This is a genomic window from Collinsella sp. TM05-38, from assembly GCF_003466445.1.
Classification (GTDB): domain Bacteria; phylum Actinomycetota; class Coriobacteriia; order Coriobacteriales; family Coriobacteriaceae; genus Collinsella.
On the sequence record NZ_QSPM01000002.1, the window covers coordinates 1 to 115,343 of the forward strand.

Here is a 115,343-nt window from a genome sequence, read left to right on the forward strand (position 1 = left end):
CTTTACGCCCGCGCCCTGCATAGAGTTCGATTCTCCGCGGTTTGGGGGGATCCGTTGATGCTGGGCGAGGCCAGCTGAGATTCGATAAACATCGCATCCATTTTGAGTCGTAAGTTTGCGCGGAGAATCCGCGTATTTGCTTCGCAAATCCGCACCGGCTTCGGCCGCCTGCCGGCGTCCTCGCCCGCGGGCTAAAAACGCTCACGCGTTTTCTTTACGCCCGCGCCCTGCATAGAGTTCGATTCTCCGCGGTACGGGCTGGAAATAAAAAGGCAGGTAGATACGAATATCTACCTGCCTATTACTTGTGGTGGAGGCGCGGAGAATCGAACTCCGGTCCACGAAAGCCCCCTGATTGGCATCTCCAAGCTCAGTCGCTGGTTTTGTCTCGGACGCTTTGCGCGCAGCGACACGCTCGCGGCGTCCTAACCGGTTCGGTCTTAGCCTGCGCCATACCGATTACGTGCGCAGGAGCATTCCCCTAAAATGACGTCGCGCCGGTGTCGGGGAAATCACCGGGTTGACGCGCCGCTATAAACTAAGCAGCGAGAGCCATAGGCTCAAAAGAAGAGTTGTTGTCAATTCAATTTGACGGTACCCCTGTTTAACGAGGCGAGGAGACCTCGGCTTGCTTCCTCTCTCAGAGCTATCGTGTCGAAACCAGTCGCCCCCGAATGTCGGTAAAGTCTGGATGGCATTGGGCACGAGTACCCAACAGCCGTCGACTTTTCAAGGAACATACGGGGCGAGCCCCGCTTGTGAAGTGCTATGTTACCACGTTCTCAAGGAAGACAGATGTTCTATCCACGAGCTGTGAAGACCCCAATGTGCGCTGTACTTCGCACTTTTGCTACCGATCGCGTCACGTATATTTTCGCCAAGCACAATTGACCCGTCGAAAGGACCGTTATGGATACCAAGCAGCAACTCGTCAATGCCCTCGCAGGCCTGGGCTCAACCATTACCGAAGCTATGGATGTCATCGAGGGCTTTGTCCCCTGCGGACATCCCGCCCTCACGGTATCGAACGCACTCGTCGCGCTGGACGCTGACGATGATGCAGCTCTCGCCCAGCAGCTTGAGACCGTCGAGGACTTTATCGACCACGTGAGTGAGAACCGCGGCGTGGCCGCCTACCACGGCATCGAAGTCGAGCTCGCGGGTCCCAAGGCTGATCTGCTCGCAGCAATCCGCGAGGTAGGCGCCCTCATGCAAACCGCAGGCGTCAAGAACACCCAGGTCAACGAGTGGGTCTATCGCAGTCTGGCAGTACTCGACAGCTCCGACGAAAAGGCAGCCGAGCAGCTCGCAGAAAGTCCCGCCATTAAGGCCGAGCTTTTGTAAATAGCAGACGCGGGCCCCTTGGATCATCGTCGTCCAAGAGGCCCGCAAGCAGTTCGCGTCAACCGATAGCCGCGCCGCCGCGTTTGGCCAAAGCAAGAATCGGCATCATTTGACGAGGTGTCTTTGCTGCAAGATCGGCATGTTCGAGCAGTTTGCGATCGTTAGTTACCAAGTAATCAACCTGCGCGCGCTTGCATGCGGCGAGCACCAAGTTGTCCTCGTAATCGCGATGGAGCGTCAGATATTTGTTGGCCAGCCAAAGATCCGACGCATCTGCACCCACGGCCGTGGCGTTTTCGGTCATATTTCGAACAAACGCCAGCGCCGCATCGCCAATCGCGCGGGCAGAAGCCTCGTCGAGCGCTCCCCCGCTGGCAAGAACGCTACGCTTCAGCTCGTGTTGGACAACGTACAGCACGTCCTTAGCGATATGCACCGGAAAGAACAGCAACGCCCCCGTCTCCATCGCCCGCCCAATAAACGCACGCGCGGCAAGCGACTCGGCATGGTCGACGCAAAACGAATCAACCCATACGTTGGCATCCACCATTATTTTGAGGGGAGCCCCGCTCACACGATCATCCCCTTTTGGCGATAGCGCTCGTCCATGGCTTCCGAATAGATTGTGTCCCAATCGCGATCGTCGGATACGTGCGACGTAGCGATGCCCAGGTCCGCGTAAAGCTGATCCGCCGCCGCCCATGATGCGGCGAACGGAGTATCGGGCGCGACGGTCTGCCGCCGGTCGTCGACGGCCGCAAGCACTTCCTCGCACTGCCCGCCACCCTGCGCGACCTTGGCCACCACCTTTTTGATGAGCTCAGGCAGTGACCTGCCCGAAAGCTGCAGCGCTTCCTCGGCGCGCTCTTTAACCGAGCGATCTACGCGAACATTCACCTGCGCCATGCTGCCAACGGTAGCCATCTCAACCTCACCTTCAGAACTTACTAGCAGTGCTAGCACGATCATATATCTGAGCTAACATCTCGTCAAACAAAAGAAGGCCTGCACCCTGGCGGCTGCGATGCCGCCAGGGTGCAGGCCATATACTCAATCGAAAACGCTAACGCAGGTACGCCTTTGCGTTGCCCAGGCTGTAGGCGATCGTTGAGCCGTTGTGCAGCAGTGACGACGTCTGCGGAGTGATCCTGCCGATAATACCCAATGCCAACAGCGCCGAGTTGGTGAGCATCACCTTAGAATAGGAACTCGTCAGACGATCAATGAGGCCCTGGCTCATGCGGCGCAGGCGCACGAGTGCGGCGAGATCCGTGTCGGCCAGGATGATGTCGGCGACCTCCTTGGCAGTGTCGCTTCCACCGCCCATGGCCAGACCCACATCGGCCAGGCCCAGCGCCGGTGAGTCGTTGACGCCGTCGCCCACCATGGCAACGTGGCGCCCCTCGCGCTTAATCCGCTCCACATAGGCGTACTTGTCCTCGGGCAGCAGCTCGGCCTTAAACTCGTCGACACCCGCCTCGCGCGCAATGCGCTCGGCCGTGCGCTCGGAGTCGCCCGTAAGCATAACGACATGTTTGACGCCCAGCGCATGCAGGTCGGCGATGGCCTCACGGACCCCGGGCTTGAGCGGATCCTCGATGCCGAGCACGCCGACAACCTTGCCGTCGACCGCCAGATACAGCGGCGACAGGCCCTGCATCTGGGACTCGATTTGCTCCTTAATGTCGGAATCGAGCTGCGCACTCTCGTCCTCAAACACAAAGTGCGCGGAACCGATGATGGCGCGACGCCATTCGATGGACGAAGCGATGCCGTGCGCCACGATGTACTCAACGGCGGCATGGCGCTCGCGGCGCTCGAGCCCACGCTCGCGAGCAGCGTTGACGACTGCGCGCGCTGCCAGGTGGGGGAAATGCTCCTCCAGGCAGGCAGAAAGGCGCAGGACCTCGTCCTCGCTCCAGCCGTCGGTCGTCAGCACGCAAGCCAGGCGCGGCTGCACCAGCTCATGAAGGGCAGCGCGCAAAAATGCGATGTAACCGGCCACGACAAACACCGCACGCAGAGGCGTCGGCAAGAACCAGCGGCGCGCGTAGTGGACCCCGATAAGTGTGGCAAGATCCATGACGAGCTTGTGCTTGCGTGGCTCAAGCTGCATCACGTAACCCGTCTTTGCGTCGGCAATGGCCTGGGCATCGAGCGCACCGACGGCGGCCAGCACGGCATCGCGGTGCGGCTCATCGTATTCGAGTGCCATCTGGCCGATGCGGCCATAAACGCGCACCTTGTGCACGCCGTCGATATCGCCGCTAAGCTTAAGAAGTGCATCGAGATCACTCTCTGGCACAGGACCCGCCAATTGAAGACGGGTCCTGCCGGGGATCTCACTCATAATCGAGAATCTCATAGTTTGTGCCTGGGAGCGTTACTCGGCTGCCTCGTCAGCAGCGGCCTCGCTCTGGGTGATTTAGGCCGCCTCGGCAACCATGTCGTCGACATTAGCCTTGGCCTGCTCGACCATGTCCTGGTAGACGTTCTTGATGCGCATGCCGCACGCGATACCCTGCACGCAGGCGTTCTTGACCGGGGCGCTGGTGAGCAGCTTGATGCCGTCCGTGCCGAGCAGAAAACCGCCACCGACAAGCAGGGTATTGAACGTCGACTTCTTCATGTTGCTTCTCCCTTTTGCCGCATTGGACGCGGCACGGTGCCTCAGCACCCGAGTAAACAAGTTTGCTTGAGCACACTTTTAGAAAATAGTTTAGTTCATCTAACTATTAAGGTCAACATAGGTTAACTTTTTGGAAATCTTGGAGTCCAAATTCCATTCAGCCCACCTGACCCGAACGGCCGAGTCGTCACGGAACCCGGGAGCCCCGGCAGGGCGGGTGCTTCCTCAAAATGATTTCCCTTCAAAACAATGGGCGTGCCGACGGCACGCCCATTCACTCTATTCCATTCAGCCACCTGACCCGAAAGGCCGAGTCGTCAGGGCGGGGAAGGCCATCGGGCGGGCGGGGCCCGGGCCTTTGCTCGCAACGAGTTCCGCACGCAAAGGAGGCGCCAGTGGCGCCTCCGTCTTGCGCAGGACTGTCCGAAGTTGAGAGTAAAGGCCCGGGCCCTGCCCGCCCGATGGCCTTCCCTGCCCGTGTGCTACGCGAGCGCCTTTCTCAGCAACTCGTTGAAGAGTTTCGGGTTGCCCTTGCCGCGGCTCGCCTTCATGCACTGGCCCACCAAAAAGCCGATGACCTTCTGGTTGCCGTCACGATACTGCTGCGCCTGATCGGCGCAGTTTGCCAGCACCTCGTCCACGATCGGCTGCAGCGCGCCGGCATCGCTCACCTGACGCATACCGCGCTCGTCGACGATCTTGTTGGGGTCGTCGCCAGTTTGGGCCATGGCCTCAAAGACCTCGTGCGCCTGGTTGGAACTGATGGCATCGGTCGCCAGTAGCTTGGCAAGCGCTGCCACCTGGGCCGGCGCGATGCCGGACTCGGCCAGCGAGACGCCCACGCTCTTAAGATAGGCGATCATCTCGTTGACCAGCAGGTTTGCGACCGTCTGGGCCTCCTTGCCGGCCATACCGGCAGCGGCGGCCTCAAAGAAGTCGGCAAACTCCGGGTCGCCGGCAATCTGCTCGGCGTCGGCCGCCTTAATGCCAAAGTCGGCCTCAAAACGGGCGCGCTTGGCATCGGGCAGCTCGGGAATCTCGCCACGGCAGCGATCGATGAACTCGTCATCCAGATCGAACGGCGCCAAGTCGGGGTCGGGGAACAGACGATAGTCGTCGGCCGTCTCCTTGACGCGCATGACCACGGTGCGCTTGCGGCTGGGCTCCCAGTGGCGGGTCTCCTGGTAGATGATGCCGCCCTCCTCGAGCACCTCGGCCTGACGGCAGATCTCGTAGGCAAGGCCGTCGTGCAGGCTCTTAAACGAGTTGAGGTTCTTGAGCTCGGTCTTGGTGCCCAGCTTGGTCTCGCCGCGGCGACGCAGGCTCACGTTGCCGTCGCAGCGCATGGAGCCCTTCTCCATGGAGCAGTCGGAAATACCCAGCGTCACAAAGATGCGACGGAGCTTTTCCATAAACAGGCGCGCCTCCTCGGGCGTGCGCAGATCGGGCTCGGTCACGAGCTCAATCAAAGGCGTGCCGCAGCGGTTGTAGTCGACGAGCGACTCAGCCGCGGCGGTAATGCGGCCCTCGGCGCCGCCCACGTGCACCATCTTGGCGGCGTCCTCCTCCATGTGGATGCGCAGGATGCGGATGGGCACCGTGTAGGAACCGTCCTCGCGACGCTCGGGCATCTGCAGGTTGGAGGCATCGTAGCTCGCCAGATGGCCGGCGCGCTGATTGCCCTCGCGCATCGTGGAGGACATGGACGTAGACAAGCCCTCGGCATTGGCCGAGGCGCTCGCCAGGCTCTGGGCCTCGGCCTCGCCAAACGCGCAGTCGGGGCGCTCGGCGGCACCGCGACCGGTCACGTCCAGATCCAGATGACCGTACATGGCAAAGGCGACCGGGCCCTGCGTGGTCTGGAAGTTCTTGGCCATGTCGGGATAGAAGTAGTGCTTGCGGTAGAACATCGAGTGGCGCTGGATCTCGCAGTTGGTCGCGAGACCGGCCTTGACGATGCTCTCGATGGCGCGCTTGTTGGGTACCGGCAGGGCGCCGGGCAGGCCCAGGCACACCGGGCACACGTTGGCGTTGGGCTCGTCATCGTGGCTGAGCTTGCAGTTGCAGAACATCTTGGTATCGAGTGCGGTGAGCTCGGTATGGATCTCCAGGCCGATCACGGCCTCCCAATCCTGCAGGACCTCGGAGAGCTCCTTCATTACAGCTCGCCTCCCTTCCCGGCAAAATCGGGCGCGACGGAAAGCGCGGGCGCACCCGTGGCGGTATCGGCAAAGCCGCGCTCCAGGGCGCGGGCAAACGTGAGCAGCTGACGGTCCTTAAACGCCGGACCCACCAGCTGGGCAGAAACGGGCAGCTGAGTATCCTCGCCCAGGCCCAGCGGCACCGAGATACCGCCGTTGCCGCAAATGTTGAGCGAGATGGTGTACAGGTCGGAGAGGTACATCTGCGTGGGGTCGCTGATCTCGCCAAACTTAAAGGCCGTGCGCGGCGAGGCGGGCATAAGGATGGTGTCCACCTTGGCATACGCGGCGTCGTAGTCCTGCGTGATGAGCGTGCGAGCCTTTTGCGCGGCGTAATAGTACTTGTCGTACACGCCCGAGCTCAGCAGGTAGGCGCCGAGCATCTGACGGCGCTTGGCCTCGGCACCAAAGCCGTGGGCGCGCGAAAGCGAGCTCTGGTCGGACAGGTTGGCGCAGCCCTCCTCCTGATAGCCGTAGCGAATGCCATCGAAACGGGCCAGGTTGGAGAACGCCTCAGCCGGGCCGATGACGTAGTAGGCGGCGATGGCGGCATCCAGATGCGGCAGGTCTACTTCCACCAGCTCGGCACCCTGGTTCTGCAGCTCCTGTGCGGCGCGCTGAACAGCGGCCTTGACCTCGGGCGTCAGGCCCTCGGCCTCCATAAACGCGGGGATGATGCCCACGCGCTTGCCCTCGACGCTGTCGTTGAGATGCTCGGTAAAGTCGACGGCGCAATCCTGGCTGGTGCAGTCGTACGGATCGTGGCCCGCGCCGGTAAGCGCGTTCATGGCCAGCGCGACATCCTCGACCGTGCGGCCAAAGGGTCCCACCTGGTCGAGCGACGAGCCAAAGGCAACCACGCCGTAACGGCTCACGGCGCCATACGTGGGCTTAAAGCCCACCACACCGCACAGCGACGCCGGCTGGCGGATGGAGCCGCCGGTGTCCGAACCCAGCGAGAGCGCGACCTCGCCCGCGGCGACGGCGGCAGCGGAGCCGCCCGAGGAGCCGCCGGGCACGCGCTCGGTATCCCAAGGATTGTTGGTGCGATGGAACGCCGAGCTCTCAGTGGAGCTGCCAAAGGCAAACTCGTCCATGTTGGCCTTGCCCATGGGCAGGCAGCCGGCATCGAGCATGCGCTGGACGCAGGTAGCGGTATAGACGCTCTGGTAGTCCTCGAGCATACGGGAAGCGCAGGTGGTGCGCGTACCCACGAGGTTCATGTTGTCCTTGATGGCCAGCGGCACGCCCGCGAGCGGGGGCAGAGCCTCGCCAGCGGCGCGACGGGCGTCGATTTTGGCGGCGGCCTCGAGCGCAAGCTCGGGCGCCACCTGCAGGAATGCCTGGACCCCGCCCTCGCGCGCCTCGATGGCGGCAAGAGAGGCCTGGGCCACCTCGGTAGCGGTAAAGTCACCGGCGGCAACGCCCGCGGCGATCTGGGCGGCGGTAAGGGAATCGAAGCTCTGCGCCATTACTCGCTCTCCCCCTCTCCCAAAATGGACGGCACACGGAAGTAGCGGTCGCGCGCGCTGCCAGCGTTTTCGAGCGCAACGTCGAGCGGCAGGTCGCGCTCGGGCTCGCGCAGGTCATCGCCCATCACGTTGGACAGGCTTCCGATAGGATGGAACGTGGGCTCCACGTCGGGCAAGTCATATTGCAAGACGGGCTCGAGCATCTGGACGGCGTCATTCAGGTAGGACGTCATCTGGGTGAGCTCGTCATCGGTCAGTGCGATCTTTGCGTACTCGGCGATGCCGCGCACGTCTTTCTCGCTGAGTGCCATAGGCGCTCCCTTCCGCATAACAGTTAAACCGCTCTAGTATACAGGGCAACGCCGCTTGGAGCAGGTGCTTTACCCAAATGCAGCGAAAACGTAACGAGGGCGGCGGTTGGCAGGCGGCAGGCTGGCGGTTCTGCAGCGAAACCGCACCGTCCATAGTGAAAACCGTCCCGCCCACAACGAAAACCATCACAACATTCGACGCTTTTCGTCAAAATCGCGATTTTCATCGAATGTTGTGATGGTTTAGAAGTCCCGACCACCACAAAGGTGCCTGTCCCCTTTGTGGTGGTTCTGGAGAATGTCTTATGCCGAGGCCTTGGCCTTGCGGCGCTTGCGGACCGCGTTGATCACGATGTCCAGCAGCAACAGCACAATGGCCACGACCACGATGAGCACGGCAAACTCGCGCTTGCCCCAGTGGCGGCCGGCCAGCGACTTTTGCTTGTCGACGTCCTTCTTGCTGTACTTGGTGCGCACGCAATGCACCAGCAGGCGATGGTCGTTCACGCCATAGGGCGTGCAGGTGACGAGCGTCACCTTGTCGGCGCCGGGCTCGATGGTCAGCGACTCCATCTCCTCGGGCAGCACGACCTCGGAGTCCACCATCTTGTAGGCGAGCGTCTTGTTCATGGTGTGCAGCAGCACCAGGTCGCCGGGCTCCAGCGAGTGAATGTCGTCGAACATGCTCAGGTTGCGCATGCCCGAGTGCGCGGTGAGCACGCAATGCGTCGAGGTGCCGCCAACCGGCAGGCTCGTGCCCTCCAGGTGGCCGACGCCCGCCATGAGGACTTCCTCGCTCGTGCCGTGGTAGATGGGCATGCTCACGCCGATGGAGGGGATCTCGACCCAGCTCATCATGGGGTCGCGGTCAAAGATGAGCTGCTGGGCATAGGGCTCGATCTGGTCGGCGGGAAGCTCGGTGGCCTCGCCCGCCAGCTGCTCGTTAAAGGAGCGCGCCTGAAGCAGAATGCGCTCGCGCTCTTCGGCAGACAGCGCGTCCACGGTGCTGGACACCGTGCTGATCTGATTGAACACGCCCGAGGCCTCGAGCCGGTCCAAGATCCACGGCCAGGTCATAAGGCCCACGCCAATAAGGATGATAACGATGGTGATGAGCCGATCGGCCCAGCGCGGCAGTCGCTTGCGACGGCGTTTGGACTTTGGTTGAGGTTTGGGCTGAGGGCTTGAGCCACCGTTGGCCGCGGCGTTATTGCTCTTCATATGTTTGGCGCCCTGCACCATCGCCGGTCACTCCTCTACAACTCAAGTTGTTTAAGCAAATAATAGCCGATTAACGAGCTTCCGCGCCGGACAACGCAGCTAGACAGCATTGCGCAGCGCGAGCATAGGCCAGCATTTGAGTTTTCAAAATGTCCCGAATCGGCGGGGCGATTCGGGATACAATAGCTACAGGAAACGACGCACCCCGCGTAAGTACTTAGGAGCGCGGGCGACCAGTTTCCGACGTTGTTAAATGCCCGGGCCTCTAACCCCGGGCATTCTTATTTGCGCTTGTTACGGCGCAAATGCCTTCTACCGTCCGCACCGCGCGTGCGCCTACGGACCTTAAACCGAACCTCATACGAGTCAAGAAACGCGATGACGAACGAGCCCACCGCCGCGAGGGCGGCGAGCGCGTTAAGGAATTTCAGCATTTGGGGACCTCCGATCGAGTCGTCGGCCGCCCGCGCACGGGATGCGTCGCAAGGGTATTTTACTGCGAGCACTCGCACTTACAGCTGGTAAACGCAATATTTGCAAACATCTGTTCGATATTCATACGCTTGATACATCGGGCAATGGAGCCTGGCTGCGTTATCCCAAAAAGAACGGGGCAGACTCCAGTGCGGAGTCTGCCCCGAAAAGAGAATGGCAAAGCAAGAACGTCGATGGACGAGAAAAGTGTCCGCAAGTCTCATGGCCATCACATCCCACCTGCCAAAGGGATGGGTGAGCGAGCGTTACTCCTGCTCGGACTCCTCAGCCTGCTTACGGCTGCGGATGAGGTGAGCCACGCCGATGCACAGCACCGCACCACCAGCAATCCAGGTGAAGGTCACGCCGTTAAGACCGGTCAGCGGAAGGCCCACGGACTTGGTGTTGCCGACGTTGATGGTGACCTCACCGGCGGCGGCGTTGGTGCCGGTGTCATCCGTGCCGGTCAGCTTGTTGTCGCCGGCAGTGCCGTCGAGCGTGCCGAAGGCGATGTCGGAACGGCCCTTGTCGGACTCGGAGACATCAGCCGAGAGGCCCGTCACTTTCATGGTCGCATCGTCGTACTTCGGGGTGATGGTGAAGGTGAAGGGGTCGGCCTTGGTGTAGGCATCGCCGGGGGCCTGGACCTCGGTCACTTTGTAGGAGCCGGCGTCAAGGCCGGAGACGGCGATCTTGCCGTCGTCGCCGGACGTGAACTTCACGTACTCGGGGAGTTTGCTAGCGTCGGCAACGGTCACGAGCTGGCCCGCGACGACTCCTGCGGCGGCGTCAGCCTTCGAGGCGACATACTGCCCCTGGGTGTTCGCGTCATCGGACTGGATGGCGAAGACAGCGCCCGCGAGGCCCTCCTCGGTGCCCTGGTCGACCTTGTTGAGGTTGAGCTTGAACGCGAAGTCGGCGACGGTGTCCTCGATCGTCGTGCCCGTACCCTCGGCATACGGGTTGTTTGAGTACGTGAGCGTAACGGTGTTGGGGTTGCCGCCCTTGTTGCCGTCAGTTGCGTTGCCGATCACGGCGCTGCCGTTGAGCTTGGCCTTGTAGAAGACGACGATCTTGGTATCTGCGGTCACACCGTCAACGTCCTTGAGGCCCTTCTTGCCATCGCCGACCTTGAACTCGACCGTCAGCTTGTTGGCGTCCCAGGCCACGTCGTACTTGCTCGCATCAATCGGAGAATAAGTGCCGCCGTTCACCGCGTACACCTCAACCGAGCCGTCGACATAGTCGAGGCCGCCGGAAAGCACGTCCGTGAACTTGTAGGCATAGGTGCTGAAGGTGGCGTAGTTGCTGGCGATGGTGCCGGTGAGCTTATAGTTCACCTCCTGGCCGATCTGGGAGTCGGCGACGTCCTTCCATTTGTCGGAGCCCTTGATGTCGCTGGCGACGGCATCCGCGTCGTCGAGGACCTTCTTCTCGACCGTGGGAACACCCTTCTTTGGCGTGACGGTCGTCGTGCTTTTGCCATCGATCACGGCGTAGACGGGAGAGGTGAACGCGTCGGTCGAGCTGCCGTCAGGAGTGCCGGCGGCAGCGGTGAGGAACAGCCAGTAGCCAGCGTCGAGGCCGGAAAGGGACGGGCTGCCCGCGGACGTCGTCTCCCAGCCGGACTTACCCTCCAGGTTGGCGGCGATCAAGCTCAGGACGTTGTCGCTCGCGACTTTCGAGTCGGTGCCGGTAACCCCGGTGTTGGCGTTCAGCCAATCGGCGGCATCCTGCGCGTGGTCGCTGGCAAAGGACGTGTCCTTCGCCTTGATGGCGTCCAGCACGGCTACCTTGGCATCGTCGCTGGCCCACTCGATGTTGCTCAACGTCGCGGCCCCTCCGGTCGTCACGACCGTCGCCTTGAAGATCTTGATGCCCTTATAGGTCGTGGACTTCGCGTAATCGCTGTCCACGAATATGACAGTCGACCCGCCCTCAGCAAACGCCATCGTGACCGGGGCCATCACGCCGCCGAAGCTCAGCGCTGCGGTGAGGCCGGCGGTTACTGCCAGGCGCGCGATGTTCTTGCTCATGCTCATCTTCTTTTCCTCCGTTTTCCGGTTGGTTCTTATTCGATCGGTCATCATCTGTCTGTGTCTTAGCATCTACTTCACTACGTCTCGCCCCGCTCTCTGTGGGGCTGCCAGCTACTCTTTATGACTGCCACCTCCCCGCTTGACCAGGAGCGCGACCACGATGAACGCGGCTCCGGCGACCGCTGCGGCGGCCGCGGCGTACATTGCCATATCGCCAGTCGAGGGCATAAAGCCTCCGGTGGTAATGCTAGGGGGCGTGCCGGTGGGCGTGTTGATGAGCGACGCCTCCAGGCTGCCCGTCGACCCGTCCGCACTGTCGGCGCGCAGGGGCGACTCAGCCGTGATCGTAAGCTTAGGCTCGGCGGCGGCCACCTGGTCGACGTTCAGGCCCTCGGCCTTGACCGTCACGCAGCGCGTGCCCTCAAAGGCGGTGTAGCCCTTGGGCGCCTTGAGCTCGCGGACCTCCAGCTTGCCCGAGTCCACGCCCGAGACGGTCACGCGGCCGTCCTCGCCCGTGGTGACGGTGGCCTTGCCCTCCGCATCCCACGTGCCGTCGGCCGCCAGCGTGCGGCCGCGGTCGTCGGCGATGCTCAGGACCGCCCCGGCAAGCGGCTTGTCGCCGTCGCTGCCGCGCTTGGTGAGCGCGAGATCCCAGGTGTAGGCGCACGCGTCATCGCTCGGCGTGCGGGTAAAGCCGGCCTCGCCGGACTGGTCGGCAAAGGGAGAGCGCGGGTAGCGCAGGTAGACCTCGTTGGGGTTGCCCTTCGCGATGCCGTGGTTGCATGCGCTGTTGAGCGGTGCGTTGTACACGGCGACCACGCGGGCGCCAGCGGTAAAGGCGTCGGCCCCGCCGAGCGCGGCGATGATGTCGCCGGTGCGCACGGTGAAGGTCTTATCGTCGACCGAGACCCTGCACTGGGCCGTGATGTCGGTCCAGCCCTTCGCGGGCTCGGTGCCGACGCGGCCGTCCTTACCGGCCGAGACGGCGTCAAAGCCGCCGTCCGCGCCCGCCGCCACGTACACGCGCATGCTCGCGGCCACCCTGGAGGGGTCGAGCCCCGCGCTCATGGTGTCGACGAACCGCACCGCATAGGTGTCGTAGGCCGCGAGCCCGGCCGGGATCGTGGCAGAGAGGCGCCAGTACAGGTCGTCGGCGACCGTGGCGTCGGCGGCCTTCTGCCAGGCGGCGGTGCCGTCCTCCAGCACATGCTTGGCCACCTTGGGGGTCGCCGCCTTGGGCTTGACGGTGACGGCGCTGCCGCCGACCAGGGCCATGATCGGCGCGGTGCCGGCCTCGCCCTGGGCGATGGCGTCGTCGTCGGCGACGATGAGCCAGTAGCCGCAGGGCAGCTCGGCCGCCGTGCCCGCGTTAAGAGCCACGAACACGGCGCCAGAGCTCTGGAGGGAACGAGCGAGCTGCGCGCTCAACGCGCTCGTAAGGCGGGAATCGCTGTTGAGCCACTCGGCAGCTTCCTGCGCGGTGGTCTGGGAGCTGGGCATGCCGGCGCTGTACAGCGCGGGCAGGACGGCGTCGCGGGCGGCGGCGCTTGCCCAGACAAGGTCGGTTGCGATCTTGGCGTCGTTGTCGTCGTCGACGACGCTGGCGCTAAAGATCTGATAGGCGTCGTAGCTGCGCGCGACGGTGCCGTTAACGGTGATGGAACCGTTCGCGCTCGACGCGGCCTGCGCGGATGAGGGGAACACAACCGCGCAGGTGCCGATCAAGAGGGCGAGCAGCGCAAACAAGATCGGGAAGGAGCAAACATTCTTATTCACGACGCTCACCTCCCCTCGCGCTCGCCTTGCGACGAACGTGCATCCAGGCCGCAGCAGCGCAAAGCACCGCCGCGCCGGCAAGGTATGTCGGAGTGACGCCCGACATACCGGAAAGAGGCAGAGTGGTGGAGTAGGTGTTGGTGAAGGTGGAGGCGGGGATGACGTTCGCGGGCGCGTCGACATCGCCGATGACCTTACCCGGATCAATCGCGTTGCCCATGTCGTCCTTCACCTGGGTGACCGTGGTGGAGGTGGTGAGACCGGTGTACTTGCCAGCGTCGTTCAGCACGGCCTTCACCGTGACGGCCACCTGGTACTCGGCCTTGGAGTAGCGGAGCTTGTCGATGGCGGATGCGGCGTCGGGCGCGACCTCCTTCACCGTGTAGGTGTAGGTCTTCTCCCCCGTCAGGTTCGAAGCGTCGATGGTGGCAAGATGGTCCTTGTAGAATGCGATCTCCCCAAAGTTCGCAATGATGTCGTTGACCTTGGACTCGTCCGTAGGTGCGACGGAAATGGTCTTCGAATCAGGCATGGGCGCGCTATCCTTATTTGCCCCCGTAGCCTCGATGCTGAAAACGAACGCAACGTAGTTACCGTTGGAATCCTTCGGCCAGTCCGTATTACAGACGGACTTAATCACCGGGATTTTCACGGACGTAACGGAGCACGAGTCGGAGATGTACGTAATGCCATCAACGATGTTCGGCTGCTCGTTCTCGATCCACGTAATGGAGCCGCTTGTGCTGTCCACCGTGAACTTGTAGGTGTTCTTGTTCAGTTCGTAGCCAAACGGAGCCTGGGTCTCCGTGAGCGTGTACGTGCCCGGCAGCAAATCGGCCAATGTGAACTTGCCATCCTTGGCGTCGGTATCGGCCCAAGTGGTTTCGCTCGGAGTCGATTGGTCACTCACGGTCCAGGACTGCGCCTCAGCCAAGCCATCGGCACCCAGTTTCGCAAGCTTCCACTCGGAACCAGCCAAAGGAGTGTATCCCTTGTCTCCTTCCTCAACCTTGGTCCAAGACACCGTACCGGTGATCTTGGTGTTGGAGATGGCGCCCGTGGTGTTGGAAGGTGTGAACGGAACCTCGTTCCCGTTCTCATCCACGTAGCCCTGGACATAGTTCACCGACTCACCAGCATTGTTCATGGTTGCGTAGTAGATCTTGTCCGAAACCTGGTAACCCTCCGGCGCCGTCTCCTCTTTGATGTAATAGGTGAATGCCGGATTAGAATCCGAGATCTCCTTACTCGGATCGGCCTTCTGGTTCAAATAGTTGAACTGAAGCTTGCCATCAGTAGAAGCGTAATCGTTGGCAGCGCCATCCGTTACCGTAACGATGGGACCCGTCCCGTTCTTGGCATCTATGACAGTGCCGTATATCGTCCACGAGGAACCGGAAAGCAGCTTAGTACCATCCGCAGCGTCGACCTTGCTCCATGCAATGGAGGAACCGTCCGGTGTATACGAGCCAGACCACGGGAAGTTGTGACGCTCCTGATCCATATCGATGACGGAAGCCGAGTTACCCTCATCAAATGCTGCGGCAACCTTCGGGCTGTTCATTGAGAAATCGACGCCCACATAAACGCGACCGTTGGTAGTCACATGGTCGTCGAAACTTCCGTTGGGAACGAGAATCGATCCGATCATAGCCGCCGCAGGATCGTCGTCAGTCCACTTGGCACCAATGGTTGCGCCACCGTATTCCCAGTCCGCGCGGTCCTCTCCCGCGATGCCGCCCCGAATGGTAAGGCTTTGCGTATCGACAAAGTTCCACATGACGGATTGAGAAGCCGTCGCGTATGCCTCGCCCAGCGGTGTGCCGGAATATTGAGTTTCGTAACCACGCGAAATCTCGGTACCGTTCCACCAAAAGCGCCAGCCATTGTGAAACTCAATATTCGAAGATCCGGTAACGTTCACAACAACCGAGGCGCCCTTGGGAATGCCCTCGAATGCGAAATCAACGCCACGATAATACTCGTTGTTGTATGTATTGCTCAGCTGAGAAGCATCGATGGTGAACACCTGCTGCATAGAGGTGTTGTCACCCTTAAACTTGATAAGACGCTCGCTATTCTTGAATTGCCTACCATTGAGCGACGTATCGGCGCAGTCCGGATATATGGTCTTATACGACTCATCAAACACCAGGCCATAATTACAATCCGTATTGTCGTACTTGTTGATGATATAGCGGTTGTCCTGATGGCACGCCGGAGCAACGCTGCAGCTCACTTCGCCCGTCTTCGCGAACGAATTCAGCTGGTTAGAGAGCGTGGTGAGATAGCCTGTCTCTCCGCTGTAATTCGAATAGTCCTTGCCATTAATGTTGTTGAGGAAGTCGACTTGTTTGAACAGCGAACTTTCGTCCGCATTTTCCCCTTCATAGAAGTCGCCCTGAGTTTTCACCACAGACTGGCGCCTGTCGTCAGAATTCCAATAGGTAATGGGACCCGCGATTGCCGCGGTATAGTCGTCGCCAATGGCTTCAGCGTTATGTGAGCTCTTTTGCTTACCAACCCAGGCACCCTTGTTCCACGCGCCAACGGAAGCCGATGCGGGCTCGCTTGTACCAACCTGGATTTCTTTGATAGAGGTCGCGTTACTCAAGCCCGCGACCGCAAGAACGACGCTGCCCGCAGAAGGACGAAACTGCGCACCAAAGCCAACGGTACCGAAGCGAAATCCCGCGCCAGACGTATTGTTTTTACCATCCGTGTAAGGCCAGCTCTCCTTGAGGGGATTGAGCGCAAGCTTACCCTGCACGACGGTAAGGCCCTCGGCCTCGACGGCATATGAACCTGCAACGTTGTCGCGTGTGAGGTAGGAGGGGTCCGCAGGCTTGCCTCCTACGTACATGTCCCTTCCAACGAATGTGGCCACGCCGGGATCGTGGGTAGAGACATCGATATTCGTACCGATGCCGATAGGCGTGGGCTTGTAGATGCCCTTGTTCACAGTGGTAGCCGCGCTCGCAGAGGTGGCCGCGCTGAACGGGGACAGCAGCGTGCTTGCAACGAGAACAGTTGCCATAAAGCTACATGCGGCGAACTTCTTCACTTTGAGCACCCCATTACAGTTTCCTCGGTAAAAACTGTCTGGGTGTCGCTGGCGATGGCCTGCGAGATCGGGGGCATAACGAGCGACAGTACCAGGCTCAAAACGGAAGCTCCGCACAAAACACCTGCTAGTACACGATGTGTCGCTTTATTACTCTGCTTAGATTTATCTGAATTTGCTTTCATCGATGTCTCCTCCTCAAGAGACCGCGATCTTGCTCTTTCACTATCAAACGTATCTGCGCAATCTGTAATTGCGCTCGCGTAGTAATACTATTGTAACTGTTGTTTAAACATCCGAGCAACAAAACCGACATTTTTGTAGCCAGTTCTCAATTCTCTTGACATTTGCTCGGATTAACCTTCGTTTATTCGCTATGAAATATCTATTTCTACTGGTAATTAAGCTAGTTATCAGTTTTTTAATAGCATTTTATTTATTTGCACAACATTTTGCTCAAGAGCAAGCGTCCTGTGAACGGTCGAAAATCGACCGTGAACGGTAGGTCATTAACCGGGAGGAATAGACTACTAAATTGATGGGAATATCTTTAACCCATCGGTAGTTAGAAGCGTAATGTTCAGACAACAATATTTGAATTTTCGCGCAGATTTTAGGCATCAATTCGCCCAAATCGCCTGAGGCCACCACAAAGGTGCCTGCCCCTTCGTGGTGGTTCTCCCCCGGCGCTACAGCAGATGCTCCTCGATAAAGATCGCGATGCCGTCTTTGTCGTTGCTGGCGGTTACAAAATCGGCGGCGGCACGGGTGGCGTCGCTGCCATTTGCCATGGCCACGCCCACGCCGGCGTCAGCCACCATGCAGGTGTCGTTATCGGCATCGCCAAACACGCAGATGTTCTGGAGCTCCATGTCGTTGAGCTCCGCCACGCGCACAAGGCCGCGCGTCTTGGACACGCGCGGGTCCATGAACTCGTAGAGCCGCTGCGTGGTTTGCAGAGCCGCCGCCTTGACGGTGCTATCGGCAAACGTCGACGCCCGCTCAATCACCCGCGGCATCACCTCAGGCGCCATGGTAAACATCACCTTGGGCTGCGGTTCGCGCAAGAACTCGGCAAAATCGACCACCTTGTAGGGCACGCCATCGACCTGCGACAAGTGCTCGACGCACGCATTGCTCTCGGGAACGTAGAACACGCCGTCTCGGGGGCAAACGGGCGTTGCCGGAAGGTCCGCCATGTGCTTGCAGATGCGCGCGATGGTCTCGCCCGGCAGCGGATAGCTCAGCTCGTTGATATCGTGCGCGCGGTCGATGACCTCGGCGCCACCGCAGCCCACGAGCACGTCCACCAGGCCTTCGATGCCCCAGAGCTCGTACATGGCCTCGGTCGCGTGGGCGTCGCGCCCGGTGCACAGGCCGAAGAGCACGCCGCGCTCGCGCAGGGCGCGGATCGCCGCCACGGTGCGCGGGGACACCGTGTGCTGGCTCGTGAGCAGCGTGCCGTCGATATCGCAGAACACGGCTTTGATGTGGCTGAAGGTGGTGTCCATGGGGACCTTTCTGGGTTGTGCGGCGGTGTGGGGTGTATTCGTGAACGGCGTACATGGTATACCAAGGCGCAGGCGCGGCCCGTCAAAGCAAAAACCACCACAAAGGTGCCTGGCCCCTTTGTGGCGGCCGGACCCGCAGGATGGCCTGGCCCGAGACGCAAAGCATCACAACATTCGACGTTTTTCGGCAAAATCGCGATTTTCATCGAATGTTGTGATGGTTTTTACTGCTTTGCGGCACGATCCAAATGCCGGCGACCAAATAGCAGCAACGCCGCGGGAACCGCCGTCACGACCATGCCCGCCCCTACGAGCGTCTGCTGCACGCCAAACGTCGCCGCCAGCCACGGGGCAATAGCCAGCGGGGCCACGCCGGCGAACATATTGCCAAAGCCCATGACCGAGTTCACGCGACCGAGCTGCTCGAGCGGGGCCGTCGTTTGCACGATCGTGTTGTGGAGCGGGTTGACGATGCCCCAAGCTATGCCCAGTACAATCTGGCCGACAAGGGCCACGCCCACGTACGGTGTTCCCACATAGAGCAAACTTCCCAGACCCACGGACATGAGCGCCACGAGCAGCGTTTTAAGGTTGACCAGGTGCGGCGGCATGCGGAGCGCGAGGACGGCGCCCAGCACCGCGCCCACACCGCTGGCCGACGAGAGCCAGCCCATCCACTCAACACCGACGTGCAGGACATCGCGGTAGAAGAACGACTCCAGTGGATCGAAGGCGCCATAGCCAAAGTTCGAAAGAAAGATAATGAAGAACAGCAGGGCGAGGACGCTGTTGGTGAAGACTGTCTTGATGCTGGCTGCGAAGGTGGCGCGAGAAGATGTGTTGGGGTCGGGACTTTGGCTGGCCTTATCCGACGTGATGTCGCCGATTGCGGGTTTGCCTTCGTGTGTGGCGGCCTGACCTGCACTTTGCCTAAAGCCCCAACCGGCGGCGAGCGCCAGTACGGTAAAGATCATCATGAGCACAAACACCGCGCGCGACGACGCAGCCGCCGCGACAAAGCCGCCCAGCGTGGGTCCGACGATGATACTCACGTTTGAAAACATGGCGATGGCGGAGTTGATGTCTTTGAGCTCGACGGGATCATCGGTGAGGTAGGCCGGATAGGATGTGGCGATGGGCTGGGCGAACCCCATCACAAAGCCCAGGAGCACCGCGCCGAGCAGGACGATGCCGGTCGCGCTGCCAAAGGCGATAATCGCCGCGCCGGTTGTCAGCGCGCCGACGATGCTCAGCAAAAAATGGCGGCGCGGGCCCAAAGCGTCGAGCGCCGCTCCACCCGCAAAGGACCCCAGGATCACGAAAACGTTCATAAACAGAACGGCCAGCGATGTCGCCACGACCGAGGCGTCATCCGCATAGGTGAGCGTTCCGATGACGCCGATAAAGTAGCTGGTCTGAAAACCGGTGTAGATGAGAAAGCGCATCGCCACCAGGCGCTTGGCCTGCACGGACAGCGATGATTGAGGCTTTGAGAAAAGAGAGGCGAGCATGGAGACTCCTTGTTTCATACGAATGCGGACGGTGGGCATTCGCCACCGTCTGTCAAATCAATCTATCCGCATGAAACATTAAGGACGCATCAAGCCCCTTCTCTCCGTTTTTCGCCCGTCATGAACTACTTGGTAGATTGTAAGACATGTCCCACACATCTACCAAAGCAAAAACCACCACAAAGGTGCCTGTCCCCTTTGTGGTGGAAATGACGTTTGCCCAGATAAAACCTGTCAGAATAAACCTGTCCCTTTTTGGCAGGTTTTAGGCCAGATGGTCCTGAATCAGGTCGCAGATGGCTCGGGCGTCGTTGATGTTGATGGCTCGGGTCGCAAAGCCGGCGTCGAAGGCCTGACGCGCCAGGGCTTCGTTGCAGGCAAGGGCCAACGTGTGACCGTCGACCAGGTCGAGCGAGCTCTTGCCGCGCAGACGGTCGACACCCGATCGCGCGACAACGATGTTGTCGAAACCCTCGGTCTTGTAGCCCTCGATGATCACCACGTCGACATCGTTGTAGCGCGACAGCAGCTCGCGCGCGGGCATCTCGTCCTCCTCGCGCGTGTCGGCGTACTCCGCCCAGCGCGTGGCGCAGATGAGGCCAACGTGCTTGGATCCGGCCTGGTGATGGCGCCAGGTGTCCTTAGCGGGCACATCGATATCAAAGCCGTGATGTCCATGATGCCTGAGCGAACCCACGCGCAGGCCGCGGCGGGTGAGCTCGGCGATAACCTTCTCGACGAGCGTGGTCTTGCCCGAGTTCTGGTAGCCGATAAACGCAATCGCGGGGACGGCCGGTGCCGGAGCTGCGGGCGCGACGGCGACGGATGCGCTCGCGGGTGCAGCGCTGTCGGCGGTCACGGACTCAACAGCAGCGGCCTGACGCTCGGCGCGATCCCACACGCCCGAGTGGCCGCCTTCCTTGTGCAGCAGGCGTACGTCGACGATCTCCATGCCGCGGTCGACGGCCTTGCACATGTCGTAGATGGTCAGGCACGCGGCGCTCACGCCAGTCAGGGCCTCCATCTCAATACCGGTCTTGCCCGTCACACCGGCTGTGACCAGCACGTGAAAGCCGACCTGCCCGTCTGCGCGTGACGGCGCCCAGCCCTCGGGCACGTCCTCGACGGGCGTCCCCGCCGGCGCGATAGGCTCGATATCGCACTTACTCTTGGTAACGAGCAGCGGATGGCACATGGGGATGATGTCACTCGTGCGCTTGATGGCCATGATGCCCGCTACGCGCGCACAGGCAAGCACATCGCCCTTTTTGGCGCGATCCTGCAGCACCATGGCCTGCGTCTCGGGATGCATGAGGATGGTGCCCTCGGCGATGGCGATGCGATGGGTCTCGGCCTTGTCGGACACGTCGACCATACGAACCTCGCCCTTGGCATCCACATGCGTTAGCTCGTCGCGGCGGGCGTCGCGAGCGGGCTCGGCAGCAGCGCCGGCAGACGGCTGTGCGGTCGCGTCGGCGTTGCCAGCATTCGCCGCAGCCGTGACTTTGTGGGCAGACATCGCGGCCCTGCGAGCGGCCTTGGTGGCATCGGCGTACCTGCTCTTGGCCATATGATCCTCCTCCGATTTGGGACATAAATCGTTGCGTGCCCTCAATTATCGCGTGTTCCTGCGGTTTGTGGGCCACGGCATCGCGCCAAATCGAAAGCACCTGCATATCATCACCACGGCGCAGCGCCTCACGCACCGAATACTCGGCATCGCCGAACAGGCACGGACGCACGTTGCCGTCGGCCGTCAGGCGCAGGCGGTTGCAGCTCGCGCAAAATGGTTAGACATGGCGCTGATAAAGCCGACCGTTCCCGCCGCGCCCGGAAAGTGCCAATAGCGCGCAGGGCCCGCGCCGGCAGGAGCGTCGTTGATGTCGAGCGGCTCGAGCTCGCCCAGTCCCACCGTGGCGGCCCCGGCATTGACGCGCGCCCGTAGCTCGTCGCTCGGCACGGTGTCGCTCGCATCCCACAGCGCCGGATTGAGCGTGGGCGCATGAGGGTTCACGGCGCAATGCGAGCTCGTACGCTCGTCGCCGATGGGCATGTATTCGATGAAGCGCAGGTGAATGGGACGGTCGACGGTCAGGCGCGCGAGGGCCGCCACATCTTGGTTGAGCCTGCGCACAACAACGCAGTTGACCTTGACGGGCTCAAAGCCCCAGGCCAGCGACGCGTCGATGCCGGCCATGGTCTGCTCGAGCCAGCCCAGGCGGGTGATCTCTTCAAACAGCACGGGGTCGAGCGTATCGAGTGAAATGTTGACGCGGTTAAGCCCGGCGTCTTTGAGCTGCGACGCCAGCTTGGGCAGCAGGGCGCCATTGGTGGTAAGCGAGATGTCCTCGATCTGCGGAATCGCGCGGATGTCGCGAATGAGCGGGATGATACGGCGGCTGACCAGCGGCTCGCCACCCGTCAGGCGCACGCGGCGAATGCCCTCCCCCGCCACCAAGCGCACAAAGTGGGCAATTTCCTCGGCACTGAGCAACTCGTCGTGCGCGCGGGGTGCCACGCCATCGGCCGGCATGCAGTAAATGCAGCGGAAATTGCACTTGTCGGTAACGGCAATGCGCAGGTAGTTGATATCGCGGCCAAAGCCGTCATGTTGCACGTGCCCGTCCACGCAGCCCTCCCCTCACGCTGGTCTTTATTCTTTAGGGAATATAGTACCGCACGGGAAGAATAGGTCGACATGCGTACGACACGACGCAGGGCGAATGGCGTTTTCTAGCGTGAACTCGACATGGTTCAACGCACCTGCATTCAATTGGAAATGCCTACGCACGCAACTTTTTCGCCCGGTCCTCAACTCAAACCTTGACTCTACAATCGTTGTAGGGTTTTCACTACACTGGTAGCTAAACGACCCAAGCCAGAAAGTGCCCCGCCCATGGAACACGACCTCACACGCGGCAATGTCCTTAAGACCATTGCGGTCTTTGCCCTGCCCTATATGCTCTCATACTTTTTGCAGATGCTCTACGGCATGGCCGACCTGTACATGATGGGACAGTTTAGCGGCGCGGCCGGCATCACCGCCGTGGGCAATGGCGCGCAGACGCTCTATATCATTACCGTGACGCTCGTGGGCCTGGCCATGGGAACGACGGTCATCGTCGGCCACGCCGTGGGTTCGCGCCGCTTTGACCGCGCCGAGGCCGCCATCGGCAACACCATCACGCTCTTTATGGGCGTCTCGGTGGTGCTGGCCGCCGTCTTATTTGCGTTGTGCCCGCAGATCGTGGCGCTCATTGGCACGCCGGCCGAGGCGGTCGAAGGCACCGCTGCCTACCTGCGCATCTGCTTTGTCGGCATTCCGTTTATCGCCGCGTACAACATCCTCTCGGCCATCTTTCGCGGCCTGGGCGATTCGCGCTCGCCCATGTACGTGATCGGCGTGGCGTGCATCATTAACATCGCGCTCGATTTTTTGTTTATCGGCCACATGGGACTCGGCCCCGTGGGCGCGGCACTCGGCACGGTAACCGCCCAGACGGCAAGCGTTGCCCTCGCGCTCGTGTGGCTCAAGAGCCGCCGCACGCACATTCACCTCAAGCGCAGCGACCTGCGTCCCCAGCCCGAGGTGCTCAGCAGCATTCTTAAGATCGGCGTGCCCGTGGCCGTGCAGGACGGCTGCATCCAGGTGGCGTTTATGTTCATCACCGTCATCGCCAACCACCGAGGGCTCGTCGACGCCGCCGCCGTGGGCTTGGTCGAAAAGATGATCAGTTTTTTGTTTATCGTGCCGAGTTCCATGGGCGCCACCGTCAGCGCGCTCACGGCGCAAAACGCCGGCGCGGGCAAGGGCGACCGCGCGCGTCAGGTGCTCAAAGATGCCATGACCATCTCGGTGATATATGGCTGCCTGATCACGGTGCTGATGTGGCTGGTGGCACCGGCGTTTCTCGGCTTTTTTGCCAAGGACGCCGCGGTCGTTGCGGCCGGCACCGGCTATATGCGCAGTTATATTTTTGACGCGATCTTTGCCGGCATCCACATTTGCTTTAGCGGTTTTTTCGCTGCGTATGGCAAGAGCTACATCGGCTTTGCGCACAACGTGCTGGCAGTGGTGCTCATTCGCGTGCCCGGCGCGTGGCTGCTGTCGAACGCCTACTCCGACACGCTGTTCCCCATGGGCATCGCCTCGCCGTGCGGGTCGATTCTGTCGGTGATTATTTGCGTGGTGGCATTTACCGTACTCAACCGTCGCGGAGCTTTTGACAAGCTGATGGCGTAGCGGCTCGTTCGTGTCATACGACGGCCGCGCTGCATGGCCCCAGCGTTCCCCCGCCCACCGAAAGGAGCGGTCCCATGACCGACACGCCAACTGAACATACCGAGGGCCTGCTCCGCATTGGCGAAGTGGCGCGCATGTTTAACCTGAGCGTGGGCACGCTGCGCCATTACGAGCAGATGGGCTTGCTGGACCCGGCGCACATCGATCCGGCGAGCGGGTACCGCTACTACGGATCACGGCAGCTCTCCACCCTTAACACCATCAGCCACCTGCGCGTTCTCGACTTGCCGCTCGCACAAATCCGTGAGTTTGTGACCACGCGCGATGTGAACCTTATGCAGCGGCAGCTGGCTCAGCAGCAGGAGCTCATCGAACGCAAGCGCCGCGAACTGGAGCGCGTGTCGCGCAAGATTGACAACCGGCTTACCCTGCTTCACGATGCCTTGAACACCGAGCTCGATACCATTTGCGCAATCGATGCACCCGAGCTTCGCTGCGCCGTGCTGCGCGAACGCGTCAACCCCACCGACGCCTATGCGCTGGAGTGGCAGATTCGTCAACTGCAGAAGGGGCAGCACGAGACCTTTGTCTTTCTGGGCAACTTGGGCGTCGGGATTGGCGCCGAGCGCCTCGCCGCCGGTGATTTTGATGGCTACGACGAGGTCTGTCTGATGCTCGATGACACCGATGATTACTTGGGTGACGTTGAGACGCGACCTGCCGCGCACTGCCTGACCATAAGCTTCCGCGGCACGCACGGGCAAGCAGCCCCACGCTACGAGCGGTTGCTCGGCTATATGCACGAGCACGGCATAGTACCCGCCGGCTCCTCGCGCGAGATCGCCTTGATCGATGACATTATCAGCGACGACCCAGCAACCTACGTGACGCAGATCACGGTGCCCGTTACTGCGGCCGAATAAAAACCTCCCGGATAGCATCGGACCATCCGGGAGGCTCTTCAATTTGATTAATTTGGCTATCGGCGCCTTAAGCCTGGGGCACCTCACCAGTCGCAAGAATCTGCTCGAGTGCGTCCTCATCCAATACAGGCACGCCCAGCTGCTCGGCTTTGGTGAGCTTGGAGCCCGCTTTGGGGCCGGCGACCAGATAGCTCGTCTTCTTTGACACGCTGCCCGAAACCTTGGCGCCGAGTACCTTGAGCGCCGCACCTGCCTCGTCGCGCGTGCGGTTGACGAGCGTGCCGGTGAGCACAAAGGTCAGACCCGCGAGCGGCTGTGCGTCGGCGAGCTCGCCGGCCACGCCAGCGTCGGCTGCGGCTTGCGCGTGCGCGGCGCCCAAGTCGACCTCGAGCGACATGCCCGCCTGGCGCAGGCGCTCCAGCACGGCGAGGTTCTCGGGTACGGCCAGGAACTGCTTGACGCTTGCCGCAATCTTGGAACCGATGCCCTCGCACTCGGCGATGTCCTCTTCGCTTGCCAAGATGAGCTTGTCAATCGACAGGAATCGTTCGGCGATGACCTCGCCCACACTCTTGCCCACGTGGCGGATACCCAGGGCAAACAGTACGCGACCGAGCGGCTGGCTCTTGGACTTGTTGAGCTCGGCGATGATTTTCTCGGCCGTCTTGAGGCCCACCGGGATGGGGTCGCCCTTCTTGACGCCCTTTTTGCTGTTGGAGCTGGCATACACGCGACCCGTGTCTAGGCCGGCGATGTCGTCGACCGTGAGCTGGTAGAAGTCGGCGACATCGTGGATCAGGCCAGCAGCGATCATCTTGTCGACGATCTCGTCGCCCAGGCCGTCCACGTCCATGCAGCCGCGGCTCACCCAGTGGAGCAGGCGCTCCTTGAGCTGCGCCGGGCAGTCGATGGACACGCAGCGATATGCCACCTCGCCATCCTCGTGGACCACGGGGCTGCCGCACACGGGACAGACCTCTGGCATGTGCCAGTCGACCGAATCGGCCGGGCGTTTGTCGAGCACCGGCCCCACGACCTCGGGAATCACGTCGCCCGCCTTGTGCACGATGATGGTATCGCCCTCGCGCACGTTTTTGCGGCGGATCTCGTCGATGTTGTGCAGCGTGGCGCGCGCGATGGTGGAACCGGCGACCGTCACCGGGTCGAACTCGGCGACCGGCGTGAGCACACCGGTGCGGCCCACCTGGATGCGAATCTCGCGCAGGATGGTCTGCTTTTCCTCGGGCGGGAACTTAAAGGCAATGGCCCAGCGCGGTGCGCGGGCGGTAAAACCTAGGTCGAGCTGCTGCTGGAAGCTGTCAACCTTTACGACCACGCCGTCGATGTCGTAGTCCAGGTCGCCGCGGTGCTCGAGCGCCTGGGCACAGAACTCGTGGACCTCGGCCGGCGCGGCGCAACGAGCCACGTTGGGGTTGACGCTAAAGCCGGCGTTGCGCAGCCAGTCGAGAAATTCGCGCTGGCTGTGGACGTGCAACGGGTCGGTATCGGCGATGGCGTAAATAAAGGTGGCCAGGTCGCGGCGAGCCGTGACCTTGGGATCCTTCTGACGCAACGATCCGGCGGCGGCGTTGCGCGGGTTGGCGAAGGGATCGCGGCCCTCGGCGTCAGCCTCGTCGTTGAGGCGCACAAAGCTGCCCCTAGGCATGTAGACCTCGCCGCGTACCTCAATGGTGCGCTCGCGGTCGGCGCCCATGTGGGCGAGCGCCGGCTCGGACAGGTGCATGGGCACATCCTTGATGGTACGGACGTTGAGCGATACGTCCTCGCCCGTGGTGCCATCGCCACGTGTGGCCGCGCGCACAAAGGTGCCGTTTTGATAGGTAAGCGCCACGCCCAGACCGTCGATCTTAAGCTCGCAGGTATAGGTGACGCTGCCGGCACCGAGCGCATCCTCGGTGCGTTGGAGCCATGCGTCGAGCTCGTCCAGATCCATGGCATCGTCCATGGAATACATGCGCGCCATGTGCGTTACCGGCGTAAACTGCTCGCTCACGTAGCCGCCCACGCGCTGGGTATAGCTGTCGGGCGTCACCAGGTCAGGATAGGCCACCTCGATCTCCTGCAGCTCAACGAGCATTTTGTCAAAGGCGGCGTCCGTGATCTCGGGCGCATCGAGCATGTAGTAGCGATAGGCATGGTAGTCGAGCTCGTGGCGCAGCTCGGCCGCGCGTGTTGCCGCCTGGGCACGGACATCGGTCGGTGCGGTGGCTTCCGCGGTCGTGGGCGTTTCGGTATCGATGTCCACGCCGTCACCAAACAGGCTCGATTGCTCCATAGCGGCACTCCTTCGCTCGATTTCAAACGGATACTAGAGTACCACCGGTCGCAATGAGGCCGAATAGCGGTCTCGAACCGCACCGAATCGGCAGCCGCCAGACTGGGGTGGACAGTTAGTTCAGATACGTATAAATCCTAGAGCTGGATCAGGCACGAACACCCCTGTTTCAACTAATTTGGGCTCCCTGAGACCATGTAAACGTCCCGCTCTCCCTCCCAAACGCCCATTCAAGCCCCATCCCAATCAAAAATTGCTCAAAACGCATCCCAAGCTGCCCCAGATTTATACGTATCTGAACTAACTGTCCAGGCCATTCCGAACCAAGCCTCTTGCCAGCCACAAGTGCTCCGTTTTCCTCCGTCCCCAAGGGATCATCGCGAAAAGAGGGGGCTGCCCCGCGTTGGCGGGACAGCCCCCTCTGGCTTCGATATGTGTGGAGTGGCTCGTTAGTAACCCTGACCGTAGCCCTGGCCCTGCTGGCCTAGCAGCTCCTCCAGGTACTGGCGCAGCTGTTCGTCGGTAATACCGCCGTTGCCGGTGTCGGTCGCGCTGTCGTCCTGCTGCTGGTTCTGCAGCTCCTCGTCGGAGCCCAGTTCAACCGTGACCTTCTTCTCTTCCTTGCCGCGCATGAGCGTGATCTCGACCTTCTCGCCCACCTCGTGGCTGCGCAGTGCGATGATCAGGCCATCGGCGCTCGTGATCTCGTCGTCGCCCAGCTTGGTGATGACATCGCCCTCCTGAATGCCGGCCTTGGCAGCAGGACCATCCTCAACGACGCTCGCCACATACGCGCCGCTATCGGTGCTCAGCTTGTTGGTGCGGGCGTTGAGCGCGTTGACGCTCGAAAGCGTAGCGCCCATGTACGGATGCACCGGCGTCTTGCCGTCGATGATCTGGTCGGCAATGTTCTTGGCATAGTTGACCGGAATGGCAAAGCCCACGCCCGAGCTGGAGCCCGAATAGCTCTCGATGAGCGAGTTGATACCCACAAGCTCACCATTGTCGTTGACGAGCGCGCCGCCGGAGTTGCCCGGGTTGATAGCGGCGTCGGTCTGAATCATGTTGGCATAGATGGTATTGCCGCTGGTAGAGCTCATGGCCGTGGAGCGATACAGCGCCGACACGATACCCGTGGAGACAGACTGCTCGTTGCCAAACGGCGAACCGATAGCCATGACCCACTCGCCCACGTTGAGCTTGGAGGAGTCGCCGATCTCGATCGGGGTGAGCTTGGAGGCATCGGCATCCTTGAGCTTGATGACGGCGAGGTCGCTCGAGGCATCGTTGCCCACGAACTCGGCCTCATAGGTGGTGCCGTCGTCCATGGTCACCACGTACTGGTCGTAACCATCGACCACGTGGTTGTTGGTGAGGATGTGGCTCTCGGTATCGAGCACCACGCCCGAACCGACGCTGCCCGAGCTATCCGACTCGTCGGCAGACTGCGAAAGCGAGCCATTCTGGCTACCGCTCGAAGTGGCGGCGATGGAAACGACGGAGGGCAGCGCCTTGGCAGAGACGGCCTCGGCCAGCGTGGTGTCCTCGGAGTCGATGGTGATCTTTTGCGTCGACGAACCCGAAGCGCCCGCCGTCACGCTGTTCTTTCCGCCGCCGATATCGAGCGTGCCACTCATAATGAGCGCAATGACCAGCAAGGCTCCGCAGGCACAGCCGGCGAGTGCCGTAATAAAGATCGGCAGCTTTTTGGTCTTGGTCTTGACCACCGTGTGCTTGTTCACGACCTGCTGGCCGCCCAGCGGCTTGCCGGTCTGCGTGTCGTAGGCCTGCACGTAGGGAATGTTGCTGTCGGCAGGCGTCGACTCCACCTGCACGCGCGGCTGCTGCTGAGTCTCGCCGGCGTTGCCCGCATCCTGGGGACGCTGGGGATCGTTCTCGTTCATGCTGCAATCCTTTCGTCAAATAACCAAAGGCCCGCCAAACATGTGGCGGGCCATCATTGTTCACGTTGAGTTGTACCCCAATATGTGGGCGAACGTGTATGAGAACGAAATCTTTTAGGAAGGTTTAAGTTCTGTTGCAGACCCGAAAGGGACCCCCACCTGTGGCAAAGCCACCACAAAGGCGCCTGCCCCCTTTGTGGTGGAAATCTAGTCCTTAAACAGATAGCCCACGCCGCGGACGGTGGTGATGTGCGCCGCGATCTGCGGGCCCACCTTGGAGCGGATGCGTCGGATATGCACGTCGACGGTACGCGTACCGCCGCAGTACTCAAAGCCCCACACGCGGTGCAGCAGCACCTCGCGGCTGTAGGCGCGGTTGGGGTGCGTGGCCAAAAAGCTCAGCAGCGAGTACTCCATCAACGTCAGGTCGATGGGCTCGTTATCGAGCGTCACCTGGTAGGTAGCCAGGTTGATCTCGAGGTTATCGATGTTGAGCACATCGTCGGCGGTGACGGTCTCCTCCTCGCCCATCAGGCGCTGCGCGCGAGCCTTGAGCTCGTTGGGCGTCGCCGTGGGGCATACAAAGTCGGCATGCGCGTGATTGGGCAGGCGCAGGGTGCCGAGCGCCTCGTCGTCGACGATCACCAGCATGGGGACGCCGCCACGATCGTCAAGCCACTTGGCAATCTGATCGATGCGGTCGCTGCGGATGCCATCGGAATCGAGGATCAGCAGGTCAAAGTCGTGCGCCGCAGTCGGCGAATCGGGGGTGGCCAGGCTCACCTCGACACCCAGGGTGGTCGTCAAGCTGCGGGCAAACTCGTGGAAGCGCGTCGTGCGCGCCATGAACAGGGCACTCTTTTCGGACATATCGGCCTCCAAAGAAATGAGCTCAATCGTACTGGGACAAGCCAGCGCGATTAGGAGTTCGCCAGGTAGTGCTTGATCTCCCATTCGGTGATCGTGGATTCGAACTTATGCCACTCGTCACGCTTCTTTTTGAGGAAGAAGCCGTGGATGTGATCGCCGAGGGCATCCTTCATAAACTGCGAGTCCTCAAAGACGTCGAGTGCCTCTTTAAGCGAGCGCGGCAGCGGCGTGTAACCGGCCTCGAGCATCTGGCGGTCGTTGAGCTTAAGCGTCTCGGCCGTGGCCTCGGGCGGGAGCTCCAGCTTGCGCTCAATGCCGTCGAGACCAGCCGCCAGCGTGACGGCGTTGACCAGATACGGGTTGGCCATGGGATCGGGGCTACGAAGCTCGATGCGCGTGGACAGCTGCTTGCCGGGCTTGTAGACCGGGATGCGAACCATGCTTGCGCGGTTGCGCAAGCCCCACGTGGCGTACTGCGGCACGGAGTCGCCGCTCGTGGTGATGCGCTTGTACGAGTTGACGGTGGGGTTGGTGATGGCGCTGATCTCGCGCGCGTGCGCCAGGATGCCGGCCATGTAATGCTTGGCAATATCGGAGAGGTGGTACTTCTCGTCGTCCTCGCCCCAAAAGACGTTGTTGCCGTCGTGGTCGAACAGCGACTGATGCAAAAACATGGCGCTGCCGTCCTCGCCCGCCAACGGCTTGGGCATAAAGGAGGCGTGGCAGCCGCTCTCGTAAGCCTGCTGCTTAATGATGAGCTTGGCCGTGGTAATGGCGTCGGACATGCTCAGGGCCTCGGCATGGCGCAGGCTCATGCCGTGCTGCGAGCGACCGGCGGCATGGAAGGTGTACTCCACGGGCACGGACATCTTCTCGAGCGTAAGGACCGTGTTGCGGCGCAGATCGCGAGCGGCATCGCTCACCGAAAGATCGAAGTAGCCCACGTTGTCGAGAGGCTCGGGCGTGTGCTCGTCGGGGAAGTAGTAATACTCCAGCTCGGCGCCCACGTTGAGCAGATAGCCGGCTTTCTCTGCCTTGCGGAACATGCGACGCAACGCATCGCGCGGATCGCCGGCGAAGGGCTTGCGATCGGGAGTGCACACGTCGCAGAACACACGGGCGACGCCGTTGTGGCTCGGACGCCACGGCAAAATCTGGAAGGTCGAAGCATCGGGAAACGCCAGCATATCGGCTTCCTCGGGCGTGGCAAAACCCTCGATGGCCGAGCCGTCAAAGCCAATGCCCTCCTCAAATGCGACCTCGAGGTCCTCGGGGCTAATGGCAAAGTTTTTGAGGCGGCCGAGAATGTCGACAAACCACAGACGCACAAAGCGGATGTCACGCTGCTCTACGGAGCGGAGTACGTAATCGATGTTCTGCTGGTTCATGTCGCTCCCCTTTCTTTCGGGCGGGTTTCGACTGGTCTATACCGCAGATACTATCGCAGAAAAATGTTTCCGCAGGGTTAAAGCGTATCAAGCGCTCAAAAAACGTGCGCGAGCAGGCGGGTGCCAAGCACGAACGAATGGTTAGCGCGAGGTCGTAGCGCGGTGTTCGATGTGGCCGGGGACCTCGATGCGCTTGGGGGCGAGCTTTGCGGCGTCGCCCACCGTAGTGGTAACGACGTCGATGCGCTCGGACAGGCGCTCGACCACGCGCTCGGCAATGGTGAGGGTGTCCTGCGCGGCCGTGGTCACACCGCCAAAGAGCACGTGGTTCCAGGGATAGTCGTCAAACGTTGCGATCTTGAGACCCGCCGGCAACGAAGGTCCCAACTGTGCCAGCGCCTCGGTCAGGCGCAGGAAGACCAGACCGTTGACGGCAATGAGGCCGAGCTTTTTACCCGCATAGCCGCGGATGGTCTCGTCCAGGCGACTGACACCCGTGGCGCCACCGTCGGCCAGGGTGACGACCTCGCCCGCAAGACCGCGGCGCGAAAGCTCGTCGGCAAAGGCCTCGGCGCGCTCGCGACGCACGGGGCTGTCATCGCTTGCCTCAGTGAGCAGGCACAGGCGCTCGCTGTCAGCAGCGGCCAAGGCGTCTACCAGGCCGGCGACCAGCTCACGGTTGTTAGATGTCACCAGATCGATGCCGCCATTGGCAACATCGCGGTCGAGCAGAACGACAGGCAGGCGTCCCGCGGCCGCGGCGATCGCCTTGTCGTTGCCTCCGCAGGTATTGACGACCAGGCCGTCCACGCCGGCATCGATAAGTCTGGTGAGCGACTCTGCCTCCTTGGAGGGGTCATTGCTACTAATGGCCGTCATGAGCGAGCAGCCGCGCGCGGCGGCGCTGGCGGAAAGCCCTTCGAGCATGGCACTGGAGAACGGGTTGGCGATGTCTGCCAAGATCACGCCAATGAGGTTAGTGCGCGAGCTGCGCAGATTGCGTGCGGCGGCACGTGGGCGATAGCCGTTGCGCTCGATAACCGCCGCGATGCGAGCGCGGGTTTCCTCGGTCATCTGCCCGGGGCGGTTATTGAGATAGCGCGAAACCGTGGCCGGGCTCACGCCCGCCTCGGCGGCAATGTCCTTGATTCTCATCTGCGCCATAGCGCACCCCGTTTCCCAATTGTCGGCAACCTGAGCCATTTTAGGCATTTATACGAACTGCCTACGCCACCAGAGCCGCAGAACGATCTTAATTTCACCGCAGCTAATAAAGGGCGCGAGTTAGATGGCCGAGTCTTTAGGCAGCTCAAAGTAGTCGGGATGCAAGACGATAACCGGGCCCTGCTCCTCGGGCATCAGATGCAGGTGTGTCTCTGCCAGGTAGCTCGCCGTGTCGGTATCGCCCCTCTTAATGGCCTCGAGAATCCGGCGATGCTGCCGACGAATCGGCTCCCAATCCAGATCCTGCGACACCATACGCAACCAGTTGTAGCGCTCAAAATGTGTGTTGACGCTCTTCATCCAATCCCACAACATGTGGCGACCGGCAATCTCAAAACACGTCTCATGGAACAGATTGTCCAGATCGAAAAAGCGACGCGTTTCGCTATGGTCGAGCGACTCGGACTCGGCAAGAATCCGCTCGAGCCGCTGCTTTTGCTCGGGCGTGGCGGCAGAGCAGCATTTAATGAGCACGCTTCTCTCGAGTTTCTCTCGCAAGAAACAGGCGTTCTCGGCGCGCTCCATGCTGATTTTTGAGACATAGGTGCCGCTTTTGGGACGCGTTTCCACCAGCTCCTGCTCACGCAAGCGCACAAAGGACTCGCGAATAGGCGTGCGCCCGATTCCCGTCTCCTTTTCCAGACCAATCGCCGAAAGGCGCGTGCCGGGCTTGAGCTCGGCATAGATGATCTTGGAGCGCAATGCGTTGTATGCCTGATCTTGCAGGCTCTGATAATGCTGGTGCTGTTCCATAAAGCCCTCGGATGAAGCTCACGGTTTGTCGAATATCACCACGTAATACTATCGCATCCCCCATTCCCTCAGTTGCGGTGAAATAGGGCGCGCTCACGTCGCCAGGATCACAAGAACAAGCGGCGGCATCCCGAAACCCGGGACACCACCGCTGTTTTGCTATCGGATGGCGCAGAGACGCCCCCCCCCTCATGCACCAAGGGGTTGACTAGAGCTCGCAGGCGACCTTGTAGCCATCGCCGATGGCGTCGCGGATGTTACCGCACTTCTGGGCATCGCCCAGCACGTGGGTGACAACGCCGGCAGCGGCAAGGTCATCGGCAAGCTTGGTATTGGGGCGGTAGCCCATGGCAAGCACCAGCGTATCGGCATCGGCGATGGTGTGGATCTGGCCATCCTTTTCGTAACTGATGGTGTCCTCGGTAATCTCGGTCACCTTGGCCTCGGTCAGCACGTGAACGCCCTTGGAGAGCATGCGCGTGATGAGCACCGCGCGACCGGCACCGCCCTCGTTGGCGGCGAGCGTCTTGGTCATCTCAATGACGGTGACATCGCGATTGGCCGGCGACAGGTCGTTGACCAACGGGGCCAGGTAATCGGCCGTCTCGCAGCCGACGGTGCCGCCGCCCACGATGACGATCTTCTTGCCCGGGAAGGCCTTGCCGCCCAGCAGGTCGTCAGCCGTCATAACCTGCTTAAAGCCCTGCATAAAGGCTGGAGCGATGGGCTCGGCGCCATAAGCCAGGACAACCTCGTAGCCCGCGTAATCGCGCTGAATGTCCTCGGCCGAAAGCTCGGTACCAAAGACGCACGTGACGCCGGCCTCGGCCAGGCGACGGTACTGATACTTGATCACGCGGGTGAGTTCCTGCTTTGCCGGCGGAACGGCTGCGATGCGCATTTCGCCGCCCGGCTCATCCTGCTTGTCCACGAGCACCACGTTGTGGCCGCGCTTGGCGGCAATGTAGGCCGCCTCCATACCCGCGGGGCCGGCGCCCACGACGAGCACGTTCTTGGCCTCGGCGGCAGGCTCGTAGCCGGCCTCGTCGCGCTCCACGTCCGGGTTGACGGTGCAGGAGATGCGCTTGCCGAACATGATGCCGTTCAGGCAGCGCAGGCAGCCGATGCAGGGACGAATCTCGTCGGCGTTGCCGGCAGCCGCCTTGTTGCAGAACTCGGCATCGCACAGATTGGCGCGGCCCATCATGCAGATGTCGGCAGCGCCGTCCTCGATCAGCTCCTCGGCAATCCATGCCTCGTTGATGCGGCCCACGGTGGCAACGGGAATGTTCACATGCTTTTTGATCTCGCGCGAGCAAGCGGCGTGCGAAGCCTGCTGCGTGCCAGCGGCGGGAATTGCAGAGCCGCGCTTGATGGTGGTACCGCCCGACACGTGAATCATGTCGACGCCGGCCTTCTCCAGGCGCCGCGAGACGTAGATCATGTCGTTGAGGGTCAGGCCGCCATCGGTGTACTCGTCGCCCGAGATACGGACGTCGATGATGAAGTCCTTGCCGCAACGCTCGCGAATCTCGGCGATGACCTCGAGCAAGAAGCGCATGCGGGCGTCGAGCGAGCCACCGTACTCGTCGGTACGCTTGTTATAGAGCGGAGTCAAAAAGCCGCCGAGCATGCCATGGGCGTGCGCCGCATGGACCTCGACGCCATCGACGCCGGCCTTCTGCATACGCACGGCGGCGTCGCCGAACTGATGCGTGAGCTCGTGGATCTCATCGACCGTGATGGGGCGCGGCGCCTCGCGGGCATAGGAGGGGCCCACAAAGGACGGAGCGATCAGGCGCGGCGTGCCCGGAATGTTAAAGGCCATGTAGGCGGGGTGGAAGAGCTGCGGCATGATCTTGCAGCCGTACTCGTGAACGGCTGCGGCAAGCTTTTCCCAGCCGGGGATAAACGAGTCGTCGTAGCAGCACATGTCACCCGGCAGATAGGTATAGGTGGGCTCGACCGTCACGACCTCGGTGATGATCAGGCCCACGCCGCCCTTGGCGCGGGCGCGGTAGTGGTCGACCAAGTCGTCGGTCACATAGCCGTGATCGGCCAGGTTGGTAGATACCGGCGGCATAAAGACGCGGTTCTTGACCTCGGTCGTACCGACCTTGATCGGGCTAAAGAGCATCGGATAGGCGGAGGACTCCATACAGGGTTCCTTTCGTTTGAGCCGCTCGGCGGCAGTTGCTAACGTACCTATCGTATCAGTAACCGCCGCATTCGCACTCGCTCGCACTCCCCACCTTCAATCCCGACCCTCACAAAAAAGTTGCGGTGGAATACGGAGTAGATAAGGCTTCTGACAGCCAAAACAGACCGTATTTCACCGCAACTGATGGGTGGGGTGGAATTGAGGGCTCAGATAGTCAGTCATGCCCTCATCCGCCACCCCCTCACCTACAGCGCGCCGTCCAGCATAAGATTCACCTTGAGCACGTTGACCGTGGGCTCGCCGAACATGCCGAGGAAACGGCCCTTGGTGCACGCGGCGATGATGTCGCGCACCTCGTCCTCACTTTTGCCCGTGGCCTTGGCAAGGCGCGGAACCTGGTACTCGGCGGCATCCGGAGAGATCTCCGGGTCGAGGCCGGACCCCGAACACGTCACCAGATCGACGGGCACAGCGTCCATATCGGCATCGGGGTTGGCGGCGCGGATCTTCTTCACGCGCGCATCTATCAGCTGCCGATACTCCTCACTCGCCGGGGACAGGTTGGACGGGGCACCATACGCCATGAGCTCGCCGTCTTCGCCTTCGACAATTGATACGTTCTGGATACGACCCCACATGTGGGCTTCGTCATCGAAGTTCTGGCCGATGAGCTCGGAACCCACAACCTTGCCGTCGACCGTAATGAGCGATCCGTTCGCCTGGTACGGAAACGCAAGCTGCGCGACGCCGGTCACCACGAGCGTGTATCCCAGGCCGCAGACGATGGTAAACAGCGCGAACACGCCAAGTGCGCGCGATGCGATACCTTTGAACATACAAACCTCCGTCTACATCATGCCAATGCCGAACAAGGCCAGCAGTATGTCGATAATTTTGATGAATACGAACGGCGCCACGATACCGCCCAGACCCCACACCAGCAGGTTGTGGGTCAGCAGCTGGCCGGACGAAAGCTCGCGGTACTTCACGCCTTTCAGGGCGGCAGGAATCAGCGCGACGATGACCAACGCGTTGTAGATAATGGCGGACAGCACGGCAGACAACGGGCTGGTGAGCCCCAGGATGTTGAGGGCGTCCAACCCGGGGTAGATCGGCGAGAACAGCGCCGGGATGATGGCGAAATACTTGGCGACGTCGTTGGCGACCGAGAAGGTCGTGAGCGAGCCGCGGGTCATGAGCAGTTGCTTGCCGATACGCACGACCTCGATGAGCTTGGTGGGGCTGGAGTCGAGGTCGACCATGTTGCCGGCCTCCTTGGCGGCCTGAGTGCCGGTGTTCATGGCCACGGCGACGTCCGCCTGGGCGAGCGCCGGCGCATCGTTGGTGCCATCGCCGGTCATGGCGACCAGGTGGCCCTCACGCTGGAACTCGCGGATCTTCTCGAGCTTGCCTTCAGGGGTGGCCTCGGCCAGGAAGTCGTCCACGCCCGCCTCGGCGGCGATGGCGGCCGCCGTGAGCGGGTTATCGCCCGTCACCATGATGGTCTTGATACCCATGCGGCGCAGGTCGGCGAACTTCTCCTTCACGCCGGACTTGATGATGTCCTTAAGGTAGACGACACCCAGCACACGTCGGTCCTTTGCCACGACCAACGGGGTGCCGCCCACCTTCGCAATGCGTTCGACGGCCTCGTCGCACTCCTTCGAGAACACTCCTCCGGCAGCCTCCACATAAGCGCGAACGGAATCGGCCGCACCCTTGCGAATCTCGCTGCCGGCGTAGTTCACACCGGACATGCGGGTCGCCGCGGTGAAGGGGATGAACTCCATGCCCTTATCCTCGAGCGTGCGGCCGCGCAGCCCAAACTGCTCCTTGGCGAGCACGACGATGGAGCGGCCCTCGGGGGTCTCATCCGCCAGAGAGGACAGCTGCGCGGCATCGGCGAGTTCTGCCGGATCGACACCGTCGACCGGAATGAACTCAGCGGCCTGTCGGTTGCCCAAGGTGATGGTACCGGTCTTATCGAGCATGAGGATGTCGACGTCGCCGGCGGCCTCGATGGCGCGGCCGGACATGGCCAGCACGTTGGCCTCGTTCAGTCGGCTCATGCCGGCGATGCCAATGGCGGACAGCAGCGCACCAATGGTGGTGGGCGCCAGACAGACGAGCAAGGCAACGAGCGTGGTCACAGCGGTGGGGTTCGCCATACCGTTGAGCCCTGCAGAGAAACTCGAGTAGCAGTACAGTGCGAGCGTCACGAGGATGAAGATGGCGGACAGAGCAACCAGAAAGATCTCGAGCGCGACCTCGTTGGGGGTCTTCTTGCGGGCGGCGCCCTCGACCATGGCGATCATCTTATCCAGGAAGCTCTGGCCAGGCTCGCTGGTGATTTTCACCACAATCCAATCGGAAAGCACGGTAGTGCCGCCAGTGACGGCAGAACGGTCGCCGCCAGCCTCGCGAACCACGGGTGCAGACTCGCCGGTGATGGCCGACTCATCAACCGAGGCGGCACCCTCGATGACATCGCCGTCTCCCGGAATCTGCTCGCCGGCGCGCACGACCACCAGATCCCCGCGTGAGAGCTCGGTACCGGGAACGACCGTGAAGCGGTCCTTATCCTCGACGGACTCGATGCGATGGGCCTCGACGTCCTTTTTCGCCGCGCGCAGGGAGTCTGCCTGCGCCTTACCGCGGCCCTCGGCAAGTGCCTCGGCAAAATTTGAAAAGAGGTCGGTCAGCCAGAGAATGACGGCAATGGCGATCACATAGTACGTGGGGACGCCGGCGTCCTGTACCCCAAAAATAGAGGCGATGGCCAGAATGGAGGTCATGGCGGCCGAAAGCCACACCAGGAACATAACCGGGTTTTGGACCTGGACACGGGGGTCAAGCTTGGCAAATGAATCGCGCACCGCGCGGCTCATCATGTCTTTTTGCATAGCCATAAATCTGCGACTCCTTTACGCAACCATCTGGAAGAATTCGGCAACGGGACCAAGCGCCAACGCCGGGAAGAAGCTCAGGGCGCCAATCAGCAGAACGACGAATACCAGCAGAAACACGAACATGGCATTGGTGGTGGAAAGCGTGCCGGCGCTCTCGGCGACCTTGCCCTTCCCGGCCAGCGAGCCCGCAATGGCGAGCGTGCCCACAATCGGCAGGAACCGCGCGAACAGCATCTCGATACCCAGCAGCACATTGATCCACGGGGTGTTGCAGTTCATGCCTGCAAACGCCGAGCCGTTGTTGCCGCCGCATGAGGTGAAGGCATACAGCACCTCGGAGAAGCCATGCGCCCCGCCGTTGTTGAGTTGGTCGACAAGACCGGGCACCATGCAGGCGATAGCGGAGCTCACCAGAATGGCGAACGGAGTGGCGAGACACAGAACCACCGCCCAGCGCATCTCGGTCGGCTCGATCTTCTTGCCCAGGAACTCGGGCGTGCGGCCGACCATAAGGCCGGCGATAAACACCGTGAGGATGGCGAAGCCGATCATGCCGTACAGGCCGCAGCCCACGCCGCCGAACACCACCTCGCCCAGCGCTATCTGGAGCATCTGGACAAACCCGCCGAGCGGGGTGTAGGAGTCGTGCATGGAGTTGACCGAGCCGTTGGAAGCAGCCGTCGTGAAAGCGGACCAGGTGGAAGAGGAGGCGATGCCAAAGCGGCTCTCCTTGCCCTCCATGTTGCCGCCGGCCTGGCCGTCGGTCATCTCGATATTGACCGCTCCGCCATCGGCCAGCTGCGGGGTGCCCGCATGTTCGTTGACGGCGATGATGCCGGTGAAGATCACCAGCAGGATGAACATGGCGGCAAAGATAGCCTTGCCCTGCTTGGTGTTCTTGACGCCGATACCGAAGGTGAAGCAGCAGGCGGCCGGGATCAGCAGCAGGATGGTCATCTCGATGATGTTGGTGAAGGCACTGGGGTTCTCATACGGATGGGCGGAGTTCACGCCGAAGAAGCCGCCGCCGTTGGTGCCGGACTGCTTGATGGCGACCTGAGGAGCCGCGGGACCCTGGGGCAGGAACTGCTCGGTGACCACGCGCGCGCCCTCGACAACCTTGCCGTCGACCTTGACCGTGTCGCCCTCGATCTGGGCGCCGTCGATGACGCTCCAGCCGCCGTCTGCATTAGGCTGGACAGCGACGGGCTCTACGAGCTCAGCCTTCTGAGCCGGCTGGAAGTTGGAGATGACGCCACCGGCAGCCAGGCAGATGCCGAACACGAGGTTCAGCGGGATGAGCACATACAGGACGGTGCGGGTGAGGTCGACCCAGAAGGAACCCAGACCCTGCTCCTTGACCTGACGGAAGCCGCGGATCAGCGCGAACATGACCGCGATACCGGTGCCGGCGGACAAGAAGTTCTGCACGGTGAGGCCCATGAACTGCACAAAGTAGGACAGGGTGGTCTCACCGGAATAGGATTGCCAATTGGTGTTGGTTATGAAGGAAGCGGCCGTATTGAACGACAGATCCCACGGCACACCCGGCAGGTGCTGGGGATTGCCTGGCAAGAAGGACTGAAGCGCCTGGAGTGCCACAAGAGCCACGAGGCCGATCCCCGAAAAGACCAGCACGCTCGCCAGATAGCGCCTACACCCCATCTGCTCTGCCGCGTCGATGCGAAGCAGACGATAGACGCCACGCTCCACAGGAGCAATCACAGGCGACAGGAACGTATGCTCACCATCCATGATATGGGCCATGAATCGACCGAGCGGAACGGCCAGGACGACGAGCACGGCAAAGTACAAGATGTACTGAATCGCAGCGTCCATAGTTTACGAATCACTCCTCATCAGAATGTAGATGTCATAGATAAAGAGTCCAATGCAGACGACTCCGATAATGGGAATGAGGATGTCCATTACCGCCCCTTTCACGCGCGGTCCGATGTCTCGGACGCCTGCTCTCGCAAGCGTCTGGGGACAGTAAACGCTTCTAGGGATTAAAGAGGCGTGAGGGCTGGGGCTCACGACCTTAAGATGCCGTAAAGATGCAGGTAGAAAGCACTATTGCGGCTGCAGTGCGCCTATACTCGACCTCGCGAGCATACAGTGGCGCCCTCGCCGCGTATGCACGCATGGACAACGCTTCAGAAAGGCTACGCTATGCAGCGCGACGCATCGGACACTCGCGTCAATCCAGACCTCATCCTAAAGGCAATTGAGAAAGACGAGGTCGCCGATGACGCTCGAACCAGCCGGGGACACCTCAAGATTTTCTTTGGCTACGCTGCTGGCGCAGGCAAAACCTATGCGATGCTTCAAGCCGCCCACGCCGCCAAGCGGCGAGGTGTCGACGTCGTCGCGGGATACATCGAGCCGCACGAACGTCCGGCAACTGCCCATCTTGCACAAGGGCTTGAGAACGTGCCCTGTAAACTCATCGAGCACAACGGCATTGCGCTCAGCGAGTTCGACCTAGATGCGGCTATCGAACGCGCCCCTCAGCTCATCCTTGTCGACGAGCTCGCCCATACGGATGCACCGGGGTCTCGCCACGACAAACGCTATCAAGACGTCGAGGAACTTCTACATGCGGGCATCGACGTCTATACGACCGTGAACGTTCAGCATATCGAGAGCCTAAACGACATGGTTGCATCCATCACCGGCGTTGTCGTGAGCGAACGAATCCCCGACCGTATCTTCGATGATGCCGACCAGGTCGAGCTCGTCGACATAGAGCCCGAAGATCTACTTGAGCGCCTTCGCGCCGGCCTCGTCTACCGTCCCGCACAAGCCGACCGAGCGCAACAGCATTTTTTTACCGTCGAGAACCTCACCGCACTCCGAGAAATCGCGCTGCGCCGCTGCGCCGATCGCACCGGCTACCTCACAGACGCCGCACGCGTACTGGGAAACCGTGACTACTACACCAGGGAGCGTATCTTAGTCTGTGTCTCCCCGGCGCCGACCAATCCCCGCATCGTCCGTGCCGCCGCACGCATGGCGAAAGCGTTTCGCAGCGAGCTCGTCGCCCTGTTCGTAGAGAGCCCGCGCGCGCAGGCCATGAGCGATAATGAGCGCGCCAAGCTTGCAGCCAATATCGCCCTGGCCGAACAGCTCGGAGCACATATGGAAACCGTCTATGGCGACGACATCGCGTTTCAGATCTCCGAGTTCGCGCGCCTGTCGGGTATTTCGAAGATCGTCATGGGGCGCACGGGCGAGCGTAGCAGCGTCCGTCAGGCCCTCTTTGGCCGCAAATCTCTCGTAGAACAGCTCATAACATTCGCCCCGAACCTCGACATTTACATCATTCCAGACCAGTCGACTCCGCCCTCCCGGCCCGAAGAACGCCGCCGTGCGCTCGCCCTGCAGCCGCCCAGCAGCCGTGACGTGCTTCGCACGCTGGCCCTCTCTCTTGTCGCCACGGCGATCGGCACGGCTTTCCGCCATCTGGGTTTTGCCGATTCCAGCATCATATCCCTCTATATCCTGACGGCCCTGCTGACCGCCGTCACCACGACGGGGCGCATCTGCACGATCGTATCGAGCGTGCTCTCTGTAGTGCTTTACAACTTCTGCTTCGTCACGCCTCTGTTTTCGCTCGCCAGCTACGACCGAAGCTATCTGGTCACGTTCGGCATCATGTTCGCTACCGCTATGGTCGCCGGCGAGTTAACTGCGCGCATCGCCGACAACGCCCGGACCTCCGCCGAGAACGCATTCAAAACGCGCGTACTCCTCGAAACGAACCAGCTCTTGCAGCAAGCCCATAGCGCGGAGGAGTGCGCCCGCGTCGCCATGAACCAACTCATCAAACTGCTAAAACTCGACGTGGTCTTCTACACCGCCGAACACGGCACGCTCGGCAAGACGCTCTATGAGTCCGCTGGCACCGAAAACCGATCCGCGTCGCTGCTCACCGACTACGAGCGCGCCGTTGCAACCTGGACCTACACCAACAACAAGCGCGCGGGCGCAAGCACGCGGACCCTGCCTGAGGCGCGCTGTCTCTACCTCGCGGTTCGCACCGGCGACAAGGTATTCGGTGTCATCGGCATCGCCCTGGAGGGGCGCGAGATCGAAGCCTTCGAGCATTCGATCGTCCTATCTATCGTAGGTGAATGCGCCTTGGCGCTCGAAAGCGACCGAGCAGCGCAAGAGCGCGAAGAAGCTGCGGTCTTGGCGAAAAACGAGCAGCTGCGCGCCAACCTTTTGCGCTCCATCGGCCACGATTTGAGGACACCCCTCACGGCTATATCCGGATCTGCGGCAATCCTTCGGAAGAGCGACGAGAAGCTCAGCCTCGAACAACGCTGCGATCTTGCCGATGCCATCTACGACGACTCCCTCTGGCTTATCGATACCGTGGAGAACCTCCTCGCCATCACACGCGTCGAGGACGGCACCATTCGCCTCAACTTCACGTCCGAGCTCATCGACGAGGTCATCGAGGCCGCCCTCAGCCATGTCGCCCAAGCATCGCATGGACGTACCGTCACCATCGAGCACACTGACGACATCCTGCTGGTACGCATCGACGTCCATCTCATCATGCAGGTGCTTACGAATCTCATCATGAACGCCTTCAAATACACGCCCGAGGACTCGACTGTCACCATCAGCGCACGTCGCGAGGGCGCGTTCGTCGTGGTGGACGTCGCAGACGATGGGCCGGGTGTGGCAGACTGCGACAAGCCTCATATCTTTGAGCGCTTCTTTACCTCAAGCAATACGCAGCCCGTGGATTCGCGTCGAAGCATCGGCCTTGGGCTGTCGCTTTGCCGCTCCATCGTGGAGGCGCATGGCGGCGTCATCGAAGCTCGCGACAACCACCCCCATGGGGCCGTCTTCCGTTTTACCCTGCCCGCCGAGGAGATCGAGATTCATGAATAATGCCGCTAAGCCACGCATCCTCCTGGTCGAAGATGACCTGACCGTTCAAAACCTCGTTTCGACCGCGCTTGACCTCCACGGCTACGTCGTGAGCAAAGTTTGCAACGGCCAGGCCGCCATCATGGATGCGGTGTCGCACGGCCCCAGCCTCATCATGCTCGACCTCGGCCTTCCCGACATTGACGGTATCGAGGTCATCACGAAGATCCGAAGCTGGTCGGCAGTCCCCATCATCGTCATTTCGGCGCGCACCGAAGATTCCGACAAGATTGCAGCACTTGACGCAGGGGCAGACGACTACCTCACCAAGCCCTTTTCTGTGGATGAGTTGCTCGCGCGCGTCCGTGCGAATTTGAGGCGCTCCTCGATGGCGTCGAGCGAGTCGACAGAAGCGAGCACGTTCGACAACGGTCCGCTGCATATCGACTACGCCGCGGGATACGCGACGAAAGACGGACGCGAGCTCTCGCTCACCCCAACCGAGTACAAATTGCTTGTCCTTCTGGCGAAAAACGTCGACAAGGTGCTCACCCACACCTTCATCACCCGCGAGATATGGGGCACGAGCTGGGACAGCGATCTGGCGAGCCTGCGCGTGTTCATGCGCACCCTGCGCAAGAAGATCGAGGCAGACCCCTCTCACCCCAAGATGATTCAGACGCACATGGGTGTCGGGTACCGCATGCAGCGTCTCTAGCCCACCCCACAAAAAGTTGCGGTGGAATACGGAGTAGATAAGGCCTTTGACAGCAAAAACAGTCCGTATTCCACCGCAACTGATGGGCGGGATGGAGTTAGAGGCCCAGGTAGCTGGTCATGCCTTCGACGGCGAGCTTGGCGCCCGCTACGGCATGGACCACGGTGAGCGGACCGTTGACCACATAGTTAGCGATACCCCAAAATCACTCTTTAACTCACCGCGCTCGCCCCCATATGTGCAAAGCGCCCCGCGAACGGATACTCGCGAGGCGCCTGGATGCCTGGATGTCCGGGCCTTATTTGATCCCGCGGCCCAAGTCTTCGGCAATTTTGTCTACGCCCTTAAGTGCGGCGCAGGTCTTTTTGTTGGAGCAATGTCCCGTGCAAACGCCACCTTGAGCGCAGTCGGCGCAGGTGCCCTTGCGATAAATGCGCACGCACACGGCGACAAACGCAATGGCGATAACGGCCAGCACAACAATATCGATAGGTGCCATAGAAAGCCTCCTCTAGTTAACCACCACTTACTTTACCCCGTTCTCCACCTGCCAAAAAGGGACAGGTTTATTTTGGTCGGTTTTATCTGCGGAAACGTCACATCTTAACTTCTGGAGCAAAGCAATCTGTCCCCCATTGCACCAAAAAGCCCGAGTGTCGCTGGGACACCCGGGCTCGTGAAAAGGGGCTAATCCTTATTCGGACTTAGGCGGAAACCGTGGCAGAAGCGGTGTTGGTCTCGTCCTCGTCGGTCCATGCATGCTTGGGCATGGGACGGAAGATCTGGAAGAGCATCGCAGCCAGCAGCACGATGGCCACAACCGTCAAAATACCAAACTGCCCAAGAACAAGCAGGTTATAGAACTGGTTGATGAACAGGCCGATGACCCAAGCAAAGGCACACTCGTAGCCGATGGCAATCGCGGTCCACTTACCGGAGTTCATCTGGTTACGGATGGTGCCGATAGCGGCAAAGCACGGAGCGCACAGCAGGTTGAAGGCACCGAAGGCGACGCAAGCGCCCATGGTCGGGAACATAGCCGCAAACGCGGTCCACAGGCTCGGGTCGGTCTCGCCGGCGTCGGCAACGGAGAACAGCGAGCCGGCGGTGGCGACAACGTTCTCCTTGGCGACAAGACCCGAGACAGTCAGCGCAGTTGCCTGCCAGGTGCTAAAGCCGAGCGGGGCGAAGATCCAAGCGACCAGGTTGCCCAGCATGGCAAGCACGGAGTAGTCCATGAACTCCTCGGGGATGCCGTCCATCGCAGGCAGGAAGCCAAAGGAACCGTTGTAGCTACCAAAGTTGGACAGGAACCAAACCACGACGGTGGACGCGAAGATGACCGTGCCGGCCTTCTTGATAAAGGCCCAGCAGCGCTCCCACACATGCAGCGCCCAAGAGCGGATCGCCGGGAAGTGGTAGGCGGGAAGCTCCATAACGAACGGCGTCGGGCGACCGGCAAAGAGCTTGGTCTTCTTGAGCATGAGGCCCGAGGCAATGACGGCAAAGACGCCCAGGAAGTAGAAGAGCGGGCTGATCCACGCAGCGGTGGTAGAAGAGTCGCCAATGATGGAACCCATAAGCAGGGCGATGATCGGCAGCTTGGCGCCGCAAGGGATGAACGTGGTGGTCATGACCGTCATGCGGCGGTCCTTCTCGTTCTCGATGGTCTTGGTAGCCATGACGCCGGGGACGCCGCAGCCCGAGGACACGAGCATGGGGATAAAGGACTTACCGGACAGGCCAAAGCGGCGGAACACGCGGTCCATGATGAAGGCGACGCGGGCCATGTAACCGCAGTCCTCCAAGAAAGACAGCATCACAAAGAGCAGGAACATCTGCGGGACGAAGCCCATGATGGCGCCGATGCCAGCCACGATGCCGTCGCAGACCAGCGAATCGACCAGGCCACCGTCCTCGGTACCGCCCGCCACGAGAGCGTCATGCACCGCGGTGGTGATACCCGGGACATAGGGGCCGTACTGTGCTGGGTCGACCGAGTCGGCGTTGTCGCCCGCAGCCTCAACAGCTGCGTCATAGGCGTCGCGACCCTGACCGAGCACGTACCAGCCGTCGGTGCCGAAGAGCTGGTCGTTGGTGAAGTCGGTCACCGTGCCGCCCAGGGTGGAAACGGCGATGTAGTACACGCAGAACATGATGACCACAAAGATCGGCAGGCCCAGGATACGGTTGGTAACCACGCGGTCGATCTTCTCGGAGGTGCTCATCTTGGCCGGAGCCTTGGTGAGGCACTCATCGACGATGTGCGCGATCACACCATAGCGCTCACCGGTGATGATGGACTCGGCATCGTCATCGCAATCCTGCTCGCACTGGGCGACCAGCTGCTCCACACGAGCCGCCTTCTCCTTGGTGAGGTTGATGAGTTTGCAGGCATCCGTATCGCGCTCGAACAGCTTGACGGCGTAGTAGCGACGCTTGTTGGCGGGAACGCTCGCAGGCAGGTTATTCTCGATGTGGTCCAGAACGTCCTCGATGGAAGAATCGAACTTGTGCTCCGGCACCTGGCCCTTGGAAGCAGCGGACTTCTTGACCTGCTCGAACAGCTCCTTGATGCCCTTGTTCTTGAGGGCCGAGATCATCACGACCGGGCAACCGAGCTTCTTCTCGAGCTTCTTGGTGTCAATCTTGTCGCCGTTTTTTTCCACGAGGTCGGCCATGTTGAGGGCCACGACCACGGGCAGACCGGTCTCAATGACCTGAAGTGCCAGATACAGGTTGCGCTCGAGGTTGGTGGCGTCGACGACCTGGACGACGACATCGGGCTCGCCGCTCATGAGGTAATCGCGCGAGCATTGCTCCTCGGGGCTGTAGGGGGAAAGCGAGTAGATGCCAGGGAGGTCCGTGATGGTAACGTTCTTGTCGCTTAGGAGCTTGGCTTCCTTTTTCTCAACCGTGACACCGGGCCAGTTGCCAACGTAGCCGTTGGCGCCGGTGATCAGGTTGAAAAGCGTGGTCTTGCCGCAGTTGGGGTTACCCGCAAGCGCGACATGGATCTGAGAATCCGCCATTCAATCCTTCTTCCTTGTGTGCCCGCGCTGTCATCTCCGCGCAGGTTGGATAATGTGCTTCAAAGATGCTGCATTAAGTTAGAAAAACCTAACTTTATATGCAGAAATACACGCCGCGAGCCCTTACTGAACCTCGACGACGGCCGCTTCCTCCTTGCGGATGGAAAGCTCGTAGCCGCGCACGTTGATCTCGACCGGATCACCGAGCGGCGCAACCTTTACGACCTTGAACGAAGTGCCCTTGATGAGCCCCAGGTCCATAAGGTGGCGGCGCAGCGCGCCCTCACCGTGAAGCTTGACGATGGTAGAGCTCTCGCCTACCTTAACGTCACCCAACGTCTTCATCCTCTTGTCCCCCTTTCGGTTTTAATGAAATGCTGCGGACTAACCGACGGTCATGATGTGCATGGCAACCTTGGAATCGATGCCAAAACGTGCGCCCAGCACGGTGACGATGATATTGGCACCACTCGAGCTCACCACGTGAATCTCGCTGCCCTCGACAAAGCCAAGGTCCTTGAGGTGGTGCTTCATGTCCTCATTGCCCTTTACCCGAGACACGCGCACGGTTTCGCCCGCCTTTACCATCGAAAGCGGCATGGCCGGCATCTGCGGTCCGCAAGACATGAGTGAGCTCCTAACGTCGGTTCGTCCTCAACATCGACGCGGTAAAAGTTAACCACGTCTATGTTCGCTTTAGTAAACTAACATGTGGTTAACTTTTTTGAAAGGGTCTCTATTCAGTTTTCGAAAAAGTTTCCCATACGAAACAAAAGAGGCACCGCAAAGAGCGCCTCCTAGAGATGTGACAAAGGGACTGTCCGCAGTCCCTTGTTGCGTTTAGAGCGAGAGGTTTCTGATCGACGTGACGCACGAGGCCTCGTCTACGCCCGAAACGCGAAAGACGATATCCTCGCCACATTCGCCGTAAAGCGCCATGAGGCCCATCACGTCACGGCCATCGGTATGGCGGTCGCCGATGCTGACCGACACGTCGCTACGATGCTTGGCGATAATGTCGTAGAGTAGCGCGACCGGGCGGGCATGCAGTCCCAACGGATCTTTAATCGTCTTTGTAAACTCGACCATGTCCCCTCCCGCGGTATCGCTCATTCGGCTGGCAAACCCAGACACGTGGTAGTTATTGTAGCGTTAGATGCTTGTCGAGAGCTCCTCTGAACACCTCGTGGGCAAAAAGTGGCAAATATGAGTACTGTCACCAATTTAGTAGCAGCAAAATCGAGAGCAAATTGCCTCCTTTGAGCGATTCGAAGAGGTTGAAAGCCGTCAAACGCCCTTTAAAGGGGGTTATATAAATTGATTTTAAGCCCGTTTTTGCTCAGAACAGGCCGAAAAATATGACACCTCTTTTGCAACAGTACTCATATTTGGCATTTTTTGACCACGGGGTCCAAAACCATGCCCCAAAACACAAAGGGAGGGGCCTCGTAAGGCCCCTCCTTAGGAAAGGGAATCGATTTATTCCACAGCCGTAGATTAATCCTAGCCGCTACTCCATCATGTCGAGGACGGAGGGGCGCAGCTCGCTCTCGGCGGCCTCGGGATCGGTCTCGCGCAGGCGGTTGATATAGCGGTTGTACCACATCACGGCAAGGCCCAGGAAGACAACCACACCGCCAACGTTGTAGACCAGCGTCAGCCACAGCGGCTGATCGAGCGGGATGGTGCCGCAGACAAGCACAAAGCAGAAGACCACAAGCAGGAATGCGGCAACGACCAGACCAAAGCTGCGCGAGCCCATGCGGAAGTCACGGGGAGCGGCGTCGAAGTTCTTGCGCAGCATAAAGTAGGCAAGCAGGATCAGCAGCGGCGGGAGCAGAGCAGTGGCGGCCGTCATGTTGGTGACGATCATGAGCAGGTCGTCGAGGTTACCAGAGCCCAAGGCCGGGATGATCAGGATGGGGACGACGATGGCGAACTGCAGCCAAGCGGCGCGGGCGGGAATGCCGTGCTCGTTGAGCTCGACGATCTTGCTACCAAAGACGCCCTTGGGGATCTCGGTGAAGAAGACCTTGATGGGAGCAGAGGTCCACATCATGAGGGAGCCCAGCGTGGCAGCGAGAAGGATCAGGCCAATGACGCGCGTGGACACTTCCATGGGAATGCCAAAGTGGGCAAAGACAGCGCCGAATACGTCGAAGATACCGGTGGAGATGGCAACGCCGCCCTCGGGAATGAACAGGTTGACCAGCAGCGAAGCGCCTGCGTACAGAAGGCCGATGGTCAGGCCGGCGATAACGACGGTGCGCACGAAGGCCTTGACGCCGCCCTTAAGGTCGTTAAGGAACACGCCGACAGACTCAGCGCCGCCAACGCCCTGGATAATCCAGGCAAGCGTACCGAAGAAGCCCCACATAGTTGCGAAGTTGCTCATGTCGGGAGCCATGTTAGCGGGGGTAGGAGCCGTAGCGAACTCGACGCCGCCAAAGGCAGCAGCCAGGGACAGCAAGATGAACACGGCAGTCAGGCCGAGAGCCGCGGTCGAGCCGAAGGAGGAAATGGAGCCGATCCACTTAGCGCCCTTGGTCGAAACCCACGTGGCGATAGCAAAGACGACGATCTCGATAATGGTGATCCACAGCTGCGAGAGCTCGGCGTTGGCACCAAGGAACACGTAGCTCGCGTAGATGATGACGTTGGGCAGGACGGATGCAAAGTAGAACAGGTTAACGAACCAGTAGCTAAATGCCGTCAGGAACGCCCAGCGACCACCCATCGAAGTCTTAACCCATGCGTACACACCAGACTCGGAGTCCTTATTAAGACCGACAAACTCGGCGGTAACCAGAGTATAGGGGACAAAGTACAAAAGTGTGGCGAAGAAGAACGACGGTGCAGCCGCCAAGCCGATGGCCGCGTTGTTGTTGATGATGTTCTTGATACCGAACACGGCGGCGACCGTCATGCCCAGCAGAGCGAACGAACCAATCGTTCCTCGTTTTTCAGAGCTCATAAGCCCTCCCAATCATCCGTTATATCTCATCTAAAACCGTCCGGACTGCAAGCGCAATCGTGGACAGCACACCTGCTAGGGGGGATGGGGAAAAGGGAGTCAACAAAGCCATCCCCCTTAACGGCGCAAAGCAAACGTCCAAACGGACGAATACTACTTGTTGGGGAAGGAATAACCTTCAACCGTCACGTGCAGTACCACGACGCGGGAATCCGCGGCATCGTCCACGACACGGTAGGCCTCGTCGATCTCGACGACGGCAACGCCGCCGGCGGGAATCGTCACGGTCTCCCCCGTACCCTCAAAGCGCTCACGATCATCGATATCGCTGTAGGCGCGCGTGCAGGTGAGGCCTGCCTTGGGGGCAACCTCGACGGTCAGGTCGCCGTCGAGCGGGGCGAGCACGGCATGGTAGCGACGGTGACCGACCAGATCGGCGGTTGCGGCCTCGCGGGCATAGACCCACCAGTACACCAACGAGTCGCCGATGGAGTACGCCACGTCGTGCTGCAGGTCGGCAACACCATCGAGCGCCTGTCCGGTACGCATCCACTTCTTGACGGACTTCATCTGGGCGTCGAAGTCGGCACGCGAGTTAAATACATGCATGACTTATGCCTCCTTAATGGGTGCCAGCGCCTGAGCCAGATCGGCAGACGTCAGCGGTCGCAGGGACACCTCAAAGCTGAAGCTCTCAAAACGGGTGCGATAGGAGTCGAGCACCTCGGAACCCCAAGAGTTCGAGCCAAGGCCGAGCAGCTGGTCGTTGATGTTGACCGTGACCGTATCGCCCTTGACAAGGTCGTAGACGTGCTTGGCGCTATCGATGGCCTCGCAACTATAGGGCCATGCCGAGAACGAGAACGGGTTGGAGGCGGCATCGACCGGACGGGTCACCAGCACGCCGTCACCGTGGCTAGAGCGCAGGGCAACCCAGCGGGTGCCCTCGCGGTTGGCGCAGTCCTGAGGCATAACGTAGGGCGTGAACATGTCGTCGACCGTAGTGCGGTAATGACCGACCGGGTTGGCGCGCAGCGAGTCCGGATAGTTCTCGCCCGGGCCGTGGCCGTACCACTCAACGGCACGATCGCAACCGGGAACCTCGAAGGAGATGCCGATGCGCGGGATGATGTCCGAGTAATCGCCGTAGGGCTCGCCGGAAACCTTGAGGTCGACGCGACCGCTCGGAAGCACGGTGTAGACAAGCTCGACGCGCATGCCAAACGCACGGACGGGAGGAGCGATGCGCTGGCTCACGGTAACGACGACCGCGTTGCCATCCTGCTTCCAAGAAACCTTGCGGGTAGACGTCTGCATCACATCGATGAAGTTGTCCTTCCACAGGGAGTCGTACTCCTGGGCGTGGTTATCGACGAGCGGATGCCAAAAACCAACCTGGGGACCGGAGGCGATGACGTCGCGGCCGGATGCCTTCCACTCGCTCACGGTACCGTTAACCTTGTTGAAGGTCAGCTCGCCGTTGAGGGAGTGAATGCGAATCTCCTGCTCGGTCTCCTCGACCGTAAGCTCAGGACGAATGGGAGCCGCGATGGCCGGCGCCGGATGGTTTGCGATGGCAAACTGGCTTGCACCCAGCTGGAACATCGGCTCGCACCAGGCGTGAGCCGCCATTGTGTAGGCGTGCACGGTCAGCAGGGTCTCGCCCACTGCGGCCTCGCGAATCACCAGTGGCAGCTGGACGGACTCGCCGGGGGCAACCGCACCGGGCATGAGCGTCTTGCGGCTGACCACGTCGCCGTCCACCAGGGTCTCGGCCGACAGGCAAACATCCTCGAGGGTGGTGAACCAACGCTTGTTGGTGACGGTCAGCTCGCCCGACTCGGCATCGTAGGCCATGCGAACCGGGCAGATAACCTGGCCATACTCAGTAAGGCCCGGGCTCGGCTGCTGCCAAGGGAACACCATGCCATCGATGCAGAAGTTGCTGTTGTTGGGGTAATCGCCGTTGTCGCCGCCATACATGTCGTAGGCAACGCCGTCCTCGGTCACAGCAGCCAGACCGTGGTCGCACCATTCCCAAATAAACTGGCCCTGGATGCAATCCCAGCGATCGAAGACCTCCTGGTACTCGGACAGGCCTCCGGGACCATTACCCATAGAGTGGCCGTACTCGCAGTTGATGCGCGGCTTAGGGAACGGATGCTCGCCAAAGTCGTTCATCTGCGACACGCGGGAGTACATGGTGGAAATGACGTCGACGGTATCGGCGTTGCGGTCCTCCTCGTAGTGGACCGGACGACCGTCGAGCTCGTGAGCCTTGGCGTACATCGCGCGGATGTTGCAGCCATAGCCGCTCTCGTTGCCCATCGACCACATAATGATGCAGGCGTGATTGCGCTCCTGCATCACCAGGCGCTCAACACGGTCGACGTAGGCCGGCTCCCAGGCAGGGTCGTCGGTGACCAGGGCGATGTTGCCGATATTCTCGAAGCCGTGGCTCTCCATATCGGTCTCGGCGACCAGCATGATGCCATACTCATCGCACAGCTCGTAGAAGCGCGGGTCGTTGGCGTAGTGGGATGTGCGCACCGCGTTGATGTTGTGCTGCTTCATGAGCTCCAGGTCGCGGCGCATGCGATCGAGGCCCACAGCGCGGCCCTTGTGATCGTCGTGGTCATGGCGGTTGACGCCATGCATCTTAAAGTAGGTGCCGTTGAGGTAGATATGATTGCCCTCGACCGTCACCTCGGCAAGGCCTTGGCGATGCGGAACGTACTCGCTGACCTCGTCGCCGTCGTAGACCTCAAGCGTAAGGTCATAGAGGAAGGGGTCCTCGGGGTTCCAGAAGTGGGCATCGGCAACGCTGCACTCGGCATGGCCGTCGACGCACTCGCCCGTAGCGACCACATTCTGGCCATCGCTGAGCGTATACACAACGCGGCTTGCGCCCTCGGCAACCGTATCGAGCGTGACCAGAGCGGCATCGCCCTCGCGGTGCGTGCGGAACCTAAAGTCGACCAGATGCGCGGCGGGACGCTGCATGAGGTACACATCGCGGAAGATGCCCGATGCCCACCACATGTCCTGGTCCTCGATGTAGCTACCATCGCTGTACTGCAGAACCTTGACCGCAATCAGGTTGTCGCCCTCGACGAGCGCGTCGGTTACGTCAAACTCGGCGGACAGGCGCGAACCCTTGGTCATGCCGATAAACTTGCCGTTGACATACAGCTCGCCGTAGCTCTCGATACCGTCGAAGCGAATGATCTCGCGAGCGCCGGCAGGCACGGCAGGAAGGTTGACGATGCGCTGGTAGACGCCCGTGGGGTCGTCGGAGGGAACGAACGGCTGGTCCACTGGGAACGGAAAACCCTCGTCGGTGTAGGCAAGGTTGCCATAGCCGTCTACCTGCCACAGGTGCGGAACCTCCACGTGATCCCACTCGGGCTCGTACGTGCAAAGTGCCTCGTTGGAGACGGCCGCGGGGCCCTCAAAAAGGCGGAACTGCCACGAGCCGGACAGCTGGACAAATCCGCGCGACAGCTCGCGGCTGTACGTAGCGGCGAGATCGGCGGTCTCATAACCCATAAAGTACGCATGGGGTGCCAGGCGGTTCCTGTGGGTGAGCGCTTGGTTTTCCCAATCGTTAATGGCGTCCATGGTGATGCTCCTTCGTCATCGTAGTGATTCTTGTGCAACCGGTTGTCCTTATCTTACGGACGATGCAAAAACCTGTGCAACCGGTTGTCCGCTGAACGGTCGATTTCGCCGGATTAATGGTGCAACCGGTTGTACAACCGCGGAACTTATGTCACCCTGCGTATCGAAACTCAGCGCAAAACAGCATTCCCAGGCGGCGGACAACGGCCGCGCCCATCTATGCCCCACCCTTGCAAGCCATGTTCAACAGCAGCTTGAACGTGAAATGCCACCAGTGGCCGGATATCCTGAACGCTGTTCAGGCGCACTATAGTAAGCTGTATCCGCACCAGCCCGTATCAGTGACAACATCGACCGCTTTTTCCAGGAGACACCATGACCCAACCAGTTCGCACCGCACCGACGCTTGCCGAGGTTGCTGCAGCTGCCGGCGTTTCGCGCTCCACGGCATCGCGTGCCCTCAACGACTCCCCCCGCATTAGCGAGGAAACTAAAAAGCGCGTCCGCGCGGCTGCCAAGGAAGTCAATTTTGTACCCAACGCACGCGGCCGGGCGCTCGCCGTCGGACGCACGGAAATTATCGCCGTACTGGTTACCGAGCCTTTGAGCGAGCTGTTTAGCGATCCCACCTACAGTGAGTTTTTAAGCGGCATTACCGAGGGACTTTCGGAGTCGTCTTACCTACCCGTGATCCTGCAGGCATCTTCCTCGCATGAGCGCAATCGCGCACGCGAGCATTTTGAGCGTCGCTCGTTTGACGCCGTCATCGACGTCTCGCCCTACAAGGGCAGTGAGCTGCTCGAGGTGCTGCGTGAGCTGGGCGTACCCACCGTGTTGTGCGGCCAGCTCGAGGGCCACCCCTATCGCGATGTGTTCTCGACGGTCTACTCCGACGACGAAGAGGGCGGACGCTTTGCGGCGCTCGCTATGAAAGATCGCGGGCGCAAGGACATCGTTGCCGTGCTGGGGCCGCAGGATAACCCCGCCGTCGTCGACCGCCTTCGCGGCTACCGTGCAATTTTGGGCGAAAGCCTTCCAGATGAAAATGTCATCTATACCGGATGGAGCAGCGGAGACGGCTACCAAGCCACGCGGCGGCTGCTCGCGCGCGAAATACATGCCGACGGCGTGCTATGCGGATCGGACCGTATCGCAACCGGCGTTATCGCCGCATTCAACGAAGCGGGAATTAGCGTACCCAAAGACGTTTCGGTCGTGGGCTTCGATGACCACGAGGTCGCAGCTCGCAGCGTCCCCGCGTTGACGACCATTCGTCAGCCGCTTTGTGAGGAAGGCCGCAAGGCCGCAGGCATTGCGCTCGATATGATTAACGGTGCCGCGCCCACCACCACCGTCATGCACATGCAGCTCGTTCAGAGAGACTCACTGTAGGAAACTGGGCCGGGCTTTCCGCGATGCCCGGTCAACCCATACCCTCGCAACATCGGCGTATAAAAAACGAGGGAAGGCACGCGTCCTCCCCTCGTTACGGGCAATATGTAGCCGCTCGCCTACATCAGGCGCAGGCTGACGTCCTTGAGCTGGGCGCCGGAAACGGCACTCGGGGCGCCCGACATGAGATCGGAGCCACTGGCCGTCTTGGGGAACGCCATGACGTCGCGAATGGAGTCGGAGCCGGTGAGCAGCATGCACACGCGGTCCAGGCCCAGGGCGAAGCCGCCCATCGGGGGCGCACCAAACTTGAGCGCCTCCATGAGGAAGCCAAACTGCGACTCGGCACGCTCCTCGGTAAAGCCCAGGAGCTTGAGCATGGACATCTGCATCTCGGCGTTGTGGATACGCATACCGCCGCCACCGGCCTCAAAGCCGTCCATGACAAAGTCGTAGGTGCAGGAGCCGGCTGCCAGCGGATCGGCCTCAATCTTGGCGATGTCGGTCTCGGTCGGCAGGGTAAAGGGCTGATGCTCGGCTGCATAGGCCTTGCGGTCCTCGTCCCAGTGGAACAGCGGGAAGTTGACGATCCACAGGAAGTCGTGACCCTCGCGCTTGATCTCGAGCGCGTTGGCCATGTGGGAGCGCATGCCGCCCAGGATCTCGTCGGAAAGCAGGCGCGGGCCGGCGGCGAACATCACGAGGTCGCCGGGCTCGACGTCCATGCGCTCGCGCAGAGCCGCCATCTCCTCGTCCGAGAAGAACTTGACGATGGGGCTGTTGATGGAACCGTCCTCGCGGAAGGCGATCCAGGCCAAGCCCTTGGCGCCAAACGTGGAGGCCACGCCGGCGAGTTTATCGATCTTGGCGCGGGCCCAGGCACCGGCGCCCTTGGCGTTGATGGCCTTGACGACGGAACCCTCCTCGTTTGCGGCGGTCGCAAAGACCTTGAACTTGGAGTTGGCAAAGATGTCGGTCAGGTCGACCAGGTGCATGCCATAGCGGGTATCGGGCTTGTCGGAGCCATAGGTGTCCATGGCCTCCCAGTAATCCATGCGGCGCAGCGGCGTGGGCATCTCGACACCCATGCGGCCGAAGGCATCGGACAGGACCTCTTCGAGCGCGCTCATGACATCGTTCTGGTCCACGAAAGACATCTCGATATCGACCTGGGTGAACTCGGGCTGACGGTCGGCGCGCAGGTCCTCGTCGCGGAAGCACTTGGCAACCTGGTAGTAGCGCTCGACGCCGCCGACCATGAGCAGCTGCTTCAGAAGCTGCGGGGACTGCGGCAGAGCGTAGAAGTTGCCCGGCTGGATGCGGCTGGGAACGATGAAGTCGCGGGCGCCCTCGGGCGTGGACTTAAACAGGGAGGGCGTCTCAACCTCCATGAACTCACGGTTGTGCAGTGCCTCGCGAATGGCAAAGGTGAAGTCGGAGCGCAGCTTGAGGTTGGCCATCATCTCGGGACGACGGAGGTCCAGATAGCGATAGCGCAGACGGGTGTCCTCGCTGGTCTCGATGCCATCCTCGATCTGGAACGGCGGGGTGACGGACGTATTGAGCACCTCGGCATGGTCGGTCAGGACCTCGATCTCGCCGGTGGCGAGCTTGGTGTTGGTGGTCTCGTCGCCACGGGCGCGCACGACGCCGTGAATCTTGATGGGCCACTCGGGACGCATGGTCTCGGCGATCTTAAAGGCATCGCCGTCAGAATGCTCAGGGTCGAAGGTGAGTTGCGTAATGCCCTCACGGTCGCGAAGGTCGCAGAAAATAAGGCCACCGTGGTCGCGGCGACGGCTCACCCAACCGGTGAGGGTGACCTCTTCGCCCACGTTCTCGCGGCGAAGCTCGCCGCAGGTACGGGTGTGCATGGAATGCTCGTCGATGGGACGGGTCTGGCTCATACCAGTGATCCTCCTTTATGGATCTGTGCCGCCCCGTGTCGTTCCGGGCGGCGTCGTACAGATTCGCCCGGCCTGCGTAAACCGCGCAGCCGGACATGGCGTTCTATCTTATCGCACCCGCGTCGATGTGCCGCGAAAAAGTAGCTCCTGCCCAAAGACTTGACGGAGACGAAACAATTGGCGCACCGCGACTGTCGCCGAGGCGCGCCGCGTGCGACAATGTGCCCCAATACAACTGCACCCGGAAAGGCCCAACATGTCTGCACGCCTCATCGTTATGGATATCGACTCCACCCTCATCAACCAGGAGGTCATCGATCTTTTGGGTGAGGAGGCAGGCGTGGGCGAGCAGGTAGCGCAAATTACCGAGCGCGCCATGCGCGGCGAGCTCGACTTTAAGCAAGCGCTCGAGGAGCGCGTGGGGCTGCTTGCGGGCCTGGACGAGAGCGTGTTCGAGCGCACCTTTGAGCGTGTGACGTTTACCCCCGGCGCGTTGGAGCTTGTGCGCTCGGCGCACAGCAAGGGCTGGAAGGTCGGCGTGGTAAGCGGCGGTTTCCACGAGGTTGCCGATAAGATCGTGGCTGCCGCGGGCATCGACTTTTGCCTGGCCAACCGTCTGGAGGTCGTAGACGGCAAGCTCACCGGAAGACTGGCGGCAGACATCGTGACCAAGGAGTCCAAGCTTATCCAGATGCTGGATTGGGCAGTTGAGTGCGGCGTCGATATGGCCCACACGGTCGCTATTGGCGACGGCGCCAACGACATCCCCATGATTCAGGCCGCGGGCACGGGCATCGCGTTTTGCGCCAAGCCCAAGACGCGCGAGGCCGCCCCGTTTGCCATCGACGAGCGCAGCCTGATGCTCGCCATGGACATCATCCTGCGTGACTAGCCGATTCGTCTAACAATTGAATCAGTCTGTCCTATAGTTTCCGAACAATTTTATCTTAGTGTTCGGAAATATACCCTTTGAGTGCTAGACTTTGCGCCGTCGAAGGGAACATATATATGGATAAGCGAGATCTTGAGCAATTGCTGAGCGATGTTGCCGGCGGGGCAGTCACCCCTGCCGACGCCCTCACGCGCATCCAGACGGCTCCGACCGCCGATCTGGGTTTTGCGCAGCTCGATCTTTCACGCGGGGTACGCCAGGGAGCCGGCGAGGTTATCTACGGCGCCGGTAAAACCGCCGGGCAGATTGCCGCCATTATCGAAGCGCTGCGCGATGCAGGCCAGGAGCGCATCCTGGTCACGCGCTTGGACGCCAAAAAGGCCGCCCGTACCTCGGAATTTCTCGGCAACGGCATCGACCTGGGATATGTCCCGGACGCACAGCTCGCCCTCGTAGGCGGCAAGCCCTCCCCCACCGGCAACGGACGCATCGTCGTCGCCTGCGCCGGTACGAGCGACCTGCCCGTCGCCGAAGAGGCGGCACTGACGGCCGAGTTCTACGGCAATGAAGTCGATCGCCTCTACGACGTAGGTGTCGCCGGCTTGCACCGCCTGCTCGCTCATGCTGAGGAACTTGCCCAGGCGCAGGTGGTCATCGCCATCGCCGGCATGGAAGGCGCCCTGGCAAGCGTCATCGGCGGCCTGGTGAGTTGCCCGGTCATCGCCGTTCCCACCAGCGTGGGCTACGGCGCGAACTTTGGTGGCGTGGCCGCGCTGCTCGCCATGCTCAACTCCTGCGCCAGCGGCGTCTCGGTCGTCAATATCGACAACGGCTTTGGCGCCGCCTATCAGGCAAGTCTTATCAATCATCTGAGCGCCGGCACGCCCTGCGCCCGCTAAGGAGCATTCCATGTCCAACCACCAGCACACGCTTATCATCGACGGAACCTCGGGCATCAGCGGCGATATGACCGTCGCGGCTCTGCTCGACCTGGGCGCCAGCGAGGAGCACCTGCGCGAACAGCTCGCCACGCTGCCGGTCGACGGCTTTACGATCGCCGTGACGCGCGTAAACAAGCATGGCATCGACGCCTGCGATTTCGACGTCCAGCTTGCAGAGGAGCTCGAGAACCACGATCACGATATGGCCTGGCTCTACGGCAACGAAGCAGCTGTCGAGCATATGCATGAGCACCACCATCATGACCATGACGAGCACGAACACTGCCACGAGCATGGCCATGAGGCTCACGGTCATGGCCACGAGGGCCACCATCACGCCCACCACCATCACCACCGTTCTTTGACAGACGTCACCGCCATCATCGACGGCTCGCAGCTGAGTGGCGGTGCCAAGCGCCGCGCTCTCGCCATCTTTACCGCGCTGGCTGCCGCCGAGGCCAAGGCACACGGCAAAACGCCCGAGACCGTCATGTTCCACGAGGTGGGCGCCGTCGACTCCATCGTCGATGTCTGCTCGGTCGCCATCTGCCTCGACGACCTGAGCATTGAAGACATCGTGGTTGAGTCGCTCTCCGAGGGTCACGGTACCATCCACTGCGCCCACGGCCTTATGCCCATCCCGGTGCCCGCCGTCGTCAACCTATGCCAAGCAGGCAATATCGCCCTCACGCCCGCACCGGTCGCCGGCGAGCTCGTGACGCCCACGGGCGCCGCCATCGTCGCCGCACTGCGCACGTCCGAGCACCTGCCGGCCCGCTACCGCATCGAGGCCGTCGGCTACGGCGCCGGTAAGCGCCCCTACGAGGGTTGCTCCGGTACGCTTCGCTGCCTGCTCGTTCACGCAGACGCATAGCCATGGATGCCCGCAAGGCCAAAAGCCGTGCCGCGATCGTCGCGGCGTTCTCCGAGCTCCTGTGCGAGGAAGATTACGGCAAGATCACTGTCGGCGACATCATCGCGCGCGCTCACGTAGGCCGCGCGACATTCTACGGCCTCTTTAAGAGCAAAGACGACCTACTGTCCGAGCTCGTGAGCGACATCTGTACCCACGCCCTCGACGACGATGGCACACCGCTCGACGACCCATTCGTGCAGGTCGAGCATATCCTTAGCAACCTGTGGGAACGCCGTCAGGGCGTGAGGGCCCTTGTAGCCGGCGCCGGCTCACGCGTCTTCGCCGACAGCCTCCGCAAGACCATCATGTCGCTCGCGGCCGAAACCGTCCCCATCGATCCCACAGGCCCAGCCGGCACCATGGACCGCAGCTTCCTCCTCCATCACATAGCCTCAAGCTTCGTAGGAATGGTCCAATGGTGGGCCTGGCACAACTTCCAATCCAACAAAGCCGACGTAGCCAAAGACTACCTCTCAGCCATACAGCCCCTCTTCAGCTAAGTAAGACGCCACCCCAAAGCGCCATCCCAACAAAGCGCCCACCCCATCCCCAAGTTACGCTTTCTTGTAAGAGCACCCAAAAAACAAAGCGCCCCTAACATCCAAATTCAGATATATATGTTGGGTTGCTTGTTCCAATCCAACTGGATTCCCGCAGGGTCCGGCATAGGTTAACTTTCCGCCGCATTCCGCAGGACGCAAGAAGCTCCCGCCGCACGAAGTGCGCAGCGGGAGCTTCTTGCATGTCCGAGGACGCGGCGGAAAGTTAACCTATGCCGGACCCGGACGTTATATCAATTGCCTTCGACTAGAACATACCCAAGAAGCCATGCACAAACAGCGCGGCCACAACAGCACCGAAAAACGGCGCAATGCCAGGAACAAGCAGGCCATACTTCCAGTTGTTGTCGGCCTTGTTCTTAATCGGCAGCACCTGATAAGCAAGGCGGGGACCAAGGTCGCGTGCCTGGTTCATGGCGAAGCCGGTGATGCCGCCCATGCCCATGCCAACGGCCCAAACGATCAGGCCGACGCAGATAGCGAGCATCAGAACGTTCTCACCAGCGCGGCTAGCGGCAGCAAGGATGGCGCTGATGAACACAAAGGTGCAGATGGCCTCACAGAAGAAGTTGCGGGCATAGTTCGTACCCTCGGTGGTGGGGTTGGTCGAGAAGATGTTGCGCTGGGCAATGGGATCGACGACACCCTCGGAAGCCTTGAACTCATCGGCATACATAAACCAAGTGATCACAGCACCCACAAAGCCGCCGAGCATATCGGCAAGCATGAAGGGGATGCAGTTGCCCCACGGCACCAGACCGACGATGCACTGGGCAAGCACCATAGCGGGGTTCATGCACACGGCGCCGCCAAAGACAAACAGGCAGACCGAGATGCCAAAAGACCAAGTGGTGATGGCAAACATATGGCCAGAGCCCTGATACTTGGTGCCTTTGAGCACGGTATCGCAGTGCACGCCCACGCCAAAGACGATCATGAGGGCCGTCGCGCCGAATTCGCAGAGGAGTTTGGTAAGCATAAAACCTTATCTTTCTTATTGGTTACAAACGATTCGTTTAAGCCGCGCACTAGTGCTGGGCGACGACAACACCCAGGCCATCGGGGATGACGGCGACCTTGGCGTCGGCACCCTTCATCTCAAAGGCGAGCTTGAGCGCCTCCTCGAGGGTGTTAACCGGCGTCATGTGCATATCCTTGAGCATCTGGTGGTCGCACAGGTCGGTAACCATGATCACAGGGTGATGTGCCAGGATGCGAGCAAAAATCTGGCTCGTCCACTGATCGGGCAGGGTCTCGTCCTTGGGGCGATCGATGCAGGCACGCTCAAACTCCGCCGGATCGTTGTCGGCGATGTTGTGATAGAAGCCCTCGCCGCCGTGACCGTCGGCGCAGCCGGCGACATCGATGATCACGCCGCCCTCGGGAAGCGTGGCCTCGGCAGCGCACATGCCCTTCACGGCCTGGTAGATGTTCTGGTCGAGCGGGTAACCACCGTTGGTGGTGATGGCAATCTCGCACTCGACGGGCTCAACGCCGGCAAGGCTCTTCACGAACTCGCAGCCAGCCTCGTGTGCCTTGTGGATGTCACCGGCAAAGGAGCCAATGACCTCGTGCTTGCCGTTGAGCACCACGTTAAGCACAAAGGCAAGGTGAGCCATCTCGGCAGCGGCGAACATATCCTCGCTCACGTGGTTGTGGCACAGGTTGCCGGCACGCGAATGGGAGTCGTTCACAAACTGACCGTTGTGGTTGTACATGATGGTCTTATAGCTGGCGATGCCGGGCAGGACAGACTTTCGGCTGCCAGAGAAGCCGGCAAAGAAGTGCGGCTCAATGAAGCCCTCGGCAAGAAGCAGGTCGCAATCGGCAGCGATCTTGTTGATGATGCACTCGCCACCAGAAGGTAGGGTGCCGATCTTCTTCATCATGCTGTCGTCGGTTGCGACATGCATAACGATTTCCTCGTTGGCAACGATGTCCTCGCCATACTTGTTGACGAGCTCCTCGTGCGTCGACGGACGGTGCATACCCGTAGCAACCAAAATACGCACACGAGCCTCGGGCGCAGCGGCATGAATGTGATGCAGCAGAATAGGCATCGTCACACGCGAGGGAACGGGACGCGTATGGTCGGAGCTGATGATGACGATGTTCTTTTTACCAGCACAAAGCTCCTCGAGCGAAGGTGAGCCATAAGGGTTGGCAAGCGACTCCTCTACCAGTTCTTCCTGCGATTTCGTAGTCTTAAACTCGTTTTGATGACCTTCCATCACACCCGCGAAGTTCTTGTCCTCGAGCTCCAGATGCAACGTCTTGTGGTCAAACGGCAGTTCACATTCAAACATTGACGAGCGCCCTCTTCCTTTCAACTGACACACTAGTCAAACCGTCGGAAGGATACGCCGTTCACCGAAAAACACCACCGTCCACCGACTCATTAACACAACGTTCATATTTGACCCACAACAAAACGACCGCGATCCCAAAGGGAACCGCGGCCGCTACAGTCGTAAGGCGAGAAGCGCCACATGCATCTCAATCCCAATCGATAAGACGCGAAGCGCGGAGCGCCAAACGCGCCGCCGGGACAAACCCCATCCAAAACGCGCGAAGCGCGCCATTCTCCCCTCAGCTGTAATCCCTGAAGACCGAGGCCGAAGGGGCCCAATGGGTTTCCCGCTGAATGCATTCCGCAGCACGAAGCCCTTTCCAAACGCGCGAAGTGCGCCATTATTTCCCCAGCCAGTAATCCGCCGAAGACCGGACATCGAAGGGTCCGCCATAAGTTTACTTTTAGGCACACTCCGCAGGACGCGAGAAGCCCTCGCCGCACGAAGTGCGCAGCGAGGGCTTCTTGCATGTCCGAGGACGTGCCTAAAAGTAAACTAATGGCGGGCCCGGACGACTACAGGGCTATCGATTACCCCGTGTTTTGCAATCCTGCCGAGACGCCGGTCACAGTCGAAAGAATCAGGCTCATGTACTCGGCCTTCTTCTCCTCGGCCATCTCGTCCTGGTTCATACGCACCTCGCGAAGGGCGCGGACCTGGGCGATGGACAGGGCATCAACATAGGGGTTGCGCACGCGAACGGCGCAGCCGAGCACGCGACGACGCTGCAGCGGCCACTCGTCACCGACGATGGCAAGGACCCACTTACGGGTGAGCTGCATCTCGGTAAAGACCTTCTCGGACAGATCCTGGCGATCGCCCAGGTGCAGATACATCTTGGCGATGCGCTGGTCGGTCTTGGCGATCGACATCTCGATGTTGTCGATAAAGGTGCGGAAGAACGGCCACTCCTGGTAGGCAGCCTTAAGCTGGTCAAGGTCGCCCAGCTGCTCGCAGGCGGTGCCCAGGCCGTACCAAGCGGCCAGATTGATGCGCGCCTGGCTCCAGCTAAAGATCCACGGAATGGTACGCAGGTCGTCAAGCGACTTGGCACCCAAGCCGCGCTTGGCGGGACGCGAGCCGATCGGCAGCAGACCGACCTCGGTCAGCGGCGTCACGGTCGAGAACCACGGTGTAAAGTCCTCGGTGTTCAGCAGGTCCAGATAGCGCTCATGGCTTACTGCGTTGAGTTTCTCGGCCATATTCCAGAACTTCTGCGTGGTCTCGGTGTTGGTCTTCTCGACACTCGGGGCCGACTGCAAAAGCGTTGCGGCAGCAACGGACTCAACATGGCGCTGAGCCAGCGTGCGGTTGCCGTAACGGGCAAAGATGACTTCGCCCTGCTCGGTGAGCTTAAAGAAGCAGTTGACCGAACCCTTGGGCTGCGCCAGCACGGCCTTGTTGGCCGGGCCGCCGCCACGGCCCACGGCACCGCCGCGACCGTGCATGAGCACCAGGTCGATATCGTTCTTCTCGGCCCACTTGGCGATGCGCTCCTGCGCGGAGTGCAGCGCGAGCATGGCCGTGGTAGGACCGGCATCCTTGGAGGAGTCGGAATAGCCCAGCATGACCTCCATGCGGCGGTTGGTCTGGGCAAGGCGCTTTTGCACCACGGGCAGCGTGAGCATCTGATCGAGCACGTCAACACAGCCCTCGAGGTCCTCGAGCTGCTCGAACAGCGGGATCACGTCGAGCTCGGGGACATCCTCCTCGTGTGCAAAGGACAGGTGGGCAAGCTCAAAGACGTCGGCCACATGCTGGGCGCTCTTGGTGAACGAGATGATGTAGCGATGCGCCATCTTCTTGCCGTAGCGCTTCTGGATGGAGCCGATAGCGCGGAAGGTATCGATGACCTCGCGCGTCATGGGCTGCAGGTCGCCATGGATACCGTTCTCGTGGATATCCTTGAGGGCGCGGGCGTGCACCACGGAGTGCTGACGGAACTCCATCTCGACCATATGGAAGCCGAAGGACTCGACCTGCCAGATGATGGTCTGGACCGGGCCGTAGGCAGCACGGACGGCACCGCAGGCGGCCAGCGAGCGCTGGACGACACGCAGGTCCTCCAGGAACTCATCGGCGCTGTGGTACATGGTGTCGGTGATGCGACGCACGGTGGCGTTCAGACGGTCGGCCATGACGAGCATGACGGCGCGATGCGGCTCGTGCTCGGAGATCAGTTCAGCACGTGCGGTGTACTGGGCGCTCATCTCGACCTGATGGTTCCACAGGTTGATGAGCTCGGCAGACGGCTTGCTGTAGGTGGCCTCGAGCGTGAGGTTGCGGCCGATGCGGCGGCACTTGTCCTCGAGCTTGAGCACCATGTGGGTGAAGTACTTGGCGGCGACCTCACGGCTCACCTTGGCGGTGACGTTGGGGTTACCGTCGCGGTCGGAACCAATCCAGCTGCCGGGATGGAAGAACGCCGGGCACAGCGGCGGCACGGTACCGGCCTTGTCGCCCAGCATCCAGTCGTCAAAGCGACGATAGATGACGGGGATGACGTCGAACAGCGTGTTGTCGAAGATGTCGATGATGGTATCGGCTTCCTCGACCGGCGTGGGCTTCTTGAGCGCGATGGGGCTCGTACGCACCAGGGCGTCGATCTCCTGCAGCATATGGCGCTCGTTCTCCACCAGGTCGGAGCCGCCCAGACGCGGACGCTCCTCCAGCAGGTTGGAGATACGGCGAATCTTGCCCTCGACGGCCTTGCGACGGGCCTCGGTGGGATGCGCGGTAAAGACGGGATGGAACTCAAGCTTGCCGAGCAGCTCGTTGGCGCCCTCGACGCCCAGCTCATTCACCAGCTGGTGATAGGCGACGGTGAGCTCGTTGGCGGGATCGACCTCGGTATCGGTCGACGCACCGGCCTCGCGCTCGCGCAGCTGCGCCACACGGTAGTTCTCCTCCGACAGGTTTGCCAAGTGGAAGAAGCTCGTAAAGGCGCGAACGATGACCTGCTGCTTATCGAGCGGCAGACTGTCGATCAGATCGACGACCTCGCGAAACGCCACGGCGGTGGGCTCGTCGGCGGTGGGCACGCCCTGCTCGTCGACGGCCTCGTCGGCAGCGCGGGTACCGGGGTTGCCGGCATTGGCCACAATCTCGGCCGACAGGATTTTGTCGAACAGGTCCGCGATCTCGGGATCATACTCGCTAAGCACACGACGCTCCAGGCGTAGGAACAACGCCAGATTGTCGCGCAGCTCCTCGGGGATCTCGATCTCGGCGAGACGCTCCCTGGACTCGGCATTCGAGCCGATTCGGTTAACGAGGCGGTTGACCACGGCAGCGACGCGCGCCGCGGCTTCGGGTACAGACTGGTTGCTTAGGTTCTCAGCCACGTTTCCTCCCATTCCTCCTTCTATGCACGTAACATGCGGTATTCATTATAGGCGCTTGAGAAATACTTTCGACACTGATTGCGCTTTACCACACAAAAGTATTTTCTGCATTGCAAGGGTTTTTGCCCTAAATGGTCGTATTTCTCGGTGGACGGCATACACAAACGGGGGCATTCCGCATAAATGCGAAACACCCCCGTAACAATCGCTCGCAATGAACGGGACACTCAAGCGGGTCCGCGGCTCAAAAAGATGCGCTACAGGCGCTCACGAACCGCCTCGACGACGTTGGCCAGATCGACCAGTACCTCGTCATGGCTCTCCATGTCGCGCACCTTGACCTTGCCGGCGGCAAGCTCGTCGCCGCCCAGGACCAGGATGAGCTTGGCGCCCACCTTATCGGCCTGCTTAAACTGGGCCTTGAGCGAACGGCCCTGATAGTCGGCCTCGGTCACGATGCCTGCGGCGCGAAGCTCCTGCGTAATGGCAAAGACGTTCTGGCGCAGCTCCTTGCCGGCGTTGGCGACATAAACACACGGGGCCTCATCGGCACCCAGGTCGCTGCCAAAGGCCTGCAAGGCCAGCAGGGCGCGCTCAAAACCGACGGCGAAGCCGACGCCGGCCGTAGGCTTGCCGCCCTCGAGCTCAACCAGGCCGTCGTAGCGGCCGCCGCCGCCGATGGAGCCGACGCCGGCGCCAGGGGCCTCGACCTCAAAGACGGTACGGGTGTAGTAGTCCAGGCCGCGCACCAAGGTGGGATCCTCGACATACTCGATACCGGCGGCATCCAGATAGCGCTTGACCTGCTCGTAGTGCTCGCGGCACTCGTCGCACAGGTTGTCACCCATCAGCGGGGCCTCGGCCATGATCTCGCGGCAATGGTCGTTCTTGCAGTCGAAGGCACGCAGCGGGTTGAGCTCGGCGCGCTCACGGCACTCATCGCACATCTCGTCGGCGTGATCGAGGATGAACTGCTTAACCTGCTCGCGGTAAGCCGGACGGCACTGGGCGTCACCCATCGAGTTGATGAGCAGACGAAGCTTGGAAAGATCGAAGCCCAGGCGCTTGTAGAACTCCATGAGCATGATGATGCACTCGGCGTCTGCCGCCGGATCGGGAGCGCCGAGCCACTCGATGCCCACCTGGTGGAACTGGCGCAGGCGGCCCTTCTGGGGACGCTCGCCACGGAACATGGCCTCGGCGTAGTACGCCTTAAACGGCGTGGAGCCCTGGGGCACCAGATTGTTCTCGACGACGGCGCGCACCACGCCGGCCGTGCCCTCGGGGCGAAGTGCCAGGCGCTGCTTGGGCTTGAGTTTGGTGTCGGTGCCCTCGGTAAAGACGCGCTCCAGGTTGGCACCGCTGAACACGCGGAACATCTCCTTGCGCACGACGTCGGTCGACTGGCCGATACCGTGGACAAACACATCCACCTGCTCGATCGCGGGCGTCTCGATGGGTTTAAAACCAAACGGCTCGAACACGCCGGCCGCAATCTGCTGCATCTTTTGCCAGGCGCGCATCTCGGCGCCGATAAGGTCGCGGGTTCCCTCCGCCTTCTGTGCCTGCATGGGCAAACACCTTTCTTTTGTATCGCGTCATAGGTAACGGTCATTATACGGCACAAACGCAAACAGCGACGGCGCGTCTGGCCGAACGAGGGTATGGGGACTCGTTCGGCCAGACGCGCCGTCGCTGTTTGTGATCCCTTTTCCTTCGTCCCCTTCAGGTCACGTGATCCCTTGGGGACGGAGGAAAAGGGATCATTTCGTAGGCCCGTAGCTGCCTTGGAAAGCGAATGATGGTACGAGCTTCCATTCGGCTTCCAAGGCAGCCACGGGCAGAACGGGGCGAGCAGAAAAGAACGACGGACGTCTACTCCCCCGCCACGCTTGCGCGCAGCTTGGCGGCGATAGGCTCCGAGGCCAGCAGGAATACGAGCATGACCACAGAACACGCCAGGCACACGATCCAGGTGCTCGCAAAGGAGCCCGTGGCATCGAACAGCACGCCCGAGACGATAGCGCCTACGGTGCCGCCGACCATCTCGAGCGAGGTAATGGTGCCCGTGACCTTGCCGAGGTCGGCCATGCCAAACTGCTTGGACGCGGCAATGGTGGGCGTTGGAGATGTTGTACTGCGCAAGAGATATTCCCAAGTCGCTGACGATGAGCGGCTGGAACAGGCTCATGCAGTTGACGAAAATGGTGTAGCACGTGGCCATGATCACAAAGCCGGAGGCCACCACGAGCCAGCCGGGGAAGAATTTACGTTGCTGAGACATGGATTACTCCTTGTGGTCCGCAATGTATCCGAGAGCGACGGCGGCATAAGCCGCGGCGCCGAGGGGAAGCTCGGCATCGTTAAAGCGCGCCTTGGGATGATGCTGGGCAAAATGCTCGTCCGTGTCGGTTACGGCCGCGCCCACCGTAAAGTACGCACTTGGGATCTCGCTCGAGATAAGCGCGAAGTCCTCACTCGCCATGGCATGGAACAGCGGCAAGAAGGCGGCCTTGGGCAGCACTGCGCCCACGTAACCAAGCGACGCCTGAGTCATATCGCTGTCGAGTACGAGCGGGGGAACATCCGAGAGTGTCTCGATAGTCGCCGGCGTACGATATGTTGCGGCAACGCCGTTGACGACCTCGGCGATGCGGGTCTTGAGGTGCTCCATGAGCTCAACGTCGAAGCCGCGCAGCGTGCCTTCCAGCACGCAGGTATCTGGGATGACGTTGGCAGCCTGACCGCCGGCGAACTTACCCACGGTAAGTGCGACCTCCTTGGCCGCCGGCACCTCGCGGGAGATAAGCTCCTGGAGCGCCAGGTGCACATGCACGCCCGCCGTGATGGGGTCGATGCAAATCTCGGGGCTCGAGCCGTGACCACCCTTGCCCTGGAGCGTGATGCGAAAACCGTATACACCCGAAAGTGCAGGGCTGCCATAGAGCACCAGGCCAAGCGGCGACTGGCTGTTAACGTGCATGGCAAAAGCCGCCTGAGGACGCGGGTTCTCGAGCAAGCCGTCGGCGATGGCAGCGCGGGCGCCCTCAAAGGTCTCCTCGCCCGGCTGGAACAGCAACTTAACCGTGGCGTTGGCATCAACAAGCTCTGCCTCGCGGGCCTTGAGCAGGCGCGCCGCACCAAGCAGCGCCGTCGCGTGCATATCGTGGCCACAAGCGTGCATGCAGCCGTTGGTGGAAGCGAAAGGCTCGCCCGATTCCTCGGCAACGGGCAGGGCATCCATGTCGCCGCGAAGCATGATAACCGTACCGGACTGCTCGTCCGTGCACGCACCATTGCCCTGAGCAGCCGCGGCCGCACCGGCACCAATCAGGCCAACAACACAGGAGCCGTCGACAAGCGTGGTATAGGGAATGTCCATCTCGTCCAGACGTGCCTGGATATAGGCAGACGTCTGCGGAAGATTGTTACCGAGCTCGGGCATCTGATGGAGATCGTGGCGCCATGCGGCAAGCTCACCGGCAAATGCCTGGGCTTCTTTGACCAGGCCATCGTCGATAGCGGTCTGCGCCGCTGTGGTAGCCTGAGGCGCTGGTTGCGGTTGAAGATCGGACAGAGCTGGTGCCATAGATGCCCTCCAGTAACGTTTTTGCAGCACGCACTTTGACAGCATAAAGTGCAAGGCACAACTGTAAGGGCATGACACAAAAAATGCCGCCCTGGAAGGGCGGCGCAACAAGTTGTTTACAATTGCGGGCGAGATTTTCGGCGCAAGAAATCGAAATGCGTCTCGCTCAAGATAATCGACAAAAAGATGAGCGCAAAGCCGGCAAGCAGGCGCGAAGTGAGCGCCTCCCCCATCAGCAGCACCGAGAACAGCACGCCCGAGGGGGACTCCATCGAAAGAAGCAGCGAGCCCGTCGAGGCGGGGACATGCGCCAGACCGACGTTTTGGACGAGCAGGGCCACGCACGTACAACCCACCGAGAGAAAGGCCACCACGCCGATAAAGCTCGGCGTCCACACGGACAGAGGCGCCTGAGTCTCGAATAGTAGTGACGTGATTAAGCTCAAAACGCCATTGCCCACAAACATCCAAAACGTGATGACGTTGATATCCATCTTGCGGCCATACTTGGCGGTCACCGCCATCTGGATAGCAAAGAAGACCGCGCCGCCCAACGTGATGACATCTCCGGCATTGAACTCGACGCTATCGAGTGCCACCAGGCCAATGCCCGCCAGGCACAGCAATGCGGCGCCCAAGTTGTAACGGGTAAGCTTTTCTCCGCCCAGGACATAGCTCGCAAACGGCACGAGGATGCAATAGGTACCCGTCAAAAATGCACTCTTGCCCGCCGTGGTCTGTGCCAGGCCAATCGTCTGCAAACCGTACGCGCCCCACATAAGTGCGCCCATACCAAGCCCGACGATAAGGTTGCGAGCATTAAAGTGCGCGATGATTCGTTTGTGGAAAATGGCAAACATAACCAGTGATGCCGGGAGAAAGCGAACGTAGACCAGCTCGAACACCGGAACGGTATCGAGCGCATCTTTCATGGTGGTAAAGGAATAGCCCCAGATGACCGCCACCGAAAACAGCAAGGCCTTCCAGAAGAACGGAGAACGCGCTCCGGCGCCACGGGAGGTGCCGCCGGCGCCCAGGTCCTCCCGTGCGACAGGGCTATCGGGCATGTTTTCGATTTCATCAACGGCATTCTGGGCCATAGGGCATCCTCGCGCTCAGTCTGGGCGTGGTGTCCACACGCGCGTGACCGCGTGCCGCCTCATGGTCAAATAAAAACAGGGCGCACCGGACCCCCGGTACGCCCCGCTACTGTAGCAACAACCAGTGCCGCATCGCAATCCAGCCCACTAAAGCGTTTTGTTCCGCCGTTCTACCGAACGGCGGACCGGCCGACGCTGCGCGAGCCGCATTCACGCCAATCTGACGTTCAATTTCAAGGGCGCGACCAGAAGGTCAGCGCCCTTTCATTTCACGTCACCTTGGCGCAAATGCGGCTCGCTCGCTGGCATTAGCGCTGCATCGGCGTTAACGTTGCTGTACTAGATAAGCTTTGTTGATTCCAGCTTTTCGATGATCCAGTCGTTGGCTTTGATGACCGGGCGGCGGAAGACGACGCCCAGTGCCAGCGACGGAATCAGATAGCTCGCCAGAATGCCTAGCTCAATCCAGTACTCCATATGGTAGGCACCGGCCATGGCGGCATGCATGGCGTTGATGCCGTGAGTAAACGGCAGGAACGGATAGATCGCCTGGAACACGGGACCGGTCATCTCGATGGGGAATGTGCCGCCCGAACCACCGACCTGCATGACCAACAGCACGACGGCGAGAGCCTTACCGATATCTCCAAACGATACCGTAAGCGTGTAGACGATATTGGAGAACACGAGACTCGCGACCCAGCCCGCCAGCACAAACTGCAGCGGGTTGTCGCACTGAATGCCAAAGAACAAGATGTCGCCGGCGCACACGAGCGTCGCCTGCAGCAAGGCCAAGCCGCCAAAGAACAGGTAGCGGCCCAGGTAGATCTCGTGCAGGCGCACGGGGATCAGCTCGTTGATGAGTTCATCGTCAACCGACACCTTCATCATGGCTGCCAGCACGATCGAGCCCACCCACAGCGACAGGATCGTATAGAACGGCGCCATGGCCGAACCGTAATTTCGGATCGGATAGACCGGCTTGCGATCGAGCGCAACGGGGCCGGAAAGCGACGCGGCGAGGCCCTCGGGGTCGTTGCCGATCATCGTCTTGATCGTGGCAAGGTCGTCCGACATCAGGGCGCCATCGAGCTCGTCCTTAAAGGCGCTGATCTTATCGGACGCTTCACCTAGCTGATCGGAAGCCTTGTTGACCAGCTTGGCAGCCTTGGAGAGGCCCTTCGCCAACGAGCCGGATGCATCGGTGAGGCCGCTCACGGCACTATCCAGATTGCTCGAAATACCGTTCAGCGAATCCAAAACGCCCGAGATGGTCTTCTTGAGCTCCTTTGCCTTGACCGAGAATGTGGAGTCGTAATCGATCTTGGCACCCGAGACACCCGCCTTGGCGTCGGCGATCGCCCGGTCGGTTTCGGCGCGGACATCGTAAACCTTTGCCATGCTGTCCGAGAGAGACGTTGCGATGCCCGTCAGCTCCTTGGCGTTGTTGTCATACTCCGTCGCGATCCTGCCCAGCGATGTCGCCACAGACTTAAGACTGTCCTGGAGCTTTTCGTCACTCACCTGCTCGGCAAAACTGCGAAGCTGGTTAGCCACGTCATCGATATCGTTGGCACGCGATTCGAGTGCCGACGCGGCTTTGTTGAGCTGGGTCACCGTAACGTCGACATGCTGGTTCGCGGCGTCAAACGCCTTCGCAAGCTCGGTAGACACGTTGTCGAATGAGCCCGCGCTTCCGTCGATCGCGGTGTTGATGGCGTCGTTGGCTGCCTTGAGCGCTTCCTCGGAATCGCTCACACCGTTCTTTGCGTGCTCCATCAGCTGCTTCGTCGACTCATCAACAGTGCCCGTCTGCTTGAGCATGCCGCCCGCCGATGTCAGTGAATCGGACGTAGAGCTCAAAATGCCCGCGAGCGACGTCGCACTCGCCTGAACATCCTGCAGGTCCTCGACCGAATCGCCCAGCGTAGAGGAAAGATTGGCGATAAAGTTGCTGACCTGATCGGTGCTCATGTAATCGAGCAGGCTGGACACGGTCTTAAGGCCGATGGTCGTGATGGTCTTGGTAAAGGTCTCATTCACCTGGCTCTGGACGGCGCTCGAACCCTTTTCGGTCACGATCTGGGCGATGGCGTTAGCCTTCTGGTTTTCGTAGAACTCGATATCGGCGTGCTTCACCTCGGTCGAGAAAAGCGTCATCATGTCGGCGCTAAACGTTTTAGGGATAACGACGGCAGCGTAGTACGCGCCCGACTTAACGCCCTCAATCGCCTTATCGCGATCGTTGAGGACGACCCAGTCGAAGTTCTCATTGCCGCGCAGGGTGGCGGTTACGTTTTCGCCCACGTTGACCTCGACGGGAATCAGATCGCTCTCGTAACCCTCGTCGGTGTTGACCACGGCGATCTTAAGATTGCCGGTGTTGCCGTACGGATCCCAGCTGCCGGCGATGTTAAACCACGCGTACAGACACGGCACGATAATGAGACCCATCACGACGACCATGCCGATCACGGAGCGAGACACGTTTTGGACATCGCGCTTAAACAGGTGCAGGATGTTCTTCATTTATGCCTCACCTCCTTTAGAGTGCTTGCCAAGCGGGGTGGTGTCCCCGTCGTTTCCGTTTACGTTGTCAACGCCGTCGGCATCTTGAGCCTTACGATGCGCACCGATATGCGGCAGACGGCTCGTGGGCTGTTCGCTGTCCTTGGTGCCCCGCTCGCTGGCGTTGAGACCAAACATGCGACGGGCGGCGGGGATGGCAGCCGTGTGCTCGCGCATCTCGCGGCGCAGGTCCTCGTCCGAAAGCGCCGAGATACGCATCTGGGTATTGAGGCTCGCGCGGATGTACTCGATGTTGATGAGCCAGCCACAGATGGCGATAACCGAAATGATCCAGATAACGAGCAGGATGATCTTGCCGTTATTGTCGATATCGAGCACCGTCGAAAGCACAAAGAGCAGGACCTGCACGCCTACCACGGCGGCAAAACCGCCCTTGATGTAGTACGGGTAGCGATGCTCAAACGCCACGGCATGATCGAGCAGCTCGCGACGGTACGAATCCGAATCGAGCATGACGCGCATGGCCGTGCGCAGCGAATAGCGCTGGCGCGGCAGGTCATTGGACTCGCAGATCATGAGGCCCGTCGTGGAAAGCTGCTTATCAAAGAGCAGATTGAGGTTGAGCAGCAACGGGCGCAGCTGCAGACCGATAAAGAGCGCCACGATCAAGAACACGCCCAGAATGCACAGGTTAAACAGGTAGTTGAACGAATACATGCCGCCGACGGTCTCGCGCAGCAGATTGATGCCGTAGGTAAAGGGCAGCAGCGGGTGCAGCCACTGGAAGAAGCCGGGCATCATCTCGATGGGATACATGCCCGACGAGCCGGGGATCTGCACAATGACGAGGATGACGCCAATGGCTTTGCCGATATGCTTAAAGGTAGTGGACAGCGCATAGATGATGTTGACGTAGGTGAACGAGATAGCGATGCCGCCCAGCACAAAGAGCAGCGGATTGACGCACTGAACGCCAATGACCAGATCGCCCACCGTAACGATGATGGCCTGGAACGCGCCCAGGATCACCAGGAGCAACCAGCGACCAAAGTAGCCCTGACGCGCGGTAAAGCTGCCGATGCCTTCACGGTCAACCTCGAGCTTGTAGATGGCGATGAGCACATAGCCGCCCACCCACAGTGCCAGATTGGTGTAGAAAGGAGCAATGCCCGAGCCGAAGCTCTTGACCGGATAAATTGACTTTGAGGTCAGCTCGACCGGAGATGCCATAAAATCTGCGACGTCATTGACATCGACGCCCATCAGATCAGCCAGCTCGCCCATGGACTCGGAAGTCTGCAGGGCCGCGATGTCGTTGGCAGCGGTTGCGAGCCTGTCCTGGACCTTGGCAAGAGAGTCGTCGGTCTGGGACAGTGTGGTCTTGGCCTGTTTGAGCGTAGCGTTGAGTTGCGAAAGTGTACCGCGCGCGCTTGCAATAGCAGGCGTGAGGCCAGACACAATTCCCGTCAGATCACCCGAGACGGCGGCAAATGAATCAAGCGCGCTCGAGGCCTTCGGCAGCGCGTTTTGACCCAGGTCCGTCTGGGCCTGGCCAAGGTTAGTCGCACCGGTCTGGATTGCGGTATCGATAGCGCCGCTGGCACCCGAGACAGCGGCGGCGACTTTCTTCATGGCTCTCGCCTGCTCAGACAGACTATCCTTGATGCTCTGAAGCTTTTCATTCTGCTCGCGGAGAAAATCGATGGTCGATACAATGCGCGCGTCAATTTCCTCGGAACCTGTCGACGTGTCATTAACGAGAATTTCCAAGTGCCCGATAACGGCCTTATTGTGGTCGATCGTCGCCTGGAGAGAGTCAAGCGAGTTGTCGATACGGGTGGTCGTAGATGTGACCGTGCCCGTCAGCTTGCCAATCGCAGCGTTCGCGGAGGCTGACGTCTTGGTGAGCGCAAGGCTGCCTTCTGAGAGCGCCTTGGAGAGCGAGGTGATGGAATTACCCGCCGTGGCGCGAGCCTCGCCCAGCAGGTCGTTGCCTTGGGAGATCGCCTGCGTCAGCGACGGCGCCTGACCCTGTAGACCGGCAAGTGCTGCATCTGCCGAGACAATGGAACCACTCGTCTTATCGATGGCGGCATTCATGTCGCCAATCGAACCACGCACCTCGCTCAAGGTGTCGGATGCCTCGGACACCGAGGCTGCCAGCGAATCCTGGGTCTGGGTTGCCTTGTCCTTTAAATCGACTCCGGCATCCTTGGCGATACCGGCAACGGTCTCGCCCGCCGTGGAGACAAATTCCGAGTTGATCTGCTCCTCGATGGTGTTGGCACCGGTATCGGTGACCTTGGGCGCAATGGCGCTCTTCTTCTCATTGACGTAGTACGTAAGCTTGGGCTGATGGTAGTTGCCGTCGAGCATCGAAACCAGGTTATCCGAGAAGTTCTTGGGGATTACGATGGCCGCATAGTACTCACCGCTCTCAACGCCCTCTTTGGCATCGGCCGCCGAATCGACGAAGGTCCAGCCCAGCCGATCGTTCTCCTTGAGCTGATCGACGACCTTATCGCCCGCGTTGAGCTCGCCCACCAAGTCGTTTTGGGTGCCCTGATCGTTGTTGGCGATGGCAATCTTGATACCCTGGGTGTTTCCGTACGGATCCCAGTTGGCCACGATGTTGTACCAGGCATACAGCGAGGGAATAACGCACACGCCGAGGGTAACCACCAGGGCGACGGGGTTCACGATCAATCGCTTGATGTCGCGTTTAAAGATTGCAAAGGAAACCTTTGCATCGGATAGTTTGCTGCCGAGACTCACGCTTGGACCATCCATCCTGTCGTTGAATCGAATCGTACTATCGATAACCATTGTACGAAGGCGTTTTAACGTCTCGATGCACAATGGTATTGAGTTTTGCGGGTAGCAATATACTACGAAGATGAGTTAACGTACAGTTGTACAGTATCTTAAATTTCAGCAGGTCACAAAACCACAACCCGCACAAATTAGCAATCCGATTAGTCGTTAGGAACGTTCTTAAACTAGTCATTGGGGACGTTCTTAAACGACCAGTCAAACAAGGACGTCCCCAATGACTAGTTTGGACCACGGTAACGTCGATGTTTTGGCAATGCCAGCGAGCGGGCACCAGAGCGAACAAATTGGCATGAAAAGAGGACGGCATAGACCTTCTGGTCATGCCGTCCTCTTTGAATGACAAGTTGTCGCTCTGGTGCCCGCGCAGCGTCGACCGGTCCGCCGTTCGTTAGAACGGCGGACCTGAGGGCAGCGTCGAGCCGTTACGCGGTTCGTAGAACCGCGTATCTTAAGTTACATAAGCTCGCAGACAGCCGCCGCGAAGGCAACGGGGTCCTCGGGCAAAATACCCTCGACGAGCAGGGCCTGGTCATAGAGCAGGCCGGAGTACTGCTTGATCTTGTCGGCGTCGCCCGCCTTCTGAGCAGCGACGAGCTTGGCAAAGACCGGGTGCTTGGCGTTGAGCTCGAGCACACGCTGGCTCTTGGGCATACCGTCGGGCGCACCCTCGGGACCCTTCTGAAGCACCTTCTCCATCTCGAGCGAAAGCGGACCCTCGGTGGTGATGCACGCGGGAGCATCGGTCAGGCGCGCAGAGACAGCGACCTTCTCGACCTTGTCACCGAGTGCCTCCTTCATAGCGCCAAAGAGGTCCTCGTTCTCCTTAGTGGCGTCCTCGGCCTCCTTCTTCTCGTCCTCGGTCGCCAGGTCAAGATCGCCGGTAGCGACATTCTTGAGCTCCAGGTGACGATCCTCGACCTCGGGCTCGGCACCGTCGGCAACAGCCTTCTCGGCAGCCTCGCGAGCAGCATCGTCCTCATAGATCTTGGGCATATCGCGCGCAACGTACTCACGCATAGCCTGGAACGTGAACTCATCCACATCCTGCGTCAGCAGCAGCACGTCATAGCCGCGGTCGAGCACGCCCTTTACCACGGGCGTCTTGGTCAAGCGCTCACGCGAGTCGCCGGCGGCGTAGTAGATAGCCTTCTGATCCTCGGGCATGCCCTTGGCATACTCGGCCAGGGTAATCATCTTCTGTTCCTTGGCAGACCAGAACAGCAACAGGTCGGCGAGCTCATCGGCCTTCATGCCATAGCTCGAGTAGATGCCGTACTTAAGACCGCGGCCAAAGTTTTCGAAGAACTTCTCGTAGGCCTCGCGGTCGTTGTCGCGCATATCCTCAAGGTCGGCGGTGATCTTCTTCTCGACACGCTTGGCGATGGCCTTGAGTTGACGGTTCTGCTGCAGTGTCTCACGCGAGATGTTGAGCGACACGTCGGCAGAATCCACAACGCCACGGACAAAGTTGTAGTAGTCGGGCAGCAGGTCGTCGCACTTCTCCATGATCAGGACGTTGGAGCTGTAGAGTGCCAGACCCTTCTCGTAGTCCTTGCTGTACAGATCGAACGGCGCGCGACCCGGCACAAACAGCAGTGCGTCGTACTCGAGCGTGCCCTCGGCGTGGAAGCTGATGGTGCGCGCAGGATCGTCAAAGTCGTGGAACGTAGACTTGTAGAACTCGTCATAGTCCTTCTGCTCAACATCGGAGCTGCGCTTCTTCCAGATCGGCGTCATGGAATTGACGGTCTCGAGCTCCTGGTAGTCCTCGTACTCGGGCTTATAATCGTCGCCAGCATCCTCGGGCTTGGGCTTCTGGCGGCTCTTGGACACCATCATCTGGATCGGGTAACGCACATAGTTGCTGTACTGCTGAATCAGGCTCTTGAGGCCCCACTCGGTCAGGAAGCGATCGTAGGTCTCGGCCTCGCCGTCGGCGTCGAGCTTCTCGTTCTCGCGCAGCGTCAGGACGACATCGGTACCGTGCTCGGCGCGCTCGCCGTCTTCGATGGTGTAACCCTCAAGACCATCAGACTCCCACACGTGAGCGGTGTCCTCGCCATAGGCGCGGCTGACCACCTTCACATGGCTGGCAACCATAAAGGCAGAGTAGAAGCCCACGCCAAACTGACCGATGATATCGACATCCGAACCCTGCTGCTCGGCGTTCTCGGTCTTAAACTCCTCGGAGCCGGAATGGGCGATGGTGCCCAGATTGCGCTCGAGCTCCTCGGCGGTCATGCCAATGCCGTTATCCGAGATGGTAATGGTGCGGGCATCTTTATCAAAGGAGACGCGAATAGCCAAGTCGCCCTGGTCGAGCTTGACGCTCGGATCCTGCAGGCTCTTAAAGTTGAGCTTGTCAACGGCGTCGCTCGCGTTAGAGATAAGCTCGCGCAGGAAGATTTCCTTATTGGTGTAGATGGAGTTGATCATGAGGTCGAGCAGTTTTTTGCTCTCGGTCTTAAATTGACGCATGTGCAGTCCTTTCGCGCTACCCCCGTCCGCAAAAACGGCCCGGTCGCCCGAGCCGCATCGCAGACCTGCTATGTTCAGACTTAGATTTTATAACCCATTAGCGCGCATATATACATACGGAATCGAAAAACTGTATGTCTAAGCGCTCCGATGCGCCAATTGCCAAGGAGCGTCCCCAACTGCCGGCAGAAAAGGAACGTCCCTATCTGCCATCTACGCGCTTGGCCATCCAGGCATGGGGCTGGCCCTCGTCTTCGTAGTCTACCGGGGCAATTTGCGTGTAGCCCGCCTTGGCATAGAGCGGCAGCACGTATTCCTGCGCATGCAGCTTAATAAGCTTAGCGCCGGCATCGCGTGCACACGCACCACTGGCCTCAACGATCGCACTCGCCAGTCCACGACGACGCATAGCCGGCAGCACGGCCACGCGCCCCATAATGTAGGTCTCCCCCGCCGCGGCGCCTTCGTCCAAGTCGCACGTCGGCGACACCGGAGCCTCTGCGTCAGTCGCGCGCTCAAGCTCTTCGGGAAACACGCGCGAGCAACCGGCAAGCTCACCGTCTACATAGAGCGTCACATGAATGCAGTTCGGATCCTCGTCGATAGCGTCGAACTCATTCTCGTAGCCCTGCTCGTCCATAAAAACGACGCGGCGCACCAGCGCCGCGTCCTCAAAGCATCCCGTCTTAAGTTGGATATCCATGACAGCCCCCTTCATTCAGCACGAACGTTAGGGACAGATTTTAGCGAAAATGAGCTCCGCGCACGCTAAACTTCGCGCGAGCCTTCGCCAGGCAGTCGTAATGACCCACGTTATGGGCATCGCTCGCGATGAAGCTGTACAGGTTCTGATCGAACAGGCGCTGGGCCGGCTTTTTCTCGCGACCAAAGCGACCACCGGCAATAAAGTCCGCCGAAGCCTGCAGCTTGCAGCCCATATCGACTAGGCGCTCCGCCACGCTTACATCCTTTTGAACCGCACGATAGCGCTCAGGATGAGCGATGATCACCTGGTAGCCACGGCACTGCAAATCGTAAATCGTGTTCTCGTACTCTCTAAACGCATACGCATCGGCATGCGTCGAAAGCTCGAGCAGGAACTCGTTGGTCCCATCGAAATGCAGGTGCTCCGCGGCATCGATACCAAGCTCAACGAGCTTTCGATGGTTGACCTCGAAGCCCATCTGGAGCGGAAAACCGTCAGCGTTATCGCGCAGCAGCTCAAAGGCATCCCACATCTTGTCGTAATCAAAATAGGGATCACGGCAGTGAGGAGTGCAAACGATTCTGGTTACACCGGCCCGTTTGGCGGCCTCGAGCATCGCCAAGCTCTCATCGAGATCGGCGGCGCCGTCGTCTACACCCGGCAAGATATGGCAATGAATGTCACGCATAGATCAGCCCTAATTAACTAAACGTTTGCACGGTTGGTGAAGATGCCCTTTTTGGAAGTCCCCTGATCGCCGGAGCCCTTCTTCACCTTCTTACCGTCCTTGGTGTAGTAAGAGTAGTAGTACTCGCTGGTCTCGGTCTCGCAGTAGTTCATAACGGTACCGATAAGCTTGACTTTCTCAGACTTCTTAAGCTGACCGATGGCGTTGAGCGCCTCCTCACGCTTGGTGAAATCCTCGCGCACGACAAAAAGCGCGCCGTCGGTCAGGCTCGCGATCTCGGCAGCATCGATAAAAGTACCGACCGGAGGAGCATCAAAGATGACGTACTGGAACTTGGCGGACAGTGCCTTTACCAGCTTTGCAAAGCGGTGAGAGACGATGATATCGGCAGGATTGGGAATGTGCGGCTCGGCATCGAGGAAGTAGAAATTCTTCTGGCCGGTCTCGACGATCGCCTGGTCGATAGACACCTGCTCAGACAGGACCGAATAGAGTCCGCCACGGGAGCGGACACCGAGCATATCGGCAAGGGACCTGCGGCGCATATCGGCCTCGACCAGCAGGACACTCTTGCCGCTGGTGGCGATAGCCTGGGCAAGGTTGATGGAAACCGTGGACTTGCCCTCGTTGGGAATCGAGGACGTGACGGTAATGGTGCGAATGGGATCGTCTACGCTCGCAAAGCGAATATTGGCCAAAAGGGTCTTGGCGGCATTCTGCACAACAAGCTTGTCGGTGTTTTTCGCCTTAGCCATGCCTATTTACCACCTTTCATAGCCGGAATTCGGCCAACAACGGGAATACCCAGGAGCTCTTCTGCCTCTTCGGCACCGCGGATGCGGGTGTTGAGCATGTCTGCCAAAACGACATAGGCAACTGCGATAAAGATACCGGCGAGGAACGCGACGGCAATATACAGCGCGCGCTTGGGGCCACTGGGGGCTTCGGGGGTCTTAGCCTCGTCGATAACGTTGATGCTCTGGGCAGCGCCGACGTTCTGAGCGACCGTACTCACCGAGCTGGCCATGGCCTTTGCGACCTCAGCCGTCTCCTTGGCATCGGTGCCGGTAACCGAAAGCGTAATGACACGCGTGGTGGTCTCGGAGGAAACAGACACCTTGTAGTCATCCAGATCGGTGAGGCCCAGTTCTTTGGCGGCGCCGCTCTTAACGCTATCGCTATCCAGCAGCGTGGCGATATCGTTGGAAAGCATCTGGCTCGCCGAGAGATCGTTGTAGCTCATCTGACCGCTATCGTCGGTCTTGGCGAGAATGTACATGCTCGTCGTCGCGGTGTAGGTGTTGTCCATCGCAGCGAAGGACACGATGCCCATGGCGATCGCGCAGACCACCGGAAGGGTGATGACCAGCTTGAGGTGCTTCTTCAGCAGCTGGAACAGTTCGAGAAGGGTCATGCAGCTTGCCTTTCATTTCCCCAGTTCGGATTGACAAAACTGTCCGTATGTTATCGCATCTTTTTACCGAGACCAAACTCTATACATAAGAAACAGGCTCTCCTGTAAAAATGACGGAAACAATCGTAAAATTGCACAACAACGCCGCACCCGAAAGTCCGATGCGGCGTCTACATCATTATCTATGTTGTATCGCTATGCGAATGGCTCGTCCTGCTGTATGGGAAACGTCACCGTAATGGTGGTTCCCACGCCCAACTCGCTCGATAGATCGATCGTGGCGTGATGATACAGGGCCGCATGCTTGACAATGGCAAGCCCCAGACCGGTTCCGCCGCGTGCCTTGGACCTACTCTTGTCCACGCGATAGAACCGCTCAAATACCTTGCCCTGTTCTTCAGGCGCGATACCGATTCCCGTGTCGGCGACCGCGAGGAACGGATGGCCTTCGTCGTTGGTGCCGCACTGCAGCGTAACCGTACCGCCGGGTCGATTGTAGCGGATGGCGTTGCTTGCCAGATTGTAGATGAGCTCGTCAATCAAGCGCGACACGCCTTCGATGACCACAGGCTTGGTCTCATGACTTATCGTCACATTCGCCTGACGGGCGACCTGTTCAAGACGCTGCTCAACCGTGTAGATGGCACGCGAGAGCTCAATAGGCTCCGTGGACCCAATGGGCACCGCCTCGCCCTCAGTTGCACGCTCGGCCTCGTCCAAGTTAGACAGCGTAAGGATATCGTTGACAAGCGCTGCCAAGCGGCCCGCCTCACGATAGATGCGACCGCCAAAGTTGCGCAGGTCATCCTCGCCCTCAACCATGCCGTTTGCGATGAGCTCGGCATAGCCCGAAATCGCCGTAAGCGGCGTCTTGAGCTCATGGGTGATATTCGCCGTGAATTCGCGGCGCATACGGTCGTTGTCCGCTAGCACCGCCATTTGGCGCTTGAGTTCCTGGCGCTGCGACTCGATACGCTCAAGCATGGGGACCATCTCGGCATAGGCGTGCTCATAGCTACGGCGCGGGTGGTCCAAATCCACCTCTTGCAACGGCGCGATGATGGCACGGGACTCGCGGCGCGCCATGAAAAACGAGAGTACCGCACCCGCTGCTGCGATAAGCAGCATCGGCGCCACCATCGACAGCAAAATCGCCGCAACGCCAGGCTGGGCCTGCGCCAAGCGGACAACCTGGCCGTTATCAAGGGCGACGGCGCGATACAGCATAATCTCGTCGAGCGTAGAGCTTGCGCGCTCCGCGGAACCCAAACCACTCTCAAAGGCCTCGATGACCTCGGGGCGATCGCCATGGTTGGGCAGTATGGAAGGCGATGCCTCGTTGTCGTAGGCAACCGATCCATCCTTGTTAATCAGCGTGATGCGCAAGTCCTCGCGATCGAGGCTACGCAAGAACAGGATGGGCTCCTGCTGCTCGTCGAGGGCGGCAGCAATGAGCTCGGTTTCCTGCGCTAGATTGGCACTCGTGGCATCCGCCAAGGTGTTTTGCAAAAAAAACGCACCCAGCACCGTAAACGCCACGATAACCGCCATGGCGCAGACAAAGATCGTCACAAAAACGCGGTGCGACAGCGTTTGTTTTCCCTGGGGGGCGAAGACCACGGGTTACTCCTCCGATGCGGTGGCCGCGGTGTCGTCACCTTCGGCACCATCACCGGCAGAAGGCTCGGCCAAGCGGTAGCCCACGCCGCGCACGGTCTCGATGGCGCTGGCATGCTCGCCCAGTTTTTGGCGAAGCGTCTGCACGTGCACGTCAACGGTGCGCGAACCGCCGTCGAAGTCCCAGCCCCACACGCTCTGCAGCAACGACTCGCGGGTAAAGACCACGCCAGGCTTGCGCATGAGATACTCAAGCAGGTCGAACTCGCGCAGGGTAAGCTTAAGCGGCTCGCCGGCAACGGTCACCTCGCGATGGCTGGGCGAGAGCACGATGTCGCCCACACTGAGCACATCGCTCGCCTGCTTGACCATGCCGCCGCGACGCAGCAGTGCGCGGCAACGGCTCGCAAGCTCCATGAGCGAAAACGGCTTAGTCAGGTAATCGTCGGCACCGCCATCGAGCGCCATCACCTTGTCGAGCTCGGTGTCCTTGGCGGTAAGCATCATGATGGGCACCGTCGCCGTCAGGCGGTCGGCACGCAGGCGACGCATAATTGCCAGGCCATCGGTATCGGGCAGCATGATGTCGAGCAGGACAGCATCGGGCACCCGTCGCGCCACGGCAGCTTTAAACTCGCCATCGCACGAAAAGCCCTCGGCCTCGATCCCCTGCTTGCGCAGCGCATAGACCGTCAAATCCCTGATGTTGTCATCGTCCTCGACGTAATAGATCATGTTGAACCCCTTTGCGGCCGGCATGACCGCATCTTAACCCTAAAGGTACCTTTACGAGATGGTATCAGCCAAAACGTCCCGTCAAATAATCCGCTGTGCGCGGGTCGGTCGGATTCTTGAAGAGCTGAGCGGCGGGCGCGTGTTCCACTAACTCACCCAGCAAAAAGAACGCGACCGAGTCGGAGATGCGCGCAGCCTGCTGCATGTTGTGCGTAACGACCACCAGCGTGCAGGTCTCCTTGAGCTCGCAGGCCAGCTGCTCCACCACCAGCGTCGATACGGGGTCGAGCGCCGAGGTCGGCTCGTCCATCAGCAGAATGTCGGGCTGCACGGCCAGTGCACGGGCGATGCACAAACGCTGCTGCTGGCCGCCCGAAAGACCCAGGCCCGACTCCTTCAGTTTGTCCTTGACCTCGTCCCACAGGGCAGCGCGGCGCAGGGAGTCCTCGACCAACTCGTCGAGCACGACGCGGTCGTGCACTCCCATGCCGCGAGGACCGTAGGCGACGTTGTCGTAGATGCTCATGGGAAACGGATTGGGGCGTTGGAACACCATACCCACGCGCTGGCGCAGACGGCAGATGTCGTAGTCGCCCAGGATATCCTGGCCATCGAGCGCGATCTTGCCCTCGATGCGACAGTCCTTGATGCCGTCGTTCATGCGGTTAAAACAACGTAGCAGCGTCGACTTGCCGCAGCCCGAAGGACCGATAAACGAGGTGATCTGCTTGTCGCGGATCTTGATGGACACGTCCTTGAGTGCGCGGTGGTCGCCATAGAACAAATCGAGGCCCTCGACGTCGATGCGCGTCGGCGAGGCGGCAAGGTCCTGCGCCGTGGGGCGCGTCGCGTCTCCGACTTCGCGCTCGTGCGCAGCCTCGGCTCGCGCTTCCATGAGTTCTTCAAGCTCCGTGGGCTCCACAGCCGCAGCAGCCGTCATACCGCATACCTCCATATCGATATCAATCCAGCAGTATCGATAGTAGGAATCGCGGCTCATACGCACGTGATCGCATTGTCAAGTGTTTGTAAGGGCTCCTACGCTACGCGGCGGGCAGCTCGATGGTAAAAACGGTATGCTCGGGCGTCGATTCGCACGCGATGGTACCGCCATGCGCGCATACAATCTCCTTGGCGATGGCGAGACCCAGCCCAGCGCCGCCGCGATTGGTCGCACGCGCCGCATCCAGGCGATAGAACTTCTCAAAGATCACCTTGAGCTTTGGCTCAGGGATCGGATCGCCTTGGTTTATAAATCGTACGCGCACGCCGCCGTTACCCAAACGTCTGGCCTCAATCGTGATCATCGAGCCTTCATAGCTATAGGCAACAGCGTTTTTCATGATGTTGTTGAATACGCGAGCCATCTTGTCGCCGTCCACGAGCACCGTCAGATCCTCGCAGATATCAACCTGGGCTTCTTTATGCTGTTCGTTGAGAATGGGATAGAACTCGTCGGCCACCTGTGCCAGTAAGAGCCCCAAATCGACGTAGCTGCGGGTGAGCACGATATCGTGGAAATCAAAACGCGTGATGTCGAAGAACTCCTCGATGAGCGCATCGAGCCGGTGGGCCTTGTCGATTGCCACGCCCGTAAAACGCGCGCGCTGCTCAAGCGGCAAATCGGGGGCCTCCTGCAAGAGCGAAAGGTAGCCCACCACGCTGGCGAGCGGCGTGCGCAGGTCGTGCGCCAGGTACGTCACCAGGTCATCTTTGCGGTGGGATTCGTCACGCAGGGCTTGTTGAACCCTACGCTCGCAATCGCGCGCCCGGTTGAGCGCACCCTCGGCCTCGAGGAAGTCGCCGTCAATGTTGTCCCATGTGTCGGGGTTATCGATCAGACGGTCCTGAATGCGGGCGGCAATCACGCGGTCTGCGTGCAGCTCGCCCTGCTCGTAACCCTGGTAGTACAGGGCGCGTCCGCAGAAGAACAGGACGCACACGGCAAGCGCCAGCACAAATCCAAGCATGTTGAACACAAAGCCGGCGTCAAAGAATACGGGCTCGCCAATACCGCCAAGCGCCATGGACCCGATCGCCAACGTAATTGTCCACGCGGCGCCGCCGATCACCACACAGCGGCGAACGATTTCGAATCGATCAATCAGCAAAATGCCAATGAGTAGAACTGCCAGGATGCCAACGATATTGTCAATGCCGATGAGCAGCAGACTCAGCAAAAAGAGCAGCACCGTCGCTAACGCACGGTTGTCAACGACCGCCCTTACGTATTCAAAGAGTCGATCGGGCACCTCGAATGCCCGCCTATCGTCTTTTGTCATATCTACTCCCCCACCATCAAAGGCGTTATTCGATTATGTAGCCGACGCCCCAGACGTTTTTGATAAAGCGCGGCTTCTGGGCATCGTCGCCAATCTTTTCGCGCAGATGGCGAATGTGCACCATCACCGTATTGTTGGAGCCGGGCATAAAGTCCTCGTTCCACACCGCGCGGAACAGGTCCTCCACGGGCACTACGCTGCCGCGATGCTCGGCCAGATACAGCAAGATGGAATACTCGATGGGCGTGAGGCGCACCGGCGCACCGTCCACCGTCACGGAGCGAGCGTCACGGTTGATCTCGAGGCCGTCGAGCTGGAGGGTCGGCAACTCGGTCGCCTGCGCGCGGCTGCCGTAGCTGGTATAGCGACGCAACTGAGCATGAACGCGCGCGATGAGCTCCAGCGGGCGGAACGGCTTGACCACGTAATCGTCCGCGCCAAGCGAAAGGCCTTCGATCTTATCCTGCTGGGCATCGCGTGCCGTCAACATAATTACGGGATAGGTATGGCTGACACGGATGGTACGCAGCAGCTCAAAGCCATCGATGTCGGGCAGCATGACATCGAGCAGTGCCAGGTCAAACTTTTGTTCCAGAATTGCCTTGGCCGCATCGGCCCCGCTGTAGGCGATCTGGACGTCAAAGCCCTCTTTTGTAAGGTAGATACCAACCAGGTCGGCGATGGCCTTCTCGTCATCAACTACCAGTATGCGCTCGTTCATGCGTGCTCCTCTCGCGCTCCATTATGCCCGAGGCGGCGCCCGCCACACACAACAAGCGTGGGCGATTAAGTCGACCTTAAGCACCCTTGCGCCCATTCGAGCACGAATGCGGGCCATGCGCGCACGCAACGATCGTCGTCGCCGGCAAACGATATACTCTAGTGCCAGAAGAGACCATCCCGTCGAAAGCGAAATCTGTGAAGTCCCTCACCTCTTTTGCAAAACGCTCCGCCCAGCTTGCCGCCGGCTTTGCCTGCGCCATCGCCCTTGTTGCCGGCGCGCCCGCTGTTGCCGGCGCCCAAGTGCTCACGACCGACGACGTCTGCGGCAAGACCGCCGACGTCCGCGGCATCACGACAGAAAACCTGCCCGATATCGAGGCAACTAATGCCCTTGTTATGGGCAAGGACGGCACCGTCTACTATGGACGCGGCGCCGATGAGCAGGTCAAGATTGCCTCGATCACCAAGGTCATGACCGCAATCCTGACCGTCGAAAACTGCAAGATGGACGAGAAGGTCACGGTGAGCAACGCTGCCGCCACCGTAGGCAACTCGACTGCCGGCCTGCTCGAAGGCGACGAGCTCACCGTGGAGCAGGCACTACGCGGCCTGATGACCCCCTCGGGCAACGACGCCGCCATCGTGCTTGCCGAGTACGTGGGCAAAAAGATCGACCCCAAGACCAAAGACGCCGAGGCAACCTTTGTGAAGGCCATGAACGAGCGCGCCAAAAAGCTCGGCTGCACCGGCACGGTCTTTGAGAACCCACACGGTCTGGACTTTGATGAGTGGGCCGGCGACATGCACTCAACCGCACACGACGTGGCACTGATGATGCAGGAGGCCATGAAAGACGATACGATTCGTGAAGTCGTCGCGAGCGAGGATTCTTGGATTGAGGTCACGGGCGCCGATGGCTCAGACCATTCGCATTCCATGGACACGCACAACGTTTTGCTCGGTCAGGACGGAAACATTGGTGGCAAGACCGGCACCACCGACGACGCGGGCTATTGCTTTACGAGCGCCTACAACCGCGACGGCGACGAGATCTACACTGTTATTTTGAACTCCACCACCACCGACCAGCGCTTTACCGATACCGCCACCCTTGCCAACTGGTACTACGGCCACAAGGTCACGGTCGCGATCGCCAACACGCAGGAGAAGACCGCCAACGGCAACCCGCTCATGGCGCGCATTAGCCAGACAGATTGGACGGACAAGACGATCGACGCCACGCTCGCCGATCCTACGGCGCAAGCGACCGTGTTTTCCCTTGCCGGCGAGGTGACCGAAAAGGTTAGCTACGACGATCTTTCGGGCACGGTGCATGTGGGCGACAAGGTGGGCAGCATTACGCTCAAGCAGGACGGTACCAAGATCGCCGTCATGGATTTGGTTGCCGACGAGGAAGGCTCGGGGCCGAATCCCATTGAGTGGCTACTCGTGAAGCTCGACCGCCTGGGCCGTCGCATCGACAACCGCCCACTCATGGCAGAAAGCGAGACCGTCGCCAAGGCACCCGAGGTGTAGGGCGCAAAAAATAATAAGCCCATTAAAAGGAGGCGTCCGAAAGGATGCCTCTTTTTTTGAGGGTTCGAATCCCCAGCCGCCATTCTTGATAATAAAAAAGGGCCCCAAATGGGACCCTTCTTTCAATTCATACTGGCGGAGAGCTGGGGATGTCCGGGCATGCTACGCATGCCCTCCGGCTTCAAAGCCTGGCGGCTTTTCGCCCACGGGCTACAAACGCTTTCGCGTTTGCTTAACGCCCGTGCCCTCTCGGGTTCGAATCCCCAGCTAACGTGGTTCAACTAAAAAAGGGTCCCTTTCGGAACCCTTCTTTAAAGTCTTACTGGCGGAGAGCTGGGGATTCGAACCCCAGATGCCCTTTTGGGGCATACTCGCTTAGCAGGCGAGCACCTTCGGCCTCTCGGTCAGCTCTCCGTAACAGCCGTTCTATAGTAACCAAACAGCCGAAGTTGGGCAAGAGGAAATTTTCTAATTGCCTAGCAGCCTTTCCTCCTTGAAAGCTTCGCCTACCCCAGCGAGCGGTTGAGGGAGCCGAGCTCGTCGTTGCCCATGGTGCGCCACATTTGGAAGATACAACCGCGTGCCAGGAAAAAGAAACCGTTGTCGACCAGTTGCACGGCGGCATCTGCAAGCTGATTCGTCACGGCGGACACTGGCGGCAGCTCGAGTCCAGCCTTGCGGATGGTCTCGCCCGCTTCCTCGAACGTCGGAGGCTCGCTGACGCCCATCTCGTTCATAAGGCCCTGCATTTCTTCCAGCGCGCTGCTGCCCGACTCCTCGCCGCGCGGCACCAGGCGGTAGCACGCCAACGCGAGCTCGAGCTGGTCGCAGTTCCAATAGGCAAACGCCAGGCGATAAAACAGGTAACCGATTGAAGTACGGTCGCTTGCAATGCGCAGGCCATGGCGCGCTACCTCGATAATCTCGTCAAAGCGCTCCAGACGTGCCAACACGTTGATGAGCGCGAAGTGAGACTGCATGGACGAACGCGCCAGATCGTAAAGATGGCGCACCTCGGGCAGTGCTCGTTCAAAGTCCTCTTGCTCGGCGTAAAAGCTGCAGATCTCGTGCTGGGCAAAGTACAGCGCATCGGGCGCACGAAGGATTCGCACAGAGCGGTCTTCTTCCAACACCGGTAGCACCATGCGCACCAGCTGGTTATCACAAAACTGCGTTTGAACCGGACCTGTCGCCAAAAGCTCGGCGACGGCGCACTTAGCCTCCAACTCCTCGACAAGACGGGAAAAACCTTCAAAAGCACCTGTACGGTCGACTTTTGCCTGCTCGCGCAATTCAACAACACGGGCCACGTATGGGTCATCGTCCTCTTCCATGACCTCCAACTCGTCAGCCTTATCGGCAAGCAGCAGATCGCGCAGTGCCGGCGGCAGCGTGCGATGGTCATCACGCGGACGAGCATGAACCTCCGCAGGTTCAATCGTCTCCGGAGCAGTTGACTCATACGCCTCAAGCACACGCTTGCACGGCATATCGTCCATGTCCATGCTCTCAAGATCCTTGGCGACAGGCACGCAATCGGCCAGATAGGCCGCGCGCCCAAAGAAATACGTTGCGACAACGCGCTCGCCCTGCTCACTGTCGGGAGCAGCAATCTGCACATAGCAGCGCGTGATGCAGGTGCCCGCGGCAAAACACGCCGCCGCAAGCGTGAGCGCCACGCGCGCATCGTGCTCCGCAGCCCAGATCGCACGCGTGTCCTCTTCCAGCTCGCGCCAGGCGTCATCTTGAGCGTCGTATTCACGTTGCGGCATGGCATCCACGACAGAGTGCCCAAACCGAACGAGCATAATCCCCTCGGCAACGTTTGCCCGATAGGTATAGTCGAGCCGTGTGACCACGTTGAGCGCTTCTACGATACGTGCAAAGCGGGTGCGAACGTCCCACTCACCGCCCGGCTGGCAAGCCACCGTACCCGGTTTGCCCCACGGGTTATCGCTCGAGGCCGTATCGAGCAGTCGGGGAACATCATTGATCGTCTTGGCGATATGCCACGCATCAAAGAGCGCGCAGCCCTCAAGGCTCGGCGAGGATGCCGCGGGGACCAATCCGGCCCCGATGCGCTCAAGGATGCCGGAGAGGCGGTTGAGACGGCACTCGACGGCAAGCAGCATGTCAATCTCGTCCTGGTCCAGCAAGCTGCGATCAAAATTGAGATAGAACAGCTTTGACCGGTCGATGCGCGCTAGGCTCATTTCGGACTTGGCGGCAATGGTGCGTAGACGGGGCAGGTCGACCTCGCTCATAAGGGCGGCGGCATAACGCTCGATACCGCTCGGATTCTCGGCATGGTCAACGCGGTAAAGCAGCGTCTCGATAGCATCGGGGAGCGGTGCCGTGTTAAAGCCCAAAAACACCTCGACCGGCTCGGGTAACTTTACGAGCTTGATCTTGTCGACAACGTTTTGCATGTCCGCATCGAGACCGTCGACGCCCGCCGTGTTCGCAATAGCGCTTTCGGAGTTGGCAAATATCACGTAGCGCAAGAACATCGAGGCCATGAACTCGCCGTAAGGAAGAGCGCGGGTCGAATTCCACGTCTCGCGGTCGGACTGCTCGCGCATGGGGCCTTCGGGAGATCCGGCAGTTCGCGCGCACGCGCGCATGGCGCCGTTGGCCGCCCTCACCATAATCTCGCCAATACTGGAATCGGACTCGTCAAGGACCAGTTCCATGTCGGGATCGTTGGGCAGCGGAGCCTCGCTAACGGGGCGGTCCACCTTGTACACCTCACCCGAAACGCTTACGTAGCCCAAAAGCGACACATGACTTTTGCCAACGAATTCGACGACATAACAAGATTCATGTTGATCCTCGCCAAAGAGTTTCCAGACCACGCCATATGAGCGTCCCGCAGGCTGCTCGGGCATCGCCGGAAAGCGCTTCTTGGGATCGAGAAACCTGAGCTTGTATGTCGGACGCTCTGCCACGAAATATCACCCTGATCGGTCGCTTGAGAAGGAGTGGTCGCGAATAAGTCGCGACATCTACTCGGAATCTTACACGAGTCGACAGGAAATCGTCCCTTTGGACGAAAGCACTCAAGCTGGCGCAAAAGAAAAGCCCCCGTTGCCGGGAGCTTTAATCTCAAATGGTGCGGCGTATAGGATTCCGCGCATCCGCTGCGCGGATCCGCACCGGCTTCGCCCGCCCGCCGGCGTGCTCGCCCGCGGGCTAAAAACGCTCCGCGTTTTCTTTACGCCCGCGCCTCGACCGAGGTTCGAATCCATGCGGTGTTTACGTAAAAGAAAAGCCCCCGTTGCCGGGAGCTTTAATCTCAAATGGTGCGGCGTATAGGATTCGAACCTATGACGTTCTGATTCGTAGTCAGACCCTCTATCCAGCTGAGGTAACGCCGCGACTTGTTGATTATTATGCACATGGACTGAATAATCGTCAAGCGTTTTTCAAAAAAAGTTATTGAATTTGATTTTTACTCATTTTGACCCCTTGATGCGATCTTCGACGCATCGCGATATAAGAAAAGCTCCCGTTGCCGGGAGCTTTAAAGTCAATTGGTGCGGCGTATAGGATTCCGCGCATCCGCTGCGCGGATCCGCACCGGCTTCGCCCACCTGCCGGCGGACTCGCCCGCTCGCTAAAAACGCTCCGCGTTTTCTTAACGCTCGCGCCTCGACCGAGGTTCGAATCTCCGCAATGCCCCCGTAAAGGAAAAGCCCCCGTTGCCGGGAGCTTTAAAGTCAATTGGTGCGGCGTATAGGATTCGAACCTATGACGTTCTGATTCGTAGTCAGACCCTCTATCCAGCTGAGGTAACGCCGCAACGCACGGATTATTATGCACGTGACCCCTCGATGGGTCAAGCGACAATTTGGAAAAATTTTACGAAATGATGATTAAGACGCTCGCGCCTCGACCGAGGTTCGAATCCATGCGGCGTCCGCCTAAAAGAAAAGCCCCCGTCACCGGAGGCTTTCAATTTCAATTGGTGCGGCGTATAGGATTCGAACCTATGACGTTCTGATTCGTAGTCAGACCCTCTATCCAGCTGAGGTAACGCCGCAACGCACGGATTATTATGCACGTGACCCCTCGATGGGTCAAGCGACAATTTGGAAAAATTTTACGAAATGATGATTAAGACGCTCGCGCCTCGACCGAGGTTCGAATCCATGCGGCGTCCGCCTAAAAGAAAAGCCCCCGTCACCGGAGGCTTTCAATTTCAATTGGTGCGGCGTATAGGATTCCGCGCATCCGCTGCGCGGATCCGCACCGGCTTCGCCCGCCTGCCGGCGGACTCGCCCGCTCGCTACGGACGCTCCGCGTCCGCTTCACGCTCGCGCCTCGACCGAGGTTCGAATCCATGCGGCGTCCGCCTAAAAGAAAAGCGCCCGTCACCGGAGGCTTTCAATTTCAATTGGTGCGGCGTATAGGATTCGAACCTATGACGTTCTGATTCGTAGTCAGACCCTCTATCCAGCTGAGGTAACGCCGCAGCGCAAGACATATAAAACCACTTTAGCTTATTGGAGTCAAGCACAATCTCAAACTTTTTTGTGGAACGCAGTTTTGTCACGCTGCTCCGCATATACCACCGTTCCCCGTACGATCGATTGGCTTTTCGATCACGTCAAACTTAGCATCAAGTTCCCTCAGGAGCGATCTCACCCGCTGGGCACAATCATAATCGGCAAACGAGATGCTCAGCATGCGCGCAGCCTGGTTAGATGTCCGGACCCCATAGAAATGCTCCAGGGCCACAAGTCCCTCATGCGTCACAAAGGTCTCGACCACATGCGGCGACTCCTCAAAGCACCATTGGGTCAACGGACCCTCGCTCGTCTGTCGAACCACCAGGCCACCCATGCCAGACGGCTCACACGTTACAAGCAGGTACTCCCCGCCCTCGTCGCTCTCAAACAAAACCACCCGATCATCAAACAGCTCCATCGCGTCCCCTTTCTCTCGCTCTTATTTAGCAAAAGCATAGCAGGTAGATGGCTGTATACAGAACAGTTGTTCGTGTGTTTTCTATTGAGCTGTCCGCACGGCATGGTATGGACCTGCGCACGAAATAGGGCGCCCCCGAAGGAGCGCCCTTGCATATCCCCTATGCAGCCAAGTTACGCGACCGGCTCGATCTTCTCGAGACCGCCCATGTAAGGACGCAGAACCTCGGGGATCGTAATGGTGCCGTCGGCGTTCTGGTAGTTCTCCAGAATGGCGGCCATGGTGCGGCCGGCCGGCAGGCCGGAACCGTTGAGAGTGTGCAGGTAGCGCGAACCCTTGAAGTTCTCGGGGTCACGATACTTGATATTGGCGCGGCGAGCCTGGAAGTCACCGCAGTTGGAGCAGGAGCTGATCTCCTTGTAGGCGTTGTAGCTCGGCAGCCAGACCTCGACGTCGTAGGTCTGACGGGCAGAGAAGCCCAAGTCGCCGGTGCACAGGCTAATCACGCGATACGGAAGGCCCAGCTGCTGCAGCAGGTACTCGGCCTCGGCGGTCATGCTCTCGAGCTCCTCGTCGGACTCCTCCGGCTTAGCGAACTTGACCATCTCGACCTTGTCGAACTCGTGCTGACGGATGATGCCGCGGGTGTCGCGACCGGCGGAACCGGCCTCCTCGCGAAAGCAGGGGGTGAAGGCGGTGTAGCGGCGCGGCAGGGTGTCGGCGTCGAGCACCTCGCCGGCGTGCAGGTTGGTGAGCACAACCTCGGCGGTAGGGATCAGGAAGTTGTCGCCCGAGACGTGATAAGCGTCGTCCTCGAACTTGGGCAGCTGCCCCGTACCGAACATGGTCTGACGCTTGACGACGATGGGCGGCCACCACTCCTTGAAGCCACGACTCGTGTGCGTGTCCAAGAAGAAGTTGATGAGGGCGCGCTCAAGACGGGCGCCGGCGCCACCGAGAACGGTAAAACGGCTGCCGGAGAGCTTGTTGCCGCGCTCGAAGTCGAGGATGTCCAGATCGGTGCCCAGATCCCAGTGCGGCTTAAAGTCGAAGTCGAACTCGCGCGGGGTGCCCCAACGACGGCGCTCAATGTTCTCGTCCTCGTCCTTGCCGTACGGCGTGGCCTCACAAGGGATGTTGGGCAGGTGAGCCATGAAGTCATACTGCTCCTGCTCGAGAGCGCCTCGGCGCTCGGCCAGACCGTCAATCTTCTCGTTGACGGCGCGCACGGCCTCCTTGGCGGCCTCTGCCTCGTCCTTCTTGCCCTCCTTCATCAGGGCGCCGATCTTCTTGGACTCGGCGTTGCGCGTAGCCTGGAGCTCCTCGACCTCGGTGATGACGGCACGGCGCTCGTCGTCGAGCTCAAAGAACTTCTCGCGATCCCAAGATGTCTGGCGGTTAGCCATGGCGACATCGATGGCATCGGGGTTCTCGCGAACAAACTTGATATCAAGCATTAGATCCTCCGGCGATATACATTCCATTTAGGTTGCAACCTTGTACATGTATGGGCAAGTATATACTTATGAGCGTTTACGACCCAACTCAACTACGCAAGAAGGCACCCAATGGACGCAGTTTTTTCCTTTTTGTTTGGCACCCGCACCGGTTTTGCCATCCTTTTCGCCGGCGGCATCCTGCTGTTTGCGATTCTTGCCTTTGTAATGGAGAAGCGCACCCATAAGATGTATGTCGACCGCGGCCCCAAATCCGAGGACGAAGAAGACGGCTTCTGGGACTAACCGACCAAAAAGGGACAGGTTTATTATGGTCGGTTTTATCTGGGCAAACGCAAGCGCCCCGCAACTGGAATTGAGCCAGTTGCGGGGCGCTTTTCGCTAAAAGGACAAAACCGCAGGAAAAACCTGCCAAAATAAACCTGTCCCTAAATGGCAGGTTTACTGGAGGGTGGCGTCGATGGCCTTGACCAGGGCGCTGCGCATGCCGGCGTCCTCGAGCGCGACGACGCCCTTGATGGTGGCGCCGCCGGGCGAGCATACGGCATCCTTCATCGCCGCAGGATGCTGGCCGCCTACAAGCTGCAGTTTTGCCGTACCCAGCACCATCTGGCTCACGATGCGGTAGGCATCGGCGCGCGGGATACCGTGCTTGACGGCCGCATCGCCCAAGGCCTCAATCGCCATGGCGACAAATGCCGGTGCGCAACCGCCCACGGTACCGCCCACAAACAGCAGGCTCGTGTCGAGCTCGACGACGGCGCCAAGCTTACCGAGCAGGTCGAGCACAACAGCACGTTGCTCGTCGTTGAGCGTAGAGGACTTCTCGCAGGCGATAACGCCCTCGCCCACTGAAACCGGCGTGTTGGGCACCGTCGAGATGTGCGCGACACCCGGCAGGACCTGTTCCCACTTGGCGCTGTCCCAAGTCCAGGCGACCGAAAGGACAACCTTGTCGGCAAGAATGTCCTTGAGCGGAGCGAAGACCTTCTCGATCATGTACGGCTTGACCGCAGCAACCACGATATCAGATGCGGCGACAACCTCCGCCGCATCATGGCAGGCGACCATCCCACGCGCCTCGCAGCGCTCAACCAAGGCGTCGTAGCGGCCCGCGCAGGCGCACATGTCGCTCGCAGTCACACCGGCGGCAATCCAGCCATCGGCCATGGCGCTCGCCATATTGCCAAAACCGACAAATCCGATCTTCATATCACATAGTCCTCTCAGACACATTCCTCAAAACGAAAGGTATTGTCCCACGTCACTGTTTCGTATTGCCGACCTATTTGTGATACGGCTCGCCACGGCTGATCTTGCAGGCACGGTAAATCTGCTCTAGCAGCACTACACGCGCCAGGTTATGCGGCAAGGTAATACGTCCAAAGCTGAGCATCTCGTCGGCTCGTGCGCGCACGTCATCGCTCACGCCGTCCGAACCGCCGATTACAAAGGCAATGTCGCTACTGCCTCGCAGCATAAGATCGTCGAGCCTCGCCGAGAGCTCCTCACTCGAACGCTCCTTGCCCTCGATAGCCAGCAGGATCACATGCGCTCGAGACGGCAAGGCAGCAAGAATCGCCGCCCCCTCCTTGTCACGCGCGGCATCCACGCCGCCCGCCTTGGCAGGGTCGATATCGGCCACCTCGCGGATATCCACCTTGGCATAGGCGCCCAGGCGCTTGGTGTACTCGGCACACGCGTCCTTCCAAAAGCGCTCTTTGAGCTTGCCAACACAAACGACGGTGTATTTCACGCGTGCCTACTCCTTCGAACCGTTTTGAACTTTGCCGGCGGTCAGCATCTGCTCGAACATAGAGGCCGACTGCGAGAAGTCGCTCGGCAGTACGACCGTCGAGGTTTTACCCATGCGAGCAAACTCCGTCATCATCTCGGACCACTGCGTAAACATGAACAGTTGGTTGGCCTCATCGTTGCCAACACCTGTCTCCTGGATAATCTCGAGCGAGTCCTTAATGCCCAGAGCGATCGCCTTGCGCTGGTTGGCGATGCCCTCGCCCGCCTTTTCCATGGCCTCGGCTTCGGCGGTCGCCTCGGTGACGCGCTTGATGCGGTCGGCCTCGGCGAGCTCCTGTGCCGCAGCGCGCTTGCGCTGGGCGGCGTTGATGTCGTTCATAGAGTTCTCGACCTCAGTCGGCAGTGCGATCTTGGTAATGAGCGTCGACACGAGGGTGAAGCCGTAGGCAGCCATCTGCTCGGAAACGGTAGCGTTAACATCCTTGGCGATGTCATCCTTCTTGGCAAAGACCTCATCGAGTGTGTAGACGGGAATCGAAGAGCGCAGGGCGTCGGTGATGAAGTCACGCATCTGGTCGACGGGCTCCTGCAGCATATAGTAGCTCTTGTAGATGCCCGAATCCGCCGGGCCAGCACCCATGTCATAGCTCACGTGATATTGAGCCGAGACCTCGAGGCCGATAGTCACATTGTCCTGAGTCTTAACGTCGATACCAAAACCGTTTTTCATCGTGCGCAGGCTCACCGTGGCAGCTTTACGGTCGACTACGGGCACCTTCATGTGGAAGCCCGCGTTGACGATGCGGTTGAACTTGCCTAAGCGTTCGATGATCACAGCATGCTGCTGTTCAACGACATAGCAGGCGCTGGGCAGCAGCAGCAACAGGATGATGATGGGAATCAAAAGGCTGGTAAGGGCGGCGATGATACCGGAAAACAGCATGGTCTCTCCTCTGATAGGCACACGTTGGGACTAGGATACCCGCACGAAGCAGCTGTGTGACACCAACAAGAGGACCCGTGGTCAAAAAAGACCAAATATGAGTACTGTTACCAGTTTAGTAACAGCGTATTTGGGTCAAAATCGCCTCTTTGAACCCGAAGTCTATCGAAATTACTTCATTTCGTCTCATGATTGAGTCAAATTAGCGTACATCTGTTGCGTAAAATGAGCAAAAATGGCTTCGTGAAATGTCTCTATTTTCGTGCCAGTACTCATATTTGCCACTTTTTGACCGCAGGGGCATCTACCGCGCGAAATCGATAGGTCAAATCTGCCAAAAACGGCCCGTAACAAAAAAGCTCCCATTGCTGGGAGCTCTTTCATTCAATGGTGCGGGCGAAAGGACTTGAACCTTCATGGGGTTGCCCCCATACGGACCTGAACCGTACGCGTCTGCCAATTCCGCCACGCCCGCGTGCAGGAATTAGAATAACGGAGCGACACCGTGAACGCAAGAACTATTTTTGAAAAAGTTTGCAAGCATTTTCCCAAGCGGCTTGCGCGATTGTTTCGGCGTCCTCACCAGTGCGATCGACACGGTCGTTGACCAGCGTGTTTGCCGTGATTGAAATCATTGCCGGCTCGCACTCAAGACCTCGAATGGGCTCCGGCGCCATATACGGGCAATCCGTCTCGAACAAAATGCGATCGAGCGGGGTCGCCGCAAATGCCTCGCGCACGTCATCGTTGCGCTTAAAGGTGGCCGCGCCGCCATAGGCGATATAGCAGCCCAAACCCACAAAGCGCTCCATCGTGGCGCGGTCCTCGCCAAAGCAGTGCAGCACACAACCGGCCTGGGGCACGCCCACCTCACGAAGCACGTTGTAGGCGTCCACGTGCGAGGTACGCTCCGGGTCCGTGTCCTCGTGACGCAGATGCAGCTCCACCGGCACGTTACGGCACACGGCAAGCTCGAGCTGGCGCGCCATGCAGTCAATCTGCACGTTATGGGGCGCCGGCGCGATATCGTCGTCATAGTCCATGTGGTAGTCCAGGCCGATTTCGCCAATACCTGCGCATAAGGGGTCATCGAGTGCGGCAACGACCTGTGCGTGAACGTCGTCGGTATAGTCCGGCGCGCCATACGGATGCACGCCGGCAAGATATTTAATCTGCGGAATATTCTGCATTGGCAGAATCTCACGCGTTAGCCAGTCGCTATAGTCCGCCACACTGCGCTTATCGGCAATGGGGTCGAAGATCGTCACCAACAGGTCGACGCCCGCGGCTTTAGCGCGCACGAGCGTCTCGGGCACTTCCTTGCCCCAAAACGAAAGCAGGTGCGCATGAGTATCAGCGAGCGGCGCCAAGGGCTCCGGACAGGCGACCGTTTTCTTTTTCTTGGTAAACGTCACACGTTCGGCATTAGGCGTCATGGATGAGCTCCTGGGCCAGACGGACAAAGTCGGCAACATCGAGTGTCTCGGCTCGCGTGGTCGGCGCGATACCGCAAGTCTCAAAGGCGGCATCGAGCACATCCTTGGCAAAGCCGTTGGCGCTCATGGAATTGCGGATGGTCTTGCGACGCTGAGCAAATGCGGCGTCGATCACGCGGGCCACAAACTCGCGATCGAGCCCCTCGGGCACCACGCCGTCAACGCAGTCGATGCGCACGACGGCTGAGTCCACATGCGGCGCCGGCATAAAGCAGCGCGGCGGCACCTCAAAGCGACCCGTCACCTGCGTATACAGGCCGAGCTTTGCCGTATAGCCGCCATAGGTCTTATTGCCCGGCGTCGCGGCAATGCGATCGGCAACCTCCTTTTGCACCATGACGACGGCACGCTTGAGCGCCGGCATCGTCTGGAAAAATTGCAAAATGATCGTCGCCGCCACGTTATAGGGCAAGTTCGCGACAAATACCGTGGGCTCGCCGCCAGCAGCCTGCTCAATCTGCTCCGGGCCCACCTTGAGCGCATCGCCCATAATAAAGCGGAAGTTGGCATAGTCGGCAGCATGGGCATCGAGCACCGGCTCGAGCTCGGGATCGGCCTCGATCGACGTGACGCACGCAGCCTCCTGCAGCAGCGCAAGCGTGAGCGTGCCAACACCCGGACCCACCTCGAGTACGCGCTCGTCACCTGCAAGCTCGGCAAGCTCGCAGATACGCTCAATCACATGGTTGTCGATTAGAAAGTTCTGGCCCAGGCGATGCTTGGTCGCAAGGCCAAACTCCTCCAGCAGCTCCCTTGTTGCCGTGGGGTTTGCCAAAGGCGAAGTTGTCATAGTTGCCTCCTTAGCATGGTGGCGACGTCTTGAAACAAAAGGGCATGGACCGTTGCGGCCATGCCCTTACACCTAAACTGCGAATTGCCGATATGGCGCGCGGCGTCTTAACCCAGACGCGGGAACAGCGGCTCGCCCTTCTCGACGGGAGCGCCGCCGGCAAGCAGACCCCAAGCGCAAATACCCTTGAGATCGTCGCTTGCGGCCTCGTCCTCGCAGGACAGACGGCGCAGAGCCTCGGCAGAAGTCTGAGGCATGAGCGGCATCAGCAGGTGGGCGGCGATGCGGATGGCTTCGAGCAGGCTGTAGATCACAAACGCGAGCTCGTCAGCCTTGGCCTCGTCCTTGGCAAGCGCCCAAGGCTCGGAGTCCTCGATGTAATGGTTGGCGGCATGGACGAGCTCCATGACCTCGTCCTTGGCTCCACCGTAATCGAGCACGTCCATCTTGGCCATATAGCGCTCGACCAGGCCATCGGCAATCTTTGCCAGCGGACTGTCGAACACATCGAACGATGCGGGCTTGGCGGGCGCGCAGCCGTCAAAGTACTTGCCGCTCATGTTGAGCGAACGCGAGATAAGGTTGCCCCAGCTGTTGGCCAGGTCGGCGTTGTAGACCTGCTCCATGCGATCGAAGCTGATGGCGCCGTCGGTGCCGGGCACCACGTCGGTCATGAAGTAATAGCGATAGCCCTCGACACCCAGCATGTCGATGACGTCCTGCGGAGCGATGGCGTTGCCGCGGCTCTTGGACATCTTCTCGGCCTTGCCGGTCTCGGCGTTGCGCACGGTCAGGAAGCCGTGGGCAAAGACGTGCTCGGGCAGGGCCTCGCCGATGGCCATGAGCATGGCGGGCCAAATGACGCAGTGGAAGCGGATGATGTCCTTACCCACGATGTGGAACTGCGCGGGCCAGCGATAGGCCAGCTCGGCACGGGCCTCGTCGGTGTCGACACCGTAGCCGACGGCCGTCATATAGTTGAGCAGCGCATCGAACCACACGTAGGTCACGTGGCCCTCGTCAAACGGGACCTGAATACCCCAGTCAAAGCTCGTGCGGCTCACGGAAAGATCGTTGAGGCCGCCCTCGACAAAGCTGCGTACCTCGTTCATGCGGAACGCAGGCTCGACAAAGTCGGGGTGCTCGTCATAGAGCTTGAGCAGCTTGTCCTGGAAGGCGGAAAGCTTAAAGAAGTAGGACTCCTCCTGCACGCGCTCAAGCGGACGGTGGCAGTCGGGGCATAGATGCTGGCCGACGCTGCCGTACTCCTCGTCGCCCTTCTGGACCTGCGTATCGGTGAAGTAGGTCTCGTCAGGCACGCAATACCAACCGTCGTAGCTGCCCTTATACAGATAGCCGGACTCCTTCATGCGCTCCCACAGGTACTGCACGGCATGATGCTGGCGCGGCTCGGTGGTGCGGATGAAGTCGTCGTTGGAGATCTCGAGCTTGCTCCAAAGCTCCTTGAAGTGCGGGGCCTGGCTGTCGGTCCACTCCTGCGGCGTCATGCCATGCTTGGCTGCGGCCTCGGCGACCTTCTCGCCGTGCTCGTCCATGCCGGTCAGGAACTTGACGTTATAGCCGGCGGAGCGGCGATAGCGAGCCTGAACGTCGGCGATGATGGTGGAATAAGCCGTGCCCAGGTGCGGATCGGCATTGACGTAGTAGATGGGCGTCGTGATAAAGAACGAAGGCTTGCTTTGATCCATGGGGTTTGTCCTCCAGAAAAACGTTGCATACAGGGGATGATTCTAGCGCAAGGGCTGGATATCCTCCATCTATTGCATATCGAGCACCATGGCATAGACATCGCGCTTGCGGCGCGAATACTTCTGAGACAGGCGCTTGGCCACCGCAGAGGCGGGCTCCCCCTCCTCGAGCGCGGTGCGGATATCCTCGCGCAGGGCCTCGTCGGGATCCGCTACCGCAGCGCCAACCGGCGCGATGCCGGCCTCCTCGTCCCCGCTCGGCGGCGCGATGACCAGCGCAATCTCGCCCTTCACCTCACCACGGGCACACAGCTCCTCGGCAAGCTGGGCGGCGGGGCCGCGCAAGACCTCCTCGTGCAGCTTGGTGAGTTCGCGGCAGACGGCGACATCGCGCTGGGGAAAGACCTCGGCCACGGCCTCGAGCGTCGCCACGATGCGATGTGGAGACTCGTAGAAGATGAGCGCGCCGGGCACCACGGCAAGGCGCTGCAGACGGCGCACGCGGTCACCGTGCTTGCGGCCCAAAAAGCCCTCAAAGAAAAATTGCTCGCAGGGAATGCCGGACGAAACGAGCGCCGTGACGCAAGCAGAGGGCCCGGGGATAACTTCGACGGGTACATCGGCCTCACGCGCTGCCTCGACCAGCGCCTGGCCGGGATCGGACACGCTCGGCATGCCGGCGTCCGAGGCAAAGGCGAGGGTTTCCCCCGCCAGCAGACGGTCGACCAGGCCGGCGGCGCGGCTGGCGATCACATTCTCGTCGCAACGGACAAGCGGCTTGGAGATACCCAGGTGCATTAGCAGCTTTGACGTCACACGCGTGTCTTCGCAGCAGATGGCATCGGCGGCGGCAAACGCCTCGCCAACGCGCGGGGACAGGTCTCCCAAGTTGCCGATGGGTGTGCCGACCACATAGAGTTTGCCCGTATGGGCGCTGTTTTGCGTCATATCAACCTATTCAATCATGCCGCGCTCGAGCGTACCGAGCGCCGCGCGGGCATCCCATGCCGCAATACGCTTCTCGGTCTTCCACGTTTGGAAGAACCAACCGGCAGCCGGCGCAAACGATGCCAGCTGATTGGCGATGAACACGCGCTCGTAGGCATTGCGGCCCTCGGGCGTAACCGACGAGTTGGCAAAGATCGCCGCACCCGACCATTCGCCCACCAGCACGGGGAACCCCGTCGAAATCGCTTCTTTAAGCTCGCGCTTGTTACGCGAAATCGCCGTCGTCAGCCCGCGGGGGCTCGTGATGTCGAGTGCATACTCGTCACGGTAATGGTACAGGTGAAGGTCCATGTAGACGTTCTTGTACTTGGTGCCGCGCATAAAATGCTTCCACTCGCTGGGATACCCCGAAGACGAGAAGACGACGATTTTATCCTCGGGCATATACGAACGGACGAGCTCGTAAGCATCGCGATAGAAGTTGCGCAGGTAGTGAGCAGGAATGCCATCCGTCATGGTAAAGAGGCTCTTGCGGACGCTCATCTGCGGCGTGTCAAGCAGCTCAATGCCCAGCAGGCTCTCGGCCTCACCGTAGCGATCGGCCAAACGCTCGAGCACGTCGAGTGCGACATGGCGGCCGTTAGTGGACGAATGCCACTCGGCAACAGCCTCCGGCGTGGTGGGCGAATCGTTGGAATCGCCCTGACCACCGGGCACAGTTGCCAGGTCAAGCAGCACGCGAATGTTGTACTTGGCAGCCCACTCAATCGCGCGGTCGATGTAGTCGACAACCGAGATGTAGGAGGCATCGGACTCCTGTGAGCCAAAGGCATACCAAGGCACCGGCAGGCGCACGGCGTTGAGGCCGATCTGCGCCATACGGCGAAAATCATCCTCGCTCACAAACGTCTCGTAATGACGACGCATGCGCTCGTTATAGGCGGCGGTGCCCATGGCCTCCTGCAGCTCGGCCGCGTTGGATGCACCGGTCGCCGCGTACAGCGACGGGGTCACCCAAGGCTCGGGAATAAACCAGCCAGAGAGATTAACGCCGAGTATCCTCTCCATCACTGCCCCCTTCGGATCGTGCAGGTCGAGCCCGCATCGTATTGCATAGGAAAAGTATCGTTTTGAGTATACCCGCGCGTGCGGGCAGGCGACCGAATGGTCTGAAAAGTGACGCAAAAGCGGGAGGAATGTCTGGGATGCGCTTTCCGCAGGGGACTACATAAAAGAAAAGGACCCCTTTGCAGAGGTCCTAGTCAATTCAAGGTGGCGGGGAAGGGAATCGCGTCCGCGCGCTGCGCGGACGGACCGCTGCGGCGCTTGCGCGCCTTGCGAGCTGCGCTGGCAAACGCTTACGCGTTTACTCAGCTCCGCGCCCTCACGGGGTTCGATTCCATGTGGGGTCTGCATAAAAGAAAAGGACCCCTTTGCAGAGGTCCTAGTCAATTCAAGGTGGCGGGGAAGGGAATCGAACCCCTGACACGAGGATTTTCAGTCCTCTGCTCTACCAACTGAGCTACCCAGCCATTTGAGGTGTGCCTTGTTTCAAGGCTTGATTAGTATAACCAAGGACGCGTTCCGGTCAACCGAGAATTTTAAAAAAGTTTTTGAGCACAGCCTTGGTTCTATAAATCGGCACGTCAGAGGCATCAGCCGGAAGCAAGAAGTTTTTCACTCAGAGCCACACGGGCAAACTCACTTGGCGTCATCCCCTCGACAGCCGCCCGTCGACGAATGGCCTCCTTCATTCCCAGAGGAATCTTGACCGACAGCGTTGCCGTCCCCTCACCTGAGAGTGGGGGCCGTCCATGCACAATCCCACCAACGGTGTGTTCGCCATCCGGAAACTCTCCGCGCTCGTACGACTTGCACCACGCGTCAATCATTTCATCCGTTACAACCTGACCATTAGCGGCCGTATACGTCTTGCCCATCATCGACCCCTTTGCCGAGTCTGTTCAATCTTCTGCCAAAAATTCTTCTGGACTGGAGACAAGGCATGAATGATAAGCCACCCACGGACAAGCTCGACCGCGACAAGCTCCACGCTTCGTCCGTCTGGGAGCCATCCAATCGCAAGCCATCTCGGCGGCTCGTCCTTCGACTCGCGACGAATGCACTCAGTAACCGCAAGCCAGGCGCTAAGCACCTGCTTTTCCGTCAGGTGCTTTTTAGCGTTGGGATGGATCTCAACATCCATGCATCTTCTCCTCCATCTTACCCAATTTCGTATGACGAAAGTCCGCTATCGCCAATTCTTACGCCGGCACTTGTTGGAGGGCAGGGAGCGAGGCGAGGATTGAGGGACGTTCCAGTACGGCCCAGGCGCACGGGTGAGAGCACATGCGCCACGGACGGACGTTTTCATAGCGTGCGAGGATGTTGCCGTTGCGGTCGATAAAGGCGATATCGATGGGATAGGCCATAAAACACGTGTGGACCGAGGAACAGTGTGGAAACGCCATGACGAGCGGCAGGCCGTTGGCGGCAACCGGACGCCGTCCCAGCATGCCGAGCAGGCGCACGACGAACGACTCCGCCACCGCAAACTCGGCCGGCGTCCAACCCAGCCTGTTGAGTGCCCGCGCGTAAGCGATGTAGGACGAGACCGCGGTCACATAACCACCCCCGGACGCCATGGATCGACCGTCACCGCGCGCTCGTGCGACAACGTTGTCGGCGCCCCCAGCGGAACGCCAGCGATGCTGAGAGAAGTCGGCCACGGCTCATAGTGCATGGTGCAGGTGTAGGTCCTAAACGTACCGGATAGGGAGAGCAGGCCACCATCCGATGCCTCCGCGCCTTGCTCGCTCGACACTTCGATCTGCAAGTCATAGCCTTCCATGGCATTCAGAATTTGAGTCTGAACCGTCGCCGAGGCATCGGCAGAGCTTTCGCCGCCCTCCCCCTCCGACGCCACGGCGTGCGCCAACACGATGTCGGGCACCACGCGGTCGAAGCGCGCGACAGCGCTGGCAAAGATCATGACGTTGTACACGATGAGTGCCAGCACCAGCAAAACGGGCGTAACCACTGCCATCTCCACCGTCGCTTGGGCGCGCTCCTCGCGCAGACGCATGCGGATACTCATTACGACCCACCGCCCAGAGCGCCAACCAGCGTGGCGACATCGACGGTGAGTGGGATGGAGCCGCCGCCGGGCAGAGGAATCTCCGCAAGCGTGAACACCGTACCGCCAATGGTGCGTTCGACTTGATATTCCAACGCCTCGCAAAGCGCCTTGGGATCGGTCACGCCCAACGGAATACCTCGCAGCTTGTCTTGCGCTTGAGAGAAACCAGCAATGTCAGACCCCGGACTCTTAATGACGTTGGCGGAATCGGTCAGCACCGGCTTTCGCAGGCGCAAGTCGCACGGTTCCAAACCCAGCGCCGCCACGGACGCCGAAACGGTATCGCCGAGCCACGATGCGATGGAGCCCAACGCGCCGCCGCCCCCTCCTAGGTCTTTAATCATCTCGTCCATAAGTTCGTCGGCCGAACCTTGGATATCACCGTATCCTACGAGCAGCCGTCCCCAAACATCCATGACGCCGTCGAGCACGCCGGCAACGCCGCCCGAGTGTTCCTTCAATGTCGAGAAAAATCGCGAAAGCACGTTGTTTTGCGCCGTCGCCTCATCGGGCGCCAGCACCGCGGCAGAGATGGCACCGCGACTGCCAAGCTCAACCGCCGTGTTAAACGAGGAGTTAAGTTGATCGGGGCTGGTCATATCGCCCGAAACCGCAAGGGCGACCACGCCGTTGCGACCGGGCGGCGCGATACGCGGACGCTCACCCGAAAGCGCTTGAATGGCCTGATCGAATGCGCTTCCCGCGCGATCTGCCTCGCCTTCGGTCTGTCGCTCGAGCTCAAGCTCTTTGTTGCGGCATTCGGCGTAGTCTTCCATGGCGTCTTTGAACTTGTCAAAGTGATACTCGAAGCCGTTTTCGATCGATGTAGAAGGAGCGGCGACGGCACCCAGTGTCTTGACTCCAAAATGGCAGCGGTCGCATGCTTCTCTCCCGTCAAAGTCAGCAACCGATGACAGTCCTCCCGGCGCTCCCTTTTTATAGTTTGGGCAGCCAGTTCCATAATGGATGTACGTCTTGCCGTCATTGCTGCTCGTCGGCCACGCGGCATCGGTATAAAGATCGCTCGCCCTGACCTCGTCCGCATTGCGCGGCAGCAGCGGCAGGTCCGCGACGACGCTCGTGCCGTCGTCCACGATGGAGGCACGCCCGAGCTCTTCACCGGCATACCGATAGAACGCCTTTCGAGCGGCAGACTCCGCCTGCATCTCGACACCGCTTCCAAGCGGCTTTTCGTTAGCCAGGCGCTGACGGTAATATGTTCTCGCTCGGTCAAGCGCCACCTGGGGCTCCCACGTGACGCTCGATGCGTAATGTGGGTTGAGCTCGCCCGGCAGCGACGCCAGCTTCTTCGCGCGCTCCCACATGCACGAACGGCTACCAATCGTGCCCTTGTCCGACCCGCCGCAGTCCGCAAGCCAGGCGCGCTCTTTTGCTTTCGCCGTATCCTCAGAAGCCTCCTTCAACTTTTTGGCTGCGAGCTCTAAATCATCTGACGTGTCTTTAATAGCATCGGGCGAGATCTCGGACCCCTCGAGCGCAACGAAATCGGACTCGGACGTCCTGGGCACGGCAAGCGCCGTACCGGTATAGCTCACGCTATCGGTATCCTGCGCCGACACCGCCTGTGTAGCTCGCGCGGCAACCAGATACGGCAGAGCCGTCTCGATTTTCTGTAAGCCTTCCGATGCGCTTTTGGCAAACTTGTTGCGCGTTTTAATGATCCCAATCCCGGTGTCGACCATATTGCCGGCAACCGGCTCGGCACCCGGGATGAGGATGGCGACCAGGCCCGTCCCGATCGTGGCAAACCCCGCCAGCCCCAGACTCAAGATGCTCGCATCAACCACCGTGGCAGCCGTGTGATAGGACGACACTACGTTGGCACCCGCCAGCGCGCCGCTATCGGCCGCCACCTGGGTATCCCCGGCACGCGACATGCTCCATATCGCCGCGGTTGACGAAAACAACAACGTAAGCACCACTAGGATGACCACGGCAGAGGAAAGCGTGGTGTAGGCACCGTCTTCGATAAACAGGTCGATACCGGCTCGACCCATAAAGCCTCCTCGTTTGCGATGGCAGCTCGGACGGCGCGTCAAAACGCGCCTAGACCAGAAACGCTTAATCCCATGCAGCAATCCACGAATCATAATCTCCCTCCAGCCATTCGGGACGCGATTGATACGAGACATTGACCTTGAGCTCAACGTAGTCGCCCTCGGCGGTACCACCCATAGCCTGCGCAAACGCACCGATCACAGGCAACGGCTTGACCTCGCCGGAAACGGACACGGACGAGACGCCACCCGCACCGGCCCGGCCAAGCTCGATATCCCACGACAACGGCCCGCCGGCATGAAAGATCGAAACGTTGGGCACTGCGGCAAGCCGGCGGCGGGTGAACTCCTTAAGATCATCGTCCTCCGCCGTCGTCGTGGTCATGAGCCGCGCGGTCTCGGCGGCGGCAGACTCCATGACCGCGCGCGTATAGAGCAGGCACACCGGTTGCAGTGCGAGAAGGATGAGCGTCAGAAACGTCGGCAGCAAAAAAGCGGCCTCGACCGTAGACTGCGCCCGGTCCTCACGCGCGATATCAATACAACGCGATGTCCTTAGCGCCCGCAGCGGCGTCGATAACCGACGTCGAGGCAACGCCATGGGATGCCGCCCGCTCGACCAGCGCCGCCAAGCGCCCATCGGTGCCAGCACGCCAAAGTCCCGCGATCGCCAGCACGATGGAAAGCAGCGCCACCGTGACGATGGCGTATTCGACCGTCGCCTGGGCAGATTCCTCGCGCAGGACGTCATGCATTTCACGACCCCTCCTTTGAGTTCGATGCCTGCGGGCTCAGGCGGATCACGCGCAGGCGGCACGAAGCATCGCCGACATCCGCAGCAACCGTCACCATATCGACCCAGCCGCGTCCATCGCGCACGATGGCGCCCCATACGTTGCCCTTAATATCGAGATAGCCGCTCAGGGCGAGCTGGGCCGTTGGCACCTCGCGGTAGGCGCGTAACATATCCGCCGCTGCCTCGGTCATCGGTCGGTCCTCGGACCATGCAAGCCGGACCGCAATCGCGTTGCCCTCAGGCGAATCCGTCGCAGTGGCAGACCGCTTGTCGAGCGTCCGCAGAAAGGTTTGCGCCGTGACAGCGACATCCGAATCGTCCGCATCTCGCGTCTCATCTTTTTGAGACGCCACCGCCGAATCTGAGCCCGAGTCGAAGGCGGCCCCAGGACGCTGCTGCCGCGCGGAGTTAAGCCCCCAAAGCACCGCCGCTATCGCCACGATCAGGCAAGCAAACACCAGCAGCACCCCGATGGGGCGCTCGCCCTCTACAGGCTGTTGATGCCCTCGCTGATCGCATCCCATAGCTCTTTAACCTTGCCTTTAAATGCAACGATGGCAATAATCGCGATCACCACAAGCACGCCCACCAAAATGGCGTACTCGGTGGTACCCTGCGCGCTCTCCTCCTGCAACAGTTCCTTGGCATGCTGGCGAGCGCGGATCGCCCGGCAAAAAGCCCAGTTCCAAGCCTTGTCAGCAACTTCGACCATCGTGTTCATGTATTCCTCCCTACATCATCCCGCCTGCTCCCAGCAGCGGGCCCAATATGGACAGAAGCAACGCCGGCAAGATGAGCGTGCCGGTGGGAATCAGCAGCTTGACGGGCGCACGCTCGATCTCGCGCTCAACCGCGGCGCGATGAGCTGCACGGATCTCGCGACTTTGAGCGGCCAGCGTCTCGGCAAGTGGGGCACCCAGGGCGAGCGCCTGCCCCACCGTGATGGCAAAGGTCTCGAGCGCTCGCACGTCCAGGTCGCGCGCGGCGGCCAACAACTCGTCCTCACGCGTGCCCACGCCCACCTGCCACGCCATGCGGGCCCGCTCAAGGCGAAGAGCCAGCACTGACCGGCGGTTGGCGCAGAAAATCTCAAGCGCCGCATCAAACGAAAGACCGGCCGAAAGACCCAAGCGAACAACATCGATCATCTCGGACACTTCGCCGAGCGACACTCGCGCCGGGCCGCCCGCCCCAACCGCGCCCTTCACTCGCGCGGTCAGGGCATCGGCCACCGAGCGACCCGCAGCAGCGACCAGCACTGCCTCGCGCTTGCAGGTACCTGCGATCTTGCGTGCATCCGCCCGATCCAAACCCGTCGCGACAAATACACTCAGAGCGCACAGGCAAGCCGCAACTGCAACCAGGGCGCTCATAGCTCCACCCTCATAATGCGCCGGATAACCACCAGGGCAACGGCGTTGAGGGCAAGACCCAGCACCACAGCGCCCGCACCGGCAGGCGTCACAAGACCGCGACGAAAATCTGCCGAAAGCAGCGCCAACACCGCGCACATGCCCGCCGGCATCGCCGCGACCATATGCGCCGACATGCGGGCCTGCGACGTCTTGACATCCAGGCGGCGCTTGAGCTCAATGCGCTCCCCCACCATGCTCGACGCCTCGGCCAGCAGGTCGGCAAGCGGGGCACCGGTTCGCTGCGACACCTTGAGCGCCAACGCGACAAGCGAAAGCCCGGGGGCGTCGATGCGGACAAGCAGGTCGTCGAGCGCATCGGTCGCCGAGATGCCGCAATCGATCGCCGCCGCCACCCGCAAAAACTCGGTATGCACCGGCTCTTGCGCATGAGCGCCCACAAAGCGCATGCCCTGGGCCAGCGAATGTCCCGAGGCAAGCGACATGGAAAGTGCGGTAAACGCCTCGGGCATGGCCTCCTCCACATCGTGTTGCTCGCGCCGACTCTCAAAGCCATCCCGGGCGGCGCCAACGACAAACGGGGCAACAAGTCCCAAGGCAAATCCGAGGGGCGATAACGACACCATCGTTAGCAAAACGCAGCAGACACCGCTCGATAGCAGCAGAAATGCCAGGCGAGTCGCGTTATCCTCAATAGCAAGCCCAAAGCGATCTGTGGGGACCAACGATGCCCACGAACGGGCGATCTTTTTCAGCAGATCGTTTTCCACCAGCTCACGCGGCAGCTTCTCTGCCACCGTCTCGAGCGCCTGACGTGCCAGCTCCGCCGGCGGTACCTGCGGCACACGAGGCTCTGCCCCACACGCCGTCGCGACAGAAAGCCCTGCCAAGCCCCCTACGACGAGGGGCATAGCGATCTCCATTCGTCCACCTCCTCTTGTGTAAGCGTCCCCGACCGCAGGCCTTCTGCGATAAACGGCGGCTCGCGGTCGAGCGTCCAGGTGCACTCGGCGGCATCGAAAGTCACGTAGCGTTCGAGCTCAACACCGCCCGACACGCCGCGGCGAACCCCCGAATATGAGGCCACAAAGCGCCTGCCATCGGCGTGGCGCTCGGACATCACGATGCCGTCGAGCGCCATGGCAATCTGCTCCTCGATGAGCTCGCTCGGCAGATCGATGCCATAACGTGCAAGCAACGTCAGGCGCACCACGGTCTCCTGTTCTGAACCCGCATGAAGTGTGGTGAGCGACCCGTCGTGGCCCGTGTTCATGGCCTGCAACATGTCGCAGCACTCGGCACCGCGCACCTCGCCCACCACGATGCGGTCGGGGCGCATGCGCAGGGCATTAGTTACCAGGTCGCGGATCGTCACCGCGCCCTCACCCTCAATTGAAGCCTCGCGCGCCTCTAGGCGCACCACGTGCGGATGATGCGCAAACTTGAGCTCGGCAGAGTCCTCGATCGTCACGATGCGCTCGCCGGTGGAAATCTCGCATGACAACGCGTTGAGCAGGGTGGTCTTACCAGATCCCGTGCCCCCCGCAACCGCCAGGTCCTGTCGCAGCGACACCGCGCACGACAGCAGCTGCGCATACCAAAGCGGCAGCGATCCCAACCCCACGAGCTCGTCCAGAGAGCAGATACGGTCCGAGAACTTTCGGATGGTGAGAATCGGTCCGTCAATCGCCACAGGCGGAATCACCGCGTTGACGCGATAGCCCGTTTTGAGGCGGGCGTTGACAATGGGGCTGCGCTCGTCGATACGGCGGCCAAGTGGCGAGATGATGCGGTCGATTAGCACACGGATCTGTTCGTCGTCCTCAAACGCGTGCTCGATGGGATACAAAACGCCGCCGCGTTCAAAGAAAGCCGAGCGGCAGCCGTTGATCATGATCTCGGTAACGGTGTCGTCCTCGATGAGCGGCTGCAACGGCCCCAAGCCCACCACATCATCCAAAATCTCGTCGATGATGGTCTCGCGCTCGGGCGTCGCGAGATCGGTCGGCTCCTCAACATTGAGCGCCGCCTCCACCGCGGGACGCAATTCCGAGCGGGCAAGCGCCGGGTCGATATAGGCGCTGATACGCGCCACTTCGTCGTAACCCATGCGGTCCATTACGGCGCGCTTGGTGCGTCGTTTCACCGCGCGGCGACGCCCTGCATCTACAGGCGCTGCCGTCGCTGCAGCGCCGGCAGCCTTAATCCTCGTTTGCAGGCTCATCGCTGATCACCCTCGCGCGACCAGGGAAGGCGAATACGCGGGCGTTCGGTGCGTGTTGCACGGTCGGCGACCATATCGCTCCAAGGGCCGACGGCGCACCCCAGTTCCACGAGCATCTCGCGCGTGGCCTCGCGCACACTGGTCGCAAAAGCGCTGGTCTGCCCCACTGCCTCGTCAGCGCGCCCAAACGCCATGAGCGCGGCGAGATCCTGTCCGCCATCGGCGATACGAATCTTGGAGCTCAACGCACAGGCAATCTCAAAGCGCATGGCGACGTCCTCGTCTGCCCCGCGCGCACCGAACCGGTTGAACACAGCGCTCATGCGCGTGCGCGGCACACCTACTCGACTTGCCAGTTCAATGACGCGCGACGCCGATGTCGCGGACGACACCGCCGCATCGCCAACGACCAGACAACGGTCGCTCGCCGCCACCGCAGCCGCCACGGCGTCGCCCCAAAAGACCGAGGTATCGATAAAGACCACGTCGGATTCGCGACGCAGAACATCAAGCAATAGCTCCACCGGACGTGCCATGAGCTCGGCTTGCTCGGGCGCCGCGACGGGACCCCAGAGCGTAACGCCCGGCGCCACGCGCATCGATGCGGCTACGATATCCGGCTCGGCGAGCGCGCCCGCCGCCGACGGCTCGATAAGTGCCGCTATATCGCGCGGAGCATCGACGCCTAACAAGTCGTAAAGGTTTCCAAACATCAGGTCCAGGTCGAGCACGGCGGCACGCAAGCCCAACAGCGACGATGTGTGTGCCATGGTGGCAACAATCGTCGACTTGCCGCAACCGCCCGAACCCGAAATGGCGCAGATGACCGGAGCTCGATGCGGCGGAGCGGCGGCGTCTGCCGGCGGCATCTGAAGCGGCGGGGCGGGCGTCGGTGACAGCGTCCCCGTCTCCCCCGCCGCAACCACACGCTGCGTCCAAGCCGGCATGGCAGCTTGTTCGGTCTGCGAGGCAGGCTCGTTCTGTGCAATCTGCTCATGCTGCATCGGCGACAACTCGCCGCACCCGGCAAAGCCCTCAACTTCGTCCAGTTCATCCGCCAGATTCACGCCGTGCACGTATCCCATATCTACAGCCGGGGAGTCGCCAGCATGCTGTGCCGGCCCTCCAGCGTCATCGTATACAAGGGGGTTCCGGGGGCGCCGACCATGCTCGGCTTCCGCTTTTCCATAATCATCAACACGCGGGCCTCTTGTAGCGCGAGGCGCCCCGGGTTCCCTATCAACAAAAGCATCGGGCTCAATCGTCATGCGCCGATCGGAATCAACCGCTCCCTCGCCCGCGCGCCCGTTGCCACATATACTGTGCGCAGCGATGACCTCGGTCGCCCCCGCGCGAAACAGCCCCTCGATATCCGACGGATCGAGCGCTTCTATCAACACGACCACGCGACTCACGCGACCTTCGGCCGTCAGGCGCGCAACAGTCTTGCGCACATCTTCGGTATCAAACAGAGACGCCGCGATGATGGCAGCCCCGCGGCGCGACGGAAACGCCCGCGCCATGGAAACCAGCCCGTCCAGGTCACCCACGCGAAGCACCTGTGCACCCGCATCACGGCCCTCGACTTCCCGCTGCAACAGCCCGTAATCGCCGCACGCGCAGCACGCAAGCCAGATCGCCTTCATCACTCGTCGCCTCCGCTCTTTTTGCCGCGAGCCGTGGCGGGAATCGTCAAGCTGACCGTTCCCTTGCCCGAGGCGCCCAGCAGTTCCTTGACGTCTTCGGGGTCAGCCGCCAGCGTCACCCATTCGATCTTGCCCTCGCGCGTGGCACCGGAATCCTCACTGGTATCGATCACGTACGCGCCGCACAGCCGATCGGTTACGCCGTCTTTTTGCACATACACATCCACGTAGCTGCCCACGCCCGTGGCGCCGCCGACCGAGTGCTCGGCATCGACCGCCACCGAAACGGCGACCTTGCCCTTAGGCACCTCGAGCTTGTGGCTCTCGGCCTTGGTGTAGACATTGCAGATCACGGCGTTTTTGGGAATACGCGAAGTCGTCACGTCGCCGCGCACCTGGCGCAGCTCGGTCGCTGCGTCACGCGGCAGCAGGCTCGTCAGCCATTCCTGGGTTATGACATTGGTCTCATCGAGGGTCTCGCCCACATCGATATCGCGCGCCGCAACGCATACCTCGACGCGATCGCCCCCGTACTTGGCCAAGGTCTCAGCCTGGACCTGTTCGGCTTGCGAGCGGATCGACGAGCCGTAAACCATGCAGAGCAGAGCAGCGAGCACGCCTGCGACCAGACTGATGGCGATGCGCTTGCTCTTGTTCACGGCCGCTCCTCTCATGGCAGTGCCGGGCGAATGCCCGTACCACCATTGTCTGGGCGGTCAGAGTGCAAAGCGGCGCAATCGCGATCTTGGTTTTCGATGTCAAACCAATCGCTGACCAAAAACTGACCAGCCCGTCAAGCTCGTGGCAAGGTTTTGGTCAGCACGTCAGCAAACTGCATGTTTCGAGGCTTTTCCACAGCAAAAAAGCCGTCTCCCGAACAGTTGGGAGACGGCTGTCATAGGAAAAATCAATTACAAATGGACATCGGGATCGAGCATTTGAGCGCTCACGCGCATGGATGACGCCAGGTTTTGGAACGTTTCCAGACGCAGGCCGTCGATCTGCCCGGCGTCCTCGGCCTCGCGAACGGCGCAACCCGGCTCATGGGTATGTGTGCAATCGCCAAACCGGCACGCTCGCGATGCCTCGACAATCTCGGGGAAGGCGCGCGCCAGACCCCGCTCGTGACCCACGAGCGGTAGGCTGCGCAGGCCCGGGGCATCGGCGATCACGCCGGCGTCGCCCGGCAGCGCCACCATCACGCGCGCAACGGTAGTGTGGCGGCCCTGATCGTCGCGTTCGCGCACACCGCCGGTCGCCAACGTATCGTGGCCCAGCAGTGCATTGAGCAGCGTCGACTTGCCGGCACCCGACTCGCCCAGAATCATGGCGCAGCTCCCAGCGGGCACGCAGGAACGGACCTCGTCCAGGCCGCGGCCCTCGGCAGAGGACGTCACGATCACGCGCACGTCCGGACCCACCAGGCGGCGCACGCGGTCCAGATCGCGCTCGAGCTCCTCGGCATCGCAGCGGTCAGCTTTGGTGAGCACCACCACCGGCTCGGCATCGCAGTCGAGCGCCAACACCAGCGAGCGCGCCACGCGGTCGAGCAGCACCTCGCCAGCACCGAGCGCCTGCACGATTAGCACACTATCCACGTTGGAGCAGAGCACCTGGCGCTCTCCGCGGGCACGGCCGCGCCAACGTTCAAAGCTCGTATGGCGCGGCAGCACGCACTCAATCACGCCCATATCGTGCCCGGGAGCGCGGCGCACCGCCACACGGTCGCCCACGGCAGGCAGCAGGACCTCGTCCTCGCCGCGCGACTTGGCAAACCCCACGGCATGCTCGGCGCGAAAGGTGTCGTCGGCAGTAGCCACCAGCGGAAACCCGCGATCCAAGCGCACCACGGCGCCAAGCTGCATCTGCTCGGGCTCCTCGGCATGTGCGCAGAAATCATCAAAGGCAGTCTGCTGGGCTTCATCGACCGGCAGGTCATCAAACGCCGGAACGTCCTGCAGCGCGTCGAGTCCCGGCACGCTTGCCAGCAGCTCCTCAGCAGATGCGGGAGCCTCGGTCGCGAGCTTGCGGCGACGATCGCGCTTAGCCCGCGCCCCCGTCGTCTTTTTCTTCGCTTTAGCCTTAGCTTTGCCCACAGATGCCTCCCAGCACAAAACCACACAACT

At 60.5% G+C, this 115,343-nt stretch carries 91 protein-coding genes, 7 tRNA genes, 1 other RNA gene and 1 pseudogene; 12 read left to right on the forward strand and 88 right to left on the reverse strand.

Features of this window, described 5'->3' with window-relative positions:
• Positions 1-308: 308 nt before the first annotated feature.
• Positions 309-672: a transfer-messenger RNA gene (gene ssrA, locus DXD49_RS00925) on the reverse strand.
• A gap of 237 nt (positions 673-909) precedes the next feature.
• Here ssrA and DXD49_RS00930 point away from each other — a divergent pair.
• Positions 910-1,344, forward strand: a complete 435-nt coding sequence (locus DXD49_RS00930) for a hypothetical protein (RefSeq protein ID WP_117793970.1) — start codon at positions 910-912, stop codon at positions 1,342-1,344.
• Positions 1,345-1,402: 58 nt separating this feature from the next.
• On the opposite strand, the gene DXD49_RS00935 is transcribed toward DXD49_RS00930, so the two are convergent.
• The 16 genes and pseudogenes from DXD49_RS00935 to DXD49_RS01005 all read right to left on the reverse strand — a co-directional run bounded on the left by DXD49_RS00935 (position 1,403) and on the right by DXD49_RS01005 (position 22,182).
• Positions 1,403-1,918 carry a PIN domain-containing protein gene (locus DXD49_RS00935; protein ID WP_158550205.1) on the reverse strand — a complete coding sequence of 172 codons (516 nt, stop codon included), beginning with the start codon at positions 1,916-1,918 and terminating at the stop codon, positions 1,403-1,405.
• Positions 1,915-2,268, reverse strand: coding sequence for a hypothetical protein (locus DXD49_RS09615; protein WP_158550206.1), 354 nt, complete (start codon positions 2,266-2,268; stop codon positions 1,915-1,917). The genes DXD49_RS00935 and DXD49_RS09615 overlap by 4 nt, the downstream gene beginning before the upstream one ends.
• 139 nt (positions 2,269-2,407) lie before the next feature.
• On the reverse strand, positions 2,408-3,649 hold the full coding sequence (locus tag DXD49_RS00940; protein ID WP_233541710.1) for an HAD-IC family P-type ATPase: 1,242 nt from the start codon (positions 3,647-3,649) through the stop codon (positions 2,408-2,410).
• Positions 3,650-3,769: 120 nt separating this feature from the next.
• Entirely contained in the window at positions 3,770-3,973 is a 204-nt protein-coding gene (locus tag DXD49_RS00945; RefSeq protein WP_117793972.1) for a DUF6110 family protein, read from the reverse strand.
• A 482-nt stretch (positions 3,974-4,455) separates the two neighbouring features.
• On the reverse strand, positions 4,456-6,132 hold the full coding sequence (gene gatB, locus DXD49_RS00950; protein ID WP_117763615.1) for an Asp-tRNA(Asn)/Glu-tRNA(Gln) amidotransferase subunit GatB: 1,677 nt from the start codon (positions 6,130-6,132) through the stop codon (positions 4,456-4,458).
• Positions 6,132-7,646, reverse strand: a complete 1,515-nt coding sequence (gene gatA / locus DXD49_RS00955; protein WP_117793973.1) for an Asp-tRNA(Asn)/Glu-tRNA(Gln) amidotransferase subunit GatA — start codon at positions 7,644-7,646, stop codon at positions 6,132-6,134. The genes gatB and gatA overlap by 1 nt, the downstream gene beginning before the upstream one ends.
• Positions 7,646-7,957 (reverse strand): Asp-tRNA(Asn)/Glu-tRNA(Gln) amidotransferase subunit GatC, encoded by a 312-nt coding sequence (gene gatC / locus DXD49_RS00960; RefSeq protein ID WP_055287082.1) that lies wholly within the window; start codon positions 7,955-7,957, stop codon positions 7,646-7,648. The genes gatA and gatC overlap by 1 nt, the downstream gene beginning before the upstream one ends.
• Positions 7,958-8,260: 303 nt before the next feature.
• Positions 8,261-9,178: a class C sortase gene (locus DXD49_RS00965; RefSeq protein WP_158564831.1), complete on the reverse strand. Its 918-nt coding sequence runs from the start codon at positions 9,176-9,178 to the stop codon at positions 8,261-8,263.
• Between the two features lie 740 nt (positions 9,179-9,918).
• Entirely contained in the window at positions 9,919-11,688 is a 1,770-nt protein-coding gene (locus DXD49_RS00970) for an isopeptide-forming domain-containing fimbrial protein (RefSeq protein WP_158564832.1), read from the reverse strand.
• A gap of 114 nt (positions 11,689-11,802) precedes the next feature.
• Positions 11,803-13,467, reverse strand: coding sequence for a SpaA isopeptide-forming pilin-related protein (locus tag DXD49_RS00975; RefSeq protein ID WP_158564833.1), 1,665 nt, complete (start codon positions 13,465-13,467; stop codon positions 11,803-11,805).
• Positions 13,460-16,540 (reverse strand): SpaA isopeptide-forming pilin-related protein, encoded by a 3,081-nt coding sequence (locus DXD49_RS00980; RefSeq protein ID WP_158564834.1) that lies wholly within the window; start codon positions 16,538-16,540, stop codon positions 13,460-13,462. The genes DXD49_RS00975 and DXD49_RS00980 overlap by 8 nt, the downstream gene beginning before the upstream one ends.
• 680 nt (positions 16,541-17,220) lie before the next feature.
• Positions 17,221-18,042, reverse strand: coding sequence for an HAD family hydrolase (locus DXD49_RS00990; protein WP_117793978.1), 822 nt, complete (start codon positions 18,040-18,042; stop codon positions 17,221-17,223).
• Between the two features lie 224 nt (positions 18,043-18,266).
• A complete protein-coding gene (locus tag DXD49_RS00995) occupies positions 18,267-19,553 on the reverse strand; it encodes an MFS transporter (protein WP_158564835.1) in 1,287 nt (428 codons plus the stop codon).
• A 265-nt stretch (positions 19,554-19,818) separates the two neighbouring features.
• Complete coding sequence (gene mobB / locus DXD49_RS10005; protein ID WP_117793980.1) at positions 19,819-21,123, reverse strand: molybdopterin-guanine dinucleotide biosynthesis protein B; 1,305 nt, start codon at positions 21,121-21,123, stop codon at positions 19,819-19,821.
• A 109-nt stretch (positions 21,124-21,232) separates the two neighbouring features.
• Positions 21,233-21,295, reverse strand: a pseudogene (locus DXD49_RS09850) (hypothetical protein); the annotation flags it as partial.
• A gap of 14 nt (positions 21,296-21,309) precedes the next feature.
• Positions 21,310-22,182, reverse strand: coding sequence for a GTP 3',8-cyclase MoaA (locus tag DXD49_RS01005; protein ID WP_233541711.1), 873 nt, complete (start codon positions 22,180-22,182; stop codon positions 21,310-21,312).
• Positions 22,183-22,449: 267 nt separating this feature from the next.
• Between DXD49_RS01005 and DXD49_RS01010 the strand changes: the two genes are divergently transcribed.
• The gene (locus tag DXD49_RS01010; RefSeq protein WP_117734659.1) at positions 22,450-23,796 is read left to right on the forward strand and encodes an MATE family efflux transporter; all 1,347 of its coding nucleotides are present in this window, start codon (positions 22,450-22,452) and stop codon (positions 23,794-23,796) included.
• 74 nt (positions 23,797-23,870) lie between these two features.
• Positions 23,871-24,719 carry a MerR family transcriptional regulator gene (locus DXD49_RS01015; protein WP_117793981.1) on the forward strand — a complete coding sequence of 283 codons (849 nt, stop codon included), beginning with the start codon at positions 23,871-23,873 and terminating at the stop codon, positions 24,717-24,719.
• Between the two features lie 67 nt (positions 24,720-24,786).
• Here the strand turns inward: DXD49_RS01015 and ligA are convergent, their stop codons facing one another.
• The 10 genes from ligA to kdpA all read right to left on the reverse strand — a co-directional run bounded on the left by ligA (position 24,787) and on the right by kdpA (position 40,063).
• The gene (gene ligA / locus DXD49_RS01020) at positions 24,787-27,015 is read right to left on the reverse strand and encodes an NAD-dependent DNA ligase LigA (RefSeq protein WP_117793982.1); all 2,229 of its coding nucleotides are present in this window, start codon (positions 27,013-27,015) and stop codon (positions 24,787-24,789) included.
• 449 nt (positions 27,016-27,464) lie between these two features.
• Positions 27,465-28,919 carry a S1C family serine protease gene (locus tag DXD49_RS01025; RefSeq protein ID WP_117793983.1) on the reverse strand — a complete coding sequence of 485 codons (1,455 nt, stop codon included), beginning with the start codon at positions 28,917-28,919 and terminating at the stop codon, positions 27,465-27,467.
• 207 nt (positions 28,920-29,126) lie between these two features.
• On the reverse strand, positions 29,127-29,789 hold the full coding sequence (locus DXD49_RS01030) for a response regulator transcription factor (RefSeq protein ID WP_006234733.1): 663 nt from the start codon (positions 29,787-29,789) through the stop codon (positions 29,127-29,129).
• 50 nt (positions 29,790-29,839) lie between these two features.
• Entirely contained in the window at positions 29,840-31,177 is a 1,338-nt protein-coding gene (locus tag DXD49_RS01035; RefSeq protein ID WP_117734663.1) for a glutamine synthetase family protein, read from the reverse strand.
• A 141-nt stretch (positions 31,178-31,318) separates the two neighbouring features.
• Positions 31,319-32,341 carry a LacI family DNA-binding transcriptional regulator gene (locus tag DXD49_RS01040; protein WP_158564836.1) on the reverse strand — a complete coding sequence of 341 codons (1,023 nt, stop codon included), beginning with the start codon at positions 32,339-32,341 and terminating at the stop codon, positions 31,319-31,321.
• 120 nt (positions 32,342-32,461) lie between these two features.
• The gene (locus tag DXD49_RS01045) at positions 32,462-33,154 is read right to left on the reverse strand and encodes a GntR family transcriptional regulator (RefSeq protein ID WP_117793985.1); all 693 of its coding nucleotides are present in this window, start codon (positions 33,152-33,154) and stop codon (positions 32,462-32,464) included.
• Positions 33,155-33,362: 208 nt separating this feature from the next.
• Complete coding sequence (locus DXD49_RS01050; RefSeq protein ID WP_117793986.1) at positions 33,363-35,312, reverse strand: NAD(P)/FAD-dependent oxidoreductase; 1,950 nt, start codon at positions 35,310-35,312, stop codon at positions 33,363-33,365.
• 248 nt (positions 35,313-35,560) lie between these two features.
• Positions 35,561-36,151: a potassium-transporting ATPase subunit KdpC gene (gene kdpC, locus DXD49_RS01055; RefSeq protein WP_117763597.1), complete on the reverse strand. Its 591-nt coding sequence runs from the start codon at positions 36,149-36,151 to the stop codon at positions 35,561-35,563.
• A 12-nt stretch (positions 36,152-36,163) separates the two neighbouring features.
• Positions 36,164-38,224, reverse strand: coding sequence for a potassium-transporting ATPase subunit KdpB (gene kdpB, locus DXD49_RS01060; protein ID WP_117793987.1), 2,061 nt, complete (start codon positions 38,222-38,224; stop codon positions 36,164-36,166).
• A 15-nt stretch (positions 38,225-38,239) separates the two neighbouring features.
• Positions 38,240-40,063, reverse strand: a complete 1,824-nt coding sequence (gene kdpA, locus DXD49_RS01065) for a potassium-transporting ATPase subunit KdpA (RefSeq protein ID WP_117793988.1) — start codon at positions 40,061-40,063, stop codon at positions 38,240-38,242.
• 333 nt (positions 40,064-40,396) lie between these two features.
• Between kdpA and DXD49_RS01070 the strand changes: the two genes are divergently transcribed.
• Both DXD49_RS01070 and DXD49_RS01075 read left to right on the forward strand, forming a co-directional pair.
• Positions 40,397-43,132, forward strand: coding sequence for a sensor histidine kinase KdpD (locus tag DXD49_RS01070; protein WP_117734670.1), 2,736 nt, complete (start codon positions 40,397-40,399; stop codon positions 43,130-43,132).
• Complete coding sequence (locus DXD49_RS01075; protein ID WP_117583373.1) at positions 43,125-43,829, forward strand: response regulator; 705 nt, start codon at positions 43,125-43,127, stop codon at positions 43,827-43,829. The genes DXD49_RS01070 and DXD49_RS01075 overlap by 8 nt, the downstream gene beginning before the upstream one ends.
• A 298-nt stretch (positions 43,830-44,127) precedes the next feature.
• Here DXD49_RS01075 and DXD49_RS01080 read toward each other — a convergent pair whose 3' ends face one another.
• The 8 genes from DXD49_RS01080 to DXD49_RS01115 form a co-directional block, all read right to left on the reverse strand.
• The gene (locus DXD49_RS01080; protein ID WP_117637971.1) at positions 44,128-44,328 is read right to left on the reverse strand and encodes a hypothetical protein; all 201 of its coding nucleotides are present in this window, start codon (positions 44,326-44,328) and stop codon (positions 44,128-44,130) included.
• A gap of 205 nt (positions 44,329-44,533) precedes the next feature.
• Positions 44,534-46,861 carry a ferrous iron transporter B gene (locus DXD49_RS01085; RefSeq protein WP_117793989.1) on the reverse strand — a complete coding sequence of 776 codons (2,328 nt, stop codon included), beginning with the start codon at positions 46,859-46,861 and terminating at the stop codon, positions 44,534-44,536.
• A gap of 123 nt (positions 46,862-46,984) precedes the next feature.
• The gene (locus DXD49_RS01090; protein ID WP_006234774.1) at positions 46,985-47,206 is read right to left on the reverse strand and encodes a FeoA family protein; all 222 of its coding nucleotides are present in this window, start codon (positions 47,204-47,206) and stop codon (positions 46,985-46,987) included.
• 39 nt (positions 47,207-47,245) lie between these two features.
• Positions 47,246-47,488, reverse strand: a complete 243-nt coding sequence (locus DXD49_RS01095) for a FeoA family protein (protein WP_040358815.1) — start codon at positions 47,486-47,488, stop codon at positions 47,246-47,248.
• 213 nt (positions 47,489-47,701) lie between these two features.
• Entirely contained in the window at positions 47,702-47,950 is a 249-nt protein-coding gene (locus DXD49_RS01100) for an HPr family phosphocarrier protein (RefSeq protein ID WP_035136856.1), read from the reverse strand.
• Between the two features lie 421 nt (positions 47,951-48,371).
• On the reverse strand, positions 48,372-49,835 hold the full coding sequence (locus tag DXD49_RS01105) for an amino acid permease (RefSeq protein ID WP_117743185.1): 1,464 nt from the start codon (positions 49,833-49,835) through the stop codon (positions 48,372-48,374).
• 153 nt (positions 49,836-49,988) lie between these two features.
• Positions 49,989-50,444 carry a hypothetical protein gene (locus DXD49_RS01110; protein WP_117743184.1) on the reverse strand — a complete coding sequence of 152 codons (456 nt, stop codon included), beginning with the start codon at positions 50,442-50,444 and terminating at the stop codon, positions 49,989-49,991.
• 3 nt (positions 50,445-50,447) lie between these two features.
• Positions 50,448-53,456, reverse strand: coding sequence for a glycoside hydrolase family 2 TIM barrel-domain containing protein (locus tag DXD49_RS01115; protein WP_117763593.1), 3,009 nt, complete (start codon positions 53,454-53,456; stop codon positions 50,448-50,450).
• 375 nt (positions 53,457-53,831) lie between these two features.
• Between DXD49_RS01115 and DXD49_RS01120 the strand changes: the two genes are divergently transcribed.
• A complete protein-coding gene (locus DXD49_RS01120; RefSeq protein ID WP_117793990.1) occupies positions 53,832-54,848 on the forward strand; it encodes a LacI family DNA-binding transcriptional regulator in 1,017 nt (338 codons plus the stop codon).
• Between the two features lie 119 nt (positions 54,849-54,967).
• Here DXD49_RS01120 and aspS read toward each other — a convergent pair whose 3' ends face one another.
• The gene (gene aspS / locus DXD49_RS01125; protein WP_117763592.1) at positions 54,968-56,755 is read right to left on the reverse strand and encodes an aspartate--tRNA ligase; all 1,788 of its coding nucleotides are present in this window, start codon (positions 56,753-56,755) and stop codon (positions 54,968-54,970) included.
• Between the two features lie 256 nt (positions 56,756-57,011).
• Here aspS and serB point away from each other — a divergent pair, with 256 nt between their 5' ends.
• The 4 genes from serB (at position 57,012) to DXD49_RS01145 (ending at position 60,004) form a co-directional block, all read left to right on the forward strand.
• Positions 57,012-57,647: a phosphoserine phosphatase SerB gene (serB, locus tag DXD49_RS01130; RefSeq protein WP_117793991.1), complete on the forward strand. Its 636-nt coding sequence runs from the start codon at positions 57,012-57,014 to the stop codon at positions 57,645-57,647.
• Positions 57,648-57,763: 116 nt separating this feature from the next.
• On the forward strand, positions 57,764-58,546 hold the full coding sequence (larB, locus tag DXD49_RS01135) for a nickel pincer cofactor biosynthesis protein LarB (protein WP_117734675.1): 783 nt from the start codon (positions 57,764-57,766) through the stop codon (positions 58,544-58,546).
• Positions 58,547-58,556: 10 nt separating this feature from the next.
• The gene (locus tag DXD49_RS01140; protein ID WP_117793992.1) at positions 58,557-59,462 is read left to right on the forward strand and encodes a LarC family nickel insertion protein; all 906 of its coding nucleotides are present in this window, start codon (positions 58,557-58,559) and stop codon (positions 59,460-59,462) included.
• A 2-nt stretch (positions 59,463-59,464) separates the two neighbouring features.
• A complete protein-coding gene (locus DXD49_RS01145) occupies positions 59,465-60,004 on the forward strand; it encodes a TetR/AcrR family transcriptional regulator (protein ID WP_117793993.1) in 540 nt (179 codons plus the stop codon).
• Positions 60,005-60,311: 307 nt separating this feature from the next.
• Here the strand turns inward: DXD49_RS01145 and larD are convergent, their stop codons facing one another.
• From larD to DXD49_RS01240, 19 genes are all read right to left on the reverse strand, one after another.
• On the reverse strand, positions 60,312-61,043 hold the full coding sequence (larD, locus tag DXD49_RS01150; protein WP_117793994.1) for a D/L-lactic acid transporter LarD: 732 nt from the start codon (positions 61,041-61,043) through the stop codon (positions 60,312-60,314).
• 49 nt (positions 61,044-61,092) lie between these two features.
• Complete coding sequence (larA, locus tag DXD49_RS01155; RefSeq protein WP_117793995.1) at positions 61,093-62,370, reverse strand: nickel-dependent lactate racemase; 1,278 nt, start codon at positions 62,368-62,370, stop codon at positions 61,093-61,095.
• A 575-nt stretch (positions 62,371-62,945) separates the two neighbouring features.
• Positions 62,946-65,759 carry a phosphoenolpyruvate carboxylase gene (locus DXD49_RS01160; protein ID WP_369831594.1) on the reverse strand — a complete coding sequence of 938 codons (2,814 nt, stop codon included), beginning with the start codon at positions 65,757-65,759 and terminating at the stop codon, positions 62,946-62,948.
• 257 nt (positions 65,760-66,016) lie between these two features.
• A complete protein-coding gene (gene hisS / locus DXD49_RS01165) occupies positions 66,017-67,330 on the reverse strand; it encodes a histidine--tRNA ligase (protein WP_117743175.1) in 1,314 nt (437 codons plus the stop codon).
• Between the two features lie 304 nt (positions 67,331-67,634).
• Entirely contained in the window at positions 67,635-67,904 is a 270-nt protein-coding gene (locus tag DXD49_RS01170) for a hypothetical protein (RefSeq protein ID WP_233541712.1), read from the reverse strand.
• Positions 67,905-68,046: 142 nt separating this feature from the next.
• Complete coding sequence (locus tag DXD49_RS01175; RefSeq protein WP_199568911.1) at positions 68,047-69,348, reverse strand: M20 family metallopeptidase; 1,302 nt, start codon at positions 69,346-69,348, stop codon at positions 68,047-68,049.
• A gap of 116 nt (positions 69,349-69,464) precedes the next feature.
• Complete coding sequence (locus DXD49_RS01180; protein ID WP_117734685.1) at positions 69,465-70,448, reverse strand: DMT family transporter; 984 nt, start codon at positions 70,446-70,448, stop codon at positions 69,465-69,467.
• A 339-nt stretch (positions 70,449-70,787) separates the two neighbouring features.
• Complete coding sequence (locus DXD49_RS01185) at positions 70,788-72,977, reverse strand: YhgE/Pip domain-containing protein (RefSeq protein ID WP_117793997.1); 2,190 nt, start codon at positions 72,975-72,977, stop codon at positions 70,788-70,790.
• Positions 72,978-75,752 carry a YhgE/Pip domain-containing protein gene (locus tag DXD49_RS01190; RefSeq protein ID WP_233541713.1) on the reverse strand — a complete coding sequence of 925 codons (2,775 nt, stop codon included), beginning with the start codon at positions 75,750-75,752 and terminating at the stop codon, positions 72,978-72,980.
• A 513-nt stretch (positions 75,753-76,265) separates the two neighbouring features.
• Positions 76,266-78,290: a molecular chaperone HtpG gene (gene htpG, locus DXD49_RS01195; protein ID WP_117793999.1), complete on the reverse strand. Its 2,025-nt coding sequence runs from the start codon at positions 78,288-78,290 to the stop codon at positions 76,266-76,268.
• A 202-nt stretch (positions 78,291-78,492) separates the two neighbouring features.
• Positions 78,493-78,993 carry a GNAT family N-acetyltransferase gene (locus DXD49_RS01200; RefSeq protein ID WP_117794000.1) on the reverse strand — a complete coding sequence of 167 codons (501 nt, stop codon included), beginning with the start codon at positions 78,991-78,993 and terminating at the stop codon, positions 78,493-78,495.
• A gap of 40 nt (positions 78,994-79,033) precedes the next feature.
• Complete coding sequence (locus DXD49_RS01205) at positions 79,034-79,684, reverse strand: tyrosine-protein phosphatase (protein WP_022094060.1); 651 nt, start codon at positions 79,682-79,684, stop codon at positions 79,034-79,036.
• 17 nt (positions 79,685-79,701) lie between these two features.
• Positions 79,702-80,439: a CpsD/CapB family tyrosine-protein kinase gene (locus tag DXD49_RS01210; protein WP_117734690.1), complete on the reverse strand. Its 738-nt coding sequence runs from the start codon at positions 80,437-80,439 to the stop codon at positions 79,702-79,704.
• Positions 80,440-80,441: 2 nt separating this feature from the next.
• On the reverse strand, positions 80,442-81,098 hold the full coding sequence (locus DXD49_RS01215; protein ID WP_117734691.1) for a YveK family protein: 657 nt from the start codon (positions 81,096-81,098) through the stop codon (positions 80,442-80,444).
• Positions 81,099-81,293: 195 nt separating this feature from the next.
• Positions 81,294-82,718, reverse strand: a complete 1,425-nt coding sequence (locus DXD49_RS01220) for a cell wall metabolism sensor histidine kinase WalK (RefSeq protein WP_117794001.1) — start codon at positions 82,716-82,718, stop codon at positions 81,294-81,296.
• Between the two features lie 3 nt (positions 82,719-82,721).
• Positions 82,722-83,450, reverse strand: a complete 729-nt coding sequence (locus DXD49_RS01225; RefSeq protein ID WP_089572665.1) for a response regulator transcription factor — start codon at positions 83,448-83,450, stop codon at positions 82,722-82,724.
• 64 nt (positions 83,451-83,514) lie between these two features.
• Positions 83,515-84,390 carry a phosphate ABC transporter ATP-binding protein PstB gene (pstB, locus tag DXD49_RS01230; protein ID WP_199568919.1) on the reverse strand — a complete coding sequence of 292 codons (876 nt, stop codon included), beginning with the start codon at positions 84,388-84,390 and terminating at the stop codon, positions 83,515-83,517.
• A 103-nt stretch (positions 84,391-84,493) separates the two neighbouring features.
• A complete protein-coding gene (locus tag DXD49_RS01235; RefSeq protein WP_117763579.1) occupies positions 84,494-85,732 on the reverse strand; it encodes a sensor histidine kinase KdpD in 1,239 nt (412 codons plus the stop codon).
• Positions 85,733-85,757: 25 nt separating this feature from the next.
• Positions 85,758-86,453 carry a response regulator transcription factor gene (locus DXD49_RS01240; RefSeq protein WP_117734694.1) on the reverse strand — a complete coding sequence of 232 codons (696 nt, stop codon included), beginning with the start codon at positions 86,451-86,453 and terminating at the stop codon, positions 85,758-85,760.
• A 197-nt stretch (positions 86,454-86,650) separates the two neighbouring features.
• On the opposite strand from DXD49_RS01240, the gene DXD49_RS01245 reads away from it, so the two are divergent.
• Positions 86,651-87,991 carry a D-alanyl-D-alanine carboxypeptidase family protein gene (locus DXD49_RS01245; protein ID WP_117734695.1) on the forward strand — a complete coding sequence of 447 codons (1,341 nt, stop codon included), beginning with the start codon at positions 86,651-86,653 and terminating at the stop codon, positions 87,989-87,991.
• Positions 87,992-88,314: 323 nt separating this feature from the next.
• Here the strand turns inward: DXD49_RS01245 and DXD49_RS01250 are convergent.
• The 8 genes from DXD49_RS01250 to serS form a co-directional block, all read right to left on the reverse strand.
• Positions 88,315-88,405, reverse strand: a tRNA-Ser gene (locus DXD49_RS01250).
• Positions 88,406-88,497: 92 nt separating this feature from the next.
• Complete coding sequence (locus tag DXD49_RS01255; RefSeq protein ID WP_117794002.1) at positions 88,498-90,939, reverse strand: lipopolysaccharide assembly protein LapB; 2,442 nt, start codon at positions 90,937-90,939, stop codon at positions 88,498-88,500.
• Between the two features lie 352 nt (positions 90,940-91,291).
• Positions 91,292-91,368 (reverse strand) — tRNA-Arg (locus DXD49_RS01260).
• A gap of 347 nt (positions 91,369-91,715) precedes the next feature.
• A tRNA-Arg gene (locus DXD49_RS01265) sits at positions 91,716-91,792 on the reverse strand.
• Between the two features lie 164 nt (positions 91,793-91,956).
• A tRNA-Arg gene (locus DXD49_RS01270) sits at positions 91,957-92,033 on the reverse strand.
• A 355-nt stretch (positions 92,034-92,388) separates the two neighbouring features.
• Positions 92,389-92,465, reverse strand: a tRNA-Arg gene (locus tag DXD49_RS01275).
• Positions 92,466-92,542: 77 nt separating this feature from the next.
• Positions 92,543-92,920, reverse strand: a complete 378-nt coding sequence (locus DXD49_RS01280) for a hypothetical protein (protein WP_117734697.1) — start codon at positions 92,918-92,920, stop codon at positions 92,543-92,545.
• A 173-nt stretch (positions 92,921-93,093) separates the two neighbouring features.
• Positions 93,094-94,377 (reverse strand): serine--tRNA ligase, encoded by a 1,284-nt coding sequence (serS, locus tag DXD49_RS01285; protein ID WP_117734698.1) that lies wholly within the window; start codon positions 94,375-94,377, stop codon positions 93,094-93,096.
• Between the two features lie 111 nt (positions 94,378-94,488).
• Between serS and DXD49_RS09710 the strand changes: the two genes are divergently transcribed.
• Complete coding sequence (locus DXD49_RS09710; RefSeq protein WP_171025133.1) at positions 94,489-94,662, forward strand: DUF6724 family protein; 174 nt, start codon at positions 94,489-94,491, stop codon at positions 94,660-94,662.
• Between the two features lie 156 nt (positions 94,663-94,818).
• Here DXD49_RS09710 and proC read toward each other — a convergent pair whose 3' ends face one another.
• The 25 genes from proC to rsgA form a co-directional block, all read right to left on the reverse strand.
• Complete coding sequence (gene proC, locus DXD49_RS01290) at positions 94,819-95,589, reverse strand: pyrroline-5-carboxylate reductase (RefSeq protein ID WP_117634270.1); 771 nt, start codon at positions 95,587-95,589, stop codon at positions 94,819-94,821.
• A gap of 73 nt (positions 95,590-95,662) precedes the next feature.
• On the reverse strand, positions 95,663-96,133 hold the full coding sequence (gene rlmH / locus DXD49_RS01295) for a 23S rRNA (pseudouridine(1915)-N(3))-methyltransferase RlmH (RefSeq protein ID WP_022094530.1): 471 nt from the start codon (positions 96,131-96,133) through the stop codon (positions 95,663-95,665).
• A gap of 6 nt (positions 96,134-96,139) precedes the next feature.
• Positions 96,140-97,078: an SPFH domain-containing protein gene (locus DXD49_RS01300; protein ID WP_117794003.1), complete on the reverse strand. Its 939-nt coding sequence runs from the start codon at positions 97,076-97,078 to the stop codon at positions 96,140-96,142.
• Between the two features lie 388 nt (positions 97,079-97,466).
• Positions 97,467-97,553: transfer RNA gene (locus tag DXD49_RS01305), tRNA-Leu, on the reverse strand.
• Positions 97,554-97,596: 43 nt separating this feature from the next.
• The gene (locus DXD49_RS01310) at positions 97,597-98,514 is read right to left on the reverse strand and encodes a TatD family hydrolase (protein WP_117794004.1); all 918 of its coding nucleotides are present in this window, start codon (positions 98,512-98,514) and stop codon (positions 97,597-97,599) included.
• Entirely contained in the window at positions 98,504-99,364 is an 861-nt protein-coding gene (gene rsmA / locus DXD49_RS01315) for a 16S rRNA (adenine(1518)-N(6)/adenine(1519)-N(6))-dimethyltransferase RsmA (protein WP_117794005.1), read from the reverse strand. Before rsmA ends, DXD49_RS01310 begins: the two co-directional genes overlap by 11 nt.
• Before the next feature lie 107 nt (positions 99,365-99,471).
• A complete protein-coding gene (gene metG / locus DXD49_RS01320) occupies positions 99,472-101,073 on the reverse strand; it encodes a methionine--tRNA ligase (RefSeq protein WP_117794006.1) in 1,602 nt (533 codons plus the stop codon).
• Positions 101,074-101,142: 69 nt separating this feature from the next.
• Positions 101,143-102,021 carry a 16S rRNA (cytidine(1402)-2'-O)-methyltransferase gene (rsmI, locus tag DXD49_RS01325; protein ID WP_117794007.1) on the reverse strand — a complete coding sequence of 293 codons (879 nt, stop codon included), beginning with the start codon at positions 102,019-102,021 and terminating at the stop codon, positions 101,143-101,145.
• Between the two features lie 6 nt (positions 102,022-102,027).
• A complete protein-coding gene (locus DXD49_RS01330) occupies positions 102,028-103,089 on the reverse strand; it encodes a glycoside hydrolase family 5 protein (RefSeq protein ID WP_117634285.1) in 1,062 nt (353 codons plus the stop codon).
• A gap of 391 nt (positions 103,090-103,480) precedes the next feature.
• Positions 103,481-103,553: transfer RNA gene (locus tag DXD49_RS01335), tRNA-Phe, on the reverse strand.
• A 123-nt stretch (positions 103,554-103,676) separates the two neighbouring features.
• The gene (locus DXD49_RS01340; RefSeq protein WP_117763570.1) at positions 103,677-103,961 is read right to left on the reverse strand and encodes a CopG family transcriptional regulator; all 285 of its coding nucleotides are present in this window, start codon (positions 103,959-103,961) and stop codon (positions 103,677-103,679) included.
• On the reverse strand, positions 103,961-104,227 hold the full coding sequence (locus tag DXD49_RS09855) for a hypothetical protein (protein ID WP_117794008.1): 267 nt from the start codon (positions 104,225-104,227) through the stop codon (positions 103,961-103,963). Before DXD49_RS09855 ends, DXD49_RS01340 begins: the two co-directional genes overlap by 1 nt.
• Positions 104,228-104,285: 58 nt before the next feature.
• A complete protein-coding gene (locus DXD49_RS01350; protein WP_233502120.1) occupies positions 104,286-104,645 on the reverse strand; it encodes a DUF192 domain-containing protein in 360 nt (119 codons plus the stop codon).
• Complete coding sequence (locus tag DXD49_RS01355; RefSeq protein WP_117734708.1) at positions 104,642-105,118, reverse strand: TadE/TadG family type IV pilus assembly protein; 477 nt, start codon at positions 105,116-105,118, stop codon at positions 104,642-104,644. The genes DXD49_RS01350 and DXD49_RS01355 overlap by 4 nt, the downstream gene beginning before the upstream one ends.
• Positions 105,118-107,178: a hypothetical protein gene (locus tag DXD49_RS01360; RefSeq protein WP_117794009.1), complete on the reverse strand. Its 2,061-nt coding sequence runs from the start codon at positions 107,176-107,178 to the stop codon at positions 105,118-105,120. The genes DXD49_RS01355 and DXD49_RS01360 overlap by 1 nt, the downstream gene beginning before the upstream one ends.
• A 64-nt stretch (positions 107,179-107,242) precedes the next feature.
• Positions 107,243-107,779, reverse strand: a complete 537-nt coding sequence (locus DXD49_RS01365; protein ID WP_117734710.1) for a TadE/TadG family type IV pilus assembly protein — start codon at positions 107,777-107,779, stop codon at positions 107,243-107,245.
• On the reverse strand, positions 107,715-107,933 hold the full coding sequence (locus DXD49_RS01370) for a hypothetical protein (protein ID WP_117734711.1): 219 nt from the start codon (positions 107,931-107,933) through the stop codon (positions 107,715-107,717). Before DXD49_RS01370 ends, DXD49_RS01365 begins: the two co-directional genes overlap by 65 nt.
• A 1-nt stretch (position 107,934) precedes the next feature.
• Entirely contained in the window at positions 107,935-108,165 is a 231-nt protein-coding gene (locus DXD49_RS01375) for a hypothetical protein (RefSeq protein WP_117734712.1), read from the reverse strand.
• Positions 108,166-108,461: 296 nt separating this feature from the next.
• The gene (locus DXD49_RS01380; RefSeq protein ID WP_117734713.1) at positions 108,462-108,695 is read right to left on the reverse strand and encodes a hypothetical protein; all 234 of its coding nucleotides are present in this window, start codon (positions 108,693-108,695) and stop codon (positions 108,462-108,464) included.
• A gap of 10 nt (positions 108,696-108,705) precedes the next feature.
• Positions 108,706-109,347, reverse strand: coding sequence for a type II secretion system F family protein (locus tag DXD49_RS01385; RefSeq protein ID WP_117734714.1), 642 nt, complete (start codon positions 109,345-109,347; stop codon positions 108,706-108,708).
• Entirely contained in the window at positions 109,344-110,270 is a 927-nt protein-coding gene (locus tag DXD49_RS01390) for a type II secretion system F family protein (protein WP_117794010.1), read from the reverse strand. The genes DXD49_RS01385 and DXD49_RS01390 overlap by 4 nt, the downstream gene beginning before the upstream one ends.
• The gene (locus DXD49_RS01395) at positions 110,243-111,571 is read right to left on the reverse strand and encodes a CpaF family protein (RefSeq protein ID WP_117763566.1); all 1,329 of its coding nucleotides are present in this window, start codon (positions 111,569-111,571) and stop codon (positions 110,243-110,245) included. Before DXD49_RS01395 ends, DXD49_RS01390 begins: the two co-directional genes overlap by 28 nt.
• Complete coding sequence (locus tag DXD49_RS01400; protein ID WP_117763565.1) at positions 111,568-113,217, reverse strand: P-loop NTPase; 1,650 nt, start codon at positions 113,215-113,217, stop codon at positions 111,568-111,570. Before DXD49_RS01400 ends, DXD49_RS01395 begins: the two co-directional genes overlap by 4 nt.
• A complete protein-coding gene (gene cpaB / locus DXD49_RS01405; RefSeq protein WP_022094089.1) occupies positions 113,217-113,876 on the reverse strand; it encodes a Flp pilus assembly protein CpaB in 660 nt (219 codons plus the stop codon). The genes DXD49_RS01400 and cpaB overlap by 1 nt, the downstream gene beginning before the upstream one ends.
• 252 nt (positions 113,877-114,128) lie before the next feature.
• Entirely contained in the window at positions 114,129-115,082 is a 954-nt protein-coding gene (rsgA, locus tag DXD49_RS01410) for a ribosome small subunit-dependent GTPase A (protein ID WP_199568413.1), read from the reverse strand.
• Positions 115,083-115,343 lie beyond the last annotated feature (261 nt).

Coding starts and splice junctions, on each gene's coding strand:
- DXD49_RS00930 (WP_117793970.1), top strand. CDS start 910: ATGGATACCAAGCAGCAACTCGTCAATGCCCTCGCAGGCCTGGGCTCA.
- DXD49_RS09615 (WP_158550206.1), bottom strand. CDS start 2,268: ATGGCTACCGTTGGCAGCATGGCGCAGGTGAATGTTCGCGTAGATCGC.
- DXD49_RS00945 (WP_117793972.1), bottom strand. CDS start 3,973: ATGAAGAAGTCGACGTTCAATACCCTGCTTGTCGGTGGCGGTTTTCTG.
- gatB (WP_117763615.1), bottom strand. CDS start 6,132: ATGAAGGAGCTCTCCGAGGTCCTGCAGGATTGGGAGGCCGTGATCGGC.
- gatA (WP_117793973.1), bottom strand. CDS start 7,646: ATGGCGCAGAGCTTCGATTCCCTTACCGCCGCCCAGATCGCCGCGGGC.
- gatC (WP_055287082.1), bottom strand. CDS start 7,957: ATGGCACTCAGCGAGAAAGACGTGCGCGGCATCGCCGAGTACGCAAAG.
- DXD49_RS00965 (WP_158564831.1), bottom strand. CDS start 9,178: ATGAAGAGCAATAACGCCGCGGCCAACGGTGGCTCAAGCCCTCAGCCC.
- DXD49_RS00970 (WP_158564832.1), bottom strand. CDS start 11,688: ATGAGCAAGAACATCGCGCGCCTGGCAGTAACCGCCGGCCTCACCGCA.
- DXD49_RS00990 (WP_117793978.1), bottom strand. CDS start 18,042: ATGGACACCACCTTCAGCCACATCAAAGCCGTGTTCTGCGATATCGAC.
- DXD49_RS00995 (WP_158564835.1), bottom strand. CDS start 19,553: ATGCTCGCCTCTCTTTTCTCAAAGCCTCAATCATCGCTGTCCGTGCAG.
- mobB (WP_117793980.1), bottom strand. CDS start 21,123: ATGGCCAAGAGCAGGTACGCCGATGCCACCAAGGCCGCTCGCAGGGCC.
- DXD49_RS01010 (WP_117734659.1), top strand. CDS start 22,450: ATGGAACACGACCTCACACGCGGCAATGTCCTTAAGACCATTGCGGTC.
- DXD49_RS01015 (WP_117793981.1), top strand. CDS start 23,871: ATGACCGACACGCCAACTGAACATACCGAGGGCCTGCTCCGCATTGGC.
- ligA (WP_117793982.1), bottom strand. CDS start 27,015: ATGGAGCAATCGAGCCTGTTTGGTGACGGCGTGGACATCGATACCGAA.
- DXD49_RS01025 (WP_117793983.1), bottom strand. CDS start 28,919: ATGAACGAGAACGATCCCCAGCGTCCCCAGGATGCGGGCAACGCCGGC.
- DXD49_RS01030 (WP_006234733.1), bottom strand. CDS start 29,789: ATGTCCGAAAAGAGTGCCCTGTTCATGGCGCGCACGACGCGCTTCCAC.
- DXD49_RS01035 (WP_117734663.1), bottom strand. CDS start 31,177: ATGAACCAGCAGAACATCGATTACGTACTCCGCTCCGTAGAGCAGCGT.
- DXD49_RS01040 (WP_158564836.1), bottom strand. CDS start 32,341: ATGGCGCAGATGAGAATCAAGGACATTGCCGCCGAGGCGGGCGTGAGC.
- DXD49_RS01045 (WP_117793985.1), bottom strand. CDS start 33,154: ATGGAACAGCACCAGCATTATCAGAGCCTGCAAGATCAGGCATACAAC.
- DXD49_RS01050 (WP_117793986.1), bottom strand. CDS start 35,312: ATGGAGTCCTCCGCCTATCCGATGCTCTTTAGCCCGATCAAGGTCGGT.
- kdpC (WP_117763597.1), bottom strand. CDS start 36,151: ATGTTCAAAGGTATCGCATCGCGCGCACTTGGCGTGTTCGCGCTGTTT.
- kdpB (WP_117793987.1), bottom strand. CDS start 38,224: ATGGCTATGCAAAAAGACATGATGAGCCGCGCGGTGCGCGATTCATTT.
- kdpA (WP_117793988.1), bottom strand. CDS start 40,063: ATGGACGCTGCGATTCAGTACATCTTGTACTTTGCCGTGCTCGTCGTC.
- DXD49_RS01070 (WP_117734670.1), top strand. CDS start 40,397: ATGCAGCGCGACGCATCGGACACTCGCGTCAATCCAGACCTCATCCTA.
- DXD49_RS01075 (WP_117583373.1), top strand. CDS start 43,125: ATGAATAATGCCGCTAAGCCACGCATCCTCCTGGTCGAAGATGACCTG.
- DXD49_RS01080 (WP_117637971.1), bottom strand. CDS start 44,328: ATGGCACCTATCGATATTGTTGTGCTGGCCGTTATCGCCATTGCGTTT.
- DXD49_RS01085 (WP_117793989.1), bottom strand. CDS start 46,861: ATGGCGGATTCTCAGATCCATGTCGCGCTTGCGGGTAACCCCAACTGC.
- DXD49_RS01090 (WP_006234774.1), bottom strand. CDS start 47,206: ATGAAGACGTTGGGTGACGTTAAGGTAGGCGAGAGCTCTACCATCGTC.
- DXD49_RS01095 (WP_040358815.1), bottom strand. CDS start 47,488: ATGTCTTGCGGACCGCAGATGCCGGCCATGCCGCTTTCGATGGTAAAG.
- DXD49_RS01100 (WP_035136856.1), bottom strand. CDS start 47,950: ATGGTCGAGTTTACAAAGACGATTAAAGATCCGTTGGGACTGCATGCC.
- DXD49_RS01105 (WP_117743185.1), bottom strand. CDS start 49,835: ATGAGCTCTGAAAAACGAGGAACGATTGGTTCGTTCGCTCTGCTGGGC.
- DXD49_RS01110 (WP_117743184.1), bottom strand. CDS start 50,444: ATGCATGTATTTAACTCGCGTGCCGACTTCGACGCCCAGATGAAGTCC.
- DXD49_RS01115 (WP_117763593.1), bottom strand. CDS start 53,456: ATGGACGCCATTAACGATTGGGAAAACCAAGCGCTCACCCACAGGAAC.
- DXD49_RS01120 (WP_117793990.1), top strand. CDS start 53,832: ATGACCCAACCAGTTCGCACCGCACCGACGCTTGCCGAGGTTGCTGCA.
- aspS (WP_117763592.1), bottom strand. CDS start 56,755: ATGAGCCAGACCCGTCCCATCGACGAGCATTCCATGCACACCCGTACC.
- serB (WP_117793991.1), top strand. CDS start 57,012: ATGTCTGCACGCCTCATCGTTATGGATATCGACTCCACCCTCATCAAC.
- larB (WP_117734675.1), top strand. CDS start 57,764: ATGGATAAGCGAGATCTTGAGCAATTGCTGAGCGATGTTGCCGGCGGG.
- DXD49_RS01140 (WP_117793992.1), top strand. CDS start 58,557: ATGTCCAACCACCAGCACACGCTTATCATCGACGGAACCTCGGGCATC.
- DXD49_RS01145 (WP_117793993.1), top strand. CDS start 59,465: ATGGATGCCCGCAAGGCCAAAAGCCGTGCCGCGATCGTCGCGGCGTTC.
- larD (WP_117793994.1), bottom strand. CDS start 61,043: ATGCTTACCAAACTCCTCTGCGAATTCGGCGCGACGGCCCTCATGATC.
- larA (WP_117793995.1), bottom strand. CDS start 62,370: ATGTTTGAATGTGAACTGCCGTTTGACCACAAGACGTTGCATCTGGAG.
- hisS (WP_117743175.1), bottom strand. CDS start 67,330: ATGCAGGCACAGAAGGCGGAGGGAACCCGCGACCTTATCGGCGCCGAG.
- DXD49_RS01175 (WP_199568911.1), bottom strand. CDS start 69,348: ATGGCACCAGCTCTGTCCGATCTTCAACCGCAACCAGCGCCTCAGGCT.
- DXD49_RS01180 (WP_117734685.1), bottom strand. CDS start 70,448: ATGGCCCAGAATGCCGTTGATGAAATCGAAAACATGCCCGATAGCCCT.
- DXD49_RS01185 (WP_117793997.1), bottom strand. CDS start 72,977: ATGAAGAACATCCTGCACCTGTTTAAGCGCGATGTCCAAAACGTGTCT.
- htpG (WP_117793999.1), bottom strand. CDS start 78,290: ATGCGTCAATTTAAGACCGAGAGCAAAAAACTGCTCGACCTCATGATC.
- DXD49_RS01200 (WP_117794000.1), bottom strand. CDS start 78,993: ATGGATATCCAACTTAAGACGGGATGCTTTGAGGACGCGGCGCTGGTG.
- DXD49_RS01205 (WP_022094060.1), bottom strand. CDS start 79,684: ATGCGTGACATTCATTGCCATATCTTGCCGGGTGTAGACGACGGCGCC.
- DXD49_RS01210 (WP_117734690.1), bottom strand. CDS start 80,439: ATGGCTAAGGCGAAAAACACCGACAAGCTTGTTGTGCAGAATGCCGCC.
- DXD49_RS01215 (WP_117734691.1), bottom strand. CDS start 81,098: ATGACCCTTCTCGAACTGTTCCAGCTGCTGAAGAAGCACCTCAAGCTG.
- DXD49_RS01225 (WP_089572665.1), bottom strand. CDS start 83,450: ATGATCTATTACGTCGAGGACGATGACAACATCAGGGATTTGACGGTC.
- pstB (WP_199568919.1), bottom strand. CDS start 84,390: ATGACGGCTGCTGCGGCTGTGGAGCCCACGGAGCTTGAAGAACTCATG.
- DXD49_RS01235 (WP_117763579.1), bottom strand. CDS start 85,732: ATGACAAAAGACGATAGGCGGGCATTCGAGGTGCCCGATCGACTCTTT.
- DXD49_RS01240 (WP_117734694.1), bottom strand. CDS start 86,453: ATGAACGAGCGCATACTGGTAGTTGATGACGAGAAGGCCATCGCCGAC.
- DXD49_RS01280 (WP_117734697.1), bottom strand. CDS start 92,920: ATGGAGCTGTTTGATGATCGGGTGGTTTTGTTTGAGAGCGACGAGGGC.
- serS (WP_117734698.1), bottom strand. CDS start 94,377: ATGCTTGATATCAAGTTTGTTCGCGAGAACCCCGATGCCATCGATGTC.
- DXD49_RS09710 (WP_171025133.1), top strand. CDS start 94,489: ATGGACGCAGTTTTTTCCTTTTTGTTTGGCACCCGCACCGGTTTTGCC.
- proC (WP_117634270.1), bottom strand. CDS start 95,589: ATGAAGATCGGATTTGTCGGTTTTGGCAATATGGCGAGCGCCATGGCC.
- DXD49_RS01300 (WP_117794003.1), bottom strand. CDS start 97,078: ATGCTGTTTTCCGGTATCATCGCCGCCCTTACCAGCCTTTTGATTCCC.
- DXD49_RS01310 (WP_117794004.1), bottom strand. CDS start 98,514: ATGACGCCTAATGCCGAACGTGTGACGTTTACCAAGAAAAAGAAAACG.
- rsmA (WP_117794005.1), bottom strand. CDS start 99,364: ATGACAACTTCGCCTTTGGCAAACCCCACGGCAACAAGGGAGCTGCTG.
- metG (WP_117794006.1), bottom strand. CDS start 101,073: ATGGATCAAAGCAAGCCTTCGTTCTTTATCACGACGCCCATCTACTAC.
- rsmI (WP_117794007.1), bottom strand. CDS start 102,021: ATGACGCAAAACAGCGCCCATACGGGCAAACTCTATGTGGTCGGCACA.
- DXD49_RS01330 (WP_117634285.1), bottom strand. CDS start 103,089: ATGGAGAGGATACTCGGCGTTAATCTCTCTGGCTGGTTTATTCCCGAG.
- DXD49_RS01340 (WP_117763570.1), bottom strand. CDS start 103,961: ATGGGCAAGACGTATACGGCCGCTAATGGTCAGGTTGTAACGGATGAA.
- DXD49_RS09855 (WP_117794008.1), bottom strand. CDS start 104,227: ATGGATGTTGAGATCCATCCCAACGCTAAAAAGCACCTGACGGAAAAG.
- DXD49_RS01355 (WP_117734708.1), bottom strand. CDS start 105,118: ATGAGTATCCGCATGCGTCTGCGCGAGGAGCGCGCCCAAGCGACGGTG.
- DXD49_RS01360 (WP_117794009.1), bottom strand. CDS start 107,178: ATGGGTCGAGCCGGTATCGACCTGTTTATCGAAGACGGTGCCTACACC.
- DXD49_RS01365 (WP_117734710.1), bottom strand. CDS start 107,779: ATGGCGTTGCCTCGACGTCGGTTATCGACGCCGCTGCGGGCGCTAAGG.
- DXD49_RS01370 (WP_117734711.1), bottom strand. CDS start 107,933: ATGCATGACGTCCTGCGCGAGGAATCTGCCCAGGCGACGGTCGAATAC.
- DXD49_RS01375 (WP_117734712.1), bottom strand. CDS start 108,165: ATGACCGAGGCAGCGGCGGATATGTTACGCGCCTACCGCGAGGTGCCA.
- DXD49_RS01380 (WP_117734713.1), bottom strand. CDS start 108,695: ATGAACACGATGGTCGAAGTTGCTGACAAGGCTTGGAACTGGGCTTTT.
- DXD49_RS01385 (WP_117734714.1), bottom strand. CDS start 109,347: ATGAGCGCCCTGGTTGCAGTTGCGGCTTGCCTGTGCGCTCTGAGTGTA.
- DXD49_RS01390 (WP_117794010.1), bottom strand. CDS start 110,270: ATGGAGATCGCTATGCCCCTCGTCGTAGGGGGCTTGGCAGGGCTTTCT.
- DXD49_RS01395 (WP_117763566.1), bottom strand. CDS start 111,571: ATGAGCCTGCAAACGAGGATTAAGGCTGCCGGCGCTGCAGCGACGGCA.
- DXD49_RS01400 (WP_117763565.1), bottom strand. CDS start 113,217: ATGAAGGCGATCTGGCTTGCGTGCTGCGCGTGCGGCGATTACGGGCTG.
- rsgA (WP_199568413.1), bottom strand. CDS start 115,082: ATGCAGCTTGGCGCCGTGGTGCGCTTGGATCGCGGGTTTCCGCTGGTG.